Source organism: Epilithonimonas sp. 33E, from assembly GCF_059372615.1.
In genome coordinates, this window is sequence record NZ_CM182009.1 from 3,171,542 (window position 1) to 3,286,884 (window position 115,343).

Sequence of the window (115,343 nt, forward strand, 5' to 3'; positions counted from 1 at the left end):
CCTACCCAAACCATAAACATTACGGGATTACGGAACATTTTGGACGGGTTTAATTTTATAAAAGATTGTTTCAATGCCTCATTGACCAACTCCGGCTGAAACAAATTGTTATTTCCTTTCATTATAATATAGATAAAGAATTAAAGTGAAAAATACTCTGCGATTGGACCTAATGCTAACGCAGGGAAGAATGACAACGCTGCTACAATTGCGATAACCGCAAATACCATTAAACCAAATGTTGCTGTATCTGTTTTAAGTGTTCCTGCACTTTCAGGAATATACTTTTTAGCAGCAAGACTTCCTGCAATTGCAACCGGACCAATGATTGGTAAATATCTTGCCATCAGCATTACGATTCCGCACGCGATATTCCAGAATGGGTTGTTGTCTGCTAAACCTTCAAAACCACTTCCGTTGTTAGCACTTGATGAAGTGAATTCATACAACATTTCGCTGAAACCGTGGAAACCTGGGTTGTTCAGCCAACTTCCGTATTCGTCCGGATTATGAGCAACCATATAACTTGAAATTGCAGTTCCTACAAGAATTAAGAAAGGGTGAAGCAAAGCGATAATCATTGCGATTTTCATTTCTCTTGCTTCGATTTTCTTACCTAAAAATTCAGGAGTTCTTCCTACCATTAATCCACTGATGAATACGGCAAGAATAATAAAGATGTAGAAGTTTAAGAAACCTACACCAACTCCGCCGTAGAAACAATTGACCATCATACCAAGCAATTGATTCATACCACTGAGCGGTGTAAAACTATCGTGCATAGAATTGACACTACCGGTAGAGATTACAGTCGTTGCAATACTCCAATAAGCAGAAGCGGCAGATCCAAATCGAACTTCTTTGCCCTCCATACTCCCAAGATTCTGAGGAATCCCCATTTTTTCGATCGCTGGATTACCACCTATTTCGTTAAAAACAGTTGGGATAGTAAGAAGCAAAAAGCCAACTGTCATCACACCAAAAATAGTCCAAGCCAATTTTTTTCTTCTTAAAACATAACCCATTGCAAATACCATTGCCAAAGGAATTACCATTTGAGCAACTATTTCGACAATATTGGTAAAGTAGTTGGGGTTTTCAAATGGGTGTGCAGAGTTGGGACCGAAAAATCCACCTCCGTTAGTCCCCAAATGCTTTATAGCAACAAATGCTGCAACAGGACCACGGCTGACTTCTACTTTATCACCTTGTAAAGTTGTAATCGGGTCTTTTCCTTCAAATGTCATTGGAGTTCCGTTGAAAGCTAATAATGAAGCTACAACTACAGCAATTGGTAACAAAACTCTTGTACAGCTTCTTACAAAAAAGAAGTAAAAGTTACCCAATTTTTCGGTTGTCTTCTCTTTCATTGCAAAAAACACAACTGCTGCTGCAGCAATCCCACACCCCGCACTTATAAACTGGAAAAGCATTAGTATAAGTTGTCCGAAATAAGATATTCCAGTCTCTCCAGAGTAGTGTTGTAGGTTAGTATTGCAAATAAAACTTGTCGTGGTATTAAATGCAAGTTCGGCACCCATTGATGGATTGTTGTCAGGGTTTAATGGCAACCAAGACATATTCATTAAAACAAACATTCCAAACAAAAACCAGACAACATTGATGGTAAGTAATGCGCCAAGATGTTGTTTCCAGTTCATTTCCTTTTCAGGATCGACGCCGGAAACTTTATAAAATAGTTTGTCGATAGGATTAAAAATCACATCGAGCCAAGTTTTTTCGTTGCTGAATATTTTACCAATGTAGCGCCCTAATGGAATAGCAAATAATACCACCAATGCAAACATCAATATAATTCCTAAAATTTCTGTATTCATTTTTTTTGATTAAAGTCACTTTGTCTTTTCAACTTCGTTAATGATTTTAAACCGCAGAAATATTTTTAACCGTTATAATCACATAAATGAAAACAATCACGAACGACGTCCAAAGAATTAACTCCGCCCATTCTTTAAAAATATTTTTGGTTTTCTTGTTCATTACTTTTGAGTCGTTTTTAAAATTTTTCGGGTTTTACAAGCACATAGCACATATAGGCAAATACGGCGATGGCGATGATAAATAATGCGGTCATATTTTTTCAAAAGATTTAATGGTTAAAAAGAAGAGTACAAAAAGTACCAGACCCGTGAGGGTTAAAATAATTGTCATTGCTTATTGATTAAAGATTCTGTATGTGATTCCAAAGAATATAATAGATCCATAAAGGATTGCTAATAGATGCCAGGGTTTCAGTCTCCTGTACATTCTGATTTTCCATTTTTGCATAACCTACATTTTCTATATTATGCCAGAATATTGTCAAATCGGATTCCAGATGAAAAATAATTTTACAATTAACTAAATATCAATTACTTAAAATTATTTATTAATTTTTTAAAACAAAAAACCCTTTCATTTTGAAAGGGTCATTACTATCGTTTTGAAAGGGTTTTTATTTAATTTGATACTCCTCTATTTTTCTGTACAAAGTGGTAAGTGCAATTCCCAACAATTCTGCGGTTTTGGTTTTGTTACCGTTGGCATAATTCAGTACTTTTTGGATGTGAATTTTCTCTGCGCTTGCCAATTCAAAAGTAGACAAAGGCTTCGTTGCTTGTTGTTGGTTGGTTGATGATTGAAACTCACTGGGTAAACTTTCGACTTTCAATTCTTCATTATCACTTAAAATAAAACTTCTCTCAATAATATTTCGCAGTTCACGGATGTTGCCTTTCCAGGAATGTTGTTTCAGAGCTTCAAGATAATCGGGAGAAATAGCTGTCATTTTCTTACCCGCTTTTTTACTGAATTTAATTAAAAAATATTTAGCCAATTCCTCAATGTCAATCGCTCTTTCACGAAGCGGAGGAAGCTGAATGTTAAAAATATTGATTCGGTAATAAAGGTCTTCTCTGAAATTTCCGTTCTCGATTTCGGTTTGCAAATCTCGATTTGTCGCAGCGATGATTCTCACATTGACTTTCGTAGGTCTGTTATCTCCCACTTTCAGAAACTCACCCGATTCTAAAACACGAAGCAGTTTTGCCTGTAAATCCAAAGCCATTTCGCCAATTTCATCCAGAAAAACAGTTCCATTATTGGCTTCTTCGAAAATTCCTTTTGCATCTTTTACTGCACCGGTAAATGCGCCCGCTTTGTGTCCGAACAATTCGTTTTCCAACAATTCTTTAGAAAATGCAGAACAGTTGATGGCAATAAAATTGTGTTTAGTTCTGTTACTCGCATTATGAATTGCCTGCGCAAAAACTTCTTTTCCTGTTCCAGTTTCTCCCGTCAAAAGGACAGTTGCATCGGTAACAGCAACCTTTTTTGCAGACTCAATTGCGGACTGAATTATTTTTGATTTTCCAATGATGTTATCAAATGAAAGTTTGTCTCCCAACTGTTTTTCGAGCTGAATTAGACGTTTGTTAAGCGCCACTTTTTCCACAGCTTTGTACACCAAAGGGATGATTTTATTATTATCATCGCCTTTTGTAATGTAATCAAAAGCACCGTTTTTTATCGCCTGAACACCGTCGGGAATATTACCATAAGCCGTGAGAAGAATGACTTCGGTGGCAGGATGTTTTTCTTTGATAATTTTCGAAAACTCAACACCGCTTCCATCGGGAAGTTTGACATCGCTGATGACGACATCAAATTCGGACATTTCAAGCCGTTTTTTAGCATTTTTCAAATCAGAAGCCTGAGAAACTTCAAAACCTTCCAGACTAATAATTCTAGAAAGCAATGTTCTGATTTTTTCTTCGTCGTCGATGATGAGGATTGTATTCAAGTGAGCGTATTATGAGGTTAAATGTAATTAATAATTGTCATGAAACTACTTCTGAAGATTCAAAACCTGAACATTTTTAGAATCCAATCTTGTAGACAACCAATCTTTCAGCTTGTCATTATTTTCAGAATTTTTAGAACTATAAAGCAGGACAACCTGAATATTCATACTGTCTGTATCAGGATATTGCTCCAGTCTGCCCAAAGAAATATCTTTCACATCAGGAAAGAGAATTCCGATTTCTTTTGTGATTTTTGGGTCGTCAATTTTGTATTTCCCAAGCTCAGAACTCAGATTGTTGATGACTATATCTTTTTCGGAAATGGCTGATTCTTTTTTGTTGATTTCGCCTAAAATTTCAGATTTTAAATCAGCATCATTTTGTCGAAAATTAAATTGAGTTCCGGTAATTCCTTTATCTAAAAGCATTTTGTTATAGCTCTTCATTTCTTCCGGAGTCAGTTTTTTATTCAGAAAAGCAATTTCGATTTTCTTTGGAGATGAATTGTAATTCAGTTTTTTATAAATGACTGTAAAACCTTTGTTGGTAAATTCTGTATTCACGAAATCTTCAACGGTTTTTGTAAATTTTTTCTCCTGAAAAAGATTGTAAGCCAGATAAAAACTCGGTACAATCATAATGATAATCAACGAAGTGATTCCGATTCGGATTCGCTTTTCATATTTTTTCTGAACGAATGTTGAAGCTGGATATTTCAGATATTTTATAACGATAAATGTCGCAATACAAATGAAAAAACAATTGATGATATAAAGATAAAACGCACCAATGAAATAAGAAAAATTAGATGTTGCGATTCCGTAACCTGCTGTACACAATGGAGGCATCAACGCTGTTGCAATGGCTACTCCCGGAATTGGATTTCCTTTTTCAACTCTTGTAATAGCGATTACACCGACCAATCCACCAAAAAAAGCAATCAGAACATCATAAATATTTGGTGCTGTACGCGCCAACAATTCTGACTGAACCTCTTTAAAAGGACTGATATAAAAATAACTTGCCGAAACAAAAAGACTGACAACAGTTGCAATCAAAAGGTTTTTCATTGATTTTTTCAGCAACGGAAAATTGTACGTTCCCAAAGCTAATCCCGCTCCGACAATTGGTCCCATTAATGGTGAAATCAACATTGCTCCGATGATAACGGCTGTTGAATTGACATTTAAACCAACTGAAGCAATAATAATTGCACAAGCCAAAATCCAAAGATTGGAACCTCGGAATGAAACCGCAGAAGTTACATTTTCTAAAACTTTTTGTTTGTCTTCTTCACCATTCTGAAGATTGATAAAATCAAATATCCTGCTCATAAACTTTCAATTTTTTAGATTGTCGATTGAGAATGATATAACCAATAATTCCGCCAATGATGGAAGCGATAAAGATTCCTATTTTAGCCTGAATCATATATTCTTCGTGTTGGAAAGCCAATGAAGTGATGAATAATGACATTGTAAAACCTATCGAACCAAGAAATGCAAGACCAAATAAGTTTCTAATGTTCATTCCTTTTGGCATCGGCGCAATTCTTAACTTAATGCAAAGCCAAGAAAAACCAACAATCCCGATAACTTTTCCTGCCAAAAGTCCCAAAGCCACACCTAACGCAACGTTGTTACTGAATATTTTTTCAGGTTCAATATCTAAAACTGAAATTCCTGCATTAGCCAAAGCAAAAATCGGAATGATAAAAAATGAAACGAACGGGTGCATAGAATGCTCCAGCTGTTGTAAAGGCGGAATTGCCTTATTCGTATCTTTTTTCACTTCATCCAAAATGTGTAGCTGTTCGTTGGTAAGCGTAGGTGTTGTATTATCGGAATCTGCGTCTTTAAATTTACTGAGATATTTCTGAATCTTCCCGATGTAATTATCTTCGGCTATTTTAACATCTGCAGGAATCGTAAAAGCCGCTAAAACCGCAGCAATCGTTGCGTGAACTCCTGATAATAAAAAAGCTGTCCAAACACCTGCAATTCCCAAAATGGCATAAAACAGAATACTTCTGATGCCCATTCTGTTTCCAAGATACATTATCAAAAGAATTGCAATCCCGATTGATAAGCTTAATATGGAAATATTCGATGTATAAAAAAATGCAATCACCAAAACAGCACCCAAGTCATCTACAATAGCCAAAGCTGTCAGAAAAACTTTTAGCGACAATGGAATTTTATTTCCTAACAAGAATAAAACACCTAATGCAAAAGCAATATCTGTTGCCATCGGAATTCCCCAACCGTGACGGACTTCTCCCGAGGAATTAAGCGAAAAGTAAATAATTGCAGGTACCATCATTCCTCCAATAGCCGCAGCAATTGGAAGAAGTGCTTTTCTAAGATTGGATAATTCTCCCGCAACGATTTCTCTTTTCAATTCCAATCCTACGACAAAAAAGAAAACCGCCATAAGCCCATCATTAATCCAATGATGAAGACTGAACTTCATAAAAATAGAATCGTCTAATACAAATCCTAACTGATGTTCAAAAAAATGATGGTATGAATGTGACAGTGGAGAATTTGCCAAAATCAACGCTAAAATAACGCTGATTCCAAGTACAAGACCTCCCGATTTTTCCTGCTGAATAAATTTTTGAATTGGAGCTACTACATTGTCGATAGGGTATTTTTTACTTTCTGCCATTAGTTTTCAACTTTAATACAAAGATAATTGATTTGAAAATGATGGGCAGATTTTTGCCTATTATAATTTACACAAAAGCCGTTTATATCAATGAATTTTTAAGATAACAGCTTGTGGTCTTTTCTGATTTGTTCGAAGTAAATATGTTTGAAATCCGAGGGAATTTCCTGATAAAGAAATCTCCATTGTTGTGGACTTGCTTTTCGTCTCAGACTTTCGAAAGACCTGATGAAAATATTTTCAATGATGTATCTTACGTAGGAATTTCCGCGGTTATAAATCCAATCCATTCTTTTGACATTGAGAATCACAGACTGGATTTTTGATTGTTCTAAAAGATTTTTTAATTGGTCAACAGTAGTCTGCATAATCCCTGCAAAATTATTACCCTCCGAAAGTGTCGAAATTTCATTTTTGATTTCGGGATAAAGTTGCTTTAGATACTCTACTGTCTTTTTTTGATTAATTCTTTGCATTGGTCATTTTTAATTTTTATTAAGAACAACACTTCTTTTACATTAAGGTTGTAAGATATAGGCACACACAAAAACAGCTATAATAACTGCTAAGTTTACAGTCAATATTTGCATATTATGTCTTTTATTATCTGCTTTCCATTGATTAAAACGGTCTTGATATTTTAATTTTTTATTCATTTTTTTTATTTTAGATTCCTGATTTATAAACTTGCTTCAAATAAACTCTGCATAAATCTTTAGGGATTTTTGAGAAAATCAAAGTTTTATAAGCATTGTTACAAGAGAATGTGAGACTATCTAGAGAATAGATAAAGACATTTTCTATGGCATTTTTTAGAGATTGGTCTCCTTTTTTATACAAGTCGTTCATCTTATTGAGTGATTTTAACAAAATCTTGATGTCACCTTTTCCAATAAGGTTTTTGATGTGTTTTGTAAAAACATTGATGACCATAAAAGAATTTTTGGTTTTATAAACTTCCTGAAACTCTTCTTTGGATTCCGGTGCTACCTTAATAATCTCCTGTATTGCTTCTGTGTGATTCATTTTATTTTTGATTTGAATCATTGATGCCAAAAGATGTTCCTTTTAAGACACAATAATCCTAACCTATTACAAATCAAAAAAATATAATAAATTTTATATTTTATTACACCAGAAAAACATAGCGAAATGATAGGCTTTTTTTATCGAAATGATAGGGGAATAAAAATGTAATGTTCAGTCGTTTGACCTGATTCATCATATTAAGACAAGCTCCTCAATTCCTTATTTTCATTAAAAGAAATTCCCCAAAAATAAATCCTCAATATAGCATCTGTATATTTATCTTTCTGAGCTTTATTAATACTTTTTCTTCCTAATCGCTTTATATGAGTTCGTAAATCAAGAAATTTACGCTCAATATGATTGGTCTCTCTTCGTTTAGTACTGTGAAGATGCTTTGGAATTAGTTTAGGATAGATATTCAGGCGATCACTATATATCTTTTTTGGATTTGCAAAAAGTAAAGTATCTGTAATACATTGAATTGTCTTGGTCGTTCTTCTGCCAAGCTTATAGTCAATTACTTTCTTTGTCTCCCTGCAATAAGCTGCAACAACCCAACGCTCATTCGTTTTACTTTGAGTGTATGTTTTTAGCTCATCAATTTCGATGGTAATATTCTTAGGGATTGGTGGCTTAACAACTTTAGAAGCGATTTTTAAAATCTTTTTTAGTACAGTCGTCTTGCTGACATCAAGTAATCTGCTAATACCTCTTATACCAACTCCTTCTTTTATCAGTTGCTGAATATTATGATTAGTACTTTTATGATATGCACGATAAGAATAGTTCCCAATGAACTTCTTTTTACATTTTTTGCACTGATAGCGCTGCTTATTTTGTGATGTTGTTCCTGCCTTGATACAGTAGCTGTAATTACAGTGAATACATTGATTTCGCCGTTTATTCATAATGATTTAAGTAAATTAGTAGCTCCACGTCTGAACCATCTAGCATAAATTATTACGTTCCGGAGTCGCTATTTTGCTTTTTTAGTCGGCAAAAATAAAAAACGATGCATTATAGTGCATCGTTTTTTCTATTATATCTTTGTATAGTATTGATAATGAACGAAGTTAATTAAAAACTCCACATCTGTACCATTACCAAATAGTTGCGATCCGGACGGGACTCGAACCCGCGACCTCCGCCGTGACAGGGCGGCATTCTAACCAGCTGAACTACCGGATCAATTTTGTTAAAGTAAATTGATAAAACTTTTGCGATCCGGACGGGACTCGAACCCGCGACCTCCGCCGTGACAGGGCGGCATTCTAACCAGCTGAACTACCGGATCTTTTGCCATAACTAAGATTATTACCTTTCGTTATTGTGGTTGCAAAAATACAACAATAATTTACATCTCCAAATTTTTCACATAAAAAAACGCCTTTCAAATAGAAAAGCGTTCATTTTCAATTATATTATTTTCCTACAAATAAGAATTTAATTTCTCTGCGATAACTTCTTTCGGTGCTACACCTACGATTTTATCAACTACTTCTCCGTTTTTGAAAATCAAAACCGTAGGAATATTTCTGATTCCGTAATCTACAGAAACCTGTTGGTTGTTATCAACATCTACTTTACCTACCAATGCTTTACCTTCAAAATCTGCTGCAACTTCTTCAATGATCGGTCCCAACATTCTGCAAGGTCCGCACCAAGTTGCCCAGAAGTCAACTAATACCGGTTTATCTGAATTTAATACTGTTTCTTGAAACGATTGATCTGTGATTTCTACTGCCATGATTTCTTATTCTTAATTAATTTGTAAAACAAAATTACAAAATTTATAATTGATTTTTTCTGTTGATTATCTATGTAAACTATCAGCTTTTTCTATAATGAATTGCTTTCCGATTTCTTCTAATGCATTTACAAAAGCATCAATATCAGACTTTTTCGTAAAGTGGCTAAATGAAACTCTTACCGGTGTTGAATGCTCCAAATCCTCTTCTGACAAAACAGACATCAAAACCATTGACGGTTTTGCCGCACCTGAACTACATGCACTTCCCTGCGAAATAGCAATCCCTTTCATATCTAATTGCAAGCCGATCAATGGATTTTTATAAGGAAGCAAAAGATTCAGAACTGTATATAAACTGCTGTCGTCTGCACTTCTTCCATTGAATTTTATTCCCGGAATCTTATTCTGCAATTGTTGAATCGCATAATGCTTAATGTCAAGAATATGGTTTCTATAAGCTTCCATTTTTTCCTGTGAAATGTCCCAAGCCTTTCCAAGACCTGCAATTCCAGTTACATTTTCGGTTCCGGCCCTCAAGCTTCTTTCCTGCGGTCCGCCTGTGATAATTCCCTTAAGTCCTGAAGATTTTCTTACGAAAGCAAATCCCGAACCTTTTGGCCCGTGAAATTTGTGAGCACTGCAAGATGCAAAATCTAATGGGATTTTAGAAAAATCCAGATCCAGATGTGCCATTGTCTGAACAGTATCGGAATGGAAAAGGGTTTTGTTTTCTTTACAAAGATGAGCTACTTTTTCGATATCAAGAATGTTTCCGATTTCGTTGTTAGCGTGCATCAATGTTACAAGGGTTTTCTTTTCTGAGTTTTTCAGTAATTCCTCCAATTTATTCAAATCGAAATCACCGTTGGAGTCCGGTCTTAGATAAACCAATTCTACTCCCTTCAATTTCTTCATTTCCAGGCAGGTTTCGGCGACACATTTGTGTTCCAAAGCAGAAGTGATGATTCTTTCTACACCAAGATAATTAACCGCAGATTTGATAATCATATTGTTGGATTCGGTTCCACAAGATGTGAAAACGATTTCCCCCGGAGTCACTTTCAAAGAATCTGCAATCTTTCGCCTAACTTCTTCCAAAATGGTCTTGGCTTCCTGTCCCAAACTGTGTGTGGATGACGGATTGCCATAATTGAATTTTAAAACATTCACCATACAGTCTATCACCTCATCATCGAGAGGCGTAGTTGCTGCATTATCCAGATAAATTCTTTCCATTTTTAATTAGATTTGAAGCCGAAAAATTGTTCGAAAATTAAGGTACTAAATTAGTGAAAAAATCGGTAATGCGATTCATTTGCGAACTTGAACATTGCTTTATCTCCGGAAGTATCTCCAAAAGCTATGATTTTATCGAATTTTTTATCCCCAAGTTCTGCTTCGATTCTGCAGACTTTCTCATCTTTATTACAGTTTTTGCCTATAAATTCCCCAGTAAAAATATCATCTATAAACTCCGCTTTTGTAGCTAACAAAATCATGTTAAGCTTGTCTGCAAATGGTTTTACCCAAATATCTAAAGAAGCAGAAACGATATAAGACTCGGTATGTTCCCTGTCAATATTTTTGATGAAATCCAAAGCATTTTCTCTGAATAAACCAGGATAATTCTCATCAAAGAATTGCTGTGCTTTTTTCTCTATCTGATATCTGGATTGACCTTTCAGAATGGATGCAATGAAACTTTTCTTCACAGCTTCTGCATCTGCCAATTTTAATTTTAATAAAATAAAAAGTGGAACGTGCTTCAAAAACTGGACGGAAAATTTTGCAGGGTCATAAAACTTTAAAAACAAAAACATGGTGTCTTTGTAAGTTAAGGTTCCATCAAAATCAAATAGATATAATTTCTTCATGTGATAAATTATGAATGATAAAATGATTATTTGCTTCGTTTCTTTAATAGAACTTCAATAGATTATCATTTATCAATCATCAACTATAGTTTTAGTTTTTTAAAGATAAACTCAGGAATATTTCTGATGATCATCATAATGATTGCCCAAATTGGTAAAACGTAAGCAACGTCTTTTTTATTTTTATAGGCTTTATAAATTCCTGCTGCTGCTTTTTTGGGTGTTGCTGTCAAAGCCGGATTCAACGGTAAACCTTCCGTCATTTTAGTTTCCATAAAACCTGGTTTCACGGTTAAAACCTGAACTTTCTTATCGAAAAGGTAGTTTCTCAACCCACTCAAATAAGCTGTTAATCCGGCTTTTGCACTTCCGTAGATGAAATTACTTTGCCTTCCTCTTTCGCCGGCAACGGATGATAAAACGATCATTGCTCCATTTCTTTTAGATTCCATTTTTTTGGCGAAGAAATTAAGAACAGGAACTAATTTTGCGTAATTAATATCAATAATCTGAGCCGTATTTTCATCATCATAAAGTCCTTCTTCCGTTCCCAAACCCAAATAACCTGTAGCACAAAATAACAAATCCGAATTGATGTTTTCCAAAGTTTTATAATCAATTTCTTTCATCAAATCCAAAGGAATGATTTCAGAGTTCTGAAGAAACTTAACCTGAAGATGACCTGCAAATTTCTCAGTCGTTTCCGGATTGGAACTTAATAAATAAACGATCGGAAATTTTTCACCTTTAGCTAAACATTCTTCTACGAATGCTTGAGCAACTTCGGAATTAGAACCAAGAACAATCATATGAATTATTAATTATTAGTTATGAATTATTAATGGTTATTGATAATTCTTTTGTGTTGTAATGAAACGAATTTGGACGAATTGACATTCTGAAGATAATTAGTCAAAGAAGATTTACTCATACTGTCTTTTGTCAAGTAAATTCTTCCTCCGAAATTTTCTACGATTGTGTCTAATTTATCAACCAGCTTCTTCAATCCCTTATTCACTTTAAAATCTAAAGCCAAGGTATATCCTTCTTTTGGAAAAGAATTATAAGCCAAGGGATTATCTTTGCCAAATAACTTCAAAACAGCCAGAAAAGACCCATTCCCACTTTTTGCAATGGTGTCAAGAATCTGTCTCATTCCTTCTTTTCCGTTGTCTTTCGGGATCACCATTTGATACTGAATAAATCCGCTTTTGCCATAGATTTTGTTCCAGTCATTGATGATATCCAAAGGATAAAAAAAAGTTTCGTAATCAATAAAATTATTGAGCTGTTTCTTTGTCTGCTTGTTGTAATAAAGAAAATTAAAAATCTTAATCGTAAAAGCATTCAAGACAAATCCGGGAAAATAGAAAGGAACTGTTGGCTTGAACCTTTCTTTTAATTTCAAAGATTTTTTTTGAAGATTGGATGGCAATTCTGCTTTCAAAGCGTGTTCGCCACGCATCAAAATGGAACGGCCCAGGTTTTTCCCTTTTTGAAAACAATCAATCCATGCAACGTTGTAAGTCCAGTCCTCACTCTCATCAAACAATCGGAAAACCTCATCCAGATTCTCAGCTTTGATACTTTCTTGTCTGATATAAGCTGACTCTATATTTTTAAGTTTGAATTTAGCCGACAGAATAATTCCCGTCAATCCCATTCCGCCAATTGTTGCCCAAAATTTATCCGGGTTTTCTTCTCTGGAACAAGTAATAACTTCAGAATTTTCATTTAATAATTTAAATTCCGTTACATACTCGGAAAAACAGCCTTCAGCGTGGTGATTTTTTCCATGGACGTCAGATGCAATGGCTCCTCCCACCGAAACAAACTTTGTTCCCGGCGTCACATAAAGAAAATAACCTTGCGGAACCGAAACCTCTAAAACTTCCGATAAAAGAACCCCGGATTCGCATTCGATAATACCATTAATCCTGTCAAAAGAAATAAATTTATTCAATCTTTTTGTAGAAAAAATATGTTCGCCAAGGGAAGCATCACCATAACAACGTCCATTGCCACGAGCAATCACTTCATTATTTTCCCTTACGAACTGTTTGATTTTAGAGACAGAATCATCCGACTTCATTTCTTTTTCCACAACCGGGAAATTCCCCCAATTGGTAATTTTCTGAACAAAATTCGGCTTCATTATTTAAAATAGATTTGTAAAAGAAAAACAATTACCCAAAGAACAATTGTCACTTGTATATATCGGTCTTTATAAACGATTTTAGTCGGAGATTCGGTCTTATTGTAAACCAATGTTTGCTGCAGATATCTCAGAAATGCAAATACAACAAAAATAACAGTGTAAAAAACCCGGGAATGGAACTTTGTCTGAACTTCCGGAGACAAAGTAAACATCAGATAGCAAACAATGGCTAATGTGCAACTGATAGACAGTGCAATATCAGCAAACTGAACGTTATACCCGTCCAAAGCTTTTCTGGTTTTTCCCGAAATCTGAGCATTGATCAGCTCTCCTCTTCTTTTTCCTATTGCCAGAACCAAAGCCAGAACAAATGTAAGTAAGACAGCCCAATTCGTCACTATTATTCCTGTAACATAACCACCTGCTAATACTCTCAGAACAAAGCCTATTGCAATGATGCAGATATCAACAATGGCGACCTGCTTTAGTTTAAATGTATAAAAAAGATTCATCACAAAATAAAATGCGATGATCACTCCGAACTTCCAAAAATTGGTGTGAAAAATATAATTTCCTACGAAGATTGAAGATATCGATAATAGAATTAAAAATCCTAACAGCAATTTTGCGCTTGTTTTGGAAACGGCTCCACTTGCTAATGGACGATGCTTTTTTTCCGGATGTCTTTTGTCAGATTCTATATCAAAATAATCATTGATAACGTAGATAGAACTTGCAGTAAAAGAAAAAACCAAAAATGCAAAGATACTTTCGTAGAAAAGATGAGTATTGGTAATGTTACCTGAAAAAAATAGCGGAGCAAAAACAAATAAGTTCTTCACCCATTGTTCCACTCTTATTAATTTTAAATAATTCTTCATCTAATGCTTTTAATTATGCAAAAGTAACATTAAAATAAAAAAACCGCAAACTGCGGTTTATTATTTAATGAAAATGTAAGAATATTTCTTATTTGCCAGATTGTGCGTCATTAATCATCTTCTCATTTGCAGTGATAGCAAATTCTACACGTCTATTCTGAGCTCTTCCTGCATCTGTATCGTTAGAAGCGATTGGACTGGATTTTCCTAATCCTTCTGTAAACAATCTTGAAGCAGAAATTCCGTTGGCTACAAAATAATTCTTAACAGCCGCAGCTCTTTGAGCAGATATCCTAAGATTCACCGCATCTGTACCAATACTATCAGTATGGCCATAAATATTGATATTGGTATCCGGATTATTTTTAAGAACTGTAACCAGTTTGTCTAAATTTGTTTTTGCAAGAGAAGTTAAATTAGATGAGTTAAAATCGAAGTTAACTGTATTTTCATGCAGAGTAACCTTGATACCTTCCCCCACTCTTTCAACTTCTGCTCCCGGTAAAGTCTCTTTGATTTCTTTAGCTTGTTTGTCCATCTTGTTACCGATCACACCACCTGCAACTCCACCAACAACTCCACCTAAAACAGCTCCAAGTGGAGCATTCCCACCTTTTCCAATGTTGTTACCTAAAATACCTCCGATCACAGCACCTGCAGCTGTACCAATTGCAGCACCTTTCTGAGTATTATTTGCATTCTGAACAGCCTCACAGCTTGTTAATAGAAGTGATCCTGAAATAAAGAATGCAGCTATATTTAATTTTGTTAATTTCATTATATGTATTTTATTTGATTATTTACCTTTTCTCACAAAGTTATAACGGATATCCATTGGTTTTCCATCAGCCGTTACAGACTGTACCAAAGTGAAGCTATTATCTGTTGGATTTTCCAGAATGAGTTTATATCCTGCAAGAACTCTTTTAGCTTTTTCGCCTTCACCAACTTTCTTAAGAGAAACTACACTATTTTTATCAACACTAAAAGTGATTGCCTGAATCTTAGCAGGGCAACCATTCTCTCCGTGTAAAGTATAAGTTCCTGTATAATTATTGGGAATCAAAGTCCAAGAACTTCCTACAAAGCAATTGATACTTGCACCTTCGTCAAATGGTTTTACAGAATAATTTCTATCATAGTCTATGTTGGATATATCCCATTGACCTTTTAATTTCATCACTTCAGAGCGTAATGTTTGCGCTTCACCAGCACTCACACCATTTTTACTTGAACAAGAGGTCGCTAACAGTGCTCCTCCTATCATTCCTAAAAAAATTAATTTTCTCATAGTTTTTATATTTACTGCTAAGTTATGATAAAAAATTATGCCAAATGTTAAAAAATAAAAAATCTGAGATGCTCTCAGATTTTTTATTTTGATATATTACCCTAATTATTAAAGCTTTGCCTTATCAATTGCTTTATGTAATTTTTGTTTTTTAACCGGTTTTTTTACTGATTTTACAGGTGAATCTGCCTTATAAAAATTCTTATAAGCATATTCCGCGGCTTTTGCAACATCAATTACACCTGCAGATCTTGACAGGTTTTCAAATCCATTATTTGCACTCGTGTTGGTAGTTTTAACCAATGATTCTATTATCTGCTCCGGTTTAAGATTAGGCATATAAGCTAATAGAACAGCTGACGCTCCCGCAACGACTGGTGATGCCATCGAGGTTCCTTGCAGATATTCGTATTTTCCATCCGGAACTGTTGAATAGATCTCAGACCCAGGTGCAAAAACATCCACCATTTTTTTATCATAATTAGAGAAGCTTGATTTCAGTGCGTTGGCATCATTCGTATTAGATCCCACCACAATCATGTTGCTAATGAAAGGCTTTTCATCTGCAGTAGATTTGAAGTTGGTTGGAAAATACTGATGTTCAGCAATATCTTCATTCTCATTACCAGCAGCTTTTACCAAAAGAACGCCTTTGCTTTCTGCATACTTGAATGCATCCCAAACTACATTTTTCCCGGGAGAAACCGGTTTTCCAAAGCTCATATTAAGAATTTTCGCACCATTGTCAACGGCATAACGAATGGCATTAGCCACATCTTTGTCTCTTTCATCACCATCCGGAACGGCTCTTACTGTCATAATTTTAGCCACTCTGGAAGCAACCCCATATTGAGGCTCAGAACCATTAGCTAAACCCGCGATGATCCCCGCAACGTGTGTTCCGTGTTTTGCATCCGGACCTTCGTAATGGTTATTACCATAGTTTTTCTCCGAATAATCATCATAATTGTCTCCAACGATTTCTTTTCTTGGATCAAAATCCAGATTGTATCCTTTTTCAGCTTGTGGCGTAAAATAATCCAGCGCTTCCTTCATCTGTCCTTCCATATAGGTTTTCACTTCAGGAGCTGATTTACCTGCAACCTGAGGATCATTTGCAACCTGAGAAAGAACCTGCATTGCCATTGCTTCTTGCTGGCTGGAAGGTTTGATGGTTGCTAAATTCTCCTTAGTCAGCGTTTTGTTGCCCAACAATTTCACCATATCGGGTATGGAATTGTTGATCATTGTATAAAGCTGTAGATTTTGTTTAGCTTCCTGACTTTTCTTTGTAAAAATATCCTTGGACTTCATGTACATCGCAAATTCGTCCGGCATTTTGGATTGATTCTCTTTATTCTTTGCAGAATCCGCCCCTTCAAAAACCGACTGATATTTTTTCACGACTCTCGTCACCTCCATATTATCAACATCAATGTCACCGTTTTTACCTCCTAAGAAATTCCAACCATGGATATCATCCACATATCCGTTTCCGTCATCATCTTTTCCGTTATTTGGGATCTCGTTGGGATTGGTCCATATATTTTTCACCAATCCCGGATGGTCTACTTCTACTCCGCTATCCAAAACACCGACAACCACAGTTTTTGGCTTCAGTCCTTTAGACTCGAGAAACTTATAGGCATTTTCTGTATTAACTCCATAAACTTTTGTAGTTGCATAGTTTTTATGATACCAGTTTTTTTGGTCTTTGTCTTCCTGCGGAGAAGCTGTCTGTGCCTGAACCAATCCAAATCCTGCATATAAAAAAGCTGCCGCTATCAATAATTTTTTCATATTAAATAATTATTTGTTTCTGTTAAGCAAAATCTCATTTAAGAGTTTCATGGATATTAATCGAGTTTTATATTTTTGATATAAGTCAAACTTTCCGGTCCAATGTTACAGATCAAGTCCAAAATCGAAAGATCTTTTATAAATCCGTTTCTGTCTGAAAAGCTCTGATAATATTCCGGCATTTCATATTCTGATTCTGATTTGGCTGAAAACTTTCCTCTGTAATCTTCTGCTTCCAGATTTTTAAAATATTCGTTGGTGAGCTCATACTTTTTTTCGGTCTTCAGAATAGCAAGAATGATACCTAACGCGTTGAGATTGAAATCTTGCAGTGAAGACACCTGTTCTGCATAAATGTTTTTGAGCTTATCTTCATAAAACTCAAAATAAGGCGTACTCTGATAAGCTGTTTTGACGGATTTCCAATGCAGTTTTTGCCAGTCTTCTGCAAAAGAAATCACGATGTCTTTGATTTCCCGTTTGCCTGTATGTCTGATAGGAATGATCAGAGGTAATTTTCCGTTGGCACCGTAAATTGCCGCACGGTTTCTGTAGGTCTGCTTTGGAAAGTTTTCGAATTGTTCGAAAGTGACTTCATTTTCTTCATTCAAAAATACTGAGAACCAAGAAACTGGCGGTAAGTAGAATATTGGTAAAAGAACTTTTTTCATATTTATTTTTGATAATCCTTCTTTAATATTCAAAATTTCAACACAAAGCACACTAAGTTTTTTTACAACTAAATGTTTTTAGGCTAACAAAGGCGCTTCGCTTATATAAGCTTTGAATGATTATTTGAGGATATTAATTAAAAAAAACTTTGTCAAAGATAATAATCTCTGACAAAGTGTTGAATCTTTATTTCGGAGGACAAATCCCATAGCCCCGATAGGAACGGCATCCTTTTTTGTTATTGCGATTGTCAAAAATTTCAACAGAATGCTTCACGTTGTTCGCAATGACAAAAAAGATATAGTGGATAGCGGGATTGAGCTCCTAATTTATATTAATCTTCTTCGTTTTTCTTTTTGAATAATTTGGCGAAATAATCCCAGCCGAAGAACAATACCAAAATAATCACAGCTACCCACCAATACGATGTTTTGTTGGCTTCGCCTGTGTTGGTGGCTTTGAACATCCTGTCCCAACGGATTTTTTTGCCTGGCGCCTGATAAGTGGAACCAGCATCGGAGAACAATCCTTCTACACTTAGCCAAGTGAACATCGGCCTTCCGACAATATTCTCTTCCGGAACGACTCCAAAAAACCTTGCATCCAAAGATGCATCACGGTTGTCTCCAATCATCATATAATAGTTCTGCTTGATGGTATATTGATTGGTTTCCTGTCCGTTGACATAGATCTTCCCGTTTTTGTTTTCAAGCTTGTTGTGCTCGTACTCGGAGATAATCCATTTGTATGTTGGTAAAGTTTCTTGATTAAGTGTTACAACATCGCCTTTTTTCGGAATTCTAAGCGGTCCGTACCAATCCTGGTTCCAAGGTTTGTTGATCGGATAAATGGATTGTGTTGTATCTATTCGTGAAGCAGGAATAGGGTTACCTTCTTTATCAAAAAGATGTCGACCATCACTATCTGTTGCATATTTATAATAAGCAATAGCTGATTTTCCTTTTTTCATAATATCTTCCTCAACACTTTCTACTCCAGCAATTTGTTTAATTTCATCTTTTGTTTTATCAGTAAGACCTTGAAATTCATATATAAAACCTGAATTCTCTTGGGTTTCTCTAACAGGTAAAAATCCATAGATTTTATACAGCCTTTGAATATCTAATTGCTCCGAGCTCTTAACTACAAACTTATGTTGCTGTTGTTCATCACCAAGAATTTTCTCCGGTGCATTGTTCACAAATAATCTTCCGGCTCTGAACTCTATAACATCTCCGGGAATACCGACACATCTTTTTACGTAAGGATCTTTTCTGTCGATTGCCGTATGAACAGAATCCTGCGGATAGTTGAAAACAACAATATCATATCGCTTGATCTCATCATATCCCGGAATTCTGAGATATGGTAATTTAACCGCATCAATATAAGATTTTGGGTCATCTTTCGGATTGCCTTTTTGACCCGTATCGAAAATCGTTCCCTGCAAAAACGGCAAAGCAACAGGTCTCATTGGCATCCTGTAACCATAAGCCCACTTATTTACAAACAAGAAGTCTCCAACTAACAATGTACGTTCCATTGACCCTGTCGGAATCCCGAAAGGCTGCGTGATAAATGCGTGAATAATGGTTGCAAAAACCACCGCAAACGTTACCGAACCCAGGAAAGTTTCTTTCTTTTTGCTTTCTTCCTCCTCTTCTTCAGTTTCTATTTCCGGATCTTTCCCATAATTGACCGTTGCCATAAAAATAAAAGGCAGAATCACAGTCAATATTCCATTTACAGCGCCTCTTTTTCCGAATTTTTTCATCAGGAAAAGATGGAAAACAGACATCATTATCGGACCAACGATTGGTAAATAAGATAAAACCGCCCACCATTTCGGATGTTTGGTCTCTTTGAGAATGATTAAATAATTATAAAAAGGAATAAAAGAAAATAATGGGTTGTAGCCCATTTTTTTAAATAATTTCCAAGTTGTAAGACCCATCAAAACACTGATGATGAGTACATACACGGTATAAGTAATAATATAATCCATAAATATCGCTTTTAATTTTAAGCGTAGCTTCTATATTAGTTTTTTATATGCTGCTTTTGTTACAGTTTTTACAAACCTAAAACATCTTTCATAGAAAAAACCCCTTGTTTTCCAACAATCCATTCTGCTGCAATCACAGCACCCAATGCGAATCCATTTCTGTTAAAGGCTGTATGTTTGATTTCTATCTCATCCACTTCCGATCTATAGAAAACACTATGCGTTCCAGGAACTTCGTCCTCACGAATGGCAAAAATCCCCAATTCTTTATCCTTGGTCTCATCCAGTTTCCAAGCTTCGTACTTAGAATTCTCAATAATTCCCTCTGCGATGGAAATGGCTGTTCCACTTGGCGCATCCAATTTATGAATGTGATGGATCTCTTCCAGCTGAACAGAATATTCGGTAGTTTTTGACATCAGTTTTGCTAAATTTTCATTAAGCGCAAAAAAGAGGTTCACTCCCAAACTAAAATTTGAGCCATATAAAAACGCTGTATCTTGCTCTAAAGTGATCTTCTCAATTTCCGGTTTTTTGTCCAACCAACCTGTTGTTCCGCAAATTACGGGAATATGATTTTCCAGGCAAACTTTGATATTTTCAAAAGCAGCTTCGGGATTTGAAAATTCTATGGCCACATCAGCTTCGTTCAGAGAATCTTTGGTTGGTGTTTCTCTCAATCTTGCAACTACTTCGTGACCTCGGCTTTGGGAAATCTCATCAATTATTTTTCCCATTTTTCCGTAACCTACTAATGCTATTTTCATTTTATAATTGATATAGATTTTTAATTTTAGAATCTGAAAGTTAAAGTCATTCCTGCTTTTGTTTCAAAATTACTGAACTGATCATTGATGATGGAAGGTGTCAATGCCAGATCCGGATCGTGACGGCCTTCGTAAAGATGCGCATCTACAACAGCATCAACAATATTAAGAATATAAATCAAACCGGTAATTCCAATCGCATAATCCCGCTGTCTTTTGGATCTGTCCTGAGCATTACCAAGAACCGTTTTGTCGATTCCGTTAATATTGGAAAACTCGTGGGGCAGACCATTTAATTCCGCAACAAAGGCATTTCTGTACCGCTTGTATTGCTTATCATTCCAAAGCGCAATCCCAACTCCTGTTCCTACTGCTCCCCAAACCAACGGGATTTTCCAATATTTTTTATTGTAAAATTGTCCAAGGCCGGGCAAAACTGCAGAATACAAACCTGCTTTTGCAGGACTTAGCTTCGTGATTTTTGCAGGTGCATTTTTTTGTTCTATATCACCTAAAACCTGGGCTTCCGACATTGGTTTTGCGGCAGGAATACTGTCCTTTGGAAGATTTTCAACCCGAATAGTATCATTAGGATTAACCTGTGAAAAAGCCAAACAAAAAGAAAAGAACAAAAAAATTGAAAATATTTTCTTCATTTATCTAATGTGAGCCAAAATATTTTCCAGCTCTTCTTCATTTTTAAAATCGAGAACAATTTTTCCTTTTTTCCCATTTGCCGAAGTTTTGATTTCGACATTCACATTCAGAATATCAGATAGATTTTTCTGAGCTTTTTTCACGTGATTAGGAATAATGATTTGCTTTACTGCTTTTTCTTTATCCTGAGGATTCTTCAATTGCGCAGCTAATTGCTCAGCTTGCCTTACATTCAGTTGATCCTGAATAATTTTATTGAACAAAGTCTGACGTTTTTCATCTGTATCCAAGCCCATAATCGCTCTTCCATGGCCAGCCGAAATTTGACCACTTCTGATCCCGTTTTGAATATCCGGCGACAGCTTCAACAAACGAACACTATTGGTAATTGTACTTCTCTCCTTTCCAACGCGTTGGCTAAGATTCTCCTGAGTCATTCCAACCTCATCCAAGAGTCTTTGGTAAGTTAAAGCAACTTCTATCGGATCAAGGTCTTCTCTCTGGATATTTTCTACCAAAGCCATTTCCAGCAATTCCTGATCGTTAACCAAACGGATATAAGCAGGAATAGATTTTAATCCAGCAATCTTAGAAGCGCGGTAACGTCTTTCTCCGGAGATGATTTCGAATTTTTCTCCGTCTTTTCTCAGTGTAACCGGCTGGATGATTCCAAGACTTTTAATCGATTCAGCAAGATCGCTCAATGCTTTTTCGTCAAAATAAGTTCTTGGCTGATTCGGATTTGGGTAGATGTCTTCAATAGAAACTTCTACGATGTTTCCTACCAATGTTTTAGCACCTTCATCAGACGCCGAATTGATATTGGTTTTACTTTCAGCATTTAGAATCGCGCCTAGACCGCGGCCCATTGCTCTTGTTTTGTCTCTCATTTTATAAATGATAATTAATGATAATAGATAAACTTATCTCAAGATCATTTTAATTTTTAACTAATTTTTCGTTCTTCAGCAGTACTTCTTCCGCTAACTGAATATATTGAATAGCGCCTTTGCTTTCCGCATCATATTTCAGGATACTTTCTCCAAAACTTGGTGCTTCGCTTAAACGCACATTTCTGCTGATAATGGTTTCAAAAACCATCTCCGGAAAATGAGAATTAACTTCCTCCACGACCTGATTGGATAATCTTAAACGGCTGTCATACATCGTCAATAATAAGCCTTCTATATCCAAATCCTGATTGTGGATTTTCTGAACATTTTTAATTGTATTCAACAATTTACCTAATCCTTCCAAAGCAAAATATTCGCACTGGATCGGAATTATCACAGAATCTGCTGCTGTTAAAGCATTAATTGTAATCAAACCCAAACTCGGCGCACAATCGATAATGATATAATCATATTGATCTTTAATCGATTTTAATGCTTCGCGCATCATGTACTCGCGATTATCACGATCAACCAATTCTATCTCTGCTGCTACCAAATCTATATGGGAAGGAATAATGTCAACATTGGGAGAACTCGTTGGCAAAATACATTTTGTAGCTTCTGCACTATGTTCCAATAAATTATATGTAGAAAAATTAACTTCTTCCACACCCAAACCTGAAGTTGCATTGGCCTGTGGATCAGCATCTATCAAAAGGACTCTTTTTTCCAAAACACCCAAAGCTGATGCAAGATTAACAGCAGTTGTTGTTTTACCAACTCCACCTTTCTGATTTGCAACGCCTATAATTTTTCCCATAAACAATAATTTAATCATCAAAAATACAATTTTTTACCACTTAGAATGTTTTGAAAAACACACGCAGTCGTTAAAGCGTTGTTAATTAACGAGTTGACAAATAAAAAAATTATCCACATTTCGCTAAAAAATGTGGATAATTATAAAACTCTGATTAATTTGATATCAATATAGCATTGATAATCAATCTATTCGATTCTCATAGAAATTGGCATTCTGAAAGAAGATCTGACAGCTTTACCATTCAATTGAGCTGGCGTCCATTTTGTTTTTATAGATTTTATGGTTCTTTCTGCTTCATTATTAAAATCAGCGTTTTGTCCCGTAACTTTAATATTTGTAATACTTCCGTCTCTTTCCACTACAAAAGTAATAATACCGGAAACCATTCCTGAATGATCCACTGATTCCGTATCAAAGTTCTGAGACACTTTTTGGCGGAAAGCATTGATTCCACCTTTGAAATCCGCGGCAACATCTACTTCAGATCCAGTTCTTATTTTGTCAGGATCTTCGGCCGGCGCAACCGGCGCTATAGTCGGTTTATAAGCATTTGCCGGAGGCCCTGCTTGAATTGGCGGCGCAACAGGAAGCGTAGTTTCTACTCCTGGAGATGTGGTGGAACTAACAGCAGCATTTTTTTTGTCTTCTTCTGTAGGTACAGGTTTATCATTTTTCACTACTCTTACTGGTGTATAGTTTGTAGATTCCACAGTTTTAACTTTTGGAGGAATAGCTCTAGATTGTTGAATTACAGGCGGCTCATAAATATCAACCGGTGTTAAATCAAATACTGGAGGGCAAGCATGTATAATTTCTGAGTCATTATTTGATATTGCGGAAACAATTAAAGGAATCACTGATAATGACCCAAAAAAAGCAACTCCTACAAGTAATGCTTTTGTTAATTGATTAGAATACTCGTTTCTAAGAACATAAGCGCCATAAGCTTTATTTCTATTTGCAAATACAACTTCGTCCAAGTGATCTTTCCCAAATGCATGTAATAGATTTTTCATAACAATAAAATAAATTTTAATTAAACGATTGATAACAATTTTAACAATTGAATGAAAACACATCAAATAACATTCCATTTTATCAATCAAAAACCAAACAAATAATGAAATACATAAATTTTATTCAAAACAAGAATTAAAATTATTATACTTGTATCTTAAAATTATAATTAATTTGATGCAATGAAATTCAAATTGTTTATTTGCTTGTTTTGGTGTTTCTGGATTGGTGCTCAAGAAGGCTTTGTATTGGAAAATACCGAAAAGACTGTTATAAAATTCAAGTTGATTAATAACTTAATTTTCATTCCGATGAATGTTAATGGTGTTGAACTGAATTTTATGCTGGATTCCGGAATATCAGAAACATTACTGTTCAGCCTTGAAAACAAAGAGGTTGATTTTAAAAACATTGAGAAAATCACTTTCAAGGGTTTAGGTGAAACAGTAAGTGTTGAAGCTCTGAAATCAATCAAAAACAATATCAAAATCGGAGAACATTTTGTGGACAGATCCCACACCGTTTTCATTGTGCTGGATGAAGATTTTAATATTTCTCAAGATATCGGAATTCCTGTGAATGGAATTATCGGTTATTATTTTTTCAAAAACCATCCTATTGAAATCAATTATAATAAAAAAACAATTACAGTCTATAAAGACAATTCTAAATTTCCGAAACGTATCAAAAAGTATTCTGATTTCCCAATGAGTGTGGAACTCAACAAACCTTACATGTATGCGGATGTGGAAATGAAACACGAGAAACAAAGTTCAAAATTGCTTCTTGATCTTGGAAATACAGATTCGGTCTGGCTTTTCCCTGTTCTTATAAAGGATTTTGTCTATAACCGTCCTAATATTGATGATTTCCTTGGTAGAGGTTTTAGTGGTGATATTTTTGGAAAAAGAAGTAGAATCAATTCCCTGTCGATTGGCAACTTCCAGCTTAATAAACCAATTGCAGCAATGCCGGATGAGTTTTCTATCCAACATCTTAATATTGTTAAGGACAGAAAAGGCTCTATCGGATCGGAAATCCTTCGGCGGTTTTCTGTCATTTTCGATTATCCCGGCAAGAAAGTTTACTTCAAACCTAACCAACACCTGGACGATCCTTTTCTGATTGACGGAAGCGGACTGGAAATAAAACAGGATGGACTAATCTGGGAACAAGAGCAGGTGAAAGTGGAAACCGCGAAAAAAAATTCTGCAGGAAATGAAATCAATGTCCTGGATAACAGTGATAAATTTCAATATAAATTTTCTTTGAAGCCGATTTTTGTCGTTTCCGGAACCAGAAAAGATTCACCGGCGCAGAAAGCAGGAATATTGAAAAACGACCAGATTGTTACGATTGATAATAAAGCTGCTAAAGAAATGACAATGAGCAAGATCCATTCGATCCTGAAAACCGATACCAGCAGAAAAATAAAGCTGGAAGTCAAAAGAAACAATCTCCCGATCAAAGTTGAATTTGTGTTAGAAGACCCAATTCCTTACATAGAGGAATAATTATTGAAACAAAATTTCAAAAAAACTATGAACGAGACACTAAACAACATAAGAAACAGACCAAGGTTTAAGCTTTACACCAATCTTTCTCCTGATGAATATGAAGCGAATCTGAGAAAATATCTTGATGAAAACCGGGATAGATTCTATGGCAATATCAACCGGGAAGTAGCAACCATTTTTGTAAAAACTGAAGATGAAAATTATTGGAAACCGAATCTTGCGCTTAGAATCGAAAAAGAAGATGACATAACCGTTATCAGAGGTATTTTTGGGCCAAGTTCTGCTGTATGGACTTTTTTTATGTTTCTTTATTTTCTTTTTACAGTAGCCTGGATGACATTTTTTACACTTTATTATGTCGAGAAGCAAATCAAATCCAATAATTATCCGTGGGCGCTGCCTTGCTCATTTGGTGTATTAGTTTTTATTGCGTTGACATATGCAGCCGCAAGATTTGGACAACTGAAAGGGAAAGAAGAAATGAATGAATTAAGAAAATTTGCAGAAGAATCTACTTTTCCTATTGAGAAAGAATACTAATTATTTTATTTTACGGCTTTCTAAAGAATGCTTTAATTTTAGTCCGATTTTCATTAACAGATATTGAAAAGGCTTCTGTCGTTTGTAATACTTTCCAATGAAAATATTCATTGCCCCAAAAAATCGATCAAGATATACTTTATCTTTAACGGTACTTTCGCCTTTGTAATGGAGGAGCGAATATTTCCCATAATAGAAATTCTTATAACCTTTTCTCAAAATAGTATAACAAAGATCTATGTCCTCGCCGTACATGAAGTATCTTTCGTCAAAACCACCAACCTCTTCATAAACCGATCTTTTCAGCAGAAGATTAGCGCCTGTCATGATTTCTACTTCCGCTATTCCAAACTCATCAACATCGTTTCTGTAATATGTTTTTGAATTGTTGTTGAAAGTCGTGAATAATTTTTCGAAGGAATTAATCAAAGCAGGAACCGACCTTTTACTTTCCGGCAAGAACTCACCTTTCAGGTTATGCATTCTAAGACCGAGAGCGCCAAATTTTTCCTGGTTATCAGCAAAGTCTAGAATTTCCTGGAAATAATCCCCTTCAATTTCAGTATCGGGATTAAGTATGTAAACGTATTCTCCTTTAGCCGATTTTACACCAATGTTATTAGCCTTTGAGAAACCATAATTCTTGTCAAGTGCCAAGAAATTAACCTCCGGAAATTCAGAAATCAATGATTTCCAAGTAGAATCCGGAGAATTATTATCTACAACAATAATCTCATATTCAAAACCCTGAAAATATTTTTTAATCGAAAGGATACAGTTTCTCAACAGATCCTTCACTTGATAATGAACAATGATGACACTTACTTTCATTAGCCGGCTTCGTTATAAGCAATCCTGTTGGTAATAGATCTTCCCAAAGAGATTTCATCCGCATACTCCAGCTCATCGCCAACTGCAATCCCTCTGGCAATACTTGAAAACATCACCTGAGAACCCTTAAATTTTTTATAAATATAATAAGCTGTTGTATCGCCTTCCATAGTTGCACTAAGCGCAAAAATCAATTCCTTTACAACACCTTCGTTCAGTTTTTTTTCTATACTTCCTATTCTTAGCTGGCTTGGGCCAATCCCTTCTATTGGAGAAATCTTACCGCCTAAAACCAGATATTTCCCTTTGTATTTTCCCGTATTTTCTATCGCCATAACATCTCTTACATCTTCTACAACGCAAAGTAATTCATCGTTTCTTTTTTCGTCGCTACAAATATCACAAATATCAGAATCTGAAAAATTGTGGCATTCCTTACAATATTTGATATCTGTGACCAAGTTTTGTATTGATGTTCCCAAAGAAATCCCTTGTGAAGCTGGCTGACGAAGCAAATGCAACGCCAGACGAAGCGCAGATTTTTTCCCGATTCCGGGCAAACCTGCAATTTCTTCAACGGCTTTTGATAAAACTTTGCTTGGATAGTCCATTATAAGAAAACAGATTCAAATCAGAAGAATCTGAATAGAAAATTTAGTCTTTATTAATTCTTTTATAAGTCTGAAAACAGAAATCATGATCATTCTTATCGTCTTTGGAATGGCATTCTTCATCCGTTTTCTGCCAAGTTTCCGAGTCGATCTGTGGAAAAAAAGTATCGGCTTCAAAATCTCCGTTAACCCTGGTAATTTCCAATCGGTCCGCAAGCTCTATGGTTTGCCCGTAAATATCCCCGCCTCCTATTATAAAAATATCTTCATCAATTTTTTTAGCAAATTTGACTGCCTCTTTCAATGTGGATACAATTAAGATATTTTCCTCAAACCAGTTTTCTTTTCTGCTGACAACAATATTCGTACGGTTTGGCAACGCCTTGCCAATGCTCTCATAGGTTTTCCTTCCCATCACAACAGGGTGATGTTCTGTAAGAGTTTTGAAACGTTTGAGATCTTTTGAAAGATGCCAAATAAGCCGGTTATCTTTCCCCAAAGCATTATTATTTCCTATTGCTGCAATTATCGTAATCATATCTCTACAAATCTAAGATTTTTATGCTTAAATTAAGAAATATTTATGAATTTTTAGTTTTTATATTTTCGTATTTTTGAACATTCCTATTTACTAATAATTTTATTCCTTAAATAAGAATAGATAATATCATACATTAATGAAAAAAATTTTCTTAGCATCTTCTCTTGCTCTTTTGGTATTGGCAAGCTGCAACAAAGACAAAGAAATCCTTAATACCCTGAATGATTATAACATCAATCAGCAAAATAAAGGTTATCATTTTGGAGATAAGCTAAAACTACCTCAGGACGTTTTGGATTATGCCGAAGCCGTTACCATTACTTATAATGATAAGGAAACCAGCAATCTGGCAATAGACCCAAACATTTTTTCATTGGGTGAAAATGATGTGACATTCAACATCAAGACAAAAGGTGGTGAAGTTCTAACTCAGGATGCAACCATTAATGTTTTTGCCAAAGTAAAACCCCGAGAGATCTCATACGAAGTTGTCAATCAATATCCACATGATCCTAAGAATTTTGTCCAGGGTTTTCAACTGGATGGAAATACAATTTATGAATCCGATGGACAACATGGTGAATCCAGAATCCTTAAATATAATCTAGGCTCTACAACACCCATTGCAAGTACATCTCAACCCCAGGAAATTTTTTCTGAAGGAAGCGCGATTGTTGGAGATAAAATATACCAACTAACCTGGCAAAACAAGAAAGGATTTATTTACGATAAAAGTTCTTTAAAGCTATTAAGCGAATTTGCTTATCCTGCTGAAATTGCAGAAGGCTGGGGACTAACTTATGACGGAACAAACCTGATCTTATCCGACGGAACAAAAAACATATACTTCCTGGATCCTGCAAATCCTTCCAAGGTTGTAAGAACAATTGCTGTTGCGAGCAATACAACAGGTTATGATCAGCTCAATGAGCTGGAATATCACAATGGCGCTATCTATGCGAATGTCTGGCAGAAACCAATTATCCTTAAAATCAATCCTGTTAATGGAGAAGTAACAGGAATTTTGGACTTAACCAATATTGCAAAACAAAATACAACAGGAAACGATGATGTCCTGAATGGCATAGCCTTCAAAGGTGAAAATATGTTAATAACCGGCAAAAACTGGAGTAGAATCTATGAATTAATTATTAAGTAATTCCACAAAAAAACAATAAAAGCTTCAAAAATCTTGAAGCTTTTATTATTTTGACTATTGTTGAGGATTCTCAAAATTCTTCACAATAGAATGTTTTATACTCAGTTCAGTATTTTGATAAAGTGTTTTGTTCGCTTTATAAAAACTATTACAAACCTGAGATTTCATCTCATATTCGCCCTGCTCTACAACAATACTTTCTGTTTTCTTTGCACCAACTGGCAAAATGTAATGGTTATTTCCAGAGATGTCCATAGTAAAATCACAGTCTGACTCGTTACTGATAATCAAAACCATGCTTTTGTTAGAAGCATCGGTATTGAATAACTGATTAAGCAGCGAAACGGCCTTTTCCTCGAGAGTTAACTTAGCCTTGATCGGATCGGATTCAAGTATTACATTAGAATTCTTTCCGATGAATATTGGCGATATCACATTATTTGTAGCACAGCTTGTTAAAAGACAACAACCTAATAAAAGTAAAAATAATTTATTCATCCTTCAGCCTGAATTTGATATACGTAATTGTTTTTCCCTTGGAAGAGAACAAGTCTTCATAGTAAGTTCTGATGGCTTTCAGCAAAGGCGTATCAGGCTGATATTCTTCCGCACCATAGATATCATGATGAGAAGTAAGAATCTGGTGGCCAAGACCTTGTAATATTCCTAAAGTGTAGCCGTGCAAAAACTCGGAGTCGGTTTTGAGATGGATTATTCCATCCTTTTTGAGAATGTGTTTGTATTTGTCTAGAAATTCCGGATTGGTAAGCCTATGCTTTGTTCTTCTGTATTTGATCTGAGGATCCGGAAAAGTGATCCAGATTTCGGAAACTTCGTTTTCAGCGAACAGGCTTTCTATCAGTTCTATCTGAGTCCTTACAAAAGCAACATTTTTCAGCCTGTAATGAATTGCTTCTTTGGCGCCAAACCAGAATCTTGCACCTTTGATATCTATCCCGATAAAATTTTTCTGTGGGAAAGCTTTTGCCAAACCAACGGAATATTCTCCTTTTCCGCAGCCTAGTTCTAAAACAATTGGATTATCATTTCCAAAAAACTCAGCCCATTTTCCTTTATGCTTGAAATCATTGATTGCCTCTTCCCGAGTGGGTTGAATTACGTTAGGTAACTTTTTATTTTCCTCGAATCTGGCAATTTTGTTTTTCCCCATTATTTTAAATTTCTACACGTATAAAAACCGTTATAAAAATAAACATTTCCAGATAATTTCAAAAAAATATTTAATAATATTTGAATTTTTTACAAAAAAACATTATTCTTTTTTGATATTGTCTGTAATCTGCATCAGATGAGAGTTTTGGAGTCTTTTGAGATAAATCGGAAGATACTTTTCTATATAAACTTTGGTCGCTTCATAATTATTCGACTCCAAAAATATCGAAATGTTATCCGAACTGTAAATAAACTGTAAGAAGTTAGGAATCAATTCCTTTGGCACTTTGAGCTTTATGAAATAATCATCTCCAAAATAATCCTGAAGATTTTTTATGCCCTGACTCATTTTTTCATATTTATAATAGCGCTCTTTCTTTTTCTTTTCTCCGGAAATGAGATCAAAAATACTGTCAATGCTAAAACTAAGACCCTGATTGAATGACAAAACAGGAAGCTCGGGAGAAGTTCCATCACCTTTCGGTTCGGGCAAACCAATCATTTTTCTAAGCTCAAAAGCTTTCTCGGAAGACTTAAGCATAGATACATCCTTTCGCAGATTACCTGTCGGTCGGAAGGAACTTATGATCACTTCCTGGATCTCGTAATAAGCAATCTGGAGTTCGACAAAATTTTTACTGAGATTGAGCATCTGCTCTGTTACAGTGATATCTTTTCTTTCTGTTGCAATAGATGTAAACCTTATAATATCTCCTTCTTTTGCCTGTATTCTAAACTCTCCGTTATAATTGGCCAGAACACTTTTATGTGCATTAAGATTGGTAACATACATCTGATTAAGATAAAGACTTGACTTATCTCTGATGTAAATCTCACCGTTAAAGAATTGCCCGTAAACGGATGCCAGGCAAAAAAGCAAAGCAATAGTAAAAATCTTCCTCATAATAATTGGGCAAATTTATAGAGAATTAGAACTAATAGCATTACAAAAAAAAACCGATAAGGTTAAAATTTTATTAAACTTTATCGGCTTTTTGTTAAGTAATTAGAATTAAAATCTTTTTTATAAAATAATTGTTAAAATATCAACTTTAATCAGAATTTCTGTTCTTCAGAAGGATCCAACCAGTATATTTTACAGGAGGTGATTTTTCAAAATCTTTCCATTCCATAATATACCAATAGCTGGAAGTTGATAATACTTTACCTCCTAGTTTTCCATCCCAGGTATAATTATTATTTGAATCTCCTTCAAAAAGTTTTTTGCCCGATCTATCAAAAATCTGGAATTTCACATCAATTTTATATTTAAGGAGCGACATGTCCAAAACATCATTGACTCCATCTCCGTTAGGTGTTATTAGGTTATAAATTTTGATAACTGAAAATTCTTTTTCTACCGGGTCACAATTATCAGCAGAAATAACATAAGCGGTGTGTAAGCCCGGAGACAGATCCGTAAAAGTATTCGAATCCTGATAAACTCCATTATCAATTGCATATCTGTATGGTTTTGTACCACCACTTGCGGTAATTTTCACTGTGCTGCCATTGATTTCTATTCCGTCTATCACTGGTAGTTCAGCTGCTTTGATTTCGAAGTTTTGTTTATAAGGACAATCATTCGGGTAATTTCCGGTGAGGATTACAAAATATTTCCCGACAGGAAGATCCGTTGCAATGTAGCCCGTTCTGATCACTGTGGACGGATCACTTTCATCATACCAGTCATAAGATTGAAATTCTGACGCGGACAAAGCGGCTTTAACATTTGTTTTATCATTAGGACAGATGGTTTTATCTAAAGGCAAATCAGATTTTTTCGGAACTTTGATTTTTATTGTTAGCTCTCCCAAGATCGGACAAGCTGCCCCTGTTATATCGTAGAATCTTATATGTAAAAGCTGTTGACTGTTAACATCAATTTCTGTGATATTGTTAGCGGATTCAATTTTTGCATCAGATTCCTTCACGTAAAATTTGCCCGAGACATTAGGATCTGAGGTAAAAAGTTTAATATAATCATTCAGATTAATGACTTTGAACTTCCCATCCAAATCATCATCGCAGACCTCTATTGTTTCTTTTACAGAAGACAATACGATTTTGTTTCCTATTTTAAAATCTATAAAACCTCTGGTCTCCGAACAATAAGCAGAAACAGCTTTTACATAAACTCTAGTATCTGCACCGTAAGAAAAATTATCACCGGTGATAAGCTGCGTATAAGCTGCGTCTCTGTAATATTCCATTTTGATATCCGGGTGCGGATTTTGCAAAATAACCGGTGTCACCTGAGTAGAGAATTTCACATCAATTTGACCTTTCAGTTGATTATCACATAATGTAGCATTGAGTTTTGAGATGTCAAGAATGGCTTTTGGAGAGCCGATGATTTCAAAGTTTTGTTTGTACTCACAGCCATTTGGCGATGTCAGGATTACATAATATTTTCCAGGACCAAGATTTACTTTTTGAGTGGATGGAATCACCTGCGAAGGGTCACTTATACTGAACCAATCAAAAGAATTGTGAGCCGTTCCGGCATTGATTTCCGTAGTAGCACTTTCACAGATGGTTTTTGTTGGTTGTATGGTGGTGCTTGCAAAGCCTCCATCAATTAGATTGAAATTGACTGTAGCAACATCCGAACAAAATGATGCATTTTTCAATACATAATAGAATGTTGAAACAGTTCCTCTAATAACAGTCTGAGATGCGGACACAGAATTATTACCTTCGAGTGCATCTGGCATAGACAGATAATAGTTAGAGGTCAATCCTGACTGGGATGTAAGTTTGGTTAAATAATCTGCAAGATTAATGTTTTCAGTATTATCAAAACTTTTGTCACAGACATCCTGATTCAGAATTTTTGTTAAAAGCGGAATTTTGTTTCCTATCTTCAACGTTATTTCTTTTACAGTGGCACAACCTGCAGAAGATTCTACTCTAATCCAGATTTTATTTGATGTCTCAGTAAAAATATAATCTCCCGGGATAAAATCTGTTCCGCCAGCTTGAGCTTTGACTAAAGAATCATAATAATGGATTGTAAAAGATGCCGGAGTAGCTAAGACAGAAGTTGTAATATTGTTTGGATTAACAATATAATTGCCATCAATTTTGGTATCATCCTCATCACAATGAACTTTTGTATAGAGATTTTCCTGAACTATAGGATTGAGATTTACCTTCAGTTCAATTTTCTGTATGGCAATACAAGATTTACCATTTATCATTCTCACGAAAACATTTTCTCCGGAAGACGGATAGTTGGCAAAATTATTAATCCTGTCTGAAGCTGTTTGATTTTGTGCGCCGAGTTGGGATTTATAAAAAACTTTAGAGACTGTAGTATCCGCTGTAACATTAGCGTCACGAAGATCAAATGTAGTGGATGTAGAAGTGGAACATTTTGCAAAAACAGTATCATTGCCAACAATTTGATCGACCTGAACTGTAGCTTGAGCGACTTCACAATCCGGAATAGCATTGACACCACAGTAAGAATACTTGAAAGTATCGATGCCGCTAAAACCGGCATTAGCTGTGTATAGAATTGTTCCATCTGCCTGTGGTACAGCCGTTCCATTTTTAGGTGGTGTATCTATTTTCAATGTTGCCGGATTATAAGTTTGTGTACTTAAACTCATTGAAGGCTTAACAGTAACAGATTTACAAGTTTCATAATCGGAATTAGTATAGGTTGTGCAATTGAAAAACTTGAATTCTTGAGTCGCAACTTTCGCACAAGAACCCTGTTTAAGTCTCGCACGGTAGATACCTGCCTGAGCAGGATAATATATAAACTCATTATTACTATAGGGTAACGATGTTGCCGGATTAATTCCAGGTTTTACAGGAGCGTTTACGAAAGCCCCCGTGTTATCCTTTATTTCCCATTGATACATGTCAAATCCTTCGGTGATTTCCAGTTTCACTTCTACAGTACCGGAAAGACAGTCTCCTTGTGTTTTTACAATAGCTGGAATGAAAGAAAAACCTGCGAAATATCCCCCATATCCTACAGCATCATCTCCTGCAGAAATTCCTGCTGTAACTGCACTTGATGAAAAAACAGCTATATTTCCCGTGATACCTGGATATGAGTAAGTTACCCAATTGCTAGAACCTGTTACATTAAAAGGTCCGTTGGCGGAAGTCAGCGATAATGAAACTCCATTTCTCTTGACTTCTATGGTAGCACCTTTCTCTGTAATAATATTCAGTTTTGTGGGGATATCCAATATCCCGCCTGGATTTCCATTACTTACGACATAATTCTCTTGAATAAAGCCAATTTCATCTATTTTTTTAGGAAGATAACAGCTTAATGGTGGAATATAGTTGAATCCTCCGGTTGCTAGTTCAGAACTGTTTGAATCGCCGGCCAGAAGTTGATACACATAAGCATTTTTAGTTGTTTTGATGTGCATATTATAATGTCCGGAACCTTGAGAGATGTAAGCGTTATTTGGAGTCACATAATAACCACCGGCATTAATGGTTGCTGCCGGCGTACCGGATCCGTTCAAATAGATCTGAGTGTTATCTTCATCAGCAACAATAATCGCTTTTTCCATACCGTTGCTCGGATTACCGTTGCCTTTCATCAGAATAAATTCTTGCCCCAGTTTATCTATAGGCACACCCTGATCCATCAGGATATCAGAACTTTGAGTAGAATTTGTTGCATATTGCCCATTAAAGTTTCCGTTAGTAATTGAAACTGGTTTATCAGAAACAATTTTTGCTCCTATAAATCCGGTCCAGTTTTGGGTATTATTACCTCTTCCATCAATAATATAAGATTGTCCTTTGTTAAGAGTAAAAGTAAATTGAGTTCTGGAAATACCATCAGAAAAACCAAGAGTGGGGGCAAAGCTATTAATGGTAACAGATGTATTATCTTCTGTTGCCATAACACTTGTCATAAAATTCAGAATACTATTATTGGCTGAAATAGGAGCCATTACAGCTCGAAAACTGGTTCCTATTCCCGATGTTCCTTTTGATGTTAAAATCTCACCATGATTTAATACAGAAAAACGTAAGCTTGAATAGAAAGGTTTTTCACCTTTTAGATAGAGTCCCTTTGTGCTCGGTTTAAATAAATCAACATTACTATTAGCAATTATATAGCTGCGGGCAACATCAAACTTACCCGGGTTATTTTTACTAATAGTTACTGTTCCAATGACTGTATTATTATTGTAGACATCAACATTGAATGGAGTTGTCTCATTGGTTGATAAATAAAGTGTCTGATATTGATATTGATTTGCTGTTCTGTCAATCATCGGAGCAAACCAATGTTCTCTATCCAGTTGCGCTAAAATTTTTGCGGAAAAAATAAAAATAAAAACAAAAAATAAAATTTTCTTCATTGTAATAGCCTTCAATATATTACAAATGTAGAAAAAAGGATTTTATTGTAATGTTAACATTAATTTCTATTCTTCAGCAGAATCCAACCAGTAATCTGAACTCGTTTTGGATTCCCGGTTTCATTCCATTCCAGAATATACCAGTATGATGATGTCGATAATACCCTGCTGTTGAGTTTACCATTCCAGATGAACTGGTTATTTACATCACCTTTGAAAACCAGATTACCATAACGATCATAAACTTCGAATCTTGGATCGGATTTTGTCAAAAGATCGGAGTAGTCAATAAAATCATTGACACCGTCATCGTTTGGTGTGATGACATTTTTCACACCAATGATTGTAAAGCTCTGAACTGCAGTTCCGCAAGCATCACGCACGGTAACTATGTGTTGTCCCCTAGGAACATTTTCATAAACATTGCTTGTCTGATAAGGCTGTCCATCCAGACTATACTGATAAGGCGGAATTCCGTTTGCTGCGAAAACAGTGACTTTATTACCTTCTATCAAAGCATTATTAATAACTAAATCTTGTGGTTCTGATATTTTGACAAACTGTTGGTAAGTACAACCATTGGATGTCAACTTCACCCAATAATCGCCAGCTTTTTGATTCTTGATTTTATTAACACTGGTTCCTTGTTCTCCATTGCTCCATTCATAATAATCAAAAGCAGGTTCTACTTCCAAATCAGTTGTTGTACTTTTACAGATGATTGTGTCTTTAAGAATACTTGATTTTTTCGGCTGTTTGAATCTTAATTTGAATGAAGAATAATTATCACAAAAATTGCCTGCCTTACTGATTCTTATATAAAATGTCTTTTCGGCTTGCGTCGGGCTTAGGGTTTGCGATTTGCTGATTGATGGCTTATCTGCTTTGAGCTCCGAAATCTTTTCATAGAATTTGACATCGGCTGGATTGAGCGTTTCGGTCGTCATCAGACCAATATAGTCATCCAGATTCACGGTTTTGCTTCCTTTCAGTTCATTATCGCAGACATCAAAGACCGGAATGGTAGCAGGAGCCGGCTGCTGAGGATAGTTCATCTGGAGTTGAGAACCGTGATAGAATCTTAAAGTATAAGCATCCGGTGTACAGCTAAATGCACCAACTTTTACCGTAATATCCTGAGGATTCTGTGTAAATTCAAAATTATTATCGGGATTAATTTGTATTCCGGCCTGTGTATAATATTCAACTTTGAAATTCCCGCTAAAATTGGTGACAATCTGATTCGTAAACTTAGATAATTTTTCTATATATCTTCCATCAAAATCATCATCACAAATCATTATCGGAGATGTGTCAATGATTGCAACCGGCGCTTTTTCTATTTTTACCTGCCCTTGTAATCGACAGCCACTTCCCAACTTAATACTGACACTAAAATTTCCTTCATCATTTAATACATCATAATACGATTGTGTTATAGGTACACTTAACGGAAGACCATCTTTAAACCAATGATACTCTGCAAGAGGATCGTTAATTGAAGGGGTTGGTTGTATCCTGTAAGGTATATTTTCACAAAGTGGATCCGCATTATCAAGAGTAAGATCATTTCCTATATTTACATTACCGGTAAAACTACCCGATTTCAGGAAAACAGCGGAATCATAAAGGCCACTTGAATCTCCATGATCAGCAATCACTAATTTTATATGATATTTTACTCCTTTTTGAATATTTGCAATTGCTTTTAAAACCTTAGTTTGTCCGTTAAAATTAGTTGGAGTATTTACACCATTAAAACCACCAAAATATTCAATATTTCTTTCACATAATGTTGCTCCATTAATCGATAAAGAAGTTACGGGAGTGCTGGTTCCTGGAACCAATGCAATATTCTGATAAGGATTAGTCGTATTGGCTTCTTTAATTAAGAATGCAAAAGCATCCGAATAACGACAATTTGTATTTCGGTATTCTTCAGATAAAAACATGTAATCAAAGCTGATTTTATCACTTTGTAGTGAAACAAAATCAAATTCTAAGGATGTAGCATTCAGAATATTATCAGTCGGCAAACCGGATTGTTGTAAAACATCAATAAGGTCATTATCCCCGCCCCAGCCGGAGACAAATTCGCTTTGAAGATTATTATTCGGCCCGGATGCTTTGGATACCCGTCCCGTAGAAAGAATAATACCTTCATCTATTTCAAAGTTACTTGATCCTTTATCAAAATAACCATAGCTAAGATCTGTACCTCCAAAAAGTTCTCCTGTGGCGGACACATTGGAAACAGTAATACAACTTGCATTTTGAGCACCAATAAATTTGTCAACTAAATCCTGAGCTGTATAAGTTATATTGGTATTTATATATTGTGCTTTTGTGTAATTTGTAACAGCCACACAAAAAAAAGAAATAAGAGAGAATAAAAATCTATATGTTCTCATTTAACATAACAAAATGGGGTACAAATTTACTCCGAAAATCCCAAACAAAAAATCCTGCCATAAAATATAGCAGGATTTTAACTTTTTATTATTTCAAATCTTAAGAAAGAGCAACTCTTACGAATCCTGTAACTTTAAGATCTGCGTTTACAGATTTTACATAGTCAGCAACTGATACACTAGGATCTTTGATAAAATCTTGGTGTACCAAAGTGTTGTCTTTGTAGAATCTCTGCATTTTACCTTTCAGGATATTGTCGATAATGTTTGCAGGCTTACCTTCTTCAGTTAATTTATGTCTTTCGATTTCCAATTCTTTATCGATAGTTTCCTGAGAAACCGCATTCTCATCAAGAGCAATTGGGTTCATCGCGGCAACCTGCATAGAAACAGCTTTTGCAGCCTCTTCAGCACCTTCAGCCTTAGCAGAAAGAGAAGTAATTGCAGCAATCTTGTTTCCAGCGTGGATATAAGCACCTAAGAAAGCTCCCTGAATGCTTTCAAAAGCCCCAATCTCGATTTTTTCTCCGATAACACCTGTTTGTTGGATCAATTTCTCAGCAACAGTTTGCCCGTGGAAATCAGAAGCAAGAAACTCTTCTTTGTTAGAATAGTTGATCGCCTGTTCAGCCAATTCATAAGCTAATTCTACGAAAGCTTCATTCTTAGCAACAAAGTCAGTCTCACAATTCAAAGAGATTACAGCACCTAAAGTATTGTCCTCATTTACTCTAGCGATAACAGCACCTTCAGAAGATTCTCTGTCAGCTCTGTTAGCAGCAACTTTTTGTCCTTTTTTTCTAAGGATATCAATTGCTTTTTCGAAATCTCCTTCAGCTTCGGTTAAAGCTTTTTTGCAGTCCATCATTCCTGCACCTGTTGTGTTTCTTAGTTTTGCTACGTCTGCAGCTACTGGTGTATAAGACATAATATTGATTATTTTTTATTTAATTGTTGATTCCTCCTTCATGATTTTCAGCGTGCAAATATAGTGATTTTTATAAAAATAATTATCAATAAGAAACAATCTTAATAAAAATAGAATATTGTTATAATATTATCAGATTATGTGAAAAATCGAATTAATTTTTAATTTAAATTTCACACAACATTACAAGATTTGGTTTATTTTTACGTTTCAATTAAAAACAGATCCCCATTTATAATGAAGAAGATATTTTTACTTTCATTTTTTTTAGTTTCTATAAGTATATTTTCACAAGTCAACGTTTTTGAAGCCAAAAGATCTACAGACAGAGCGGTTATAGAAAAATTTATCCGAGACAATCCCAATCACCCCGCTGTTCCGGAACTGAAGCAAAGAATTCTGTCTCTTAAATATGGCGGAAACGCTCAAGTTGCAAAACCGACCGTAACTCCTATGACAGAAAATAAAATTGAAAAAACCTCAAAGATAGGAACAACAGCGGCAAAAGGTGAACCCTCTGAACAGGCAAAAAATACGGCAGCAGTTCTTACAAGTCTTTTCAACAATGATCCTAACAAAAAAGAAGCTATTGTCCAATTTGTCAACAAATCCAAATGTGTGCTTGTTATCAAAATCAGTGGGAAAAAATTCTATAACCTTACTGTTCCTGCCAACGGACAAAATTATATTTTGGTTGACAAAGGAAGCTATAATGTTTCTACTTCTATTTGCGATGCAACTTATAACCAGAATAAAGCCTTCACAAAAGATCTTATCATTACACTGAATGGTGCAAAATAATTAACTTATAAAATATCTTATTGAAATTATTATCCCTCATATTAATATTAACTTCAGTTCTCACTTTTTCTCAAAAAAAAATCGGACTGGATTCTTTGCAGATGAGAGATATCCAGGAAGTTTTGGGTGACGATTACGGCAATATCTATTTATATAAGAAAGATTTCAGCCTGACAAAATATGACTCGGTTGGGATTCAACTCGGGAAAGTAATGATGACTTTTCCTTACAAAATCCAAAGCGTGACCAATCCTCTCAACATTGTCATGTTTTCTGAAAATGCCCAGGAAATTAAATTCCTGGATCAAAATCTGAACGAGATACAGAAAATCAATCTAAGTTCAAATTTTGGTTTCATAAGAGCTGTGTATGCGGAAGACTTACAATTTGCATGGCTATTGGACGATAGTAACAAAACACTTATTCAATACAACTTCAGAAGCAATTCTGTCATTAATTCTTTTCCATTCAACATCAACCTTCAGTCGTTAAAGGACTTCCTTGTCTATAATAATAAGATTTATATTCTTCGTGAAAATGCTTTTGAAGTTTATAATACAAAAGCCACATTATTATTTTCGGAAGGTATTAATAATGCCAGAAAACTAAGCCGGAACAATGATGATATTCTAATATTCGGAAACCAAAGCATCACAAGATTTGACGGCAAAACCATTACTGAAATTTTCCAAAATCAAAATGCAAAAATTGTGGATAAAAATAACTCCGGATTTTTGGCACTCATAAAAGACAAACTTTATCTTTACAACCTTAAATAATTAATAATTGATCTTTGATAAATCATTGTAACTTTATCATCGATTTCACTCATCATTTATCAATAATTAGAATAATGCATATTGCTGTTACAGGAAATATAGGTGCCGGAAAAACAACCCTTACAACAATGCTGTCAAAGCATTACGGTTGGGAAGCACAGTTTGAAGATGTAGATCACAATCCTTATTTGGATGATTTTTATGGCGATATGTCAAAATGGAGTTTTGCACTTCAGATCTACTTCTTAGGAAGCAGATTCCGTCAGGTAAAAGAGATCCGTGAGAGTGGAAAAAATGTAATTCAGGACAGAACGATCTACGAAGACGCCCATATTTTTGCAGAGAATCTTGCAGAGATGAGCTTACTTTCTGAGCGTGATTTTAATAATTATTTATCCGTTTTCCAGCTGATGAAAGACTTTGTTTCGGCACCGGATTTGCTAATCTATCTCAGAGCAGATGTCCCGACTTTGGTAAGACAGATTTCCAAAAGAGGACGCGAATACGAAGCAGGAATCAGCATTGACTACCTGTCAAAACTGAATAACAAATATCAAAACTGGATAGAAAATTACAAGGAAGGAAAACTTCTTATAATAGATGTTGACAATCTGGATTTTGTAGAAAAACAAGAAGACTTCGGTTATATCTTGGAAAGGATTGATGCAGAGTTGAATGGTTTGTTTTAAATTATTTGGCCGATAATTTTCTACAGCCATAGGAGATTATAACCGCCAAACTTTTTAACACCGCAACAACTTATGATCAAAGTAATTCATAATAATCAATGTCCCAAGTCCAAAGCTATTTTGGAATATCTGGACGAGAATGATATCAAATTTCAGATCATTGATATCAATAAAGATCCTTTGAGCTTATTTGAGTTGAGAACCTTATTTAAAAAACTCAACAAAAGACCAAGCAAGATTCTTAAAAAATCGACAGACCTTTTTAAAAAATATTTTTCTGAAAACGAAGTTGTAAATGAGGAAAAAGCGTTGGAAGTCATTGCTCATAATCCGGAATTGATACAATGTCCTATTCTTATAAAAGGTAAAATTGCAATGCCGGGAAACCCTATAGAAAATGTAAAATTCTTCATTGAGAATTAACACTCAACAACTTAGATAATCTTAGCGTGAAATATTAACAATCAATATTTCACGCTTTCTTTTTTAATAATTATTTTAAAATTATTTGCCTGAATGAAAAATAATCCGTTATTTTGCACTCTCAAATATTCATTAGTCAAAAGAACATCGAGATATGTCAAGAATTTGCCAAATAACAGGTAAGCGTGCAATGGTAGGAAACAATGTGTCCCACGCTAATAACAAAACGAAAAGACGTTTTGAAATTAATTTACTAGAGAAGAAGTTTTATCTTCCTGAGCAAGAAAAACATGTTACTCTAAGAGTATCTGCTCACGGATTAAGAGTAATCAATAAGATTGGTATAGAGGAAGCACTTGAAAGAGCTGCTAGAAACGGATTCATTAAAAACACTACTAAGTAATGGCTAAAAAAGGTAACAGAGTTCAGGTAATTCTAGAATGTACTGAGCACAAAGAAAGCGGAGTAGCAGGAATGTCAAGATACATTACTACAAAAAATAAAAAGAACACTACAGAAAGATTGGAGCTGAAAAAATTCAATCCGGTTCTTAAGAAATATACAGTTCACAAAGAAATTAAGTAATTTATAAAAATATTTTACAATGGCAAAGAAGGTAGTAGCAACACTTCAGGGTGGAGCTGGTTCAAAAAAAATGACGAAAGTAATCAAAATGGTTAAGTCTGATAAATCAGGGGCTTACGTTTTTGAAGAAAAAGTAATGAACGCTGACGAAGTTGACGGATATTTGAAAAAATAATCCCGCAATCGATACAATATAAAAACTACTCTTTCAGGGTAGTTTTTTTGTTTATCTTTGTTTCTGATAAAATCATTTAACGATTTATCTTTAATCATTTATACATCCAATGAGTTGGTTTAAAAAAATATTCAAAAAAGAAGATAAAGAGACACTTGATAAAGGTTTGGAAAAATCCAGTCAAGGTTTCTTTGATAAAATATCCAGAGCCGTTATCGGAAAAAACACAGTAGATGATGAAGTTCTTGATGATCTGGAAGAAGTACTAATTGCTTCTGATGTTGGCGCAGAAACAACGATCAAAATCATCAAAAGAATAGAAGATCGCGTTGCAAGAGACAAGTATGTTAATGTTACAGAATTGGATAATATTCTTCGTGAAGAGATTTCCGGACTTCTTTTAGAAAATCCTCATATTGATACAGATAATATTGATACCAGCAAAAAGCCTTATGTGATCATGGTAGTTGGCGTTAATGGTGTTGGAAAAACAACAACCATCGGAAAACTGGCTCATCAGTTCAAATCTCAGGGACTGAAAGTTGTTCTGGGAGCAGCGGATACTTTCCGTGCGGCAGCTGTGGATCAATTAGTCATCTGGAGCGAGAGAGTTGGCGTTCCAATCGTCAAACAAGGTATGGGCTCTGATCCAGCCTCGGTTGCATTTGACACAGTTCAATCTGCGGTTGCGCAGGATGCTGACGTTGTCATCATTGATACAGCTGGAAGATTGCATAACAAAGTGAATCTGATGAATGAGCTTTCTAAAATTAAACGAGTGATGCAAAAGGTTATTCCGGACGCACCTCACGAGGTTTTATTAGTTCTTGACGGTTCTACGGGGCAAAATGCATTTGAACAGGCCAAACAGTTTACAGCAGCAACCGAAGTTACCGCATTAGCCGTAACAAAATTGGACGGAACAGCAAAAGGAGGCGTCGTAATCGGCATCTCGGATCAGTTTCAAATTCCTGTTAAATATATAGGTGTAGGTGAAAAAATCGAAGATCTTCAGATTTTTAATGGTATGGAATTTGTAAATTCATTCTTCAGAAAAAGATAATATACTAAACCAAAATATTAACATTAAAAATTTAAACTATGGGTATTTTAACTTGGATTATTTTCGGACTTATTGCCGGAGCCATCGCAAAAGCTATCCATCCTGGGAAAGATCCCGGAGGATGGATTGTAACAATTATCATCGGAATTCTGGGAGCTATGCTTGGAGGCTGGCTTGGATCAATGCTTTTTGGTGTTGATGTGACAGGATTCAACTTTTCCAGTTTTTTGGTAGCAATCGGAGGATCTATTCTTTTATTATTTCTATATAGAATGGTTGCAAACAAATAAATATTTATTAATAATTCAAAAACACTTAAGCGTCGATATAATCGGCGCTTTTTTGTTACTAAATATTCAAAAAAAATCATATATTTGAAGAGAAAAATTAAAAAAGTATGAAGAAAATCTTTACTCCCCTTCTTTCTTGCGCGATGATAACCGGTGCTTTTGCACAGTGGTCACCCACATCTATGAAAGGAGAAAAACTTCGTGACACAAAAGTCACCAATTATTATTCTTTGGATCTTAATGGTATAAGATCGCAACTGGCAAATGCTCAGGAAACAGGAAAAAACAGCAAACCTGTCATTATTAATCTTCCAACTCTTGATGGTAAGATCGAAACATTTGCAGTTTATAGTTTACCTGTTGTTGAGAAATCTATGGCCGACAAATACCAGTTGGGATCTTACGCGGGTACTAAAGTCGGTGATCCAACGGTATACGTCAGATTTAGTGTATCTCCTTATGATCTACAGGCGATGATGTTCAGAAATGGACAATACGAATTCATCGAGCCTCAAAATAAAGATAAATCTGTCTATGGCGTTTTTCCAAAAAGCAATAAGCCAAGTGAAGGAAAAGCTTTTGAATGTAAAACATCGGAATCTTACCTGAGCAAAAAGCAATTGGATGCATTAGCCAATTCAACAGATTTTACTCACAGTGTAACAGAATTCAATAAAGCCAGTGATAAAAAATACAGAACTTACAGACTGGCAATCTCTGTAACAGGAGAATACACACAATATTTTGGAGGTGTGAGTCAGGCTGCTGCTGCCATCAATGCGACAATGACAAGAGTGAATGGTGTTTTTGAGAAGGATTTTGCAATTCATATGAATGTTCTTGATCTTCCTCAATTAATTTATACTGATCCTAACACAGATCCTTATTCACCGGCATCAACTGGTGCTGGTGGTGCCTGGAATCTTGAAGTACAAAAAACATTAACAAACGTTATTGGAAATGCCGCTTATGATATCGGACATCTTTTCGGAAGATCCGGAGGTGGTGGAAGTGCCGGTGATATTGGTAATGTTTGTCGAAATCCTTCTAATGCCAGTGATGATACTTCAAAAGGTTCCGGTTTTACATCTCCGGGAACAGGTGGCCCGGAAGGTGATAACTTCGATATAGATTATGTTGCCCACGAAATGGGACATCAGTTTGGTGCTGACCATACATTTTCGCATGCAATCCAGAGTTCGCCTTACAATACCGCGCATATGGAACCCGGCTCAGGATCTACCATTATGGGTTATGCGGGGATTACCAGTGCAGATGTTCAGCCACATTCCGATGCATATTTTCATGTAAGAAGTGTAGAGCAAGTTCAAACCTATGTTAATGGCCAGAATTGTGACGTCAGTACAGCTATTACAAACAATCCACCGGTAGTTGCAACATTGCCAAGCAAGACAATTCCTAAGGGAACGGCTTTTGTGTTAACGGCTTCTGCAACCGATGCGGAAAATGATCCTATTACATACACCTGGGAAGAGTATGACAGATCCACATCTGCCGTGACAACAGTTACCGGAAACAATACTGCAGGTCCTAAATTCAGATCTCTTACTGGTTCTGCATTGCCATATAGATTTTTCCCTAAATTAAGTAACGTTCTGAATGGCACTCTATCCAGCGCTACAGATTGGGAAGCTGTCTCTAATGTGGCAAGAACCATGAACTTCAGAGTCCTTGTAAGAGATAACAATGCAGATATCAAACAACAGCAGACACAGATTGGATCTCAAACAATCACAGTTGGAAATGATGGTCCTTTTAAAGTTACAAGCACAAAAGTCTACAATAATTCTCCGGCTGCATTCACTTGGGATGTTGTCAATACTAATGCTTCTCCTTACAATGTATCTGATGTCAAAATTGATTATACAAAAGATAACGGAGCAACATGGGCAGTGCTATCAGCATCAACTCCAAACGATGGTTCTGAAAATTTAAGTTTTACAGGAATCCCAACAAATTCTCAGATTATCGTAAGAGTTTCTGCAATTGACAATGTATTTTACGCAGTAGGAAAAATGACGGTTTCTGCAATGGTAAATTGTGATGGAACAGCTCCTGCCGGACTTACAGCTAATAATATAACTCAAACAGGCGCAAAAATAGATTGGGATGCTGTTGCCAATGCAACTTACATTTTAAGATATAAAAAAACTGCTGATGCCAATTGGACAGAAGTTAATAATCTTACCACAAATACTTATACCATTTCGGGATTAACACTTAACACACCTTATAATGTAACAGTTGCTACAATCTGTAGCGGAAATGTTGGAACCTATGCTACAACAGACTTCACAACAAAAGGTATAGAATATTGTACTGCCGGAGCAACAAGCACCAGCTTTGAGAAAATTTCAAATGTGACATTTGCCAACATTACCAATAACTCTACTTCCACAGCAGGTTATGAAGATTTCACATCTGTGACCGGGAATGTAACTGCAGGTCAAGCTTATAGTTTTTCTGCTACATTTACAGGGACTTCTTACGATGCCGATCAGGTTCTGGTATGGATAGACCTTAATCAGGATGGTGATTTTGAAGATGCAGGCGAATTAGTATTAACAACGGCTAAGAAAAAATCACCTTGGACAGGTAATATTACAATTCCTGCCAATGCTTTATCAGGAAAAACAAGAATGAGAATTCGTTTACATGATTCGTCGTTAACACCAAATTCTACACCTTGTGGAACTTCCAGCTATGGACAAGTAGAAGATTATAGTTTAAATATTGGACAATTAGCTGTTGCAGATGTTAAGAAAAACAACATCAGTGTTTATCCAAATCCTGCAACGGACATCATTAACATCTCTAATGTTTCTTCCAAAACTACATATGAAATCTATTCTGTAGGTGGACAATTGGTAAATCAAGGAACAACTGACGGAAAAGTAAATGTTTCTAAATTGACAAAAGGTGTTTACATCTTAACTGTAGAATCTAACGGAGAGAAATCTCAAACTAAATTCATCAAGAATTAACACATTTAAACCTCAATAAAAAATCCCCGAATCTTGGATTCGGGGATTTTGTTTTTATAAAGTAAATATTTTTATTCAAGTTCTTCAATAAAAGCTTCTGTTGCTATCCGTAAACTTTCAAAATCAGAATTATTATAAATGATGTAATCCGCTAATTTACATTTCTCTTTTTCCGGCATTTGCTTTTGAATGATAGCTTCTACCTCACGATAGGTTTTGCCATCTCTGTCCATCGTTCTTTTGATTCTGAGATTATCATCTGCAGTAATCAGAAGGGATTTGTAACATTGTTGATTTAGTTTAAGTTCAAAAAGAAGCGCTGTTTCTTTGAAAACATATTCAGAATTCTGAGCTTCGACCCAATTTTCAAAATCGATTCTTACAGCCGGATGAATCAGATGATTTAATTGTTCCAAAAGTTCAGAATTATTAAAGACTTTTTCAGCAACATACTTTCTGTTATAAACACCATCAATATAAGCCTCAATACCTAAAAGCTCGATGATTTTCTCTTTTAAAGCCGAATCTTTATTAACTATATTTTTCGCCTCATCGTCCGAATAATAAACAGGAAAACCTTTTTCCTCCAATAATTTCGCGACTGATGTTTTTCCGGAACCAATTCCGCCTGTTAATCCAATAATCTTGGGTATGGGAACATCTTCTTCCTGATTTTGATTAATATCTTGTATTTCCATAATTTATTTAATATCCAAAAACTTCATTAAAACTAAAAGTCTGGTCTAATTTCACACCTCTTTCCGTCATTTTCAAACTTGCCAATTCGTTATGGGCATCGTGTTCAAAAAACAACAGGTAATCATTATCTACGCATTGTTTTAGGAATTTTCCTTTTTCTTCCAACGTTAACAGCGGCCTTGTATCATAGCCCATCACATACACTTGCGGAACATGCCCAGCCGTCGGAATCAAATCTGCTGCAAAAACAATTGTTTTTTCCTGATATTGAAGAACCGGAAGCATTTGTTTTTCCGTGTGTCCATCAACAAAAATCACATCCATTTTCAAATCGGGAGCAAACCCATAATTACCGGTTGTTGGCAATGGTAAAAAATTCAGTTGCCCGCTTTCTTCCAACGGAAAAATATTTTCTTTCAGGAAGCTTGCTTTTTCTCTTGGATTCGGTTCTGTTGCCCATTTCCAATGATTTTCGTTGGTCCAGAAATTCGCATTTTTAAATGCCGGTCTGTAACCGGATCTATCACCATTCCATTCTACCGCTCCTCCACAATGGTCAAAATGAAGATGCGTCAAAAAAACATCTGTAATATCCTCTCTTACAAATCCGAATTTTTTTAAATTTTTATCCAATGTATCATCACCCCAAAGTGAGTAATGCCCGAAGAATTTTTCGTCCTGTTTGTCTCCAAGTCCGCAATCGATAAGGATTAATTTTTTGCCATCTTCTACCAAAAGGGAACGTGTTCCTAGTTCGATAAGGTTTTTTTCGTCAGCCGGATTTGTTTTTTCCCAAAGCGCTTTTGGAACAACACCAAACATTGCACCACCATCTAATTTGAATTTTCCACATTGGATTGGATAGAGTTTCATACGTAGTTATTTATTATTTTTATCTGCCATATGCAATCACCAAGGCTTCACATTTAATCAAAAATGATATCCCGGAAAGTGATTTCATAAGAGTTTTTGTTTTTTACTAATATAAGAAATTAAGTCGAATTGCAAACACCGAATTGCAGCAGCCCGACCTGAGTGGAGCTCTTTTTCTTTTTTTCAAAAAGAAAAAAGCGGGAACGGAGGGCGGATAAGCTGCCCAAATCTAATGTAGTGACTTTTAATAATTGATATTAAAACAATTCACCCGGATTTTTCGGTCTGGAAATTTTCAGATGTTTATAGGCTTTGTCCGTTACTTCCCTACCTCGTGGTGTACGGATAATAAACCCTTCCTGAATCAAAAATGGTTCGTAAACTTCTTCCAAAGTTTCCGGATTTTCACCGATAGAAGTCGCCAATGCAGAAATCCCGACCGGTTTGCCACGGAAATTCTCTATCATTACACGCATAATTTTGTTATCCATATCGTCCAGACCAAACTCATCGACATTCAACGAGTTTAATGCAAACTTTGTGATTTCGATTTCGATTTCTCCATTGCCTTTGATTTCTGCAAAGTCACGAACTCTACGCAAAAGTGCATTGGCAATTCTTGGTGTGCCTCGGCTCCTTCTTGCAATTTCCAGTGCTGCATCTTCATAGATTTTCACACCTAAAACGCGAGCGCTTCTTTCGATAATCATTCCAAGAAGTTCAATGGTGTAATATTCTAACCGGCTTTGGATTCCGAATCTTGCGAGCATTGGTTTGGTCAGCATTCCGCTTCGTGTAGTTGCACCAATTAAGGTAAACGGATTGAGACCGATTTGTACAGAACGTGCATTGGGACCTGTTTCCAGCATGATATCAATTTTATAATCTTCCATTGCAGAATACAGATATTCTTCTACAATCGGCGACAAACGATGAATCTCATCTATGAAAAGGACATCATTTTCTTCAAGATTGGTAAGCAACCCTGCCAAACTTCCTGGCTTATCGAGAACCGGACCTGAAGTGATTTTACAATTAACACCCAATTCGTTGGCGATAATATGCGACAGTGTTGTTTTCCCCAAACCCGGCGGACCGTGGAGAAGAACGTGATCCAGGGCGTGACCACGATTTTTAGCGGCGGCCACAAAAACTTCCAGATTATCCAGCGTTTTTCTTTGCCCGGCAAAATCTCTGAAACTCTGCGGACGGATTTTTTCTTCCTGAATCAAATCGTCATCGGAATAATTGTCTTTATCGGGATGTAAAAAATCGGGCATTGTTCTGAATTAATAATTAAAAAATGATATTCAAAGATAGAGAAAATTTAAAGTAATCAAGGCTTGGTATTTTCCAAATCATTGATGATTTTTTTTAGCTCCATTTTCTCTTTTTCAGTCAACTTTTTCTGGATAAATCCATTTTCTGAAATTTGAGGAAAAACATTATAATATTGATAAGTTTTCAGCCAATAAAGTGACATCGCCGGAAATTGAGTTTTATAAATCAGTTCCTTCGTAGCGTGAAATTTGAGGTTTCCTAACTGATAAGATTTGGGGTTTTCTGATTTGAATTCCGTTGGTTTTATCAACTGTGACATCTGAAAACCGGACATCCATTTTCCCATATTAAATTGACCTTTGACAAAACCTGGCAAAGTGAAAATAATGGAAATAAAAACGGATAAAAATACAGAAACAAAGACCGCTTTTTCTTCGGAAATATCTTTGAGAATCAGAAATAATACAATCAGATAGATATCAATAAAGAATCGATACTGAGCTGAAAAGACAATAATCAAAATAAACTTCAATAAAACACAAATGAAAAGTAATGTAAAAAATTTCTCTTTCTTTTTAAAAGCTAAAAATCCTAAAATAAAAATACTTAATACAATTAAAAAATTGAAAACTGATTTCAATCCAATTGTAAACCAGTAATCGATTCTTTCCAAAAAATTAAAATCCATGATCTGCTGATAAGAATAATGCATATCGTAAGATTTCATTAGCCCAATTTGTGAAGAATAGGTCAGAATCTCCTGACTCGGTTTCCAAGATAAATTAAAATCAACAGCTGAAACAGGAAAAACAGGAAAGCCAAAAAGCCAGATATTTTTAATGATAAATAAAATACCAAAAGCCAAAATCGGAATTAACATTTGAAATTTGAAATTTCTTTTATAAATACTTTCCAAAACAATCAATAATGGTAACCAAAACATTGTCGGTTTTATACAGAATACAAATATGGAAAGGTATAAAAGTGATTTTTTGTTGGTGTTATTTAGTAATTCATTCAGAACAATTAGAGCAATGATAAATGTTGGCAAATCCGGACTCGGCTGCTGAATAAAAATTAAGAAAAAGGGAATAAAAAGAAACAAAACCCATTGCTTTCTTTCGTAAATGTAAATCAAGAATAAGATCAATAAATAAACATTAATCCTTAAAAAACCATCGTTTAAATTTGAAAATCCGGCGAGATAAATATGCCAGAAAGAGGTTTGCCCTAATAACAAATCCAGATTTGAAATTCCTTTTACAAAGCCAATTTGTTTGAGGAGAGTAATAGTTGGAACGTAATAACTGTAATTGTCATACAAATAAGGCGAAAAAGAGCCAACAAAAATAATTAGTACAATAAAAAAGTAAAACCAGAAATTGCTGTTTTTTTTGAATTCAAAATGAGTAAAATCTTTTTCTTTTAAAAATAATACTAATCCAACAACTCCTGCAATCAAAAAAGCAATTTCCACATAAAAATTCAACGGAAAGAAAAAAGCTAAAACTGTCTGTAAAAACGCCATGCTTAAAATTCCTAAAAGAGAAATTAACGCAAAACTTTTACACTTAATTTTAAGTAGTTTAATTGCGATAATTCCATTACCAAAATTGGCCAGTAAAAATATCAGAAGAGTTTTGAGAATTATAAGCATAAAAAAGATTGCTTACCAAAAATAAGCAATCTTTCCGTGTTAAAATATATATGAAGAAATTTTTTACTTCTGTACTCTACCAGATTTTCTATCTTCTGCTCTACCGATAGTATAACCGGTTGCACCACCCGCAATACCTCCAATTACAGCTCCAAGACCAGGATTCTTTTTGGAAATAATGGCTCCGGCTGCTGCACCTCCAACTGTACCAATAACAGTACCTTTTGCGGCGCTACTCCATCCTTTTTTCTGAGTTGCAGTTGTACCTGTAGAGGCAGCTGTTCCGGATGATCCGGAAGAAGATGTTCCCGCATAAGTTCCGGATGATCTTCTAGGTGAATCTCTGTAAACCACTCTTTCTTTTACCTGTACTTGCTTTTTAGCTTTTTCTGCTTCTACTTTGTTAAGGCTGTCTTTTTGTTTTTCGAAATTGATTTTTTCTTTTTCGATTGCCAGCTTTTGTTTCTCTATATCAATCTGTCTTGCTTGATAATCCAATTTTTGTTGTTCTAAGGATGCAGTCTGTATCTTTTCATCTTTGTTACAAGATGTAAATAATAAAATGATGATTGCTCCTGTTAAAAATAAATTTTTCATAATCTATCATTTTTTCACAAAATGTGAATTACGTATAATCTGATTTCAATTATGATACCAAAATAAAAATCAAACTAAATAAATTAATATAATCAATTCCAAAATGTCGAATTTTATTAGGTTTTATGTGTTAATTTAAATAAATTAGACTGCATAAAACACAGCTTATATATGAACTATATAAAGTCTATAATAATCAAGAAAAGAGATCTCGCAAAAAATGAAATGGAATATGAGAAAAGTATTTTGTTTGACGTGTACACACTTACTCTTGTATTTTTGTTGTTGTGTAACTTAATTCTAAATGTTATTCTTAAATATTATATAAACTGTGTAATATTTGGCAGTTTTACTCTTTTTATGTTAAGTACGTTATTATGGCCTGACAGAATCAGATTCAACACAAAACTACTCATGCTGCTGTTCTTTTTTTTGGGAATAATGATTTTTTATTTCGATACCGTTTCCGGAAAAGGCTGTATGAACTATTTATCATACGTCTCCTTAACAATTGCTGTAGCATTTTTCTTTGATTACATAAAAGACAGATGGATTATTGTTTTCCTGATTGTTTCTTACTTAGCCTGGTTTTTAACTAATGTAACAACCGATTATTATCTCAACAGATTTTCCACTCAACATCTCACCGATCTGGAAGAATGGTATGTGAGAATATATAAGATCATAGAGATCACATTCTGCACTTTTATCGGGATGTATTTTATTTACAGAAAGGAAAAAGTACTTGTAAAATATTACATTGAAAAGGAAAGGCTGAATGCTATGATTCAGAAAACTGATAAAATTAATTTCTCTGGTGAATTGTATGACCTTGCAATGAGTAAAAACTCTCTTTTTATTACTTATTTCAAATCGCAGTTTCCAGATTTTTTCGATAAAATTTTAAATGCTGCTCCTAATGTTATTTCTTCTGAATTGGAAGTTTGTGCATTATTGAAACTGAATCTTACTACAAAAGAAATAGCGACAGCCACTAATTCTACCGTAAGAGCAATTGAAAACAAGAAATACCGTATCAGAAGAAAGCTAAATATTTCTACTGAAACAGACATAAATCTTTATATTATCAATAATTTTTAAAGCTATTTTACAAATAAACAATACTATATATCAACACATTAGATAAACAAAGTGAATTTCTAAAATCAATGAGTATAAGTAAGTGTACAAATATTTTTGATTGACTTTGAGAATTTATATTATTGCATCGTCAAATGACACTGAAATAAAAACACAAATTTTTCTAAATCACAAATGTTTGAAATCGCTGCAATTTTCAAACTTGAAAAGAAATCAATTTATTAGCATTTCTTTTTTAAAAAACACAAAAGCACAAATAAAAAAATCCGGAGCTGATGGCTTCGGATTTTGTTTTTATAAAAATGTAATATGTTTAGAAGAGTTCCTTTCTGATAATATTCTGAGAACGCTCCGGTCCTACAGAAACCAAATATACATTAATCCCCAGATGCTCTTCTATAAACTCGATATATTTCTTCGCATTGTCAGGAAGTTCATCATAAGTTCTTGCATTTGTGATATCTTCGTTCCAACCTTCCAGTTCCTCATAGATCGGTTCGTAATCATATAATTTGGTAGTGGAAGAAGTAAAATAATCTATAATTTTCCCGTCTTCGGTTTTATATTTTGTAGCAATTTTCAAAGGATGTATACCTGTAAGAACATCCAGCTTAGTAATTACCAAGTTATTAATACCGTTAATCATACAAGCATGCTTAAGAGAGACCAAATCCAACCAGCCTGTCCTTCTTGGCCTTCCTGTTGTAGCTCCAAACTCAAAACCTATCTGTCTGATTTTTTCTCCGAGTTCATTGTCCAGTTCTGTAGGAAAAGGGCCATTTCCAACTCTTGTGGTATATGCTTTCGCAACACCAATAAGATTTTGCAAAGCAGTCGGAGGAACACCCGCTCCTGTACAAACACCACCTGTGGACGGCGAAGAAGAAGTTACAAATGGATAAGTTCCGAAATCAATGTCCAGCATTAAAGCTTGGGCACCTTCAAACAAGATATTCTTCCCTTCATTGATTGCTTCATTAATTTCTAATTCAGTATCAACAATTCTGTCCTTTAATTTCTCTCCAAGTGCCAAAAACTCCTGATAAATCTCCTCAACGTCCAATCCCGGCTTTTCGAAATACTTTTCAAAAAGAGAATTTTTTACTTTTAAATTTTTCTCGATTTTTTCTTTCAGCACATCTGGATTCAGAAGGTCTATCATTCTGATTCCAACTCTTGCTATTTTATCTTCGTAACAAGGTCCTATTCCTTTTTTAGTTGTTCCAATCTGTGTTCCGCCCTGTTCTTCTTCTCTGTAGGTATCTAATAAAATATGGTAAGGCATTATAACATGAGACCTTCTGCTTATAAAGACATGATCGGTCTTCAAACCCTTACTTTCGATCTGCTCAATCTCTTTGATGAATGCTTTGGGATTTACCACTACACCATTAGCAATGATACATTTTCCTTTACACTGCAAAACCCCGGACGGTAAAAGATGCAGAACGAATTTTTCATCTCCAACATAAACCGTGTGCCCTGCATTATCACCACCCTGAAAACGAACAACATAATCCGATTTTGCAGATAAAACATCCGTAATTTTACCCTTTCCTTCATCTCCATACTGGAGACCTACAACTACGTAAGTTGACATATTTTTTACTTTTTTTAGATTATTTACAAAGTTATACTATATATACGGCTTAGCAAAATCATATAAAATAAAAAACCCTCTTACTATAAATAAGAGGGCAAAAACACAAATGATGAAAAAAATTATAAATGCACTGCTGCATCTACAATACAATTTTCGATACAAAAATCGTACATTTTTTTATAAATTACATTAAAAAATCGAACTTTCTTTCACTGAGTTAAATATTTATTATCAACGACTAAAAATAATATGAAAATATAAACTTATTTAACGTATATTATATTTTTTTATTAATCAAAATAAAAAAAGAAATCTTTTCAGTAATCAAATATAAAAAAATCAAGCAAAATCTATTTTTAAAACGAACAATAAGAATATATTACCGCAAATAAACAAATTAAATTATTTTTTTAAATCAAATCATAAAAAAAATTTTAAATTTAAATTAATAAACTTATGTTTGCATCATAATTTTAATCTAAATATTAAATACTAAAAACGATGTGCGGAATTGTATGCGTGTTTGACACCAAACAAAAAAATGAAGTTATAAGACCTCAAATATTAGAAATGTCTAAAAAGATTAGACATCGTGGCCCGGATTGGTCAGGAATTTATCAACACGACAATGTTATTTTCTCTCACGAGAGACTGGCTATTGTTGATCCGACTTCGGGGAAACAACCATTATTTACAAAAGATAAAAAAGTGGCTTTGGCTGTTAACGGTGAGATATATAATCACCAGGAGCTGAGAAAAGAATTCCCTGATTATGAATTTTTAACTCAGTCCGACTGTGAAGTTATTTTGGCTTTATATAAGAGAGATGGAAAAAATTTCCTGGAAAAATTAAATGGAATTTTTGCTTTTGCATTATATGACGAAGAAAACGATGCTTACCTGATTGGCAGAGATCATATGGGTATCGTTCCTTTATATATGGGCTGGGATAAAAGCGGAAGTTTCTATGTAGCTTCCGAACTGAAATCATTAGAAGGTGTTTGCAATAAAATTGAAGAATTCCTGCCTGGGCACTTTCTTTATAGCAAAGACGGACAAGAATTACAGCAATGGTACAAAAGAGACTGGGAAGAGTTTGAAAATGTAAAAGATAGCGCAACGGATATCTCTGCTATCAGAAAAGGATTGGAAGAGGCTGTCCACAGACAGCTGATGAGTGATGTACCTTATGGTGTTTTGCTTTCCGGTGGTCTGGACTCAACAATTATTGCAGCTGTAACAGCAAAATTCGCAAGGCAAAGAATCGAAAGTGGTGATACACAAGAAGCGTGGTATCCGAGATTACATAGCTTCGCTGTGGGATTGGAAGGTTCGCCGGATTTAGCTGCGGCAAGAAAAGCAGCAGATCACATCGGTTCCGTTCACCATGAGATTAAATATACCGTCCAGGAAGGTTTGGATGCAATAAAAGACGTTATTTATCATTTGGAAACTTATGATGTGACAACCATCAGAGCTTCTACGCCGATGTATCTTCTGGCAAGAGTGATAAAATCAATGGGAATCAAAATGGTTCTGTCAGGCGAAGGTTCAGATGAATTGTTCGGTGGTTATTTATACTTCCACAAAGCACCTTCTGCTGAGGCTTTCCACGAAGAAACAGTAAGAAAATTAGGTAAACTTCATCTTTATGATTGCTTAAGAGCCAACAAATCTCTGATGGCTTGGGGCATCGAGGGAAGAGTTCCTTTTCTTGATAAAGAATTTATGGATGTGGCAATGACCATCAATCCAAAAGATAAAATGGTAACGCCGGAAAGAATGGAAAAATGGGTTTTGAGAAAAGCTTTTGAAGATATTTTACCGGAAAGCATTGCATGGAGACAGAAAGAGCAATTCAGTGACGGTGTTGGTTATTCCTGGATCGACACATTGAAGCAAATCGCAGAAGACGAGGTTACAGATGAAATGATGACGAATGCAAAATTCCGATTTCCTATTAATACGCCAATGAGTAAGGAAGAATATCGATACAGAACAATCTTCGAAGGACATTTCCCAAGCGATTCTGCGGCAAGCTGTGTTCCTTCTGTTCCTTCTGTGGCTTGTTCAACGCCGGTTGCTTTGGAATGGGATGAAGCCTTCAAAAAGATGAACGACCCAAGCGGACGCGCTGTGAAAGTCCACGAAACAGCTTATTAATACTAAACATAAACTAACTATTACTAAACAAAAAACCACAAGCCTAGGCTTGTGGTTTTTTATTATTTCAATTAAGTATTGTAATTATTAATTTATGGCATTCATTAATACAGAGTACTATCTATAATCAATTAAATCTTCCATTCTTAATTTTGCAGCTTCAATTATTAATTTTGCGGCATACCAAAAATCTTTTTGTTTATCATTGTACTGAGATTTTTTGCCGAGATTCTCTACGTAAAATGATTTCTTATTTTGTTTGTCATCATAAATACTTATAATACTGGATGAAGGATCTAAAAAATTACCTATAACATCAATCGTATCTTTGTCATTTATAGTATCCATTTTACGAATCGCATCAGATATAATCATAAATTTTTCTTTGGAGATTCTGGAAACTAATTTTTCACTATCTTTTATAATAATAACCTTTATCTTTTGCTTCTTATTATTTTTGATTGGTTCAAAAGTTATATTGATTTCACTCCCAATTATAATAGCATTAGAGTGTTCAAATTCAATTTTTTTAATCCTTTGAGATTCAAATAATTGAATCATAAACATTAATAATATTACAATTTTAATTTTCATAATTTTGAATAAGCCTTATCCAATTTTCATCAATTTAGAATAAAGCATCATTGTTGGGAATTCCTACTTTCATTTCCATATACAGATTATTTTATATCAATGCAGTTAGTGTATATTGCACCAGCACTATAGCAGTAAGTCCCTTTTTTTAATTTTGATTTTATATTCGACAACATATTTTTTAAATTTAATTCATTATCCAATATAGTTAACCAATTCTGGACTTTAATTCTCAGAGGTGTCTTTTCTATCACATTTGAACTTACCGGATAGATATTTTCAATAACAATTTTTTCAATTTTTTTATTTCTTAAAATCTTAATAGCGAGATAATCTCCGTCCAAAACAGTAAGGCTGTCGTCATCATAATTGCTAGTAACAGAATCTATCTGCGCTTTATTTAGTTCAACAAATATCTTCTGCGTATTCATAGGATTTATTTTAATTCGACTCTTAATTTTTTTGTACGTGCTGTTTTTCCTCTTTTTTTCTAAATCAACATCAACAAATCCCCAAAATTTATTTTTTTTGCTTTTAAATATAGAAATTGTATATGGAGAATCACAAAGTTCAAACTCATAATATTTTGTAACATTATTGGATATTCTTTGTGCAAGCACCAAATTGTTTATAAGACAGATAAGCAAAAAAACTAAAATCTTTTTTATTTGCATTACTGTTTGGTTAAATTAATTGTTTTCTTCTCCGGAAATGTTTTTGTAAAACTAGCAGGACAAGTACCCTCTACAATATCATCTTCTGACCAATAAAATATGCTCATCTGGTTTGGAGTTTCCGGCTTTATTTTCAAGTATACCGTCCCATAATTGATACAGCCCTTTGGTGTATCGCCTACAAAATATACTATATAGGCTTTTAAATCAGGCTGAAAGTTATCACCTTTAAATCTAGTTTTCATATCGTCAGTTTCATTAAAAGTATCGTAGATTATATTGCTGCTAGAATCTTTTATTCTAATTCTTCCTATTAATCTATCTTTTTTTATAAAGGTATCTTCATAAATGCCTTTTTTGAATTGAAGTTCGTAGACTTTTCCATTATAATTTCCTTTCCATGTTCCTATATACTTGTCAAGAGAATTATTAGAGTCTTCTATAAATTTAAAATCTGGACAATTTGATGTTGCTCTACACTGAGCAGCAGTTTCCAGTGATACAGTCTGTGCTTTATAAGAAACTGTTATTAGGGTTAAAATAAAAAATAAGTATTTCATAATAGGTTGTTTTAGTTTGAGCAATTGCTTTCTATTGTATCCGTCTTATCGGCATTCAGTTTTATCTCAGTAGTTGTTCCGTCAGTATTCATTCTATACAAATTAACTGCTTTCAAATTCATTTTCTCACTAATGAAATAAAGAAATCCAAGTTCTAATTTTTTTGATTACCAATTCTATCTTTCATAAAATCAGTATACATATCTCTAAAAGTATCCTTTTGTGCATCGGTAAAAGTTTTAATCTGATATTGGTTTCCAGTAAAACGAATCTGGTAATTAGCGGTGTTGGATATCATTACGGCATATACGTCTCCCAAAGGTCTCGTTGCATCTTGAGCAGTTTTCAGCAGATCCATAAAATAGGACACATCAGCCGGCGAAAAAATTTTAATTCCCTTCCTTATTCCTTCATTACCATCTAAATCTGTATATGTATAATCATTCACATGGGTGTGCATAAATCCTTTAATATAGGTATTCGTTGAAGCCTGAGGCAAAGACAGAGCATTATGGTCATCCGTTGCGCTTGCATTATCTTTATAATCATAATCACCACCAAATTTTTGGATATATCCAGTTTCTTTTTTCAATCCTGTTTTATCTTGTAGATCTGCAATTTTATTTTTGAAATTATCGTCTGTTCTTTGCACTTTTATTTTTTCACAAGGATCTGTATCTTTTACGATATTAATAGTTGTAGGAACGCCACCGCAGTTCTGTCTTCCTGTTGTATTTGGGCTTTGGGGCTGGTCGTTTACACCACCGGAGCCACCATTGCAGGGGTTACTAGTTGCTGGAGGTGTATCACTACCGCCTCCGCCTCCGGTACCGCCGCCTCCGCCAGGAGATTGCGGATCTTCCTGCTCCGTGCATTGGTAAACCATCGTGGTATATACATACGGCTTGGTACTGGCTTCACATTCTCCCCATTCTTCTATATTCCATTCCCCATGTTCATTGGAGCTGCAGGCATGGATGTGTGTTACTTCTACCCATTTGCACCCCATGCTATTGTTGGTTTCGGTAGGGATCTGGTCATTTTCCAGATAAACGATATTTATTTTACCAGCAATATCAACATAACTTATAAAGTAAAAACCTCCTTTTTCACAGGAGGTTATTTTCTTTACTGCTTTGTAAAAACAAGATTCTCCGTTTCCGGCAGATAGATTGTATAATCTAAGTTTGGAGGACAGGTAATATCATTTCTTGTTGTAGTGCCCGGATAATAGCTCCAATAAAAATGGGTGTTATCTATTTTCTTGAATGTAATTTCCCCGTTTCCTACACTGCAATTCCCTCCTGCATAAACAAAGTTGGTTTCATTACTTCCAAATAGATTTGTCCCAACACTCATAATTAGATTTTTTACATTAGTATTTTGTATATAATCATTATTTAAAGTATCCTGCAAAACACTGCCAGTGTTATTTTTTATTTGGTATTTTACGATTAATGCATCCCTATAAAATGTTTTATTTCCGATGACGAAAGGACGTTTTACTTCTTTAATAATTTTTAATAATATTAGACTTCCTTGAAAATTGGTTGTCCAGTTTCCTACATATAAATCCAATTCGTTGTTGAAATCTTTAAAATACGTGTAATTTGGTGATCCATCTGCAGATTCATTCAATGGAAGTGTTTGTTGCGCTTTGCAAGATGTTAATATTAAAATAAATATTAATGTTATTATATTTTTCATAATGGTTAATTTTAAAATTATGGACAAGGTATTGGTGAAGTGCTTCCGTCTGAATTTTGATTAATAGTAAAAACGTTACTATCGTTATCCATTTTTTGCAATATTACTTTTCCACTAATTCCCATATTCGACAAAGTTGTAAATAAAATCTTTTCCAATCCTTTATCATTTAATACTTTTTTTCCATTAACAGTTTGCGAATATTCATTCTTTTTAATAATCTCGAACATCTGTATTGTCTGCTGGATATTCCACCCGTCAATATCAAAGTTTGAAAAAGGATTAGCGGGCAAATCACCATGGTTTCAATTAAACCTTATAACATAATGTATACCGTTAGGTGCTACCAATCCCATAAAAGCATTGCTTGCATTACTTAGCCCATTGCTCATTATCTGGTTTCTTGCAATCTCTATCAAAGTGGCAATATCTGTCGAAGAAAAAATATCTACCTTTGTCCCGGTATGATTATGATAACCGCCTGTTAATAAAGAAGGATCTCCAAAATTAACGCTATGGTCACTGTTTTCTGTGGTAGGTGAAGCTTTGCCATTCTTTTTGATGCCATAGCCTTTTTCTCCTCCTTTCCCACTGGTAATATGATCCCTCAAGTCTTTTACGACATCTTTAACATCATTATTCACCATAAGTGCTTTTGTTTTCGTACAAGGATCTGTCTCTTTTACGATATTAATAGTTGTAGGAACGCCACCGCAGTTCTGTCTTCCTGTTGTATTTGGGCTTTGGGGCTGGTCGTTTACACCACCGGAGCCACCATTGCAGGGGTTACTAGTTGCTGGAGGTGTATCACTACCGCCTCCGCCTCCGGTACCGCCACCTCCGCCTCCGCCAGGAGATTGCGGATCTTCCTGCTCCGTGCATTGGTAAACCATCGTGGTATATACATAGGGCTTGGTACTGGCTTCACATTCTCCCCATTCTTCTATATTCCATTCCCCATGTTCATTGGAGCTGCAGGCATGGATGTGTGTTACTTCTACCCATTTACACCCCATGCTATTGTTGGTTTCGGTAGGGATCTGGTCATTTTCCAGATAAACGATATTTATTTTACCAGCAATATCAACATACTGATCCTGAGAAATAGCCGTTTTTTCGGCTTCTGTAAGATGATAGGTTACCAGGAATCTCTCATAGGAGCCATCAGTAAGCGGACTCATTACCAGATTCTGTACATCTGCTGACGGATCCTGGCTGATCACACGGAAGGTGTACGTATGATAATTGGATCCGTTTTCCATATAGATGATGTTTTCCGTATCCAGAGAAAGATCTTCATCTGCAGAAGATTTGCCTGTATGAGAGGATCTGGTTTTGATTTTGGCTTCGGTTTCAGCCATCAGAGTTGAGATGGCATTTTTGTGCTGTGCCTTATCCAGGGATACGGTTTTCTTTGTAAGCCGGAACTTACCATTGTTATTGTAACTTTCAGCCTCGGGAAAATGATCTTGCCTGCACCCGATAAGGAGGAGTGCCCAAAAGGCAAACCACAATACATAGTTTTTTTTCTTCATAAGCGTTTTTTTTAAGTTTTTAAATATAATATTTTTTTCAAATCTAAAACAATTTTTTAAAATAGGCAAATTTGCCTATTAAAATTTTACACTAAAATCCAACCTTTGTTGTATGAAGGAAGTGGATGCAAAAATCTTAAAAAGTATCGGGGCTAAAATCCGGGAAATCAGGCTTCTTAAAAATATGACGCAGAAGGAACTTGCATTCACTTTAGATATTGAGATATCTCAAATAACAAGAATAGAAACAGGAAAGATCAATACATCAATACTTAATCTTATAAAAATCTCCAAAGCCTTGGAAATAGACATCAAAGAACTTTTTAATTTTACTTTAGAAAAATAATCAACAATTAATTAATCAAAAAAACAACACAAAAGATGAGAAAATTCATTCTTTCTATCCCGGCAAAAGCCGTTACGGATACCTACACTGCAACCATTACCGGAGCACTTACACCACTAACACCTTACAAGATCAACCTTACGGATGACGAGAAACCCGGCATGCGCACCATGGCAGAAGGCAGAGAAGGCTATGCCCGGTTAATATCAAGAATTGCAACACAATTCCCCGATGCGCTGAGCCGTGCAGATAACCCGGCGGAACTTAACGGGCTGCTGGATTACTACAGCAACCTGGAAGGCAACAGGATGGCGATTCTGCAAAATCTTGAAACTGGCAGACCGTTACAAATCTAACCTGGAAATATCCAGACAAAATGATACTGCCCTGGACCTGGCAATGAGAGATGTGGATACATGGAACAGCAGGTTTGCCAACAAAGGCAATGATAATAAATCACCGGACAAAGAATAATATTTAAACCATACACTAACAAAGCCCGCCCTGCAAAATCCAGGGCGGGCTTTATTTTGAACAGGCCAGCTTACTTCTATGAATGGTTCGCCTATTACTTTCATAGGCTCGCCTACCTTTTGGATAGGCTCGCCTATAATTTTTACAGGCGTAGCTATGATTTTAATAGCCCAGCCTACCCTTTTTGTAGGCACACCTATGATTTTCACAGGTTCGCCTGCTATTTTTGCAGGTTTACCTGTCATTCTTTCAGGCCCGCCTACAGTTTTAACAAGTGACATTATACTTTTTTTTAAAAAGACTAATAAATAAAAACCACAAGTCTAGGCTTGTGGTTTCTTATTCTTTAGTTGTAATTGTTTAGCTCGTTTTTTTCGTCTTTCGTAGATAACTTCGGTGATTTTCCCACCAATCCAGGAGAAGGGAAAGAAAATCAAGAATATCGATATCTTATAAAAAACGGGATGATAGGGATAGATGATGATATCCAGCATCGCAATGAAAAGCATAATGAAGCCTATCAGAATGGCATAAGCGACTTTAGCATACTTTACAATGATTGCCGTAACCACGCCCCCAAAAGTTACACCTAAGCCACCGAAAAACAGTAAGGCCACAAAAAAGGAATCTTTTTTCTCAACCGACTGGAGAAGTGCTTCCCAATGATCAAAAGGTGCAAACTGCTTGTAAGTAACCCAGTCGGAATCGATCTTTATCCCGAATGTGATAATGAGAGCGGCCACCGTTAAACCAGCCAAAACACCTAATGTATTCCTAAGAAAGTTCATTTAGTCTTTGTATGCAATCATTGATATTTCTACATCAACATTTTTTGGGAGACAAGATACCTGCACAGTCTCTCTTGCAGGAAACTGATCGTTACTAAAGTACGATGCGTAGATCTCATTCACAACGGCAAAATCATCCATACTTTTAAGAAAGATCGATGATTTTACAGCATTATCAAAACTCATTCCAGCTTCATTCAGGATAGCTTGCAGGTTCTTCATCACCTGATGCGTTTCCTTTTCGATGCCCTCAACCAGTTTTCCGGACTCGGGATCTACAGGAATCTGCCCAGAGATGTATAATGTTCCGTTGACTAAACAAGCTTGTGAATAAGGCCCGATGGCTGCAGGCGCTTCTGACGTATGAATGATCTTTTTCATTAGAAAAATTAAATTTTTACAAAACTATACAAATTTTCATTAAATCCTAAAAAGTACTGTTCGGCTGGGTAAAACTTCTCTCCTTGTATTTCACCGCATCTTTCAGGATATTGGCTTTGATACCGATGAAAAAATCGTAAACTTTATATTGTCCAAACGGAACCCAGTTGAAGGTAATGGTAAAACTACGCTGATCTCTGGAAAATCCTAATCTTGTGTAGCCTAAAACTTTTTTCTCAATATCATAATTGGTGCTTCCGTTGATGTTCCAATACGGCGTCAGTTTTATACTTCCGTCCAGACCAACAGTAGCAACCTTGTTAGCTGTTCTTGTAAGACCTCTTGTATAGGCATAGTTAGCATTCACGTTCAGAGTCCAGGTTGGCTGGTAATGGGAATAATTATCATCATCGAAATAATAATTTTCATTCCTTATCTCTCCTTTCTTTTTATATATCTTGGATAATTCTTCTTTCTTGCCAAAAATAGCCTCACTCATAGGATAAGATAACTGAACATTGAATCCCTGTAAGCTAAAGTGTCCGAAATTCTCTGTTCTCACACCAACATCACTACCATCGGTAAAAACAATTTCATAAGGTTCGATCGTCAGGCTGGAATTGACATTCAGTTTATTATTAAAGAAAGATGATTGTGCATTAACGCTGAAAACTGACCACTTATATTTTTCTGCAGCAAAATTATAGCCTCCGGAGATATTAAGATTTTCAAAGATCTTGACCTTTTTAACGCCGGTAGAGTCGGTTTTGGACTTTACCTTCATTTCAAGATTATTCGCAATGTTGAATCCAATACTTTGTGTAAGACCCGAAGATGGCGCTCCGTAAATTCCGTTATCAAAAATAGAATAAGGTGTCATCTCACCTCTCGCATTAGAATAATTTTTGAAATAGCCCCAACTCCTGTCACCAAAATCAGGGGAATAAGTAAAACTGAAACTCGGGGTTACCATATGACGGATGGCAACAATAGGAGAGTTTTTAGCAAAATTCTTCTGACCATACAAGATTGTCTGCAGACTTGCACTGGTTGAAAATGTTGAATAGCCGGCAATCCCTTTGTTATATTTATCTTCCACAACATTGGTAACAGGATTATAGCTCTTCTCGAGCGTTTTGGTTGTCAAAACGTTATCTGCATTGGCACTCAGCGAGAATGTAAAAAACTTGGCTAACGTTGTATTCGTCGAGATCGAAATATTGTTTTTCGCTCCAGTTTTCAACTCATCCCACATCTCCTTTTTGAAAAGCTTATCTTCTGTTGTTGTCACATAATTACTTAGTGCCAGTCCCGTATTCACATTGATATTTTCCAATAATCCTGTTCTGACACCCGTTTTTGGTTTGAATAGATAGAATTGATTAATCGCCACTGTCATATCCGGCAGTCGCAAGTCTGTAAGCCCTGTTGCAAAATTCTGATTATAAGCTGCACTGGCACTTATCGTCACAGGGAGATTCAGAAATCTTTTGGTAACGTTAACTCTTGACGTTTGAGTCGTGTTAAGAACATTCTGATTAAAAATATAGTTGTTATTAACCGTATTATTATAGAACTTACTGCTGACAATATCCACACTCGCATTGAAGGTAAAATACGGATTAGCCTTAGAATCCTGAGAATGTCGCCAGGCAATCCGGAATGTTTTTGTTTTGGAGTAGTTATCAAGACCTTTTATGCCCCGAACTGTATAACCATAATCCGCGGCAAAGTTCCCGGAATATCTATATTTTTTAAGATAGTTAAGTTCCGGTTTTAGGTTCCAGCTGCCTTTTGTATAGATATCAGACAAAATTTTCAAATCGAAATGATCTCCAATCGGCTGATAATAACCCAATCCATTCAAAAAGAATCCGACATCCTGACGCTCACCAAAACTCGGAATCAAAATCCCGGCAGATCTTTTATCTGAAAAAGGAAGAATGGCGAAAGGCATAATCAGAGGTGTCGGCACCTGTTCTATATACATCTGGATCGGCCCTGTCACAAGCTGTGAGCTGTTTTTACCTTTGATTAATTTGATATTCGGTGCAGACATATGATAATCCGGAAGCGAATCTTTTTTCTTCAGAAAATATTCATCTGTCGTATAAATCGCCTTTCTCATAAAGAAAACCGAGTCATTATATTTTTTAGTTTTCTCCGCAACGATCACACCTTCGCTTTCTTCAGTTCTTGCATTGAAAGCAATGGCCTGTTTGGTCTTATAATTATAGATGACTTCGTTGTACTCGTATTTTTTGCCTCCTTGTGTTGCTACTGCGGGAACAGTAATCCTCCCTTTCTCATCCTGTTCACCTCTTGCATAGATCTTGCCGGTATCCCAATCTATCCTGATGTAATCTGCATCTATCTGCATATCCTGATAAATGATCTGAGCCTTTTTATTAAGAAATGTTTGTTTGTTAGATATGGATGAGCTACTTTTATATTCGGCTTTTGTCTTGACGACATCATCCAGTTGCTCTTTTGGTAAGATTGTATCTTTTTTTACAGATACGGAATCTCTGGATACTTTTAAAGTATCCTGAACACCAGCTTTTTTATCAATATTTTGAGGCACGGTTTGTGATAAAATATTGTTAAAAATTAGGATATTTAAAATTAGTAATATATTTTTGAAAATACTTCGAGCCAATGCAGTCATTCTGAAATTGGGTTCAAAATTAATTAAATTTTAAAGATTAAAATGACTACCCCGATATTTTATAAAAAATTTTTTTTTCTATTAACACTTTTTATTACGTGTAGTAATCTCTTTTCACAGAAAAAATTCACTATAGTTTTAGATGCCGGTCATGGTGGGAGTGACATTGGAGCTAACAGATATTATAGCGACATCGGAGCCGTTCAGGAGAAAAATGTAACGCTGGGCGTTGTTTTGAAACTTGGAAGAATGCTGGAAAAGAACAAGGATTATAAAGTCATTTACACCAGAAAGATTGATGAATATCCTTCCTTAACTTACAGGACAGATCTTGCGAATAGAAGCAAGGCGGATCTGTTCATTTCTGTCCATGTTAATTCTTCTCCGAGTAAAAGTGCAACTGCGCAAGGAACAGAAACATTTGTGCAAGGCCCTAATCAAAACAAAGCTAATCTGGATGTTGCAAAAGCGGAAAATGACGTAATCTTTTTAGACGAAAAAGATAAAGAAAACTTTGCATCATACAATCCAAACTCTCCGGAATCTCTGATTGCACTTAAAATCCAACAAAGCAAATATCTGGAAGCCAGCCTTATTATTGGCGGACTGGTAGAAGAAAATTTTGTAAAAAAAGATAAAAGATTGTCCAGAGGTGTAAAACAAGAGAATCTACACGTCCTGAGAATGAATGCAATGCCATCTATTCTTATAGAAACGGGTTTTGTCAATAACTATGATGACGCTCATTATATTTCCACAGAAGAAGGCCAGCAAGCCATTGCGGAAAGCATCTTCAACGCTATTACAAGTTATAAGAAAATGGTTGACAGAAATGTGAAGGAACCAGAGCCTGAAAAACCTGTTGAGCAGCCATTAAAAAATGATTTCAGGATTCTATTAATGAGCACACCTACCAAATATAATGATGATGACCCTGCTCTTAAAGGACTCAAATACATTTTACCAATCAAGGAAAACGGAGCTTATAAATACTATTACGGAACAACCAACTATGCATCAGTAAGAGATACAAATCTAAAAACAGCAAAAGATGCAGGATTCCGTAATGCTATATCAATCAGCTTTGTTCCGAATCAGGCACTTGGAATAGGCTATTATACAATTGAAGTTTACACCGGAAAAGACAAACTGGATTCAAAATCTGTCATTTTGAAATCACTTCCGGATATTGTTAGAACAAAAGAAAACGGAATATTCTACTATACAAATGGCAAATACAAAACTTTGGAAGACGCCGTCAAAGCTCAAAAGGAGCTTGAAGGGAAAGGAATCACCAACACGGTTATTGAGAAAAAGCTGAAATAGATAAAAACTGTTGCAGAAAAAATATAAAGTCCATACTTTTGCAGACTGAAATATAATGGCCTATTCGTCTAGTGGTTAGGACTCAAGATTTTCTTTCTTGCAACAGCGGTTCGATTCCCCTATAGGCTACTATTGAAAAAAAAAAATGAAAGTTATCGATGATAACTTTCATTTTTTATATCCGGAATCAAAGTCTAAAAAATATCAAAAAAACATTTTGAATTTTAAAAAAAATCTATACTTTTGCAGCGTCTTAAAAGAGGAATGAAGAGTACTATATCTTCATAATCAAAAATGATTCTAAATCATAAATCAGCTCGATCAAGGCAAAATAAATTTTAATTTTTTTTTAAAAAGTTTGCAAATTAAAAAATAGTTTTTATCTTTGCACCCACATTTGAACGATATGGCAAATCATAAATCAGCACTTAAGAGAATCAGACAAAACGAGGTAAGAAGACTTCGTAACAGATACTACCACAAAACTGCTAGAACAGCTTTGAAAGTATTAAGAAATGAAGCGGATAAAACTGTTGCTGCTGAGCAACTTCCAAAAGTAATCTCTTTGTTGGATAAATTAGCTAAGAAAAATATTATCCACAAAAACAAAGCGGCTAACTTAAAAAGTAAATTAACTAAGCACGTTAACAGCTTAGCTTAAATAAGAGTCTGGCCCGTTCGTCTATCGGTTAGGACCTCAGATTTTCATTCTGGTAAGAGGGGTTCGATTCCCCTACGGGCTACTTAAAATACCTTCACTAATTTTCTGGAGGTATTTTTTTTAAAACATTTAGAATCTGTTTATTTATGGGAATAATAGATCTGAAGCAAACATAGAAAATTAACTTGGCCCGTTCGTCTATCGGTTAGGACCTCAGATTTTCATTCTGGTAAGAGGGGTTCGATTCCCCTACGGGCTACTTGAAAAACCTTCAGTCATTCTGAAGGTTTTTTATTTTTATTATATTTGATCATTATTTGAAACTATGACAATCCTAATCATCAACGGACCTAATCTTAACTTACTTGGAACACGTGAACCAGAAATCTACGGCTCTGTTTCTATGGAAGATTATCTGAACGAACTAAGAACAGAATTTAACACTGACGAAATTTTATATTACCAATCCAATATTGAGGGAGAATTAATCAATCGTTTGCAGGAAGATGATTTCGAAGCTGTAGTTATTAATCCAGGTGCTTTTACCCATTATTCTTATGCGATTTCAGATTGCCTTAAGAACATTGGCAAACCTAAAGTTGAAGTTCACATCAGCAATATCTACAAACGTGAAGAATTCCGAAAAAAATCCGTAACCGCGGAAAGTTGTGATGCTGTGATTTCCGGATTTGGGATGAAAGGCTATAAATTAGCAATCCAAAGTTTAAAATAAAAAAGAATCTCACGTGAGATACTTTTTTGTTTATTCTATTTTGACAAAAAACTTACCGACCGGCGTGCCTTCTGCCATATTGCTTTTGGCCAATATCAGCCAGTACTCGCCTTTTTGTTTGGTTTCATATTCTATAGTTTGTCCAAATGGTCCGTCGAAGGTATTGTCCGGCATTCGGATTTGATTGAATCTCAAATTCATTGGCTTTTCTGTTTTGATGTAACCATTGATTTTGGCTTGGTTGAGATTTTCTAATTTTAAAATCAGTTGGTCATCCGGATTTTTGATTTGGAGATTGAGACGAATTGGCATTTTTGATGCGTCGACGGTTACGATATTTTGATTCGATTCTTTTTCGGTCTTCAAAATGGTTGATAGTGAATCCACCGGTTTTTCAATTGTGGTAACAGTATCTACTTTCTGTTCTTTGATTTCCGGTTCTTTTTTACAGGCGACCAAAAACAGTGGAATTAATGCCAAATATTTTAAACTATTTACTTTTTGGTTTTTCGATATTAATTGTTTCATAATATAAAATTTTTGAAAGAAAAGTTTCTTTTTGATAAGACATAATTCTTTCCTGGAGTTTATTTTTCATTTCGAGATTTCCGGTTTTCTCAGCATAGTCCAGCAAAGTTTTCTCATTGTAATTGATGGAAACCAGGTGGTAATTGTCAGCAAAATCCTTTCGCTTGATATTGTTTGCAGTGATAATTCCACCCCAATTGACGTAACTGCAAACCAAAATCAAGCCATAACACGCCCAAAACATTTTGTTGAAAAGAAACGCATTGGTCTTCTTTTTTTGGATTTTAATGAAAGTAAAAATCAATCCGATCAAAGCCATTGCCAGGAAAGCATAAACACCGAGACGTTTGTAAGTCAAACCATAATTGATGATGTATTCTGAATTTTTAAGGGAAGCTGAGATGACCAAAACAGCATTCAGAACAATCCAGATTTTAGCTGAAATCTTAAGTGATTTTGCTTTTTCATCAAAATTAAATCCTTTTTTGAAATAAAATAATATAACGAGAATCGCCATCACAATTGACATTATCACAGCGTTGACACGTTCGTGCGTTTCAGCACTCAAGCTATCGGCCGATTTTGTGATTTCGAAAAACTGTTCGTAATTGTAAGTGACAATGAAAATCAACAGCAAAATATTAAGCGCAGAAAAAGAAATCAGTCCGCTGATCCTTTCGGAATCGATATCCAGGAAGGAAAATGTTGGTTTTTGAATTTTGACTAAGCCAGAAAAATCATCATTCAAATATCTGTTTTGTTTGAAAATAAATCTTTCCACTCCGAAATTCCAGAAAATAAAACCGATATAAAATCCGGCTATTGCCAAGACAATAAAAGTTAAAGGCTGAAACTCAAGCTCAGAATCTTTAAATATATTAGCAAAATGGTCACTCCCAAAAGCGTAAATGAAAAAGAAAATTGTGATAAAAAACGCAGGGATGAGAACAATGGCGATGAGTTTTTTTGCAAAACTTCTCTCTCTGGATTTCTCGTACCATTGCTCTATGTTGAAAACTCTTCCCAAGAATGTGAAGAGATTCAACAATAGAACTTCAATATATAGAAATGGTTTTAGTTTCGGATAAGTTCCTCTGAATCTCAATAAAAAAAGTGAGATGAAAACAGCAACAAACGATATAGCATCACCAAACCAGGCAAAAGCTAGTGATGAGAAAATAGAGGTTACAAAAAGTGTGAGAAATGTTCGGTTCTTGAATTCTGTTTTAGTTTGAATGTAAGTCAGAATGCTCAGGAAAATCCCGAAGATTCCCAGATTGAGCGCAATGTACTCTTTGTAAAAGAGAATGATAACTGCCAAAACTGTGAGGAAGATGAGATGATGTTTTTTCATAATTGAGAAATGTTTTTTTATTTATTTTATTTTTAAACACAATGTTCACAAGGTTTTTGCACAAAGAGCACTATTTTTTTTTTCGTATTTATAAAATTGAAGGCTTTCAGTCGTGCACATTGTGAAGACATTTGTGTTCTTTGTGGTTAAATTTATATCGATTTAAGTGTGAACAATGTAATCTCCGGTCTGCAATTGAACCGGACCTGATAAGAATGTCCGAGGGCGCGATTGATATAAAGCATTCGTCCATCTTCCAAATCGATGATTCCGGAAGTATATTTTCTATTTTTTACAGGCAAAATCAATGGCGGGAGAAAAGGCGGCTTACACTGTCCACCGTGTGTATGTCCGGATAAAATCCAGCCTTTATAATTATTCCAGACATCCAAATCGCAAACATCGGGATTATGGCAAAGAATGAGATTAGCTTCGTCCTGATTAATAGTTTTTGTTAAATTTTCAGGATGAAAATTGTTGCCCCACAATTCTTCAAAACCATAGATATTAAGTCCAGAATAATTCACTTTTTCATCCCGAAGAACTTGGATCTTAGAATTTGTCAATATTTTTGAAACCTCATCCGCAACATATTCTTCTCTCCATTCTGCGCCGTAATCGTGATTGCCAAGAATTGCTACAGTTCCCAGAGTTCCAAGAATTGCTTCTTTCATTACAGTTTTCAATTGTTCAAATTGTTCAGCATTATCTTCCCAACAGACAAAATCGCCGGTGTAAACCACAAAATCAGGTTTGTAAATTTTAGCTTTTTTGAAGGAATCGATCAAATAATTATAATCGAATCTGTTACCAACGTGCAAGTCTGAAATCTGCATCAGGACTTTGTTATGTAGACTTGAAGGTAGATTTTTGATTGGTAAATCTTGTTTGACAAACTCCAACATAAACGGTTCAATTTGCCAACTGTAGAATAACGATAATCCTGCTGTTGCGAGTAATGATTTTTTGATGAATGATTTTCTGGTCATAGGTTTTTATTTTAAACACAAGGTTCACAAGGTTTTTGCACAAAGAGCACTATTTTTTTTTCGTATTTATAAAATTGAAAGCTTTCAATCGTGCACTTTGTGAAGATATTTGTGTTCTTTGTGGTTATTAATTATAAAGTTCTTTGAATTACAAAGTTCATTTTCAAAAAAAAACGGGAGTTATCTTCCCAACAGTTTCTCTAAGTTATTGATATGTTCTTTGAAAGCATCTCTACCCTTTTGTGTGACACGGTAAGATGTTTTTGGCTTTTTGCCTACGAATTCTTTTTTGATTTCTATATATTCAGCTTTTTCGAGAGCGGAACTGTGACTTGCCAGATTTCCATCAGTGGCATTCAGCAGATTTTTCATTTCGGTAAAATCAACCCAGTCGTTGACCATCAGAACGGACATAATGCCTAATCTTACACGGCTTTCGAATTCTTTGTTGAGTTGATTGATGTTTAACATTACTTAAAAATAAATGATAATTGATGAGTGATAATTGATGACATTAAAAAGGTTAATCATACTTTCTATACATCAAAATCCCATAAAAAATATGCAGAAATCCAAAACCTACCGCCCAAAAAATCAATCCCCAACCCAACCAAAATAATGCAATTATTCCTAAAATGACTTCGCAGATTCCAAGATATTTAACATCACTTAAAGTATATCTTTCAGCATTAATCAAACTTAATCCATAAAAAATGAGCATTGACGGCGCAATTAAAGGAAAATAATGATGATACCAAAGCGCAATGCAAAAAAATCCACCCGTAACTAATGGAATTGCAAAGTTGGCTAAGAGTCTTTTGGTAATAGAATCCCAAACTTTAAGGTTTTTCTTTTTACTCTTTCTTGCTGTGAAAATATAACCGCTGGAAATTGCCAAGACCAAAATTACCAAAGCAACAAAGAACAGTTCCTGAGCTAAAGCTGGCGTATAAATGTTTCTTTCTCCATCAAAATAATCAACGCCCTCTCTCTGGAAAATGAAGTAAACATAAATGGAACCCAGAAGCGCAACAATGCCTGCAACAACACCGGACAAGCCACTCAATGAAATAAATCTCGAACTGCGCTCCATCATTTGACGGATATGTGCTAATTCATCTTGGTAATTTTTCGATTCCATAAAAAGAACTTTGAATTACAAAGTTATAATTTATTTTAAAACTCCAAAATAAATTTTGAAGTTTTTACATTTTATTTTCTTATAAAACTTCAAGTTCCGTAACTTTCTTACCTATTTTATAAACCGTACCACGGAAACCTGCTATAACCTCATCATTCTGATTCTTGATTGTAATATCATAAATAGCCGTTTTCCTAGTATCGTTCAAAAGGATACTTTCAGCAGTTAGAACATCGCCATTTTTTGCAGCTTTTGTGAAATTGATATAACAATTGAGCGCCACCGCAGCTTCACCACTATTGTTGGAAGAAAACGCCAACGCCGAATCTGCAAAAGCAAATGTAACGCCGCCGTGAACAGTTCCAAGTCCATTAATCATCTCCGATTTGATTGGCATTTTTATAAGACAGTAATTATCTTTGATTTCGGTCAGTTCAATTCCGAGCCATTGAGAAAACAAATCTTTCTCAAACATATATTCTGCCGTTTCGCGAGCATTCATAAATTATACTTGTGATTGATAAATGATAAAATTTCTTTAATCTCTAAAGTTCTCCGATTCTCAAACATTCAAACTTATTTCCCTTTGTAATTTGGCAAACGTTTCTCGATGAAAGCGGCAACACCTTCCTTGAAATCTTCGGTTTCTGCTGCATCTTGCTGGATAATGGATTCATAGTCCAGTTGTTCGTTCAATGTAAAGTTGTAAGATTTATTAAAAGCTTTTTTGGTCAAATAAAGAGCTGTTGTTGCAGCATGGGAAAGCTGAGTCAAAACTTCCATAGATTTCTCCACAAATTCCGAATCTGCAAAGACATCAGCAACCAGACCAATTTTTTTAGCTTCTGTTGCAGGAACCTTTTTACCCGTGAAAGACAAATAACTTGCTAATTGCCTTCCTACTAATTTGGGTAGATAATATGTCCCGGCAGTATCAGGAATCAAACCGATATTGGCAAAAGCAAAAGAGAAATAAGAGCTTTCTGTCGCCAAAGTAAAATCACATATCGAAGCCAGCATTGCACCTGCTCCAACTGCAGGTCCGTTGACCAAAGCTATTACCGGTTTTTTACACTTAACAATTTCAAGAACCAAGGGATTATAATATTCGATCACAAATCTCTGGATTGTTCTATCATCCTCATCGAAACCCAAAGCTTCCTTCAGGTTCTGACCGGCGCAAAAAGCTTTTCCTTTCCCAGCAATTGCAATACATCTCACATTACCGTCATTGCTGAATTTGTGAACTGCATTCCGCAATTCTCCAAGCATCACTTGGGTAAGACTGTTATAACTTTCGGGCTGGTTCAGGTAAATCAGTTGCAGTTTTCCTTCGAACTGAGCATCTATCTCTATTTGTGAGTACATAGTTTTACTTTTTAAATATTAGCAATTTAATATATTTTATTGAAAGGATTAAATAAAATTCTATTCTCAAAATAACAAAAGCCGATCAGTGATGATCGGCTTTAAAAATTATAATTAATCAAGACTATTTGATGATTAATTTTTGAGTATAATTAGCTTTTGGAGAAGTTACTTTCAATAAGTAAACACCTTTCGTCAAATTAACATTGAATTCATTTGTTGACTCGCCAGTTATTACATTGAAACCTGAGTTGTGAACTACTCTACCATTCATATCATAGATAGTCACATTGGCATTTCCGCCAAGATCTTTGGATTTGATAAAGAAGTTTCCATTTGAAGGATTAGGATAAACTTTAATATTATTAGAATTGAAAGCACTTTCGTTTACCGCCAATGCTTGAGAATCTCTTGTACAAAGCTCTAAAGACCAGCTAGTAATTTTACCAGCAAGATTTCTTACATTATCAGATGCAAATAGGTTCCAAGTACCTTTAGTATCGTTTCCTTTAAAAATATTAAGAGCTTCGTCTGGTTTTACTGTTCCAGAAATTGGAGAAGCGCAGACATAAGCTGAACCTTCATCGCTAAAAGTAGCGTTAATTCCGGAACTTGTACATTTTCTATTCCATAGCCAAGCCGTCTGTCCCAACGGACCTTCTATTCCAACTACAATCTGGCTCGTTCTTGGATGTTCAATAATTGGTTTAACTCTTATTTTTGTAATAACACCGCTATCCGCAACATTGATCGGAACTAATACTTGTGGTGAAGAAATTGGACCGCTTGTAGTTCCCGTCCCATCATTGATATCAACAGCCGGACCTGTATAACTGTAAGTATTACAAACTTCTCCGTTCACGCTGTAATCGATAACAAAACTGGAACTCATTGCAAAATAAATGTTGTTTACAGCTTCAATCATTATATAAGCATTCGCTGTTGTAGATCCTGCAGGAATTGTAACGGTCTCATCACCATCATTTGCAGTATTTGCAGCAATAGTGCTCCAAGTTTTACCTCCGTCTGTTGATAATTTAATATTAACGGTTGTAGTATTTACCGGAGCAACATTGGTATTGGCAACATTCCACTTAACGTTATAAGTATTACCAGATGTAAGCGCATCTCCAAATACTGGTGCTGTTACTACAAATGGTCCAGCTGCAGCACTAACAGTAATTTTCATAGCATCAGTCTGTGTTTGCTGACCATTCGGAGAGTTATCTCTTGCCGTTAATGTAAAATCAAGTGTTCTTGCCACACTGGAAAGAGCTTCCCATCTTGTAGCATTAACACCAGCCAGAACTTTCCCATATTCTGGAAAGTATCTTACAGTTGTTGATTTTGGTGGAAACATTTTGAAATTAGGTCCTCCCGCTTTCGTAGGTGAAGCATAAGAGCCTGTCGTAAACTGAGCAGTTCCTGAAGCAGAATTATTTTGCTCCCAAACATAAGTCATAGGGTCATTTTCTGCATCAGTAACTGTACCTTTCAATACAAAAGGCGTACTGATAGGAATAGTTACATCCGGACCTGCATCTACAACAGGAGGTGTATTAACTATGGGTGTATTAACCGCACATGCTTTATTCGCAAGATTATTTTGAATTTGCTGAATATTTCTATAAGTGAAAAAATCATTAGAATTGAACTGAGTATCATATTGACCCGTGATACCGGTGTAAGCCATAATTGTGTTTCCACTTCCTACCTCCACTTGCACTCCGGATCCTTCTGAACCACTGTAGGTATGTGTATGGTTGGCTCCAACCTGATGCCCCATTTCGTGAGCAACATAATCAATATCAAAAATATCGCTTACTGGAATATAATGTGACGTAAAAGCAGATCCCTTACTGCTGTTGGTACAGATACAACCAATACAGCCTGCATTACCATTTGGACTGTCATAGGCTAAAAGGTGTCCTATATCATAATTGGCAGCCCCTATTGCAGATGTTATTGCAGATTGAACCTGTGAATTATATGATCCGGATGTAGTATAAGGATCTGTTGTTGCATCCAGATAAATGATATCCAAATTATTAGGAATCAAATTAAAGTGAACGGCAAGATCTTTTTCATAGAGAGAGTTGACACGATTCACAGTATTATTGATTGCCGCAAGCACTACAGCTTTCTTTTCTGCATCTGTTGCTGATCCTGCATTAGCTCTTGTAATGTGATATTGTGAATATTCTGCCTGAGCAGACATTGCCAGTCTGAAAGTTTTATACACCTGATTATTAGATTTTCCGGTAGTATGTACATCTGCCTCGTCAGCCATCTCATTCATAGTACTGCATACAAAAGCTTCTTTTTCATCTAATAGTCTGGACGTAGACTCATAAGCAGCATATACATTACTACCTTGTGCATAGGGTTCAATAAAACTTGATCCGCCACTTTTCAGCATTGTTGAGGATACTCCAAGATCAGAAATACTGAATCTTAAATATGCAGTAGGATCTGTAATCCCAATTCCCATGTACGATCTGATATTTGGGAACTGAGCCTGTAACTCTGGTGAGAAGTTAGAATATTCCCATACTTGGAACTTTTGCAGTTGTCCTTTTTCATCAGGCATCAGAATTTCAATACCTTTTTGTCCTGAAAATTTTTGAGGCGCATTTTGCAATTTGGAAATCAAAGCATCTTTATTTAGTGAAAAAAGCTGTTTTTCCTGAAGATTTGCAAACTCTTCTTTTACTTGTTTACCTGTAAAATTACTGACCTTTGACCATTGACTGAATCCCAAAAACGGCAAAGCAAATACAGAGAATAATAGATATTTTTTCATATAATATTATTTTTCTGCAAATTATGAATTTTTAAACGAATTAAATAATTCTGTTACACAAAAAATAGATATAATGTAATATTAATTGCAAAAAAGTCAGAAGAAAACCCCTGACTTCTATAATAATTTAAAATATGAGTTACTTTTTTATCAGCTTATTGGTAAAAGTATTTCCGTTTTCGGTTTTAGTCTGGACAATATAAACTCCATTTTTTAGATGACTGATATTAATTTTAGTATCATTGGAACTAATTGATTTAATAAGACTTCCATTAGTTGAGTAGATATTTGTTGAAACAATCTTAGTTCCACTTAAGCCCTTGAATTCGAAATAATCCTGAGCCGGATTCGGATAGATTCCAATTTTAGAATTGAAATCAGCATCGGAAACATTCAAAATATCACACTCCGCCTGAAGCTCATATAAACCTTCCATATTCACCAGCTGAAACCAGTCGAAATTATTACCTCCCATTGCTACGCTTTCTCCAATTACTCCTTCGCCGGTATCAAAATGACCTGTTGTGGACCAGGCATTGGCATCAGACTTTACTCCGAACCAAATTCTTCCGTCAGACATTGTCCCATTCAAAAGGATCGGATTTGCTAGCTTCACTTTTATTTTTCTTACAACAAATTCATGCAACGGTTCATAGCCAACTTCTTCATAAGACTCGATAGTGCTGTCAGTAATCTGCAGAATCTGTTGGTTCGGAATATTTCTTCTTGGGTCTTCCGGATCTTCCGGAGTGGAAAGAATATTATTATAAAAAACAAAATTGACAAATGTTGGTGGAAATTTACTGGAGAGCGTTACAACGATACTATTGATTTTAATCGTTTGATTAGCTTCGATCGGAATATCAACAGCCGCCTTTTGCCCACCATTTCCGATGATGAAAACACCGTTCTCTTCATCTGTATCATTGACAACAATGGCATTACAGCTTTCTGCTTTTGCAGTTAATTTAGTTTGAGATTTAACTTCTCCGGATAATGATTGGGAAACAGAATTTCCGTAACCTAAATTCTGTGAAAAGGTAAATATCGAGCCTAATGCCGACACAAAAAATACAATTTTCTTCATAATTAATTTTTTAAGATTTAATAAAATACAATGAGATAATCTCATCAACCATAACAATATTTTATCTCATTGGTGAAGTAAATGTATATACTTTAAGAATTAAAAAATAGTAAAACATTTTCGAAATATGATATTTCGAAAAATAAAAACAGATCTTAAATCACTGATAAATAAAAGATTAAATATCCCTATGTTTCTTTTCCGCTTCTCTCAAAAAAGCGGATGGAGAAATCCCTGTGACATTTTTAAAAACCGTTGTAAAAGAACTATGGGAAGAAAACCCGGCTTGTTCTCCCAAATAACTAATTTTATAATTGAGAAATTCCGGACGCTCGTTGATTTGCTTACAGATATAGTTTATCCGAAGCTCGTTGAGATATTGATTGAAGTTTTTCTCTTTATGTTTTTTAATCGTTTCCGAGAGATAGGTCGGATTGGTTTTGAACATCACCGCCAGACTTGCAACCGTCAGTTTTGAATTGGTAAATTTCGCCGACTCTTCAAACTTATCTAATTTTTCTAAAATATTGGACTCAGCAGAACTTGGAATCGAGAAAGTTGGTTTTTCTTTTTGCTCAATTTCCGGTTGAATAATTTCTTTCGATTCTGGAGTTTCTTTTACTTCTTGTTTCTCAAGATTGGTGATGAAGTTTTGATAAAGAATTTTTTCTTTCCTTCTTTTCTGATTGATATAAAAAATACTCATTCCTCCAATCAAAACCAATAAACCACAACCAAAAATCAGAAGTTGATTATAGCCTTCTTTATCAGAAATTTTCTCCAGCAGATTTTTTTGTTCTTCTGAAACGGCTGTATTAATAGCATTAAGATTATTCTTTTTAACATCCGGCTCCAGGTCCAAAAGTTTCTCAGAGTACTCAATATATTTATCGTGACTATTCAAGGCTTTGTAAGAAGCAATCAGTTTTTTGTACATATCAGCTTTTAACCGGTTATCTTTAAAAGCATCTTCTTTCAGAACTGTTTCCAAAGAATCTATTGCTCTTTGATGCTCATTTTTAGCAGCATAAACTTTAGCTAAATTGTTATAAATAAAATATTTAAGTTCTTTATTTTCATTATCACGAATTGCCAAAGCTTTATTCAGAAAATACTCAGCGGAATCATTTTGCTTCAGATAAGCATAAGAAACACCGATATTATAAAATGCTCTGCGATACTGGAAAATATCCTTTTTGTTGAAAGTTCCATTCATCTGCAAAAATTTAAGAGCTTGCTGATAATCTTTCTTCGCTTCTGTAAAATTTTCTTGATCTGCTTTTAAATTGCCATATTCAATAAACAAACGTGCTGTGAGAAAATTCTTTTCATAACCATTTGGAAAATGATCCAGTTCGTGCTTCGACAAATCGAGATAAGGCTTTATTTTTTCAGGAAAGTTGAGAAACGAATATTGATTAGCAATTGACCCGTAGATTTTTGCTTTAAGCTTTGGATTGTCTAATTTCTCAGCAATTTCTTTGGCTTTGAAAAGCATTTCAGTTGACTTTGCAAAATCAGGTTTTCCGATTTTCAGATAAGCATCTGCCATTTTCATCCGAACTTCATACTTCTCTTCGTCAGAAATCGGTTGTTCCAATTTTTTAAGACTTTGTCTAATGATTTGCTCAGACGAAATTTTACTTTTATCCAAAGTCTCAGCACCAGACAGGTCTTCCTGATTTTGCTTTTGGCCAAAACAAAATGGAGTCGTAAAAACTAAAAAGAAAATTAAGATAAGACGATTCAAGTCCAGATTTTATTCACTCAAATTTATAAAATAAAAATCCCGAATTAAAATAATGATGAATGTTTTCAAAAACCTGTTACAAATTGACAATTATTTTTAATCTAAATTCTAAACTTTCGGAAATTTTGTCTCTTTAAATTAATGCAAAATTAAACAATTCGGAAATTTTGTCCTTAATTTTTAAAAATTCATCAATAGAACACTTTTTGTGATTAAGGTTTCAGAATTAAATGATTGATGAAGCATTAAGATTAGAATTAGCAACTTTGATCTTAATGTTTTTTGACAAAACAAAAATCATTGTTTTCAAATTGATAATTGTATAAATTTTGTATTAATCAATCAACTATAAACCAACAACAATCAACTAAAATATTATGAACTTAAACCAATATACTGTAAAATCACAAGAGGCCATCCAGGCTGCACAACAAGTGGCGATGGAATTTGGCAATCAGCAGATTGAACCTCAACATCTCCTTGAAGGAATTTTCCAGGTGGATGAAAATATATCGCCTTTCTTATTGAAAAAATCTGAAGCAGACGCTGCTTTGGTACGAGAGCGCAACCGCGAAAATTTAGAAAAGCTTCCCAAAGTACAGGGAGGAAATATTTATCTTTCACAATCGGCAAACAAAGTATTGCTTGATGCACCCAACATCGCTAAAAAAATGGGCGATGAATATGTAACGATCGAACATTTATGGCTTTCTCTTTTGGAAACAAATTCAGAAGTTTCGAAAATGCTTAAAGATATGGGCGTTACCAAAAAACTTTTGGAAGGCGGAATTAAAGAATTAAGAAAAGGCTCAAAAGCAACTTCTGCAAGTTCGGAAGAAACTTATCAGTCCTTAAATAAATATGCTAAAAACTTCAATGAATTAGCAGCAGAAGGGAAACTTGACCCTGTAATCGGGCGTGATGAAGAGATCAGGAGAGTTTTGCAGATCCTTTCAAGAAGAACTAAAAACAATCCGATTCTGATTGGTGAACCCGGTGTTGGTAAAACTGCGATCGCTGAAGGAATCGCCCACAGAATTATCAGCGGCGACGTTCCTGAAAACCTTATGGATAAGACTTTATATTCATTGGATATGGGAGCTTTGATCGCCGGCGCCAAATACAAAGGTGAATTTGAAGAGCGTTTAAAATCGGTAGTTAATGAAGTTATTAAATCTGACGGCCAGATTATTCTTTTCATCGACGAGATCCATACTTTGGTAGGAGCCGGAGGCGGTGAAGGCGCGATGGATGCCGCAAATATTTTAAAACCAGCTTTGGCAAGAGGTGAATTAAGAGCCATCGGTGCAACGACTTTAAACGAATATCAAAAATATTTCGAAAAAGATAAAGCATTGGAAAGACGTTTCCAGAAAGTGATGGTAGAAGAACCCGATACAGAATCAGCAATTTCCATTCTTCGAGGAATTAAAGATAAATACGAGGCGCATCATAAAGTAAGAATCAAAGATGAAGCGATTATTGCTGCCGTAGAAATGTCTCAGCGATATATTTCCGACCGATTTTTACCGGATAAAGCGATCGACTTGATTGATGAAGCTTCTGCGAAATTAAGAATGGAAATCAATTCAAAACCTGAAGAGCTGGATGTTTTAGACAGAAAACTGATGCAGATGGAAATTGAATTGGCGGCGATTTCAAGAGAAGGAAATCAGACGAAAATCGATCATTTAAAAGAAGATATTTCGAAAATTTCTGAGCAGAGAAATGAAATCAATGCAAAATGGCTGAAAGAAAAACAAAAATCTGAGGACTTAACCCAGATCAAAAAAGATATAGAATCTCTGAAATTAGAAGCAGAAAGAGCTTCCAGAGCAGGAGATTATGCAAAAGTAGCGGAAATCCAGTATGGCAAACTTCGTGAAAAGGAAGAAGAGCTTTCTAAGGTAGAACTTGAAATGCAAAACCATCAGAATGAACTAATTAAGGAAGAAGTAACTTCTGAAAACATTTCTGAGGTGATCGCAAAATGGACAGGAATTCCGGTTACAAAGCTCCTTCAATCTGAAAGAGAGAAATTATTAAATCTTGAAACTGAACTTCATCACAGAGTTGTAGGACAGGATGAAGCGATTCAGGCGGTTGCGGATGCGATCAGAAGAAACAGAGCTGGATTAAGTGATGATAAAAAACCAATCGGTTCATTCTTATTCTTAGGAACAACCGGAGTCGGAAAAACCGAGCTGGCAAAAGCATTGGCAGAGTTTTTATTCGATGATGAGAACAATATGACGAGAATTGATATGAGCGAATATCAGGAACGTCACAGTGTTTCGAGATTGGTGGGTGCGCCTCCGGGATATGTGGGTTATGATGAAGGCGGTCAGTTGACCGAAGCAGTAAGAAGAAGACCTTATTCTGTGGTGCTTTTAGATGAAATTGAAAAAGCGCATCCTGACGTTTTCAATACTTTATTACAGGTTTTGGATGACGGAAGATTGACGGATAATAAAGGTAGAGTGGTAAATTTCAAAAACTCGATTATCATTATGACTTCGAATTTAGGTTCACACCTGATTCAGGAGAATTTTGAGAATATCACCGATGAAAATCAGGATGAAATTGTTGACAAAACAAAAGATGAAGTTTTCGATTTATTGAAACAGACATTGCGTCCGGAATTCCTGAACAGAATTGATGAGGTTGTATTATTCCAACCTTTAAGAAAAAAAGAGATCGGAAAAATTGTAACCTATCAGTTGAGAGGATTCAATGATATGTTAGCAAAACGAAATATCATCATGACTGCAACTCAGGATGCCGTAGATTACCTGATGAATAAAGGATATGATCCAGCTTTCGGAGCAAGACCATTAAAAAGAGTAATCCAACAGGAAGTCTTGAATAAATTATCAAGAGAGATTTTGGCCGGGAATGTAAATGACGGCGACAGAATCACTTTGGATTATTTCGAAGAAACAGGTTTGGTTTTCAGACCGGTGGAATAAGAGTTAAATTTTTTCTTCATATTAAATACTATTTTAAACAAGAAAACCTCAGCTACTTTGGCTGAGGTTTTTGATTATTCCAAAGAAATCACCTTATCCAAATCCAGTAAAAGATAATTAATATTCTGATTAATGGTTCTCGTTGCAGACTGCATCTGATTCAGCATCGATGCGCGATTGTGCAAATCTGACGAACGGTAAAGTCCGCCGTTTCCGAAATTCACCGATCGATTCGCCGCATTTTCATCGCTGTCAAACTGGTACTGAATCCATCTTTGCTTCATATTCTCTATGATAGAATGTTGGCGGTTTCCTGTAAATTTTTTCTCGGTGTACATATACCAGATGAACGGGGGAAAATTTTTAGACTGTAATTTTTGTTCCCAAATGTCACGCAGAAGATTCCGCTCATGAATGAATTCCACTTTTTTGCCCTTCGGATTAAAAGTTGCCAAACCCAGCCCAGCTCCCAACAAACCACCACCGATATTCACAGCATTTTCCACACCATTGTCTTTGATAACACCGCCTGCAACAGAGGTTACTGCGCCGGTAATAATTGAGAAAAGAATCAATCTATTATTTCGGTTGCTGTTAATATTGTCTACATAATTGGCCATTTGTGCAACCCTTTCACCTTCGCAGTCAAATTCTGCAGCAACAGCATCCAACTCAGTCAGTGCAATACTGATTTTACTATTGATTTTTGTTTTCAGCTGAACCACTCTTAATTGAGATTTTAGAGTCGAATCTTTTTTCAATTCAATAATTTTCTCTGCTTCATCAATACTTTCCAGAGCATTCAAGATCAAAATGCTTTGGTCAGAAAAATATTGCTTGAGTTTCTGATTGGCATTAACAATAGAGTCAGAATTATAGGAAGGAACTTTCTGGGAATAATTGTACTGCAAAGGCGCTTTACAATAACTATCTTTCAGTGTCAGAATATTCTGCTGAATAGTTTTATTCTTCTGCGAAACACAAGACGAAAAGAAAAGCAAAATCAATAAAAGACCAATTTTTTTCATTCGAAATCAATTCACTTAAACTAAAATTAAAGCATTTTCAAATTATCATCCGGAGTATAATCCATAAAAATACCTCCATTCAGGCCAATGGATTTAATTTTCCTTTTCGTTGGGATCGTCAGATTTACCGACTTTTGATTTTTCTCCCAAACTGCTGGTGTAAAATGAACTTTCTCCAGAGAATTATCTTCATAATTCAAAACTACATCAAACGGAATCGCAAAGCCACCAACATTATCCACGGTTAAAATCGTCTGATTCTCTTTCTGAGAAAAGAAACTGATTTTCAAATCAATATAATTATTCGTGTAAAACCAATTGTTGAAAAACCAATTCAGATTCTTCCCGGAACCAGTATTCATAGAATTAAAATAATCCCATGGAATCGGATGCTTCCCGTGCCAGTTGTCCATATAATGATGAAGTGCTTTTTTGAACAATTCATCACCCAAATAATCCTTCAGAGCCAAATAACTCAACGCCGGTTTCACATACGCATTATTCCCATAACCTGCACCAGAAAGTTGAGAACTTAGCATAATAATCGGTTGATCTTGTTCCGTAGAAGCATCATTAATCCAACGCTTCACTCGGAAGTTTTTCATAAATTGATCTGCAGCTTCTTTTCCGTTTTCATCTATGCCAATCAGATATTCCAGCATAGTTGCCCATCCCTCGTCCATATAAGCATATCGTGTTTCATTGATGCCCATATAGAAAGGAAAGTAAGTGTGCGCAATCTCGTGGTCAGCAGTCAGTCTCGCATCCCGCAGATCATCAGGAATACTCGTATCGTTTATCATCATCGGATATTCCATATCAGCGTAACCCTGGATAGCAGTCATCACTGGAAACGGATATTCAACACCTGGCCAATTGTCTGTAAACCATTTCAGGTTGTAACGCATCCATTCCGTATATTGTTCAAAATCTTTAGCACCGGCATTGTAAGCAGACTGCACACTAGCCCTTTTGGTTTTTAACTGGACACTTGATGCATCCCAAACATAATGATTGCTTAGCGCAAAACAAAAATCAACAATATGATCAGCTCTGAATTTCCAGATATTCCAATCATTCTGTTTCGTCACTTTCCCTGATTTCATTTCTTCGGCATTCGCAATATGAATGATTTTATCCGATTTTAACGATTCTTTGAAACGTTTAAGATATTCCGGCTGAAGTACCTCATCAGGATTCAGGAAATCTCCCGTTGACCAAACCACAAAATTCTTCGGTGCAGAAATCGAAAAAGAATAATCATTAAAATCATTATAAAACTCCTGTCTGCCGTTATGCTGCAACATATCCCAACCGTTGTAATCATCATAAACCGAAACTCTCGGGAAAGAATAGGCGACATAAAAAGTTTCGGGATCAATTTGTCCCTCTCTTCCACTTTCTTTCGCCAACGGATATTCCCATTCGATTTTGATTTCGGTTTGGGATTTTGAAGCTAATGGTTTGGTCAGTTTCACAGCCTCCGCTGTTGACCAGTCATCACTATTAATGTTGTATTTTTCACTGTTGATAAAGAAGGATTTGATTTTAAGCCCATCCGTTAAAGCATCTTTTGGAGTATATCCAGCTCTCCCCGATTGTGGTTTATTGACATTATTCACAAAACGAATCGCTAAAACCTTTAGCTCATCCGGACTATTATTAGAATACTGAATCGTTTCGGAACCGGAAACAATCTTTGTTTTGGCATCCACTTTTACGTTCACATTATAAACTCCTTTGTTTTGCCAGTAGTTTTTCCCTGGTTTTCCAGACATATCACGTGTTCCGTCAGCATAAGCTTTTTTGATATTTCTCGGCATATACAATTCCTGAGCTGCAGCCGTTGTTCCAATCAGCAACAATACTAATAATAGTTTATTCATTTTTCAAATTTTAAATACCAAAAATAAAACTTTTATACCAGAAAGAATTTTCACCAATCGATAAGCGATATAATTCTTATTATTTCTGGGATAAAATCAATTTAAACAAACGATTAATTAAATAATATTCAACACATACTAATAATTGTTAAATATTTTATAAATTAAAATACATTTAAATGAAAAAAATATATACATTTGATAAAAATTTTAAAAATATAATCTTATGAAGAAAACTTTTTTTTACATCACTGCTGCATTAATTCTTACTGCTTGTAATCAAAGTTCAGAAACAGAAACCTTGGTTGGCGAAAACTCTACCACAAATGTTTCCGCCAGACGTGCTTGTCCTTCCGAAGAAATCAGAGCAGAGTTATTAAAAAACGATGCTGCTGCCAGACAGCGTTATAATAACATCGAAGCAGGAATCCATGACTTCATCACCAGCGGAAAAGTGTTATCGGACGGAACTGTTGATATTCCCGTTGTAGTCAATGTACTGTATAAAACTTCTGCTGAAAATATTTCTGATGCCAGAATTGCAGAACAAATTGCTATTCTTAATGCTGATTTTAGCGGAACCAACACAGATGCTTCTAAAATCCCAACTGAATTTTCCGGTGTTAAAGCCGGTGATACGCAGGTAAGATTTCACCTAATTAAAACCGTAAGAAAAGCTACAACTAAAACAAAATGGGGAACCAATGACGCCATGAAAAAATCTTCTACAGGCGGAATTGATGCAACAAGCCCAGGCAGCTACTTCAATCTTTGGGTTGTTGGGAATATGGGAGGAATTCTTGGTTATGCTACTTTTCCGGAATCTGCAGGACTTTGGAATGATGGTGTAGTAATTGCGGCTCCTTATTTTGGTAAAACAGGGGCAACTGCACCTTATAACTTAGGAAGGACAGCCACTCACGAAGTCGGACATTATCTTAACCTGAGACATATATGGGGAGATGCATCTTGTGGAAATGATCTGGTAGCAGATACGCCAACTCAAACAGGAGCTAATTACGGAAAACCTACTTACCCTTTATACAATACTTGTAGCGGAACTTCCAGATCTGTTATGTTTATGAACTATATGGATTATGTGGATGACGCTGCAATGTTTATGTTCTCTGCAGGGCAAAAAGCCAGAACTCAATCTGTGCTTACATCCACAGGCGCAAGATCTGGTCTAAGAGTTTATTAACTAACTATTTAATTATTTACAGCTGTTTTTGCAGATTGCGAAAACGGCTTTTTTGTTTTAAATATTATTAATATTGAAATTAAATATTATTTTTACGATATTAATTTCTCAAAAAGAGACAAAAAGCTTTCTAATGAAAAAACATTTCCTTTCCTTCCTGTTTCTGATCTTCGCGATTAGCATTTCTGCACAAAAAAGCATAGAGCAAAAAGTCAATGAACTGATTTCCAAAATGACTCTGGAAGAAAAAGCAGGTCAACTGGTTCAATATAGCGGTTTCGAATATGCAACCGGACCACAGAACTCTAATTCCAAAAAAGTTTTAGAAGAAATAAAGCAAGGAAAAGTCGGCTCTATGCTGAATGTGACCGGAGCAGAAGAAACAAGAGCTTTTCAAAAATTAGCATTAGAATCAAGACTGAAAATTCCATTGCTTTTCGGACAAGATGTGATTCATGGATTCAGAACAACTTTTCCTATCAATCTTGGCCAGGCAGCAAGCTGGGATTTGGAAATGATAGAAAAATCTGAAAGGATCGCAGCAATAGAAGCATCTGCTTATGGCATCCAATGGACATTTGCACCAATGGTGGATATTGCAAGAGACCCAAGATGGGGACGTGTAATGGAAGGCTCCGGTGAAGATACTTACCTCGGAACAAAAATCGGATTGGCAAGAATTAAAGGTTTCCAAGGTAAAGGTTTAGGAAATATTGATGCGATAATGGCTTGTGCAAAACATTTTGCGGCTTATGGTGCTGCTGTTGGCGGAAGAGATTACAATTCTGTGGATATGAGTTTGAGACAACTCAACGAAACTTATTTGCCGCCTTTCAAAGCAGCTGCTGAGGCTGGCGTTGCAACCTTTATGAATTCATTTAATGACATTAATGGTATTCCTGCAACGGCTAACAAATATATTTTACGAGATTTATTAAAAGGGAAATGGAACTTCAAAGGTTTTGTGGTTTCCGATTGGGGAAGTATCGGCGAAATGATAAAGCACGGCTATGCCAAAGACAATGCTGAAGCCGGAGAAAAAGCCATTCTTGCAGGAAGTGATATGGATATGGAAAGCCGAATCTATATGGAACAACTTCCAAAACTCGTAAAAGAAGGAAAAGTGGACATCAAGTTCGTGGATGATGCCGTAAGAAGAATTTTGATTAAAAAATTTGAATTAGGATTGTTTGATGATCCTTACAGATTTTCAAATAACGACAGGCAAAAACAACAAACCAACAATCTTGAGAACAGAAAATTCGGGAGAGAGTTTGGAGCAAAAAGTGTGGTTCTATTAAAGAACGAGAAGAAAATCCTTCCGCTTTCAAAATCTACAAAAACTGTTGCATTGATTGGTCCTTTCGGAAAAGAAGCGGTTGCGATGCACGGATTCTGGTCGGTTCCTTTCAAAGATGATGCACAAAGAATCGTGACTCAATTTGACGGAATTAAGAATCAATTAGATAAAAATTCAACTTTACTTTACGCCAAAGGCTGTAATGAAAATGACCAAGACAAATCTATGTTTGCAGAAGCCATCGAAACAGCTAAAAAAGCCGATGTTGTGATAATGACGCTTGGCGAAGGACATGCAATGAGTGGTGAAGCGAAAAGCCGAAGCAATATTCATTTTTCTGGTGTTCAGGAAGAATTACTAAAAGAAATTGCTAAAACAGGAAAACCAATCGTTCTTTTGATTAATGCAGGAAGACCTTTGGTTTTTGACTGGGCGGCGGATAATATTTCGACAATCGTTTACAGTTGGTGGTTAGGAACAGAAGCCGGAAATTCTATCGCCGATATCCTATTCGGAAATGTAAATCCTGGTGGAAAACTGCCAATGACATTCCCTAGAACAGAAGGTCAAATCCCTGTTTATTACAACCATTACAATACAGGAAGGCCTGCTGAAAAATCCACTGAAAGAAATTATGTCTCGGCTTATATCGATTTGGACAACGACCCGAAATTCCCTTTTGGTTTTGGATTGAGTTATACGGATTTTAAATATTCTAATTTCAATCTGAGTTCTGAAAATCTTAAAGGTGACCAAACTTTAACCATCAATGTTAATGTTGCCAACACAGGCAATTTTGATGGTGAAGAAGTCGTTCAGCTTTACATTCGTGACCTATTTGGAAAAGTAGTTCGTCCAATCAAAGAACTGAAAGGTTTCCAAAAAATATTCCTGAAGAAAGGTGAAAATAAAACCGTTACTTTCAAATTGACGCCGGAAGATTTGAAATTCTACGATGACGAACTGAATTACGATTGGGAAGCCGGCGATTTCGAAATAATGGTCGGAACTAATTCCAGTGATGTGATGACTAAGAAGATTGTTTGGAATAAATAGAAGAATACTGAAACACTTCGATTCCGCTTAGTGTGACAGACGTATAAAACAATCGAATTGAAACATTGTCAGTCTGAGCGGAGTCGAAGACTTTAACAACTATACAAAAAATCCTCTTTCACAAGAGGATTTTTGCTTTTCTATTTCTTAAACTTAATCTCTGCCAAGATCGGAAAATGGTCAGATGGATATAGCAAATTTTCTCGCCTGTCATTGATGGTTCTGTTGGACAACACATCAAAACCTTTCACAAAAATATAATCTATTCTCTCTTTCGGAACAGTGTTGACATCAAACGCTGTAAACGTTCCTTTTGGTCCATAATGTGGCATTTTCGAGTGGTAATAAGCATTATCCAAAGACTTCGAAATAATTTTTATTGGTTCAGAATCATCTGTTAAATTAAAATCTCCAGTTAAAGTTAATGGCAGATTTTTCGGGTTGAGTTCTTTGATTTTTTCAAGAATCAGTTTTGCAGAATTCACCCTAGCAACATCGCCAACGTGGTCAAAATGCAGGTTCATCGCAAGGAATTGCTTACCTGTTTTCTTGATTTTAAAAAATGCATAAGTACAAACTCTATTGTACGCCGCGTCCCAGCCTTTGGAAGGTTTTTCCGGCGTTTCGCTCAACCAAAATGTTCCGGATTTAGTGACTTCCAGTTTAGTTTTATCATAGAAAATTGCAGAATATTCACCTTGATTTTTACCATCATCTCTTCCAACGCCCACGTAATCATAATCTTTCAGGCTGGTTTTGATGTCCGTCATTTGCTGAGGAACCGCTTCCTGAACACCGAAATAATCCGGATGGTAATATGACATCAATGCCAAAGCATCGTTTTTTCTATTGTCCCAAGAATTTTCCTTGTCACTTTCCAAAGACAGCCGGATGTTGTAAGTCATCACTTTCAAATCCTGGGAAAAGAAAAGGTTAGACGACAATAATAATCCGAAAAATAATTTTTTCATTTTAAATTTTTTTATAATTGAATTGATTTTAAATCTATAAAATACCTTTTAGTCTTACGTGCTGGAGGAGCATAATCGTTTTTGCATCTTTGATTTCGCCCAAGTCAATCATTTCAAGCGCTTTATTGATATCGAGTTCAAGAACTTCTATTTCTTCCTGTTCTTCTTCTAATCCGCCTCCATCATTGATTTTCATCGATTTGGAATATTCCGCGATGAAAAAATAAAGAATTTCCGTTACCGAACCCGGCGACATATAAACCTCAAACACTTTTTTGACATCCGAAATCTCATAACCCAATTCCTCTTCCGTTTCCCTTTTGATACAGTCTTCCGGGTTATCTTTGTCCAAAAGTCCGGCGCAAGCTTCTATCATCATTCCGTCTTCGTTGCCATTGATGTAAGTTGGTAAACGAAATTGTTTCGTCAGAATTACGGTTGTTGATTCTTTGTTATAAAGTAAAATTGTCGCACCATTTCCTCGGTCATAAGCTTCTCTGCTTTGGGTTTCCAGCGTTCCGTTATTCTTCTGATACTCAAAAGTGACTTTGTTAAGCATGTACCAATTATCGGATAAGATTTCTGTTTTTAAAATCTTGACTTTGTTGTTATTCATTTTTTAGAATCTATTATCTATTCGTCTATTATCTAAAGTCTAAGCTTTATAATCCTCAAAATTCTGAATTCCATTAAGAAAATCTTTGACAGGCATTCTTTTCTTGCCTTGAATCTGAACGTCTTCCGGATAATAGATTCCGTCTTTTGTATAGAATTTGAACTCGTTCTTAGAAATATCAAAATCTCCGGCTTCTTTCGAATGAGAAGTTAATTCAAAATGTCCTTTGAAGATTTTCAGTGATTTTTCTTCGTCTCCGATTTTTAAAATGGTGAAAGCCGTTGGATAAGGCGACATTCCTCTCACGAAGTTATGAACCGTTTCAGAACTTTGATTCCAATCGATTTTTAGATTTTCTTTAAAGATTTTGTAAGCTGTTTTTGGATTTTCTTTTTCTGGCTGAGGTTTTTCCTTTATGGAATTTTCAGCCAATCCATTCAAAGTTTCAATAATTAAATCAGCTCCGATTACCATTAATTTATCGTGCAAAGTTCCGGCATTGTCTTCCGGTAAAATTTCGGTTTCGGTCTGAAGCAGAATATTACCTTCATCTATTTTTTCATTGATGAAAAACGTTGTCACGCCAGATTTGGTTTCCCCATTAATGACGGCATAATTAATTGGTGCCGCGCCACGATAATCCGGCAGCAACGAACCGTGCAGATTGAATGTCCCCAATTTCGGAATCGAAAACAAAACCTGAGGCATCATTCTGAAAGCTACCACTACAAAAACATCTGCGTTTAGGTTTCGGATGGATTCTAAGAATTCAGGATTTCGAAGCTTTTCCGGCTGGAAAAGGTTGAGATTATTTTCTTCTGCAAAAACTTTCACCGGCGAAGGTGTGAGTTTCATTCCTCTTCCACTTGCTTTGTCAGCCGCTGTTACAACACCGACAACCTTGTGATGAGATTTGAATATCGCTTCCAAAGAAGCTTTTGCAAAATCGGGAGTTCCGAAAAAAACGACATTAAGAGATTTCGTCTGCATTGATTTTTATAATTGATGATTTATTAAAACTGAATATTTGTATATTTTTCTCAACAACAAAAGTCACATAAGATTTCATTCACTACTCTTTTTTAAAGAAGAAAAAAGCAATAATTATTTCTTTTTACTCTTAATAGAATTTTATTTAATAATTTTCTTTTGTAACTTTTGTGGTTATTATTTAATGCTTCAACTATTTAACATATAAGTTTTATAGTTCAACATTTTGACTTTTCCAATGTCCAAAAGGAAAATCAAGGTTTCTGAAATAGATTCTTTAGAGTAAAAATTGAGATTAGCAGCCATCTCTTCCAAAGACATTGGTCGGTTCGACAATTGCTGAGAGATATCGGAAGATAAGGTTCTCTTGGAGTTGGTTCTCTTTCTGCAAACCGAACATTTACCGCAATTTTCTGCATCTCGTTCTCCAAAATAGCTGAGAATCAATTTCATTTTACAGAAATCAGAATCCTGGATATAGAATTTGTTCTCTTCCCATTTTCTGAGTTTATTTTTCTGAATATTATGGAAAAGCGACCAGTATTCTCCGAACAAATGCCGGTCATTCCGTGGTTTCAAAAACTTTATGGAATGAAGACTTCCATCGATATATTCCAGATGTCCCGTTTTCTGTAATTGCAATAGTTTTTGTTTGAAATTCTGAAGATCCATTCCATTTTTTTTGCAAAATGCTGCATCACTGAAATGCACTTTGTGAATCGACAATCCGGGCAAATTTCTAAACAACAATTCCATAAAATAAGCATCGCTTGGTGGTAATTGCTCCAATTCATCTGACTGAACAAAACTCTGAATCGTGGAGGCAGAGATATTATTTTTATAATAAATTAATTCCTGATTGTTCAAAAATGTCAAAATATTTTTGATTTTCGCAGTGGACAATTTCGTCAAATTCTTGATTTTGTTAAGGTCAAGCTGAAAGGTTTTTTCCGGCCAATCGCTATCTCCAATTTGAAAAATTGAATAGAGATAAGTCAATATTTTTTCATATTCCGTTTTGTTAGGAATCTGATTTTTGAAAGTATTATCGATGTTCGTTAATTCCTGTTCGTTCCAAAGCAGTAGCGCTAACGCTTCTTCTCCGTTTCGTCCGGCTCGGCCAATTTCCTGGTAATAATTTTCAATCGTGGAAGAAGGCGACAAATGAATTACAAATCGCACATTGTCTTTGTCAATTCCCATCCCGAAAGCGTTGGTGGAGATCAAAACATGAAATTGGCTGCTAATCCATTTTTTCTGAAGTTTTTCTTTTTCACTTGAAGATAATCCGGCATGAAAAAAATCTGCGTTTTGGAATTTGTTATTTTTAAGGTAATAAGTTAATTCCTCCGCTTCTCTTCTGGTTCTTGTATAGATAATTCCGGAAGAGAGATTTTGTCTAAGGAATTCTAAGATCCTGTTATACTTATTGGAGGTATTTTCAACAATAATATTGAGATTATCTCTTTTGAAACTTTGCTTGTAAACATGAGGTTGATGAAGGCCTAATTTGCTTATAATCTCCTCGACAACATGATTGGTTGCAGTAGCTGTCAAGGCAAGACAAGGAACATTCTTGAATTCTTGCCGAAACTTTTTGATGTTCTGGTAACTTGGACGAAAATCCGAACCCCATTCTGAGATACAATGTGCTTCATCCACCGCAATGAATGAAACCTCAATCTCCTGAATATTTCTTAAGAATAATTGATTTTGTAATCTTTCCGGTGAGATATAAAGAATTTTTATTAATCCTTCTTTGCATCTATTGTAAACAGATTCTTCTTCAAATTCGTCTAATTCTGAGCTTAACAATTCTGCTTCGATTCCTACAGATTGCAAAGCATCGATTTGGTCTCTCATCAATGCTAAAAGTGGAGAAACAACCAGACAAGTTCCTTCCAAAACAAGGGCAGGCAATTGATAACAAAGTGACTTTCCACCACCTGTCGGCAACAATGCTAATGTATCTCTACCATTAACAATAGAAAGAATAATGTTTTTCTGAGAAGAACGAAACTCATCAAACCCCCAAAATTGTTTGAGTGTTTTATGAATTAATCTGTCTTGTGATTCTGTGGAAGAAAGCATTTGTAAATTTAATCAATTCCTGAAAATAAAAAAACCGCATTTACTGCGGTTTTCATAATATTGATTTTATATTTTATTTAGCTTCAAAATAAACTCTTCTGTTCGCTCTGTTTTTCCATTCAGGGCATTTTTCAGCAGGATCACATTCCGGATAAAGAAGATTTTTTTCTCCTCTACCAAGTGCCTCAAGTTTACTTTTATCCGCACCATTTTGTATCAGATAATTTTTAACATTCTTAGCTCTTCTTTCTGAAAGACCTTGATTATACTTTTCTGTGCCTCTTGTATCTGTACCTCCAATAACCTTAAAGCTGGAATTAGATGCATTAATATAACTGATAGCCTGTGCCAGAATTGGAGAATTAGAAGGCAAAATCCTATCAGAATCCAAATCGAATTCAATACCTTTTATCATTCTGTCTTCATCCGTAACAATACCTGTAGTCGAGTTTGAAGGGTAAGGACAACCTTGATTTTCTACTGGTCCTGGAACCGTTACACACTTATCATAAAGATCAATTACTCCATCCAAATCAACATCTAAAGCAACACCAGCTCCATCAACTCTTGCTCCAGCCGGTGTATCCAATTGTCTGTCCCAATCATCACAAACACCGTCATTATCAACATCTCCTTTTTTGCAAACTTCGATATCCTGAGTTTTATCGTTAAGAACATCTAACTTATAGTAAATCTCCTGAAGTGGATCATGCCACATCAAATGAGATTCGTGCTTACCAAGTTTGAAAGTAACTCCTAAAGTAGTATTAAAGAAATTATCCGATACTTGATCTTCGATTAGATTATAGCCATTCTGTCCAACTCCAGCCCCATCAAACTCATCGTCACCAGTTACAACATACATCACTCTACCTTCTATATCAATTCTGTTATTGACTTTGAATTTGAGTCCAGCTCCGGCTTGTCCAAATAATGAACCTAATTTAAATGGTTTCTTTTCAAAATTTAAAACCTGATTAAATTCTGGCCCAGGATCTTGCCTGTAAGATCTATATGCTAAAGTACCAATACCCGCATAACCATGAAGTGCCCATCTGAAAGGTGACTTATTATCTACTCTTCTCAAAAGATTAGAAAAATTAACATCTCCTAAGATAGAGATTGCGTCATATTGTGTTCTACCAGCCGGATAATTACCAGGTAAAGGCTTATGATCTTTCGTATTAATCTGGCCTTGTCTTGTTTCTCCTCTGTCATACTGTAAATTAAGACCAAATGCGTGAGTAATTGCTTTATCGACACTAATGTAAGCAGAATATCCAAAAAGGTTCTTACCATTCCCATTTTTAATCGATGTCATATCAGCCGATTGTATCAAAGGCACACCCGCACCCACTGATATAGACCAATCATTGAATCTTTTTGATGCCTGAGTAAATGGAGAAACATTTTGAGAACCAGAGTTAGCATCTGACGATACTTCCTGGCCTGCCAAACTCATAGGCAACAATAATCCTACTGCTACTAATGATAATAAATTTTGTTTCATATTTTTTAATGTTTTTTTCTAGTTTATTATTTTGCTACAAAATATACCCTTCTATTAGCTTCATTTTTCCACTCCGGGCATTTTGTTGCAGGGTCACATTCGGTATATTTAAGATCTTCTTTTCCTCTTCCTTCTGCCAATAGCACATTCGGAGAGACACCTTTATTTATCAAATAATTTAAAACTGCATTTGCTCTAGCTTGGGATAATTTTTTATTATATTGTGCCGATCCTCTACTGTCAGTAGCACCAACAACAATAAATTGACTATCTCCTCCTAATGTTTTTATTATATCAGCAGCCTTATCAAGATCCGGGTAGGATTTTGGTCTTATTACATCCTTGTTCAGTTCAAACTCAATTCCATTGAAATACTTATTAATTTCATCAATTGCTATTTCTTTGACTGGTAATACCTGAGGGGTAGCTTCTACCGGACATCCATTATTTTGTATAGGTCCTGGCACAGTTACACATTTGTCATTCAAATCTATAACTCCATCCAAATCAGTGTCCAAAGCAACACCCGCACCGTCAACTCTGGCACCTGCAGGAGTATCTAGCTGTCTATCCCAATCATCACAAACGCCATCATTATCCTGATCTCCTTTTTCACAAACTTTGAAATCTTTGAACTGCTCTTCCAGATTAGCCGCTTTTGTATAAGCATCCTGCAATGGATCTACCCAACGAAGATGATCTTGATGCTTACCTAATTTAAATGATAATCCTAAATTGAATAACCATGCATTATCAGAATATGTATCATTAATTAAATTATATCCCGGAGCTGCATTTCTGGACCATCCGCCGCCATCAAATTCTTCATCTCCACTGATAAGGTATAATGCTCTCAGCTCAATATCAAGCAATCGGGAAATATTATACTTTAACCCTACACCACCTATATAAGTAAAGCTACCAATATCCATTTTTTGTTCTATGTACAATGGCCACTTACTCAATACATTATTATCTTGTAAAAACGTTTTGTAACCTGTAAGTCCAATTCCTGCATAACCGTGCAAAGCCCACTTGAATCTTGATCTGTTATCAACTCTTCTCATCAGATTAGAAAAATTAATATCACCCAATAGTGCGATCTGGTCAAATTTTGTATAGCCGTGTCCTACTCCTGCCGCATAATTCAAATATGCTTTCTGATTGGTCTGACCACGTGTATACATTAATGACAATCCAAATGTGTGGCTAATTTGTTTGTCCAAACTTACGTAACCGTTCCAACCCCAGTTGATTTTTCCATCATAAAAGGAAGTTAGATCTGCGTTTGTCATAAAGGCTGCCCCTCCGCCAACAGAAACAGACCAATCTTTAAAAAGTCGGCTTTTGTTGTTAAACGGTTGTGTTTCTGGCTTACTGCTTTCCTCTTTGGTCTGGGATAGACCAAGAACTGGTAATAGAAAGAATAGTAAAATTTTTTTCTTCATAGTCATCTGTGTTATAAAAATTTATTTCACTTTATTAATGAGTTCCTTTGCAAAATCTCTGTCGTAAAGATTTTTTTGATGAGGAATTATTAACTTCTTAGAACTAAACTTTATATTGTTATATAATATTATATCGATATCTATAATTCTATCCTGATAAGCTCCAATAGCTGAAGAATCGTTTACGCGACCCATCATTTTCTCAATAGCTTTAACTTCAGAAAGTAGTTTTATAGGTGAAGATTGTGTTTTTAATTTAACTGCAATATTACAAAAAATATTAGAACTTTCAAATTCTACAGGTTTTGTTAATATTAATTCAGATTTTGTTAATATTGTACCTACCTTAGATTCTATATTTTCAAGGGCTATTTCAATATTTTTTTGGGGATTATTTATATTACTTCCAAGTAACAAAATAACATCATTGTACGACATATAGAATAAATAATTTATTTAGATGAAGAGTTTTTTCAAAATAGTTTTAGCAAATTTAACTGCAATTTTTATTGTCATTGCAGGATTTTTCTTGTTTTTTATCACATTTCTCATTTTATCTTCAGTTTCCGGAGGAACTGATGTAAAATCTGATTCGGTATTAACTTTAGATCTCAAGACAAAAATTATTGACAGCCCTTCCGAAGATCAGGAAGATATTTTTTCCTTCAAAAATGATCAAAAGGCTGTCTTGCTTTATGATGTTTTGCAGGCTATAAATAATGCAAAGACAGATAATAAAATCAAAGGAATCAGTTTGGAAATGGATAATATCAACGCCGGGATCACTCAGTTGGATGATATCAGAAATGCCTTAAATGATTTTAAAAAAAGTGGAAAATTTGTATATGCCTATGGGAACACCGTTTCTCAAGGTGCTTATTACCTGGGTTCGGTAGCGGATAAATATTATCTGAATCCAGCCGGCCTAATTGAATTGAAAGGACTTTCTACAGAAGTAACGTTTTTCAAAAACTTTGCTGAAAAATACGGAATCGGAATCCAGGTAATACGTCACGGGAAATTCAAAGCAGCGGTTGAACCTTTTTTAAGGGATGAAATCTCACCTGAAAATAAAGAACAGCTTTCGACTTTGTTAAATGACATCTGGTCCAATACTTCGACTAAAATTTCTGGTTCAAGGAAAATCCCTTTAGCTGAACTTAATACGATCACTGACAGCTTATACAGTTATCTTCCGAATCTTAGCCTGCAATATAAATTGGCAGATCAACTGATTCAGAAATCTGAGTACGATAATATCATCAAGAAAAAACTGAACATCGATAAGGACAAAAAACTGAATAAAATATCTTTTGCTAAATATTCGGAATCTGTTGATCAGGATCATGACGGTAAAAAGATTGCGATCCTGTATGCATCCGGAGCTATTTATAATGGTAAAGGTTACGATGGGATCTACTCTGATAGCTTTATAAAAGAAATTAAAAAGCTTCAAAAAGATGATGATGTGAAAGCTGTCGTTTTCAGAATCAATTCTCCGGGAGGAAGCGCCAATGCATCTGATGAGATTCTTTTTGAAATGCAACAACTAAAACGTAAAAAACCTGTTATAGTTTCTTTTGGTGATTACGCTGCTTCTGGAGGTTATTACATTGCGATGGGTGCTGACAAAATCTTCTCAGAACCTAACACTTTAACGGGATCAATTGGTGTTTTTGGAGTCATTCCATATTTCAAGGATCTGGCAGAGAAAAATGGGATCAGAAGCGATGTGGTCTCTACTAATGCCAATTCTAATATGATCTCGGCTATTAATGGTTTGAGTCCGGGAACATTGAATATTATGACAAGAAGCGTGGAATCTACTTACCAGCGTTTCGTACATTTTGTAACACAAAACAGAAAAAAATCTTTTGAAGAGATTGACGCGATCGGTGGCGGAAGAGTCTGGTCTGGTGTGAGAGCAAAACAAATCGGTCTGGTTGATGAATTGGGATCGTTGCAAGATGCCATCAAGTTTGCGGCTAAATCTGCAAATCTTAAAAGCTATAATGTATCTTCCTATCCTGCCAAAGTTTCAAAATTTGAGCAGATATTCTCTTCTGAAACTGAGGAAGATTTCTCAACAAGACTGATCAAAAATAAGCTTGGAAAAGAAAATTTCAAAATTTTCCAACATATCACAGACCCTGATACTAAATCTGCTGTGGTGATGGAAAATCCATTCAGTATTAAAATTAATTAATAGGACATCTATCAAATGAAAAAGCCTTGCCGGATCGACTCCGACAAGGCTTTTTCGATTAATATAGAATTGGTACAGAATTGCAAACTAGCCCCGATTGTAGCGGTTACCCCGCAGTTGGACCGGAAAGCTGCCGGGTTTATGCTGCTGGCAAGTATTGGCACGAGGAGTATGAGCGGAAAGCGGGATTAAGCTCCTGAAAATTAAAACTTATATGCTAAGCTCCAGCTGAACCCCATATTGAAATTCCCCGAACTTCTTCCGAAACCAGGAACAATCATTGGCGTAATCTCTTCCTGTTTCGTGGTGTAAGCCAGATATCTTGGCTGCACGTTAACATCAAGAAAGAAATTACTTTCAAAAACCTGAACTCTTGCACCCAAGGACGATTCTATCCAATAACTGCTTTGAGTTGATGGATCAAAGGCAACTGTCACTCCTTCGGAATATTGTCCTTTTACAGGAATGGCCATATATTCCTGGGAATAAAAACTTGCGGCTAATTTGGCTCCAGCATAGAAACCATTAAGCTGGTTCTCCGGATCCATTGTCAACATATAAAACCCTCCAATCTTAGCGAATAATCCGTCCGCTTTGGCATCGTAACCGTTTTTCTGATAGACATTTTTATCATAGCCCAAATCGATAATGGCATGGACTTTTTTATTGATCCTACTGGAAATAAATCCCTGATATAGTTTTCTATCACCGAAAAAACCTGATCCCAAGTTGAGAGCATCCACTCCAACAGTAAAGTTGGGTGTATATTTCCATTTTACAGAATCCTGTTTTTTCTCGTCTTGTTTTTGCTGGGCAAATCCAAAAATAGAAAACACACTAAAAGCGCAGATAAAAATTGATTCTACTTTCATCAGTTAATGAGGTATGATTGGATTCAACATTTTGTACGGGATTACTTTCCAAAAGCTCTGCATTCAGGTTCTCGTAATTAATCTTATAACCGCAAGCCGGCGAAACATAGATGGGTTTTGTTATATAACTGACTCTCATCTTGCTCCGTGGACCATTTTTTCTTGTTCTGAAATAGACATCTGTGTACTGAACATCATCTACTCTCATCGGAACAAAAATAGAATCCACGTTGGGCTTAGCTGTTATAATATTGGTTAAACTGGTTTTACCATAATCTACATCCACATAAAGCGTATCAATTCTAATAAGCTGATTGCTGGTATTAGCCGCACTTCTGAATTTTAATTTCAATCTGGGTGTTGAATCTGAGCTGAGGCAGATATCGTCATCGCTTCCACAACTTGCCAGGATGAATAGAAAACTTAAAAAGAAAAATATTTTTTTCATCTGTACTTATTTATTACTTCGATGTCAGATGGAATGCTAAAACTTTCATTATTTAAAGATAAACAAATCGTTCTATTTTTTAAGAAGCAAAGCGATGTTTTCTACATGATGCGTTTGAGGAAACATATCGACAGGTAAGATTTTTACCAGCTCATAATCTTCTTTCAAAAGTGCAATGTCTCTCGCTTGTGTAGCTGAATTACAACTTACATAGACGATTCTTTCCGGAGATAATTTGAGGATCTGTTCAACCACTTTCTGATGCATGCCATCTCTTGGAGGATCTGTAATCAAAACATCTGCTTTGGGATGATTTTCCAAAAACTCATCATTAAAGACGTTTTTCATATCACCAGCATAGAATGTTGTGTTATTAAGGCCATTCAATTCAGCATGTTCTATAGCCGCATCAATCGCTTCCTGCACGGCTTCGATTCCTATCACATGTTTTGCATTTCTTGCTACATACTGTGCAATTGTTCCTGTTCCTGTATATAAATCATAAACCACTTGATCACCCGTTAATTCAGCAAATTCAAGTGTTTTTCTGTATAGATCTAAAGCTTGGCGATAGTTGGTCTGGAAGAAAGATTTCGGTCCTATTTTGAATTTTAAACCATCCATTTCTTCATATAGAAAGCCTTCTCCGAAATAAGTCTGGATATCCAGGTCGTAGATGCTGTCATTTCCTTTTGGATTAATTGCAAATACCAAAGTTTTGATCTGAGGGAATTGGCTTAAAAGAAAATCGAATAATTGGATTCTCTCAGTCTTCATTTCCTTATACAATTGGAATAGAATCATCCATTCGCCTTTAGAGTTCTGGCGGAGCATCAATGTTCTTAAAAATCCTTCCTGAGCTTTTACATCATAAAATTCCAAACCATGATCAACAGCATATTTTTTCACTGCTAATCTGATCTGATTCGATGGATTTTCCTGAAGGAAACATTCTTTAAGATCAAGAATTTTGCTCCACATCCCTGGAATATGAAATCCTAAAGCATCTTTGTTTCCGAAATTTTCTTCTGAGCTGATTTCGTACTGCGTCAACCAACGGGCATTAGAAAAAGAAAATTCCATCTTATTTCTATAGAAGTATTGTTCTTCTGATCCTAAAATAGGAATGATATCAAAACCTGAAACGCCACCAATCCTTGTAATATTATTAACAACTTCGTTATGCTTGAACTCGAGTTGTTTTTCGTAAGCAATGTTTTGCCATTTACAGCCGCCACATGTCCCGAAATGAACACATTTTGGTTCAACTCTGTCTTGGGAATATTCTAATATCTCAATTGCTTCGCCTTCGAAATAGTTATTCTTTGATTTCTTAACTCTTACATTCACCAGATCACCAGGAACAGCTCCGGAAACCAAAACCGTTTTTCCGAGTTCCGTTTTACCAACAGAAACTCCTTTCGCACCGGCAGAAAGGAGTCTGATATTTTCAAGAATTTGATTCTTTTTTTTGTTCCTCATTGATTATTTCGTTTTTGCAGAATCAGCTTTTGGATTCTGTTGCAACAAATCGTTTTGAAGTTGAACCTGCGGATTAACAGAAGGCGCCTGCAAACCAGAAATCTTATTCATCTCTTCCACAAATTTAGCATCACCTAAATTATAGAAAGTTTGGCTGGCTATTTTTCCATCTTTATCAATTAGAAAAAATCCAGGAATTTTGAATCCATAGATAAAGAATTTTTTAGCGTAGTCTGATGACAATCCACCTTCAGCATAATAATTAGTTCCAGGGATTCCTTTCAACATTGCATTCGCAGTTTTTGTAAATTGCTCTTTCGTATCATCAACATTTACAAATGCAAAATTAACTTTTGATTTGTAGAAATTAACAACTTCCTTAAGAACAGGTATTGTAGATTGTCCAATATATGGATTCCAAGATGCATAGGTCATTACCAAAGTTGGTTTTCCATTAGATTCTAAATTACCAGATTTACCATCTAATTTTACAAAGTTAACTTTTGGAGCTTCTTCTCCTTTTTTCAAACCGAATACAGCGTTGATAGCAGAGTTCAAATCTTTTTTAACTTCAGAATCTTTGATATATTCTTCACTAACTTTCTTAACCTTTTCTACTTCAGAAGTATAAGGATTAAGATCAAATTTGGCAATAACAAAAGCTAACAAATAATCTTTTGTTTTTTGAGACATTTCTTTATTTGTAGCCAAAAATCTAGCAAAGATAGTTGACATGCTTGCTGTATCTTTATCTTTTTGCTTTACAGCAAAGTTTTGGAAATCCTGACCAAGTTTATTCAATAGATAGTTTCTGTAAACAGGAAGTTCTTCGACCATTCTGTCATTATTCTTAGTCAAAGATTTTTCGTAGTCAGTGAATGTCTTGGAAACTTTGAAAGAAGGATCTCCAGCAGCTTGACCATGAGTCGCTTCATATTGAACCAAAAATGTAAGAATATTAGTTGTTAATTCATCTTTTTTAAGTTTTACCACGTCGCTATCCGGACCAATCTTATCAGCAGTCTCGTCTAGATTTTTTTCAAGATCAGAATATACTTTTTTAATTTCAGTTAAGAAATCGGATTCTTTTTTCTGAAGCAATTGCATATTTAGCTTCGAGCTATATGTCTGTAAATACTTTTGAGTTTCGGTAATGAAATCGTTGTTCTTCTTAGCATCGCCTTCAATTTTATAAACTTCAGGAAAAGTAGCAGCATCTCCGGAAACTTTCAGTGTTTGGCCTTTTTTAAGGTAAATGAAATTCATTTTTCCAGCATAAGTCATTGCGTACATACCATTCTTAGGAGCCTTGAATTCACCTTTGAAATTACCTTTTTCGTCAACACCTATATTAACCAGTGGTAGTGTTGCAACACCAGAAGCTTCAATAAATTCAATTCTTTCTAAAGGAGAACCCCCTTTTACATTTCCTTCAACTTTAACTTTGGAGCAAGAAACCACTAGCAAAGAAATTAAAAGAAGAAATAAGTATTTTTTCATTTTAAAAATTAATTTGTGCAAAAATAATCTAATTAGGAATTCAAAAAAAATGAAAACAACATTTTTATCAAAAGATTAACAGATTTGTAAGTAAATAATAGATTATTCTGAGTTTAAGATTGATGCTTGACCTAAAGAATTACAATTAATCCATTTCTAGATTATCTAATTAATAAATGTTAAGAAGAAAAGAATGGCCTGCCGGATTTGTGCGTTGAATAAAAGATTGTTTATAGGCTTCCAAATATAATCGGATGGAATAATAAAATGTTATCAGTTATTGGTATAAAGATACAGTCTTGGCTATATATAAGGCATAAAAAAACCTCAATCATTCAGTTGATTGAGGCTGTTAAAACAAAAAACCTTCACTCAAAAAAGAATGAAGGTTTAAAAAAACTGGCGGCGACCTACTCTCCCGCTTATCGCAGTACCATCGGCGCTAGAGGGCTTAACTTCTGTGTTCGGAATGGGAACAGGTGAGCCCCTCTGCTAAAACCACCCTAAAGGCTGTTTGTACAAAAGGTTGTACAGTATATTATTAATTAGATATTTTAGATTAACAGATACTAGAATCAAAACTTTTAAAGTCTGTCATCTATCAATCTATCAACTTTTAGTCTAATAAAATCGATAAAAACTTTCACAAAGAGCAAACCTTGGTTGCGCAATAACCGCTTGGTTTAATGTAACCAATAGGCTATAAATCTACGGGTAATTAGTACTACTCGGCTATGACATTACTGTCTTTACACCTGTAGCCTATCAACGTCGTCATCTCCAACGACCCTTAAAAGATGTCTCATCTTGAGGCGAGTTTCGCACTTATATGCTTTCAGTGCTTATCTCTTCCAAACATAGCTACTCAGCGGTGCACCTGGCGGTACAACTGATACACCAGAGGTTTGTTCAATTCGGTCCTCTCGTACTAGAATCAAGTCCTCTCAAACATCTAACGCCCGCAATAGATAGAGACCGAACTGTCTCACGACGTTCTGAACCCAGCTCGCGTGCCACTTTAATGGGCGAACAGCCCAACCCTTGGGACCTTCTCCAGCCCCAGGATGTGACGAGCCGACATCGAGGTGCCGAACCTCCCCGTCGATGTGAGCTCTTGGGGGAGACTAGCCTGTTATCCCCGGAGTACCTTTTATCCTATGAGCGATGGCCCTTCCATACGGAACCACCGGATCACTATGTCCTGCTTTCGCACCTGATCGACTTGTTGGTCTCACAGTCAAGCACCCTTATGCCATTACACTCTACGCACGGTTACCAAGCGTGCTGAGGGTACCTTTGAAAGCCTCCGTTACTCTTTTGGAGGCGACCACCCCAGTCAAACTACCCACCACGCAATGTCCTTCTTTCGAAGTTAGGCTCCAAGTAAACAAAGGGTGGTATTTCAACGTTGGCTCCACCAACACTAGCGTGCCAGCTTCACAGCCTCCCACCTATCCTACACATTGTTTACTCAAAGTCAATACGAAGTTATAGTAAAGGTTCACAGGGTCTTTTCGTCCCATTGCGGGTAATCGGCATCTTCACCGATACTACAATTTCACCGAGCTCGTGGCTGAGACAGTGCCCAGATCGTTACACCATTCGTGCAGGTCGGAACTTACCCGACAAGGAATTTCGCTACCTTAGGACCGTTATAGTTACGGCCGCCGTTTACTGGGGCTTCAGTCAAACGCTTCGCTTACGCTAACGCCCTTCCTTAACCTTCCAGCACCGGGCAGGTGTCAGACCCTATACAGCATCTTTCGATTTAGCAGAGTCCTGTGTTTTTGATAAACAGTCGCCTGGGCCTCTTCACTGCGGCCAACATTGCTGTTGGCGTCTCTTCTTCCGAAGTTACGAGACTATTTTGCCTAGTTCCTTAGCCACGACTCACTCGAGCACCTTAGGATTCTCTCCTCGACTACCTGTGTCGGTTTTGGTACGGGTTGCTTCACTTCGGCTTTTCTTGGAAGCGAGTTCACTACAGCAGCTTCGCCCGAAGGCTAGGCCTTGACTATTCCGTCAGTCTTCAGCAGCTACGTCACTCCGTCCCCTTTTTAGTGTGAGCAAGTATGGGAATATTAACCCATTGTCCATCCACTACCCCTTTCGGGTTCGCGTTAGGTCCCGACTAACCCTCAGCTGATTAGCATGGCTGAGGAAACCTTAGTCTTTCGGTGAGGGGGTTTCTCGCCCCCTTTATCGTTACTTATGCCTACATTTTCTTTTCTATCCGCTCCACAATACCTCGCGATACTGCTTCGGCGCAAATAGAATGCTCCCCTACCAGATATAATAAATTATAAATCCATAGCTTCGGTAATATGCTTATGCCCGATTATTATCCATGCCGGACCGCTCGACTAGTGAGCTGTTACGCACTCTTTAAATGAATGGCTGCTTCCAAGCCAACATCCTAGCTGTCAATGCAGTCCAACCGCGTTGTTTCAACTTAGCATATATTTAGGGACCTTAGCTGTTGGTCTGGGTTCTTTCCCTCTCGGACATGGACCTTAGCACCCATGCCCTCACTGCCGTGGAACATTTATTAGCATTCGGAGTTTGTCAGGAATTGGTAGGATTTGACTCCCCCGCATCCAATCAGTAGCTCTACCTCTAATAAACTTATCACGACGCTGCACCTAAATGCATTTCGGGGAGTACGAGCTATCTCCCAGTTTGATTGGCCTTTCACCCCTACCCACAGGTCATCCGAAGACTTTTCAACGTCAACCGGTTCGGTCCTCCACTTTGTGTTACCAAAGCTTCAACCTGCCCATGGGTAGATCACAAGGTTTCGCGTCTAATCCTACTAACTCATCGCCCTATTCAGACTCGCTTTCGCTCCGGCTCCGGACCTGAAGTCCTTAACCTCGCTAGTAAAATTAACTCGTAGGCTCATTATGCAAAAGGCACGCCGTCACACCATATAGGTGCTCCGACCGCTTGTAGGCGTACGGTTTCAGGTTCTATTTCACCCTTCTATTCGAAGTGCTTTTCACCTTTCCTTCACAGTACTTGTTCACTATCGGTCTTTCAGGAGTATTTAGCCTTGGAGGATGGTCCCCCCATATTCAGACAGGATTTCACGTGTCCCGCCCTACTCATTTATCATCTATGTATGCCTTTCGAATACCGGGCTATCACCGTCTATGGCTGTTCTTTCCAGAACATTCTTCTAAACATATAAAGACTTTTGGGCTAATCCGCTTTCGCTCGCCACTACTTACGGAATCTCTTCGATTTCTTTTCCTCCGGGTACTTAGATGTTTCAGTTCTCCGGGTTTGCTCCTCTTACGAGGTAATACATCTTCAATGTATTGGGTTGCCCCATTCGGACATCTGCGGATCAATTCGTGTGTGCCGATCCCCGCAGCTTTTCGCAGCTTACCACGTCCTTCGTCGCCTCTGAAAGCCTAGGCATCCGCCATACGCCCTTAACGATTTCTTTCCTATTTTTAGGTTACTCAAGCGCTTATTGCGCTCGGTTTTCTCTTTGTGATGTCTTTACCGTTAATGTCAATGATCTTATTTCTTTCTATTTGTCTGATGAACGAATATTGTTTTTGGCTCTATCCGTAACTTTTAAACCAGACTCATAAAACAGTGGAGAATAAGGGAGTCGAACCCTTGACCTCCTGCGTGCAAGGCAGGCGCTCTAGCCAGCTGAGCTAATTCCCCCTCTAGTAGAAATTTTAAATTCTAGATTATAAATTTTAAATGAAACATATGTTATAATCTAAAATCTATAATTTTTAATCTATAATTCCCTTCAATTAGTAGTCTCGGGCAGGCTCGAACTGCCGACCTCTACATTATCAGTGTAGCGCTCTAACCAGCTGAGCTACGAGACTTCATTATAATTTTAAATGTTAAATCGAAAATTTTAAATACTTTTAAATCTAAAATCTATAATTTATAATCTAAAATCTCTCTATCCCTTTACTAATTTCTAGTGGGTTTATTTTTTTATATAATCAACCGAGTAAAAAACCAAAGCTTTATTCTTTGTATAAGGCTCTTTTAATATTTTTTGACGTATAGTCTCTAAAATGAGATGTTCCAGCCGCACCTTCCGGTACGGCTACCTTGTTACGACTTAGCCCTAGTTACCTGTTTTACCCTAGGCAGCTCCTTTTACGGTCACCGACTTCAGGTACCCCAGACTTCCATGGCTTGACGGGCGGTGTGTACAAGGCCCGGGAACGTATTCACCGCGCCATGGCTGATGCGCGATTACTAGCGATTCCAGCTTCATAGAGTCGAGTTGCAGACTCCAATCCGAACTGAGACCGGCTTTCGAGATTTGCATCACATCGCTGTGTAGCTGCCCTCTGTACCGGCCATTGTATTACGTGTGTGGCCCAAGACGTAAGGGCCGTGATGATTTGACGTCATCCCCACCTTCCTCTCTACTTGCGTAGGCAGTCTCACTAGAGTCCTCAACTGAATGGTAGCAACTAGTGACAGGGGTTGCGCTCGTTGCAGGACTTAACCTAACACCTCACGGCACGAGCTGACGACAACCATGCAGCACCTTGAAAATTGCCCGAAGGAGGATCTATTTCTAAATCTGTCAATTCCCATTTAAGTCTTGGTAAGGTTCCTCGCGTATCATCGAATTAAACCACATAATCCACCGCTTGTGCGGGCCCCCGTCAATTCCTTTGAGTTTCATTCTTGCGAACGTACTCCCCAGGTGGCTAACTTATCACTTTCGCTTAGTCTCTGAATCCGAAAACCCAAAAACGAGTTAGCATCGTTTACGGCGTGGACTACCAGGGTATCTAATCCTGTTCGCTCCCCACGCTTTCGTCCCTCAGCGTCAGTTAAATCTTAGTGACCTGCCTTCGCAATTGGTGTTCTAAGTAATATCTATGCATTTCACCGCTACACTACTTATTCCAGCCACTTCAAATTTACTCAAGACCTGCAGTATCAATGGCAGTTTCACAGTTAAGCTGTGAGATTTCACCACTGACTTACAGATCCGCCTACGGACCCTTTAAACCCAATAAATCCGGATAACGCTTGCACCCTCCGTATTACCGCGGCTGCTGGCACGGAGTTAGCCGGTGCTTATTCGTACAGTACCTTCAGCTTCCCACACGTGGAAAGGTTTATCCCTGTACAAAAGAAGTTTACAACCCATAGGGCCGTCGTCCTTCACGCGGGATGGCTGGATCAGGCTCTCACCCATTGTCCAATATTCCTCACTGCTGCCTCCCGTAGGAGTCTGGTCCGTGTCTCAGTACCAGTGTGGGGGATCACCCTCTCAGGCCCCCTAAAGATCATTGACTTGGTGAGCCGTTACCTCACCAACTATCTAATCTTGCGCGTGCCCATCTCTATCCGCCGGAGCTTTCAATATCAAGTGATGCCACTTAATATATTATGGGGTATTAATCTTCCTTTCGAAAGGCTATCCCCCAGATAAAGGCAGGTTGCACACGTGTTCCGCACCCGTGCGCCGCTCTCAATTGCCCGAAAGCAATCTACCGCTCGGCTTGCATGTGTTAGGCCTCCCGCTAGCGTTCATCCTGAGCCAGGATCAAACTCTCCATTGTATGTTTGTTTGTCCTTATACTCAAACTCAATTTAAAATTGACGCTTTGGTTTTTTTTCCTTACTTGGTTGTTATATCTTATGTCAATGAACTTTGTTCTTTTCGCCTCCTCAGGAATCTTAATCTGTCATCTTGTTCCTGATTTGCGAGTGCAAAAGTAAAAAGTTTTTTCCAAACTACCAAAACTTTTTTGAAGTTTTTTTTCGTAACCTCGAATCCGTTTCCGTTATGTTTTTCTTACCATCTCCTGCGCTCCCAACATCTCTCGATTCGGGACTGCAAAGATAGACAAACTTTTTATTACAGCAAATTTTTTGAAACGTTTTTTTTTAATCTGTTTCTAAAAACATATTAACCAAACCCATCACTATCTTACTGCTCTCCTGCGCTGCTTATCACTTCTGATTTGCGGTTGCAAAAGTAGGGCTATTTATTTAATCCGCAAATTATATCCGCAAAAATTAAACAGGTATTTGATAACTACACTGACTATCAACCTAATTATTTTTTAATTAATGGCGAATGAAATCCTGAAACATAACCATTGGATTAGTAATATGCTCTGGAAATTCTTTATTAATAAGTGTAGGTTTAATAATTCTGATTTAATCAAGATTCGTTTAACTCAATGATTTTTTATGTATCAACACAAAAAAGCAATCCCATAAGGAATTGCCTTTTTATTTTATATGTCCCGTTCTAAAATAAGTTGGCAGAAAAAATAGACTTATCATAGAAAATCGAGAAAAAACAAAGCAAAACGTACACAACGCGATTACACAATGCATTTTAAATTAGGATTTGTGGATCGGATAGAAATAGGAGAATTTACTTACAAACAGGCACAACAAAATTATGGTATTCAAATAAAAAAGTAACGTTTTGATCGATACCCTTGATAAACAATACGGCACGCAAATTCGAAAAAAGTTTTATCCCAAACAATTAAAGGTTGAGTTTATCAAAGATATGCAGATTGTTTGGGATAGGAAGCAGACAAACCATTTACCAATAGCGGCAAAGAGCTTGTGTTTGGGGAAAAGAATTACAGAAAATAAAGAGTTAGAGTGATCCGTTGAACATATCCGTCTGGAGCAGCCCAGAATAGGAACCAGACAGCTCTTATTTGCTTAATCTGGAAAAGATAAAAATAGGCAAAGATGCACTTTTCGATTATCTTAGAAGTGAAAATTTACTTATTTATCCTAAGAAAAGATATACAAAAAACACTTTCTCTAAGCTTTGGCTCAGGAAATATCCTAATCTCCTGAAAACAACCTTCTCAAAAGAAAAGAACAAATGTTTGTAAGCGACATTTCTATGTGAAAACCAAGACGAACATATATTATTTATCTTTGGTTATCGATGCTTACAGCAGAAAAAATACTCAGATGGAATAATAAAATGTTATCAGTTATTGGTATAAAGATACAGTCTTGGCTATATATAAGGCATAAAAAAACCTCAATCATTCAGTTGATTGAGGCTGTTAAAACAAAAAACCTTCACTCAAAAAAGAATGAAGGTTTAAAAAAACTGGCGGCGACCTACTCTCCCGCTTATCGCAGTACCATCGGCGCTAGAGGGCTTAACTTCTGTGTTCGGAATGGGAACAGGTGAGCCCCTCTGCTAAAACCACCCTAAAGGCTGTTTGTACAAAAGGTTGTACAGTATATTATTAATTAGATATTTTAGATTAACAGATACTAGAATCAAAACTTTTAAAGTCTGTCATCTATCAATCTATCAACTTTTAGTCTAATAAAATCGATAAAAACTTTCACAAAGAGCAAACCTTGGTTGCGCAATAACCGCTTGGTTTAATGTAACCAATAGGCTATAAATCTACGGGTAATTAGTACTACTCGGCTATGACATTACTGTCTTTACACCTGTAGCCTATCAACGTCGTCATCTCCAACGACCCTTAAAAGATGTCTCATCTTGAGGCGAGTTTCGCACTTATATGCTTTCAGTGCTTATCTCTTCCAAACATAGCTACTCAGCGGTGCACCTGGCGGTACAACTGATACACCAGAGGTTTGTTCAATTCGGTCCTCTCGTACTAGAATCAAGTCCTCTCAAACATCTAACGCCCGCAATAGATAGAGACCGAACTGTCTCACGACGTTCTGAACCCAGCTCGCGTGCCACTTTAATGGGCGAACAGCCCAACCCTTGGGACCTTCTCCAGCCCCAGGATGTGACGAGCCGACATCGAGGTGCCGAACCTCCCCGTCGATGTGAGCTCTTGGGGGAGACTAGCCTGTTATCCCCGGAGTACCTTTTATCCTATGAGCGATGGCCCTTCCATACGGAACCACCGGATCACTATGTCCTGCTTTCGCACCTGATCGACTTGTTGGTCTCACAGTCAAGCACCCTTATGCCATTACACTCTACGCACGGTTACCAAGCGTGCTGAGGGTACCTTTGAAAGCCTCCGTTACTCTTTTGGAGGCGACCACCCCAGTCAAACTACCCACCACGCAATGTCCTTCTTTCGAAGTTAGGCTCCAAGTAAACAAAGGGTGGTATTTCAACGTTGGCTCCACCAACACTAGCGTGCCAGCTTCACAGCCTCCCACCTATCCTACACATTGTTTACTCAAAGTCAATACGAAGTTATAGTAAAGGTTCACAGGGTCTTTTCGTCCCATTGCGGGTAATCGGCATCTTCACCGATACTACAATTTCACCGAGCTCGTGGCTGAGACAGTGCCCAGATCGTTACACCATTCGTGCAGGTCGGAACTTACCCGACAAGGAATTTCGCTACCTTAGGACCGTTATAGTTACGGCCGCCGTTTACTGGGGCTTCAGTCAAACGCTTCGCTTACGCTAACGCCCTTCCTTAACCTTCCAGCACCGGGCAGGTGTCAGACCCTATACAGCATCTTTCGATTTAGCAGAGTCCTGTGTTTTTGATAAACAGTCGCCTGGGCCTCTTCACTGCGGCCAACATTGCTGTTGGCGTCTCTTCTTCCGAAGTTACGAGACTATTTTGCCTAGTTCCTTAGCCACGACTCACTCGAGCACCTTAGGATTCTCTCCTCGACTACCTGTGTCGGTTTTGGTACGGGTTGCTTCACTTCGGCTTTTCTTGGAAGCGAGTTCACTACAGCAGCTTCGCCCGAAGGCTAGGCCTTGACTATTCCGTCAGTCTTCAGCAGCTACGTCACTCCGTCCCCTTTTTAGTGTGAGCAAGTATGGGAATATTAACCCATTGTCCATCCACTACCCCTTTCGGGTTCGCGTTAGGTCCCGACTAACCCTCAGCTGATTAGCATGGCTGAGGAAACCTTAGTCTTTCGGTGAGGGGGTTTCTCGCCCCCTTTATCGTTACTTATGCCTACATTTTCTTTTCTATCCGCTCCACAATACCTCGCGATACTGCTTCGGCGCAAATAGAATGCTCCCCTACCAGATATAATAAATTATAAATCCATAGCTTCGGTAATATGCTTATGCCCGATTATTATCCATGCCGGACCGCTCGACTAGTGAGCTGTTACGCACTCTTTAAATGAATGGCTGCTTCCAAGCCAACATCCTAGCTGTCAATGCAGTCCAACCGCGTTGTTTCAACTTAGCATATATTTAGGGACCTTAGCTGTTGGTCTGGGTTCTTTCCCTCTCGGACATGGACCTTAGCACCCATGCCCTCACTGCCGTGGAACATTTATTAGCATTCGGAGTTTGTCAGGAATTGGTAGGATTTGACTCCCCCGCATCCAATCAGTAGCTCTACCTCTAATAAACTTATCACGACGCTGCACCTAAATGCATTTCGGGGAGTACGAGCTATCTCCCAGTTTGATTGGCCTTTCACCCCTACCCACAGGTCATCCGAAGACTTTTCAACGTCAACCGGTTCGGTCCTCCACTTTGTGTTACCAAAGCTTCAACCTGCCCATGGGTAGATCACAAGGTTTCGCGTCTAATCCTACTAACTCATCGCCCTATTCAGACTCGCTTTCGCTCCGGCTCCGGACCTGAAGTCCTTAACCTCGCTAGTAAAATTAACTCGTAGGCTCATTATGCAAAAGGCACGCCGTCACACCATATAGGTGCTCCGACCGCTTGTAGGCGTACGGTTTCAGGTTCTATTTCACCCTTCTATTCGAAGTGCTTTTCACCTTTCCTTCACAGTACTTGTTCACTATCGGTCTTTCAGGAGTATTTAGCCTTGGAGGATGGTCCCCCCATATTCAGACAGGATTTCACGTGTCCCGCCCTACTCATTTATCATCTATGTATGCCTTTCGAATACCGGGCTATCACCGTCTATGGCTGTTCTTTCCAGAACATTCTTCTAAACATATAAAGACTTTTGGGCTAATCCGCTTTCGCTCGCCACTACTTACGGAATCTCTTCGATTTCTTTTCCTCCGGGTACTTAGATGTTTCAGTTCTCCGGGTTTGCTCCTCTTACGAGGTAATACATCTTCAATGTATTGGGTTGCCCCATTCGGACATCTGCGGATCAATTCGTGTGTGCCGATCCCCGCAGCTTTTCGCAGCTTACCACGTCCTTCGTCGCCTCTGAAAGCCTAGGCATCCGCCATACGCCCTTAACGATTTCTTTCCTATTTTTAGGTTACTCAAGCGCTTATTGCGCTCGGTTTTCTCTTTGTGATGTCTTTACCGTTAATGTCAATGATCTTATTTCTTTCTATTTGTCTGATGAACGAATATTGTTTTTGGCTCTATCCGTAACTTTTAAACCAGACTCATAAAACAGTGGAGAATAAGGGAGTCGAACCCTTGACCTCCTGCGTGCAAGGCAGGCGCTCTAGCCAGCTGAGCTAATTCCCCCTCTAGTAGAAATTTTAAATTCTAGATTATAAATTTTAAATGAAACATATGTTATAATCTAAAATCTATAATTTTTAATCTATAATTCCCTTCAATTAGTAGTCTCGGGCAGGCTCGAACTGCCGACCTCTACATTATCAGTGTAGCGCTCTAACCAGCTGAGCTACGAGACTTCATTATAATTTTAAATGTTAAATCGAAAATTTTAAATACTTTTAAATCTAAAATCTATAATTTATAATCTAAAATCTCTCTATCCCTTTACTAATTTCTAGTGGGTTTATTTTTTTATATAATCAACCGAGTAAAAAACCAAAGCTTTATTCTTTGTATAAGGCTCTTTTAATATTTTTTGACGTATAGTCTCTAAAATGAGATGTTCCAGCCGCACCTTCCGGTACGGCTACCTTGTTACGACTTAGCCCTAGTTACCTGTTTTACCCTAGGCAGCTCCTTTTACGGTCACCGACTTCAGGTACCCCAGACTTCCATGGCTTGACGGGCGGTGTGTACAAGGCCCGGGAACGTATTCACCGCGCCATGGCTGATGCGCGATTACTAGCGATTCCAGCTTCATAGAGTCGAGTTGCAGACTCCAATCCGAACTGAGACCGGCTTTCGAGATTTGCATCACATCGCTGTGTAGCTGCCCTCTGTACCGGCCATTGTATTACGTGTGTGGCCCAAGACGTAAGGGCCGTGATGATTTGACGTCATCCCCACCTTCCTCTCTACTTGCGTAGGCAGTCTCACTAGAGTCCTCAACTGAATGGTAGCAACTAGTGACAGGGGTTGCGCTCGTTGCAGGACTTAACCTAACACCTCACGGCACGAGCTGACGACAACCATGCAGCACCTTGAAAATTGCCCGAAGGAGGATCTATTTCTAAATCTGTCAATTCCCATTTAAGTCTTGGTAAGGTTCCTCGCGTATCATCGAATTAAACCACATAATCCACCGCTTGTGCGGGCCCCCGTCAAT

Annotated in this window: 101 protein-coding genes, 9 tRNA genes and 6 rRNA genes (2 of these 116 running past the window's edge); 28 read left to right on the plus strand and 88 right to left on the minus strand. The window is 36.2% G+C overall.

Going from position 1 to position 115,343, the window contains the following annotated elements:
- The 29 genes from kdpB to AC5P2S_RS14575 all read right to left on the minus strand — a co-directional run.
- On the minus strand, positions 1 to 122 hold the 5' end (the start) of the coding sequence (gene kdpB / locus AC5P2S_RS14435; protein WP_494555373.1) for a potassium-transporting ATPase subunit KdpB. It extends 1,900 nt beyond the left edge of the window; only the first 122 of its 2,022 coding nucleotides appear in the window; the start codon lies at positions 120 to 122; its stop codon lies off the left edge, out of view.
- Between the two features lie 18 nt (positions 123 to 140).
- The gene (gene kdpA, locus AC5P2S_RS14440) at positions 141 to 1,838 is read right to left on the minus strand and encodes a potassium-transporting ATPase subunit KdpA (protein WP_494555374.1); all 1,698 of its coding nucleotides are present in this window, start codon (positions 1,836 to 1,838) and stop codon (positions 141 to 143) included.
- A 179-nt stretch (positions 1,839 to 2,017) separates the two neighbouring features.
- Positions 2,018 to 2,095 (minus strand): potassium-transporting ATPase subunit F, encoded by a 78-nt coding sequence (locus tag AC5P2S_RS14445; RefSeq protein ID WP_120213798.1) that lies wholly within the window; start codon positions 2,093 to 2,095, stop codon positions 2,018 to 2,020.
- Between the two features lie 87 nt (positions 2,096 to 2,182).
- A complete protein-coding gene (locus tag AC5P2S_RS14450; protein WP_494555375.1) occupies positions 2,183 to 2,326 on the minus strand; it encodes a hypothetical protein in 144 nt (47 codons plus the stop codon).
- Between the two features lie 129 nt (positions 2,327 to 2,455).
- Positions 2,456 to 3,802: a sigma-54-dependent transcriptional regulator gene (locus tag AC5P2S_RS14455; protein ID WP_494555376.1), complete on the minus strand. Its 1,347-nt coding sequence runs from the start codon at positions 3,800 to 3,802 to the stop codon at positions 2,456 to 2,458.
- A gap of 45 nt (positions 3,803 to 3,847) precedes the next feature.
- The gene (locus AC5P2S_RS14460; RefSeq protein WP_494555377.1) at positions 3,848 to 5,137 is read right to left on the minus strand and encodes a DUF389 domain-containing protein; all 1,290 of its coding nucleotides are present in this window, start codon (positions 5,135 to 5,137) and stop codon (positions 3,848 to 3,850) included.
- Entirely contained in the window at positions 5,121 to 6,473 is a 1,353-nt protein-coding gene (nhaA, locus tag AC5P2S_RS14465; RefSeq protein WP_494555378.1) for a Na+/H+ antiporter NhaA, read from the minus strand. The genes AC5P2S_RS14460 and nhaA overlap by 17 nt, the downstream gene beginning before the upstream one ends.
- Before the next feature lie 98 nt (positions 6,474 to 6,571).
- The gene (locus AC5P2S_RS14470; RefSeq protein ID WP_494555379.1) at positions 6,572 to 6,949 is read right to left on the minus strand and encodes a DUF7674 family protein; all 378 of its coding nucleotides are present in this window, start codon (positions 6,947 to 6,949) and stop codon (positions 6,572 to 6,574) included.
- 42 nt (positions 6,950 to 6,991) lie between these two features.
- Positions 6,992 to 7,129 carry a hypothetical protein gene (locus AC5P2S_RS14475; RefSeq protein ID WP_494555380.1) on the minus strand — a complete coding sequence of 46 codons (138 nt, stop codon included), beginning with the start codon at positions 7,127 to 7,129 and terminating at the stop codon, positions 6,992 to 6,994.
- A gap of 10 nt (positions 7,130 to 7,139) precedes the next feature.
- Positions 7,140 to 7,499 carry a DUF7674 family protein gene (locus AC5P2S_RS14480; RefSeq protein ID WP_494555381.1) on the minus strand — a complete coding sequence of 120 codons (360 nt, stop codon included), beginning with the start codon at positions 7,497 to 7,499 and terminating at the stop codon, positions 7,140 to 7,142.
- A 200-nt stretch (positions 7,500 to 7,699) separates the two neighbouring features.
- Positions 7,700 to 8,410: an IS1 family transposase gene (locus AC5P2S_RS14485; RefSeq protein WP_494555382.1), complete on the minus strand. Its 711-nt coding sequence runs from the start codon at positions 8,408 to 8,410 to the stop codon at positions 7,700 to 7,702.
- Between the two features lie 206 nt (positions 8,411 to 8,616).
- Positions 8,617 to 8,690 (minus strand) — tRNA-Asp (locus AC5P2S_RS14490).
- A gap of 32 nt (positions 8,691 to 8,722) precedes the next feature.
- Positions 8,723 to 8,796, minus strand: a tRNA-Asp gene (locus AC5P2S_RS14495).
- A 135-nt stretch (positions 8,797 to 8,931) separates the two neighbouring features.
- Entirely contained in the window at positions 8,932 to 9,249 is a 318-nt protein-coding gene (gene trxA, locus AC5P2S_RS14500; protein ID WP_123281215.1) for a thioredoxin, read from the minus strand.
- Positions 9,250 to 9,315: 66 nt separating this feature from the next.
- The gene (locus AC5P2S_RS14505) at positions 9,316 to 10,488 is read right to left on the minus strand and encodes a cysteine desulfurase family protein (protein ID WP_494555383.1); all 1,173 of its coding nucleotides are present in this window, start codon (positions 10,486 to 10,488) and stop codon (positions 9,316 to 9,318) included.
- A gap of 50 nt (positions 10,489 to 10,538) precedes the next feature.
- Positions 10,539 to 11,126: an HAD family hydrolase gene (locus tag AC5P2S_RS14510; RefSeq protein WP_494555384.1), complete on the minus strand. Its 588-nt coding sequence runs from the start codon at positions 11,124 to 11,126 to the stop codon at positions 10,539 to 10,541.
- 83 nt (positions 11,127 to 11,209) lie between these two features.
- Positions 11,210 to 11,935, minus strand: coding sequence for an SDR family NAD(P)-dependent oxidoreductase (locus AC5P2S_RS14515; protein ID WP_283416950.1), 726 nt, complete (start codon positions 11,933 to 11,935; stop codon positions 11,210 to 11,212).
- 29 nt (positions 11,936 to 11,964) lie between these two features.
- A complete protein-coding gene (locus AC5P2S_RS14520) occupies positions 11,965 to 13,281 on the minus strand; it encodes an FAD-binding oxidoreductase (protein ID WP_494555385.1) in 1,317 nt (438 codons plus the stop codon).
- Complete coding sequence (locus tag AC5P2S_RS14525) at positions 13,281 to 14,165, minus strand: decaprenyl-phosphate phosphoribosyltransferase (RefSeq protein WP_494555386.1); 885 nt, start codon at positions 14,163 to 14,165, stop codon at positions 13,281 to 13,283. The genes AC5P2S_RS14520 and AC5P2S_RS14525 overlap by 1 nt, the downstream gene beginning before the upstream one ends.
- An 88-nt stretch (positions 14,166 to 14,253) precedes the next feature.
- Complete coding sequence (locus AC5P2S_RS14530) at positions 14,254 to 14,943, minus strand: YiaD family glycine zipper/OmpA-like lipoprotein (protein WP_283416947.1); 690 nt, start codon at positions 14,941 to 14,943, stop codon at positions 14,254 to 14,256.
- Positions 14,944 to 14,961: 18 nt separating this feature from the next.
- Positions 14,962 to 15,456, minus strand: a complete 495-nt coding sequence (locus tag AC5P2S_RS14535) for a lipocalin family protein (protein ID WP_283416946.1) — start codon at positions 15,454 to 15,456, stop codon at positions 14,962 to 14,964.
- A 108-nt stretch (positions 15,457 to 15,564) separates the two neighbouring features.
- The gene (locus AC5P2S_RS14540; protein ID WP_494555387.1) at positions 15,565 to 17,256 is read right to left on the minus strand and encodes a S8 family serine peptidase; all 1,692 of its coding nucleotides are present in this window, start codon (positions 17,254 to 17,256) and stop codon (positions 15,565 to 15,567) included.
- A gap of 56 nt (positions 17,257 to 17,312) precedes the next feature.
- Positions 17,313 to 17,927 (minus strand): WbqC family protein, encoded by a 615-nt coding sequence (locus AC5P2S_RS14545; RefSeq protein ID WP_494555388.1) that lies wholly within the window; start codon positions 17,925 to 17,927, stop codon positions 17,313 to 17,315.
- A 335-nt stretch (positions 17,928 to 18,262) separates the two neighbouring features.
- The gene (gene lepB / locus AC5P2S_RS14550) at positions 18,263 to 19,933 is read right to left on the minus strand and encodes a signal peptidase I (protein WP_494555389.1); all 1,671 of its coding nucleotides are present in this window, start codon (positions 19,931 to 19,933) and stop codon (positions 18,263 to 18,265) included.
- Positions 19,934 to 20,001: 68 nt separating this feature from the next.
- The gene (gene dapB / locus AC5P2S_RS14555; protein WP_494555390.1) at positions 20,002 to 20,700 is read right to left on the minus strand and encodes a 4-hydroxy-tetrahydrodipicolinate reductase; all 699 of its coding nucleotides are present in this window, start codon (positions 20,698 to 20,700) and stop codon (positions 20,002 to 20,004) included.
- Positions 20,701 to 20,726: 26 nt separating this feature from the next.
- Positions 20,727 to 21,356, minus strand: a complete 630-nt coding sequence (locus tag AC5P2S_RS14560; protein WP_283416941.1) for a DUF5683 domain-containing protein — start codon at positions 21,354 to 21,356, stop codon at positions 20,727 to 20,729.
- The gene (locus AC5P2S_RS14565) at positions 21,357 to 22,247 is read right to left on the minus strand and encodes a ParB/RepB/Spo0J family partition protein (RefSeq protein WP_494555391.1); all 891 of its coding nucleotides are present in this window, start codon (positions 22,245 to 22,247) and stop codon (positions 21,357 to 21,359) included.
- Positions 22,248 to 22,296: 49 nt separating this feature from the next.
- A complete protein-coding gene (locus AC5P2S_RS14570; RefSeq protein WP_283416939.1) occupies positions 22,297 to 23,070 on the minus strand; it encodes a ParA family protein in 774 nt (257 codons plus the stop codon).
- 188 nt (positions 23,071 to 23,258) lie between these two features.
- Positions 23,259 to 24,089, minus strand: coding sequence for an energy transducer TonB (locus tag AC5P2S_RS14575; RefSeq protein WP_494555392.1), 831 nt, complete (start codon positions 24,087 to 24,089; stop codon positions 23,259 to 23,261).
- Positions 24,090 to 24,272: 183 nt separating this feature from the next.
- On the opposite strand from AC5P2S_RS14575, the gene AC5P2S_RS14580 reads away from it, so the two are divergent.
- Positions 24,273 to 25,604 carry a PDZ domain-containing protein gene (locus AC5P2S_RS14580; RefSeq protein ID WP_494555393.1) on the plus strand — a complete coding sequence of 444 codons (1,332 nt, stop codon included), beginning with the start codon at positions 24,273 to 24,275 and terminating at the stop codon, positions 25,602 to 25,604.
- Between the two features lie 27 nt (positions 25,605 to 25,631).
- Positions 25,632 to 26,147 carry a hypothetical protein gene (locus AC5P2S_RS14585; protein WP_494555394.1) on the plus strand — a complete coding sequence of 172 codons (516 nt, stop codon included), beginning with the start codon at positions 25,632 to 25,634 and terminating at the stop codon, positions 26,145 to 26,147.
- Here the strand turns inward: AC5P2S_RS14585 and AC5P2S_RS14590 are convergent, their stop codons facing one another.
- Genes AC5P2S_RS14590 through AC5P2S_RS14600 form a run of 3 tightly spaced genes read right to left on the minus strand, consistent with a single transcriptional unit; the run spans position 26,148 to position 28,127 of the window.
- Entirely contained in the window at positions 26,148 to 26,978 is an 831-nt protein-coding gene (locus AC5P2S_RS14590; RefSeq protein WP_494555395.1) for a glycosyltransferase family 2 protein, read from the minus strand.
- Positions 26,978 to 27,589, minus strand: a complete 612-nt coding sequence (recR, locus tag AC5P2S_RS14595) for a recombination mediator RecR (protein ID WP_494555396.1) — start codon at positions 27,587 to 27,589, stop codon at positions 26,978 to 26,980. Before recR ends, AC5P2S_RS14590 begins: the two co-directional genes overlap by 1 nt.
- Before the next feature lie 43 nt (positions 27,590 to 27,632).
- Entirely contained in the window at positions 27,633 to 28,127 is a 495-nt protein-coding gene (locus tag AC5P2S_RS14600) for a dihydrofolate reductase (protein WP_494555397.1), read from the minus strand.
- A gap of 139 nt (positions 28,128 to 28,266) precedes the next feature.
- Between AC5P2S_RS14600 and AC5P2S_RS14605 the strand changes: the two genes are divergently transcribed.
- On the plus strand, positions 28,267 to 29,289 hold the full coding sequence (locus AC5P2S_RS14605; RefSeq protein ID WP_494555398.1) for a glutaminyl-peptide cyclotransferase: 1,023 nt from the start codon (positions 28,267 to 28,269) through the stop codon (positions 29,287 to 29,289).
- Between the two features lie 54 nt (positions 29,290 to 29,343).
- Here the strand turns inward: AC5P2S_RS14605 and AC5P2S_RS14610 are convergent, their stop codons facing one another.
- The 6 genes from AC5P2S_RS14610 to tsf all read right to left on the minus strand — a co-directional run bounded on the left by AC5P2S_RS14610 (position 29,344) and on the right by tsf (position 39,152).
- Positions 29,344 to 29,787 (minus strand): DUF6759 domain-containing protein, encoded by a 444-nt coding sequence (locus AC5P2S_RS14610; RefSeq protein ID WP_494555399.1) that lies wholly within the window; start codon positions 29,785 to 29,787, stop codon positions 29,344 to 29,346.
- A complete protein-coding gene (gene trmB, locus AC5P2S_RS14615) occupies positions 29,780 to 30,460 on the minus strand; it encodes a tRNA (guanosine(46)-N7)-methyltransferase TrmB (protein WP_494555400.1) in 681 nt (226 codons plus the stop codon). The genes AC5P2S_RS14610 and trmB overlap by 8 nt, the downstream gene beginning before the upstream one ends.
- Positions 30,461 to 30,562: 102 nt before the next feature.
- The gene (locus AC5P2S_RS14620) at positions 30,563 to 31,366 is read right to left on the minus strand and encodes a hypothetical protein (RefSeq protein WP_283416929.1); all 804 of its coding nucleotides are present in this window, start codon (positions 31,364 to 31,366) and stop codon (positions 30,563 to 30,565) included.
- A 148-nt stretch (positions 31,367 to 31,514) separates the two neighbouring features.
- Positions 31,515 to 35,813 (minus strand): FIDD domain-containing protein, encoded by a 4,299-nt coding sequence (locus tag AC5P2S_RS14625; RefSeq protein ID WP_494555401.1) that lies wholly within the window; start codon positions 35,811 to 35,813, stop codon positions 31,515 to 31,517.
- A 59-nt stretch (positions 35,814 to 35,872) separates the two neighbouring features.
- Positions 35,873 to 38,224: a choice-of-anchor L domain-containing protein gene (locus tag AC5P2S_RS14630; RefSeq protein WP_494555402.1), complete on the minus strand. Its 2,352-nt coding sequence runs from the start codon at positions 38,222 to 38,224 to the stop codon at positions 35,873 to 35,875.
- Positions 38,225 to 38,324: 100 nt separating this feature from the next.
- Positions 38,325 to 39,152 carry a translation elongation factor Ts gene (tsf, locus tag AC5P2S_RS14635; RefSeq protein ID WP_283416926.1) on the minus strand — a complete coding sequence of 276 codons (828 nt, stop codon included), beginning with the start codon at positions 39,150 to 39,152 and terminating at the stop codon, positions 38,325 to 38,327.
- Positions 39,153 to 39,389: 237 nt separating this feature from the next.
- Here tsf and AC5P2S_RS14640 point away from each other — a divergent pair, with 237 nt between their 5' ends.
- The 10 genes from AC5P2S_RS14640 to AC5P2S_RS14685 all read left to right on the plus strand — a co-directional run bounded on the left by AC5P2S_RS14640 (position 39,390) and on the right by AC5P2S_RS14685 (position 46,962).
- Positions 39,390 to 39,953 (plus strand): DUF6759 domain-containing protein, encoded by a 564-nt coding sequence (locus AC5P2S_RS14640; RefSeq protein ID WP_494555403.1) that lies wholly within the window; start codon positions 39,390 to 39,392, stop codon positions 39,951 to 39,953.
- A 20-nt stretch (positions 39,954 to 39,973) separates the two neighbouring features.
- Positions 39,974 to 40,732 (plus strand): hypothetical protein, encoded by a 759-nt coding sequence (locus AC5P2S_RS14645; RefSeq protein ID WP_494555404.1) that lies wholly within the window; start codon positions 39,974 to 39,976, stop codon positions 40,730 to 40,732.
- 74 nt (positions 40,733 to 40,806) lie between these two features.
- A complete protein-coding gene (locus AC5P2S_RS14650; protein ID WP_283416923.1) occupies positions 40,807 to 41,421 on the plus strand; it encodes a deoxynucleoside kinase in 615 nt (204 codons plus the stop codon).
- A gap of 72 nt (positions 41,422 to 41,493) precedes the next feature.
- Positions 41,494 to 41,844 carry an arsenate reductase family protein gene (locus AC5P2S_RS14655; RefSeq protein ID WP_494555405.1) on the plus strand — a complete coding sequence of 117 codons (351 nt, stop codon included), beginning with the start codon at positions 41,494 to 41,496 and terminating at the stop codon, positions 41,842 to 41,844.
- 154 nt (positions 41,845 to 41,998) lie between these two features.
- Positions 41,999 to 42,247 (plus strand): 50S ribosomal protein L28, encoded by a 249-nt coding sequence (gene rpmB, locus AC5P2S_RS14660; RefSeq protein ID WP_120212588.1) that lies wholly within the window; start codon positions 41,999 to 42,001, stop codon positions 42,245 to 42,247.
- Complete coding sequence (gene rpmG / locus AC5P2S_RS14665; RefSeq protein WP_027384735.1) at positions 42,247 to 42,429, plus strand: 50S ribosomal protein L33; 183 nt, start codon at positions 42,247 to 42,249, stop codon at positions 42,427 to 42,429. Before rpmB ends, rpmG begins: the two co-directional genes overlap by 1 nt.
- Positions 42,430 to 42,448: 19 nt before the next feature.
- Entirely contained in the window at positions 42,449 to 42,604 is a 156-nt protein-coding gene (locus tag AC5P2S_RS14670; protein ID WP_120212587.1) for a DUF4295 domain-containing protein, read from the plus strand.
- A gap of 109 nt (positions 42,605 to 42,713) precedes the next feature.
- Positions 42,714 to 43,667: a signal recognition particle-docking protein FtsY gene (gene ftsY / locus AC5P2S_RS14675; protein WP_494555406.1), complete on the plus strand. Its 954-nt coding sequence runs from the start codon at positions 42,714 to 42,716 to the stop codon at positions 43,665 to 43,667.
- A 38-nt stretch (positions 43,668 to 43,705) separates the two neighbouring features.
- A complete protein-coding gene (locus tag AC5P2S_RS14680; protein WP_494555407.1) occupies positions 43,706 to 43,957 on the plus strand; it encodes a GlsB/YeaQ/YmgE family stress response membrane protein in 252 nt (83 codons plus the stop codon).
- Positions 43,958 to 44,064: 107 nt separating this feature from the next.
- Complete coding sequence (locus AC5P2S_RS14685; RefSeq protein WP_494555408.1) at positions 44,065 to 46,962, plus strand: reprolysin-like metallopeptidase; 2,898 nt, start codon at positions 44,065 to 44,067, stop codon at positions 46,960 to 46,962.
- Positions 46,963 to 47,033: 71 nt separating this feature from the next.
- On the opposite strand, the gene coaE is transcribed toward AC5P2S_RS14685, so the two are convergent.
- The 5 genes from coaE to AC5P2S_RS14710 form a co-directional block, all read right to left on the minus strand.
- On the minus strand, positions 47,034 to 47,615 hold the full coding sequence (gene coaE / locus AC5P2S_RS14690; protein ID WP_494557038.1) for a dephospho-CoA kinase: 582 nt from the start codon (positions 47,613 to 47,615) through the stop codon (positions 47,034 to 47,036).
- Between the two features lie 52 nt (positions 47,616 to 47,667).
- Positions 47,668 to 48,534, minus strand: a complete 867-nt coding sequence (locus AC5P2S_RS14695; protein ID WP_494555409.1) for an MBL fold metallo-hydrolase — start codon at positions 48,532 to 48,534, stop codon at positions 47,668 to 47,670.
- 257 nt (positions 48,535 to 48,791) lie between these two features.
- On the minus strand, positions 48,792 to 49,814 hold the full coding sequence (gene ruvB / locus AC5P2S_RS14700) for a Holliday junction branch migration DNA helicase RuvB (RefSeq protein ID WP_120212581.1): 1,023 nt from the start codon (positions 49,812 to 49,814) through the stop codon (positions 48,792 to 48,794).
- 56 nt (positions 49,815 to 49,870) lie between these two features.
- The gene (locus tag AC5P2S_RS14705) at positions 49,871 to 51,472 is read right to left on the minus strand and encodes an LIC_10190 family membrane protein (protein ID WP_494555410.1); all 1,602 of its coding nucleotides are present in this window, start codon (positions 51,470 to 51,472) and stop codon (positions 49,871 to 49,873) included.
- Positions 51,473 to 51,535: 63 nt separating this feature from the next.
- Positions 51,536 to 52,069, minus strand: coding sequence for a glycine zipper domain-containing protein (locus tag AC5P2S_RS14710; protein ID WP_494555411.1), 534 nt, complete (start codon positions 52,067 to 52,069; stop codon positions 51,536 to 51,538).
- A 441-nt stretch (positions 52,070 to 52,510) separates the two neighbouring features.
- Between AC5P2S_RS14710 and AC5P2S_RS14715 the strand changes: the two genes are divergently transcribed.
- The gene (locus AC5P2S_RS14715) at positions 52,511 to 53,170 is read left to right on the plus strand and encodes a helix-turn-helix transcriptional regulator (protein WP_283416914.1); all 660 of its coding nucleotides are present in this window, start codon (positions 52,511 to 52,513) and stop codon (positions 53,168 to 53,170) included.
- 313 nt (positions 53,171 to 53,483) lie between these two features.
- On the opposite strand, the gene AC5P2S_RS14720 is transcribed toward AC5P2S_RS14715, so the two are convergent.
- Positions 53,484 to 54,770: an adenylosuccinate synthase gene (locus AC5P2S_RS14720; RefSeq protein WP_494555412.1), complete on the minus strand. Its 1,287-nt coding sequence runs from the start codon at positions 54,768 to 54,770 to the stop codon at positions 53,484 to 53,486.
- Between the two features lie 504 nt (positions 54,771 to 55,274).
- Between AC5P2S_RS14720 and asnB the strand changes: the two genes are divergently transcribed.
- Positions 55,275 to 56,936 carry an asparagine synthase B gene (gene asnB, locus AC5P2S_RS14725; protein WP_494555413.1) on the plus strand — a complete coding sequence of 554 codons (1,662 nt, stop codon included), beginning with the start codon at positions 55,275 to 55,277 and terminating at the stop codon, positions 56,934 to 56,936.
- A gap of 117 nt (positions 56,937 to 57,053) precedes the next feature.
- On the opposite strand, the gene AC5P2S_RS14730 is transcribed toward asnB, so the two are convergent.
- The 7 genes from AC5P2S_RS14730 to AC5P2S_RS14760 form a co-directional block, all read right to left on the minus strand.
- The gene (locus AC5P2S_RS14730; protein WP_494555414.1) at positions 57,054 to 57,530 is read right to left on the minus strand and encodes a hypothetical protein; all 477 of its coding nucleotides are present in this window, start codon (positions 57,528 to 57,530) and stop codon (positions 57,054 to 57,056) included.
- An 86-nt stretch (positions 57,531 to 57,616) separates the two neighbouring features.
- On the minus strand, positions 57,617 to 58,204 hold the full coding sequence (locus AC5P2S_RS14735) for a hypothetical protein (RefSeq protein ID WP_494555415.1): 588 nt from the start codon (positions 58,202 to 58,204) through the stop codon (positions 57,617 to 57,619).
- Positions 58,204 to 58,764, minus strand: coding sequence for a DUF6705 family protein (locus AC5P2S_RS14740; protein WP_494555416.1), 561 nt, complete (start codon positions 58,762 to 58,764; stop codon positions 58,204 to 58,206). The genes AC5P2S_RS14735 and AC5P2S_RS14740 overlap by 1 nt, the downstream gene beginning before the upstream one ends.
- A 154-nt stretch (positions 58,765 to 58,918) precedes the next feature.
- The gene (locus AC5P2S_RS14745) at positions 58,919 to 59,773 is read right to left on the minus strand and encodes a hypothetical protein (RefSeq protein WP_494555417.1); all 855 of its coding nucleotides are present in this window, start codon (positions 59,771 to 59,773) and stop codon (positions 58,919 to 58,921) included.
- Positions 59,774 to 59,892: 119 nt separating this feature from the next.
- Positions 59,893 to 60,471: a DUF6705 family protein gene (locus AC5P2S_RS14750; RefSeq protein WP_494555418.1), complete on the minus strand. Its 579-nt coding sequence runs from the start codon at positions 60,469 to 60,471 to the stop codon at positions 59,893 to 59,895.
- Positions 60,472 to 60,488: 17 nt separating this feature from the next.
- Complete coding sequence (locus tag AC5P2S_RS14755; RefSeq protein WP_494555419.1) at positions 60,489 to 60,764, minus strand: hypothetical protein; 276 nt, start codon at positions 60,762 to 60,764, stop codon at positions 60,489 to 60,491.
- Between the two features lie 12 nt (positions 60,765 to 60,776).
- Entirely contained in the window at positions 60,777 to 62,006 is a 1,230-nt protein-coding gene (locus AC5P2S_RS14760) for a hypothetical protein (protein WP_494555420.1), read from the minus strand.
- 112 nt (positions 62,007 to 62,118) lie between these two features.
- On the opposite strand from AC5P2S_RS14760, the gene AC5P2S_RS14765 reads away from it, so the two are divergent.
- Entirely contained in the window at positions 62,119 to 62,352 is a 234-nt protein-coding gene (locus tag AC5P2S_RS14765; RefSeq protein WP_494555421.1) for a helix-turn-helix domain-containing protein, read from the plus strand.
- A 35-nt stretch (positions 62,353 to 62,387) separates the two neighbouring features.
- Positions 62,388 to 62,708: a hypothetical protein gene (locus tag AC5P2S_RS14770; RefSeq protein ID WP_494555422.1), complete on the plus strand. Its 321-nt coding sequence runs from the start codon at positions 62,388 to 62,390 to the stop codon at positions 62,706 to 62,708.
- On the opposite strand, the gene AC5P2S_RS14775 is transcribed toward AC5P2S_RS14770, so the two are convergent.
- The 4 genes from AC5P2S_RS14775 to AC5P2S_RS14790 are packed head-to-tail and all read right to left on the minus strand — an operon-like array spanning position 62,697 to position 66,663.
- Positions 62,697 to 63,107, minus strand: coding sequence for a hypothetical protein (locus tag AC5P2S_RS14775; RefSeq protein ID WP_494555423.1), 411 nt, complete (start codon positions 63,105 to 63,107; stop codon positions 62,697 to 62,699). The two genes, AC5P2S_RS14770 and AC5P2S_RS14775, sit on opposite strands and share 12 nt — an antisense overlap.
- Positions 63,108 to 63,149: 42 nt before the next feature.
- Positions 63,150 to 63,614 carry a hypothetical protein gene (locus AC5P2S_RS14780; RefSeq protein WP_283416905.1) on the minus strand — a complete coding sequence of 155 codons (465 nt, stop codon included), beginning with the start codon at positions 63,612 to 63,614 and terminating at the stop codon, positions 63,150 to 63,152.
- On the minus strand, positions 63,615 to 63,995 hold the full coding sequence (locus AC5P2S_RS14785) for a RidA family protein (protein ID WP_494555424.1): 381 nt from the start codon (positions 63,993 to 63,995) through the stop codon (positions 63,615 to 63,617).
- Between the two features lie 46 nt (positions 63,996 to 64,041).
- Positions 64,042 to 66,663, minus strand: coding sequence for a putative LPS assembly protein LptD (locus AC5P2S_RS14790; protein ID WP_283416903.1), 2,622 nt, complete (start codon positions 66,661 to 66,663; stop codon positions 64,042 to 64,044).
- A 42-nt stretch (positions 66,664 to 66,705) separates the two neighbouring features.
- On the opposite strand from AC5P2S_RS14790, the gene AC5P2S_RS14795 reads away from it, so the two are divergent.
- The 6 genes from AC5P2S_RS14795 to aroQ all read left to right on the plus strand — a co-directional run bounded on the left by AC5P2S_RS14795 (position 66,706) and on the right by aroQ (position 69,383).
- Entirely contained in the window at positions 66,706 to 67,989 is a 1,284-nt protein-coding gene (locus tag AC5P2S_RS14795) for an N-acetylmuramoyl-L-alanine amidase family protein (protein ID WP_494555425.1), read from the plus strand.
- A 57-nt stretch (positions 67,990 to 68,046) separates the two neighbouring features.
- A tRNA-Glu gene (locus AC5P2S_RS14800) sits at positions 68,047 to 68,118 on the plus strand.
- 277 nt (positions 68,119 to 68,395) lie between these two features.
- A complete protein-coding gene (rpsT, locus tag AC5P2S_RS14805) occupies positions 68,396 to 68,650 on the plus strand; it encodes a 30S ribosomal protein S20 (protein WP_120212569.1) in 255 nt (84 codons plus the stop codon).
- A 10-nt stretch (positions 68,651 to 68,660) separates the two neighbouring features.
- Positions 68,661 to 68,732: transfer RNA gene (locus AC5P2S_RS14810), tRNA-Glu, on the plus strand.
- Positions 68,733 to 68,837: 105 nt separating this feature from the next.
- Positions 68,838 to 68,909 (plus strand) — tRNA-Glu (locus AC5P2S_RS14815).
- Between the two features lie 66 nt (positions 68,910 to 68,975).
- Positions 68,976 to 69,383 (plus strand): type II 3-dehydroquinate dehydratase, encoded by a 408-nt coding sequence (gene aroQ, locus AC5P2S_RS14820; RefSeq protein ID WP_283416901.1) that lies wholly within the window; start codon positions 68,976 to 68,978, stop codon positions 69,381 to 69,383.
- Between the two features lie 30 nt (positions 69,384 to 69,413).
- Here aroQ and AC5P2S_RS14825 read toward each other — a convergent pair whose 3' ends face one another.
- The 10 genes from AC5P2S_RS14825 to AC5P2S_RS14870 form a co-directional block, all read right to left on the minus strand.
- On the minus strand, positions 69,414 to 69,911 hold the full coding sequence (locus AC5P2S_RS14825) for a hypothetical protein (protein WP_494555426.1): 498 nt from the start codon (positions 69,909 to 69,911) through the stop codon (positions 69,414 to 69,416).
- The gene (locus AC5P2S_RS14830; RefSeq protein WP_494555427.1) at positions 69,874 to 71,265 is read right to left on the minus strand and encodes a DUF4153 domain-containing protein; all 1,392 of its coding nucleotides are present in this window, start codon (positions 71,263 to 71,265) and stop codon (positions 69,874 to 69,876) included. Before AC5P2S_RS14830 ends, AC5P2S_RS14825 begins: the two co-directional genes overlap by 38 nt.
- A gap of 152 nt (positions 71,266 to 71,417) precedes the next feature.
- Positions 71,418 to 72,254, minus strand: coding sequence for a metallophosphoesterase (locus tag AC5P2S_RS14835; protein WP_494555428.1), 837 nt, complete (start codon positions 72,252 to 72,254; stop codon positions 71,418 to 71,420).
- Positions 72,255 to 72,434: 180 nt separating this feature from the next.
- A complete protein-coding gene (locus AC5P2S_RS14840) occupies positions 72,435 to 72,725 on the minus strand; it encodes a winged helix-turn-helix domain-containing protein (RefSeq protein WP_248874359.1) in 291 nt (96 codons plus the stop codon).
- A 52-nt stretch (positions 72,726 to 72,777) separates the two neighbouring features.
- The gene (locus AC5P2S_RS14845) at positions 72,778 to 73,395 is read right to left on the minus strand and encodes a hypothetical protein (RefSeq protein WP_494555429.1); all 618 of its coding nucleotides are present in this window, start codon (positions 73,393 to 73,395) and stop codon (positions 72,778 to 72,780) included.
- Positions 73,396 to 73,474: 79 nt separating this feature from the next.
- The gene (locus AC5P2S_RS14850; protein WP_494555430.1) at positions 73,475 to 73,897 is read right to left on the minus strand and encodes a PaaI family thioesterase; all 423 of its coding nucleotides are present in this window, start codon (positions 73,895 to 73,897) and stop codon (positions 73,475 to 73,477) included.
- A gap of 74 nt (positions 73,898 to 73,971) precedes the next feature.
- Positions 73,972 to 74,763, minus strand: a complete 792-nt coding sequence (locus AC5P2S_RS14855) for an enoyl-CoA hydratase/isomerase family protein (protein WP_494555431.1) — start codon at positions 74,761 to 74,763, stop codon at positions 73,972 to 73,974.
- 124 nt (positions 74,764 to 74,887) lie between these two features.
- Positions 74,888 to 77,566, minus strand: coding sequence for a reprolysin-like metallopeptidase (locus tag AC5P2S_RS14860; RefSeq protein WP_494555432.1), 2,679 nt, complete (start codon positions 77,564 to 77,566; stop codon positions 74,888 to 74,890).
- 139 nt (positions 77,567 to 77,705) lie between these two features.
- On the minus strand, positions 77,706 to 78,653 hold the full coding sequence (locus AC5P2S_RS14865; RefSeq protein ID WP_494555433.1) for a T9SS type A sorting domain-containing protein: 948 nt from the start codon (positions 78,651 to 78,653) through the stop codon (positions 77,706 to 77,708).
- 178 nt (positions 78,654 to 78,831) lie between these two features.
- Positions 78,832 to 80,403 carry a helix-turn-helix domain-containing protein gene (locus tag AC5P2S_RS14870; RefSeq protein ID WP_494555434.1) on the minus strand — a complete coding sequence of 524 codons (1,572 nt, stop codon included), beginning with the start codon at positions 80,401 to 80,403 and terminating at the stop codon, positions 78,832 to 78,834.
- 377 nt (positions 80,404 to 80,780) lie between these two features.
- On the opposite strand from AC5P2S_RS14870, the gene clpB reads away from it, so the two are divergent.
- On the plus strand, positions 80,781 to 83,372 hold the full coding sequence (gene clpB, locus AC5P2S_RS14875) for an ATP-dependent chaperone ClpB (protein ID WP_494555435.1): 2,592 nt from the start codon (positions 80,781 to 80,783) through the stop codon (positions 83,370 to 83,372).
- Positions 83,373 to 83,446: 74 nt separating this feature from the next.
- Here the strand turns inward: clpB and AC5P2S_RS14880 are convergent, their stop codons facing one another.
- Complete coding sequence (locus AC5P2S_RS14880; protein WP_494555436.1) at positions 83,447 to 84,400, minus strand: hypothetical protein; 954 nt, start codon at positions 84,398 to 84,400, stop codon at positions 83,447 to 83,449.
- 26 nt (positions 84,401 to 84,426) lie between these two features.
- Entirely contained in the window at positions 84,427 to 86,286 is a 1,860-nt protein-coding gene (locus tag AC5P2S_RS14885) for a M1 family metallopeptidase (protein ID WP_494555437.1), read from the minus strand.
- A gap of 226 nt (positions 86,287 to 86,512) precedes the next feature.
- Between AC5P2S_RS14885 and AC5P2S_RS14890 the strand changes: the two genes are divergently transcribed.
- Together AC5P2S_RS14890 and bglX are read left to right on the plus strand one after the other, a co-directional pair.
- Positions 86,513 to 87,487: a M43 family zinc metalloprotease gene (locus AC5P2S_RS14890; protein ID WP_494555438.1), complete on the plus strand. Its 975-nt coding sequence runs from the start codon at positions 86,513 to 86,515 to the stop codon at positions 87,485 to 87,487.
- Positions 87,488 to 87,620: 133 nt separating this feature from the next.
- Positions 87,621 to 89,843, plus strand: coding sequence for a beta-glucosidase BglX (gene bglX / locus AC5P2S_RS14895; protein ID WP_494555439.1), 2,223 nt, complete (start codon positions 87,621 to 87,623; stop codon positions 89,841 to 89,843).
- Positions 89,844 to 89,983: 140 nt separating this feature from the next.
- Here the strand turns inward: bglX and AC5P2S_RS14900 are convergent, their stop codons facing one another.
- The 7 genes from AC5P2S_RS14900 to folK all read right to left on the minus strand — a co-directional run bounded on the left by AC5P2S_RS14900 (position 89,984) and on the right by folK (position 97,886).
- Complete coding sequence (locus tag AC5P2S_RS14900; protein WP_283416887.1) at positions 89,984 to 90,814, minus strand: endonuclease/exonuclease/phosphatase family protein; 831 nt, start codon at positions 90,812 to 90,814, stop codon at positions 89,984 to 89,986.
- A 34-nt stretch (positions 90,815 to 90,848) separates the two neighbouring features.
- Positions 90,849 to 91,430, minus strand: a complete 582-nt coding sequence (gene nudK, locus AC5P2S_RS14905) for a GDP-mannose pyrophosphatase NudK (RefSeq protein WP_494555440.1) — start codon at positions 91,428 to 91,430, stop codon at positions 90,849 to 90,851.
- 39 nt (positions 91,431 to 91,469) lie between these two features.
- Positions 91,470 to 92,420, minus strand: coding sequence for a methionyl-tRNA formyltransferase (gene fmt / locus AC5P2S_RS14910; RefSeq protein WP_494555441.1), 951 nt, complete (start codon positions 92,418 to 92,420; stop codon positions 91,470 to 91,472).
- 189 nt (positions 92,421 to 92,609) lie between these two features.
- The gene (locus AC5P2S_RS14915) at positions 92,610 to 94,511 is read right to left on the minus strand and encodes a RecQ family ATP-dependent DNA helicase (RefSeq protein ID WP_494555442.1); all 1,902 of its coding nucleotides are present in this window, start codon (positions 94,509 to 94,511) and stop codon (positions 92,610 to 92,612) included.
- A 73-nt stretch (positions 94,512 to 94,584) separates the two neighbouring features.
- The gene (locus AC5P2S_RS14920) at positions 94,585 to 96,021 is read right to left on the minus strand and encodes an OmpA family protein (protein WP_494555443.1); all 1,437 of its coding nucleotides are present in this window, start codon (positions 96,019 to 96,021) and stop codon (positions 94,585 to 94,587) included.
- Between the two features lie 26 nt (positions 96,022 to 96,047).
- On the minus strand, positions 96,048 to 97,469 hold the full coding sequence (locus AC5P2S_RS14925) for an OmpA family protein (RefSeq protein WP_494555444.1): 1,422 nt from the start codon (positions 97,467 to 97,469) through the stop codon (positions 96,048 to 96,050).
- 21 nt (positions 97,470 to 97,490) lie between these two features.
- Positions 97,491 to 97,886, minus strand: coding sequence for a 2-amino-4-hydroxy-6-hydroxymethyldihydropteridine diphosphokinase (folK, locus tag AC5P2S_RS14930; protein WP_346772094.1), 396 nt, complete (start codon positions 97,884 to 97,886; stop codon positions 97,491 to 97,493).
- Between the two features lie 43 nt (positions 97,887 to 97,929).
- On the opposite strand from folK, the gene sppA reads away from it, so the two are divergent.
- Complete coding sequence (gene sppA, locus AC5P2S_RS14935) at positions 97,930 to 99,675, plus strand: signal peptide peptidase SppA (RefSeq protein WP_494555445.1); 1,746 nt, start codon at positions 97,930 to 97,932, stop codon at positions 99,673 to 99,675.
- Between the two features lie 203 nt (positions 99,676 to 99,878).
- Here sppA and AC5P2S_RS14940 read toward each other — a convergent pair whose 3' ends face one another.
- From AC5P2S_RS14940 to AC5P2S_RS14980, 9 genes are all read right to left on the minus strand, one after another.
- Positions 99,879 to 100,547, minus strand: a complete 669-nt coding sequence (locus AC5P2S_RS14940; protein WP_494555446.1) for a DUF6048 family protein — start codon at positions 100,545 to 100,547, stop codon at positions 99,879 to 99,881.
- Positions 100,513 to 100,995 (minus strand): DUF6452 family protein, encoded by a 483-nt coding sequence (locus tag AC5P2S_RS14945; RefSeq protein WP_494555447.1) that lies wholly within the window; start codon positions 100,993 to 100,995, stop codon positions 100,513 to 100,515. The genes AC5P2S_RS14940 and AC5P2S_RS14945 overlap by 35 nt, the downstream gene beginning before the upstream one ends.
- Positions 100,996 to 101,067: 72 nt before the next feature.
- On the minus strand, positions 101,068 to 102,477 hold the full coding sequence (gene rlmD, locus AC5P2S_RS14950; RefSeq protein WP_494555448.1) for a 23S rRNA (uracil(1939)-C(5))-methyltransferase RlmD: 1,410 nt from the start codon (positions 102,475 to 102,477) through the stop codon (positions 101,068 to 101,070).
- A gap of 3 nt (positions 102,478 to 102,480) precedes the next feature.
- A complete protein-coding gene (locus AC5P2S_RS14955; protein WP_494555449.1) occupies positions 102,481 to 103,977 on the minus strand; it encodes a TlpA family protein disulfide reductase in 1,497 nt (498 codons plus the stop codon).
- A 397-nt stretch (positions 103,978 to 104,374) separates the two neighbouring features.
- Positions 104,375 to 104,483: ribosomal RNA gene (gene rrf / locus AC5P2S_RS14960) — 5S ribosomal RNA — on the minus strand.
- Positions 104,484 to 104,675: 192 nt separating this feature from the next.
- Positions 104,676 to 107,428 (minus strand): 23S ribosomal RNA (locus AC5P2S_RS14965).
- Between the two features lie 156 nt (positions 107,429 to 107,584).
- Positions 107,585 to 107,658, minus strand: a tRNA-Ala gene (locus AC5P2S_RS14970).
- A gap of 99 nt (positions 107,659 to 107,757) precedes the next feature.
- Positions 107,758 to 107,831, minus strand: a tRNA-Ile gene (locus AC5P2S_RS14975).
- A gap of 196 nt (positions 107,832 to 108,027) precedes the next feature.
- Positions 108,028 to 109,544: ribosomal RNA gene (locus AC5P2S_RS14980) — 16S ribosomal RNA — on the minus strand.
- A gap of 881 nt (positions 109,545 to 110,425) precedes the next feature.
- On the opposite strand from AC5P2S_RS14980, the gene AC5P2S_RS14985 reads away from it, so the two are divergent.
- The gene (locus tag AC5P2S_RS14985) at positions 110,426 to 110,614 is read left to right on the plus strand and encodes a hypothetical protein (RefSeq protein ID WP_494555450.1); all 189 of its coding nucleotides are present in this window, start codon (positions 110,426 to 110,428) and stop codon (positions 110,612 to 110,614) included.
- Between the two features lie 463 nt (positions 110,615 to 111,077).
- Here AC5P2S_RS14985 and rrf (AC5P2S_RS14990) read toward each other — a convergent pair.
- From rrf (AC5P2S_RS14990) to AC5P2S_RS15010, 5 genes are all read right to left on the minus strand, one after another.
- A 5S ribosomal RNA gene (gene rrf / locus AC5P2S_RS14990) occupies positions 111,078 to 111,186 on the minus strand.
- 192 nt (positions 111,187 to 111,378) lie between these two features.
- Positions 111,379 to 114,131: ribosomal RNA gene (locus AC5P2S_RS14995) — 23S ribosomal RNA — on the minus strand.
- 156 nt (positions 114,132 to 114,287) lie between these two features.
- Positions 114,288 to 114,361: transfer RNA gene (locus AC5P2S_RS15000), tRNA-Ala, on the minus strand.
- 99 nt (positions 114,362 to 114,460) lie between these two features.
- Positions 114,461 to 114,534 (minus strand) — tRNA-Ile (locus AC5P2S_RS15005).
- A gap of 196 nt (positions 114,535 to 114,730) precedes the next feature.
- Positions 114,731 to 115,343, minus strand: a 16S ribosomal RNA gene (locus AC5P2S_RS15010) (it continues 904 nt past the right edge of the window).
- The 16S, 23S and 5S rRNA genes sit together here with 4 tRNA genes alongside, the layout of an rRNA operon.

Coding starts and splice junctions, on each gene's coding strand:
- AC5P2S_RS14740 (WP_494555416.1), bottom strand. CDS start 58,764: ATGAAATACTTATTTTTTATTTTAACCCTAATAACAGTTTCTTATAAA.
- AC5P2S_RS14945 (WP_494555447.1), bottom strand. CDS start 100,995: ATGAAAAAAATATTTTTCTTTTTAAGTTTTCTATTCATCCTGGCAAGT.
- AC5P2S_RS14580 (WP_494555393.1), top strand. CDS start 24,273: ATGAAATTCAAATTGTTTATTTGCTTGTTTTGGTGTTTCTGGATTGGT.
- asnB (WP_494555413.1), top strand. CDS start 55,275: ATGTGCGGAATTGTATGCGTGTTTGACACCAAACAAAAAAATGAAGTT.
- AC5P2S_RS14900 (WP_283416887.1), bottom strand. CDS start 90,814: ATGAAAAAATTATTTTTCGGATTATTATTGTCGTCTAACCTTTTCTTT.
- AC5P2S_RS14730 (WP_494555414.1), bottom strand. CDS start 57,530: ATGAAAATTAAAATTGTAATATTATTAATGTTTATGATTCAATTATTT.
- AC5P2S_RS14560 (WP_283416941.1), bottom strand. CDS start 21,356: ATGAAGAAAATATTTTCAATTTTTTTGTTCTTTTCTTTTTGTTTGGCT.
- clpB (WP_494555435.1), top strand. CDS start 80,781: ATGAACTTAAACCAATATACTGTAAAATCACAAGAGGCCATCCAGGCT.
- AC5P2S_RS14695 (WP_494555409.1), bottom strand. CDS start 48,534: ATGAAACTCTATCCAATCCAATGTGGAAAATTCAAATTAGATGGTGGT.
- AC5P2S_RS14480 (WP_494555381.1), bottom strand. CDS start 7,499: ATGAATCACACAGAAGCAATACAGGAGATTATTAAGGTAGCACCGGAA.
- AC5P2S_RS14445 (WP_120213798.1), bottom strand. CDS start 2,095: ATGACCGCATTATTTATCATCGCCATCGCCGTATTTGCCTATATGTGC.
- AC5P2S_RS14955 (WP_494555449.1), bottom strand. CDS start 103,977: ATGAAAAAATACTTATTTCTTCTTTTAATTTCTTTGCTAGTGGTTTCT.
- dapB (WP_494555390.1), bottom strand. CDS start 20,700: ATGAAAATAGCATTAGTAGGTTACGGAAAAATGGGAAAAATAATTGAT.
- AC5P2S_RS14940 (WP_494555446.1), bottom strand. CDS start 100,547: ATGAAAGTAGAATCAATTTTTATCTGCGCTTTTAGTGTGTTTTCTATT.
- AC5P2S_RS14705 (WP_494555410.1), bottom strand. CDS start 51,472: ATGCTTATAATTCTCAAAACTCTTCTGATATTTTTACTGGCCAATTTT.
- rpmG (WP_027384735.1), top strand. CDS start 42,247: ATGGCTAAAAAAGGTAACAGAGTTCAGGTAATTCTAGAATGTACTGAG.
- AC5P2S_RS14570 (WP_283416939.1), bottom strand. CDS start 23,070: ATGGGAAAAATTATAGGCGTTGCAAATCAGAAAGGTGGAGTTGGTAAA.
- AC5P2S_RS14575 (WP_494555392.1), bottom strand. CDS start 24,089: ATGAAAAATCTATTACATGCATTTGGGAAAGATCACTTGGACGAAGTT.
- AC5P2S_RS14865 (WP_494555433.1), bottom strand. CDS start 78,653: ATGAAGAAAATTGTATTTTTTGTGTCGGCATTAGGCTCGATATTTACC.
- trmB (WP_494555400.1), bottom strand. CDS start 30,460: ATGGGGAAAAACAAAATTGCCAGATTCGAGGAAAATAAAAAGTTACCT.
- rpsT (WP_120212569.1), top strand. CDS start 68,396: ATGGCAAATCATAAATCAGCACTTAAGAGAATCAGACAAAACGAGGTA.
- lepB (WP_494555389.1), bottom strand. CDS start 19,933: ATGGATTATATTATTACTTATACCGTGTATGTACTCATCATCAGTGTT.
- AC5P2S_RS14640 (WP_494555403.1), top strand. CDS start 39,390: ATGAAGAAGATATTTTTACTTTCATTTTTTTTAGTTTCTATAAGTATA.
- AC5P2S_RS14655 (WP_494555405.1), top strand. CDS start 41,494: ATGATCAAAGTAATTCATAATAATCAATGTCCCAAGTCCAAAGCTATT.
- AC5P2S_RS14750 (WP_494555418.1), bottom strand. CDS start 60,471: ATGAAAAATATAATAACATTAATATTTATTTTAATATTAACATCTTGC.
- AC5P2S_RS14485 (WP_494555382.1), bottom strand. CDS start 8,410: ATGAATAAACGGCGAAATCAATGTATTCACTGTAATTACAGCTACTGT.
- fmt (WP_494555441.1), bottom strand. CDS start 92,420: ATGCAGACGAAATCTCTTAATGTCGTTTTTTTCGGAACTCCCGATTTT.
- rpmB (WP_120212588.1), top strand. CDS start 41,999: ATGTCAAGAATTTGCCAAATAACAGGTAAGCGTGCAATGGTAGGAAAC.
- AC5P2S_RS14790 (WP_283416903.1), bottom strand. CDS start 66,663: ATGACTGCATTGGCTCGAAGTATTTTCAAAAATATATTACTAATTTTA.
- AC5P2S_RS14525 (WP_494555386.1), bottom strand. CDS start 14,165: ATGAAGAATTATTTAAAATTAATAAGAGTGGAACAATGGGTGAAGAAC.
- AC5P2S_RS14770 (WP_494555422.1), top strand. CDS start 62,388: ATGAGAAAATTCATTCTTTCTATCCCGGCAAAAGCCGTTACGGATACC.
- AC5P2S_RS14475 (WP_494555380.1), bottom strand. CDS start 7,129: ATGAATAAAAAATTAAAATATCAAGACCGTTTTAATCAATGGAAAGCA.
- recR (WP_494555396.1), bottom strand. CDS start 27,589: ATGGACTATCCAAGCAAAGTTTTATCAAAAGCCGTTGAAGAAATTGCA.
- tsf (WP_283416926.1), bottom strand. CDS start 39,152: ATGTCTTATACACCAGTAGCTGCAGACGTAGCAAAACTAAGAAACACA.
- AC5P2S_RS14745 (WP_494555417.1), bottom strand. CDS start 59,773: ATGGGGTGCAAATGGGTAGAAGTAACACACATCCATGCCTGCAGCTCC.
- AC5P2S_RS14925 (WP_494555444.1), bottom strand. CDS start 97,469: ATGAAGAAAAAAATTTTACTATTCTTTCTATTACCAGTTCTTGGTCTA.
- trxA (WP_123281215.1), bottom strand. CDS start 9,249: ATGGCAGTAGAAATCACAGATCAATCGTTTCAAGAAACAGTATTAAAT.
- kdpA (WP_494555374.1), bottom strand. CDS start 1,838: ATGAATACAGAAATTTTAGGAATTATATTGATGTTTGCATTGGTGGTA.
- AC5P2S_RS14650 (WP_283416923.1), top strand. CDS start 40,807: ATGCATATTGCTGTTACAGGAAATATAGGTGCCGGAAAAACAACCCTT.
- AC5P2S_RS14735 (WP_494555415.1), bottom strand. CDS start 58,204: ATGCAAATAAAAAAGATTTTAGTTTTTTTGCTTATCTGTCTTATAAAC.
- AC5P2S_RS14515 (WP_283416950.1), bottom strand. CDS start 11,935: ATGATTGTTCTTGGTTCTAATTCCGAAGTTGCTCAAGCATTCGTAGAA.
- AC5P2S_RS14710 (WP_494555411.1), bottom strand. CDS start 52,069: ATGAAAAATTTATTTTTAACAGGAGCAATCATCATTTTATTATTTACA.
- bglX (WP_494555439.1), top strand. CDS start 87,621: ATGAAAAAACATTTCCTTTCCTTCCTGTTTCTGATCTTCGCGATTAGC.
- AC5P2S_RS14510 (WP_494555384.1), bottom strand. CDS start 11,126: ATGAAGAAATTATATCTATTTGATTTTGATGGAACCTTAACTTACAAA.
- AC5P2S_RS14715 (WP_283416914.1), top strand. CDS start 52,511: ATGATTTTTTATTTCGATACCGTTTCCGGAAAAGGCTGTATGAACTAT.
- rlmD (WP_494555448.1), bottom strand. CDS start 102,477: ATGAGGAACAAAAAAAAGAATCAAATTCTTGAAAATATCAGACTCCTT.
- AC5P2S_RS14505 (WP_494555383.1), bottom strand. CDS start 10,488: ATGGAAAGAATTTATCTGGATAATGCAGCAACTACGCCTCTCGATGAT.
- AC5P2S_RS14540 (WP_494555387.1), bottom strand. CDS start 17,256: ATGAAAAAATTATTGATAGCGGCAGCTTTTTTATATGCAGGATTTGGA.
- AC5P2S_RS14780 (WP_283416905.1), bottom strand. CDS start 63,614: ATGAACTTTCTTAGGAATACATTAGGTGTTTTGGCTGGTTTAACGGTG.
- aroQ (WP_283416901.1), top strand. CDS start 68,976: ATGACAATCCTAATCATCAACGGACCTAATCTTAACTTACTTGGAACA.
- AC5P2S_RS14585 (WP_494555394.1), top strand. CDS start 25,632: ATGAACGAGACACTAAACAACATAAGAAACAGACCAAGGTTTAAGCTT.
- ftsY (WP_494555406.1), top strand. CDS start 42,714: ATGAGTTGGTTTAAAAAAATATTCAAAAAAGAAGATAAAGAGACACTT.
- AC5P2S_RS14830 (WP_494555427.1), bottom strand. CDS start 71,265: ATGAAAAAACATCATCTCATCTTCCTCACAGTTTTGGCAGTTATCATT.
- AC5P2S_RS14835 (WP_494555428.1), bottom strand. CDS start 72,254: ATGACCAGAAAATCATTCATCAAAAAATCATTACTCGCAACAGCAGGA.
- AC5P2S_RS14885 (WP_494555437.1), bottom strand. CDS start 86,286: ATGAATAAACTATTATTAGTATTGTTGCTGATTGGAACAACGGCTGCA.
- AC5P2S_RS14460 (WP_494555377.1), bottom strand. CDS start 5,137: ATGAGCAGGATATTTGATTTTATCAATCTTCAGAATGGTGAAGAAGAC.
- AC5P2S_RS14850 (WP_494555430.1), bottom strand. CDS start 73,897: ATGAATGCTCGCGAAACGGCAGAATATATGTTTGAGAAAGATTTGTTT.
- AC5P2S_RS14920 (WP_494555443.1), bottom strand. CDS start 96,021: ATGAAACAAAATTTATTATCATTAGTAGCAGTAGGATTATTGTTGCCT.
- AC5P2S_RS14915 (WP_494555442.1), bottom strand. CDS start 94,511: ATGCTTTCTTCCACAGAATCACAAGACAGATTAATTCATAAAACACTC.
- AC5P2S_RS14840 (WP_248874359.1), bottom strand. CDS start 72,725: ATGTTAAACATCAATCAACTCAACAAAGAATTCGAAAGCCGTGTAAGA.
- ruvB (WP_120212581.1), bottom strand. CDS start 49,814: ATGCCCGATTTTTTACATCCCGATAAAGACAATTATTCCGATGACGAT.
- AC5P2S_RS14670 (WP_120212587.1), top strand. CDS start 42,449: ATGGCAAAGAAGGTAGTAGCAACACTTCAGGGTGGAGCTGGTTCAAAA.
- AC5P2S_RS14535 (WP_283416946.1), bottom strand. CDS start 15,456: ATGAGAAAATTAATTTTTTTAGGAATGATAGGAGGAGCACTGTTAGCG.
- AC5P2S_RS14620 (WP_283416929.1), bottom strand. CDS start 31,366: ATGAGGAAGATTTTTACTATTGCTTTGCTTTTTTGCCTGGCATCCGTT.
- AC5P2S_RS14625 (WP_494555401.1), bottom strand. CDS start 35,813: ATGAAGAAAATTTTATTTTTTGTTTTTATTTTTATTTTTTCCGCAAAA.
- AC5P2S_RS14470 (WP_494555379.1), bottom strand. CDS start 6,949: ATGCAAAGAATTAATCAAAAAAAGACAGTAGAGTATCTAAAGCAACTT.
- AC5P2S_RS14845 (WP_494555429.1), bottom strand. CDS start 73,395: ATGGAATCGAAAAATTACCAAGATGAATTAGCACATATCCGTCAAATG.
- AC5P2S_RS14720 (WP_494555412.1), bottom strand. CDS start 54,770: ATGTCAACTTACGTAGTTGTAGGTCTCCAGTATGGAGATGAAGGAAAG.
- AC5P2S_RS14530 (WP_283416947.1), bottom strand. CDS start 14,943: ATGAAATTAACAAAATTAAATATAGCTGCATTCTTTATTTCAGGATCA.
- sppA (WP_494555445.1), top strand. CDS start 97,930: ATGAAGAGTTTTTTCAAAATAGTTTTAGCAAATTTAACTGCAATTTTT.
- AC5P2S_RS14825 (WP_494555426.1), bottom strand. CDS start 69,911: ATGAAACAATTAATATCGAAAAACCAAAAAGTAAATAGTTTAAAATAT.
- AC5P2S_RS14785 (WP_494555424.1), bottom strand. CDS start 63,995: ATGAAAAAGATCATTCATACGTCAGAAGCGCCTGCAGCCATCGGGCCT.
- AC5P2S_RS14855 (WP_494555431.1), bottom strand. CDS start 74,763: ATGTACTCACAAATAGAGATAGATGCTCAGTTCGAAGGAAAACTGCAA.
- AC5P2S_RS14685 (WP_494555408.1), top strand. CDS start 44,065: ATGAAGAAAATCTTTACTCCCCTTCTTTCTTGCGCGATGATAACCGGT.
- AC5P2S_RS14610 (WP_494555399.1), bottom strand. CDS start 29,787: ATGAATAAATTATTTTTACTTTTATTAGGTTGTTGTCTTTTAACAAGC.
- AC5P2S_RS14605 (WP_494555398.1), top strand. CDS start 28,267: ATGAAAAAAATTTTCTTAGCATCTTCTCTTGCTCTTTTGGTATTGGCA.
- AC5P2S_RS14880 (WP_494555436.1), bottom strand. CDS start 84,400: ATGAAAAAAATTGGTCTTTTATTGATTTTGCTTTTCTTTTCGTCTTGT.
- AC5P2S_RS14860 (WP_494555432.1), bottom strand. CDS start 77,566: ATGAAAAAATATCTATTATTCTCTGTATTTGCTTTGCCGTTTTTGGGA.
- AC5P2S_RS14590 (WP_494555395.1), bottom strand. CDS start 26,978: ATGAAAGTAAGTGTCATCATTGTTCATTATCAAGTGAAGGATCTGTTG.
- AC5P2S_RS14765 (WP_494555421.1), top strand. CDS start 62,119: ATGAAGGAAGTGGATGCAAAAATCTTAAAAAGTATCGGGGCTAAAATC.
- AC5P2S_RS14545 (WP_494555388.1), bottom strand. CDS start 17,927: ATGAAAAAAGTTCTTTTACCAATATTCTACTTACCGCCAGTTTCTTGG.
- AC5P2S_RS14680 (WP_494555407.1), top strand. CDS start 43,706: ATGGGTATTTTAACTTGGATTATTTTCGGACTTATTGCCGGAGCCATC.
- AC5P2S_RS14520 (WP_494555385.1), bottom strand. CDS start 13,281: ATGAAGCCGAATTTTGTTCAGAAAATTACCAATTGGGGGAATTTCCCG.
- AC5P2S_RS14565 (WP_494555391.1), bottom strand. CDS start 22,247: ATGAGAGACAAAACAAGAGCAATGGGCCGCGGTCTAGGCGCGATTCTA.
- AC5P2S_RS14795 (WP_494555425.1), top strand. CDS start 66,706: ATGACTACCCCGATATTTTATAAAAAATTTTTTTTTCTATTAACACTT.
- AC5P2S_RS14630 (WP_494555402.1), bottom strand. CDS start 38,224: ATGAGAACATATAGATTTTTATTCTCTCTTATTTCTTTTTTTTGTGTG.
- AC5P2S_RS14775 (WP_494555423.1), bottom strand. CDS start 63,107: ATGTCACTTGTTAAAACTGTAGGCGGGCCTGAAAGAATGACAGGTAAA.
- nudK (WP_494555440.1), bottom strand. CDS start 91,430: ATGAATAACAACAAAGTCAAGATTTTAAAAACAGAAATCTTATCCGAT.
- AC5P2S_RS14600 (WP_494555397.1), bottom strand. CDS start 28,127: ATGATTACGATAATTGCAGCAATAGGAAATAATAATGCTTTGGGGAAA.
- AC5P2S_RS14760 (WP_494555420.1), bottom strand. CDS start 62,006: ATGAAGAAAAAAAACTATGTATTGTGGTTTGCCTTTTGGGCACTCCTC.
- nhaA (WP_494555378.1), bottom strand. CDS start 6,473: ATGGCAGAAAGTAAAAAATACCCTATCGACAATGTAGTAGCTCCAATT.
- AC5P2S_RS14890 (WP_494555438.1), top strand. CDS start 86,513: ATGAAGAAAACTTTTTTTTACATCACTGCTGCATTAATTCTTACTGCT.